112 protein-coding genes, 2 tRNA genes and 1 riboswitch (2 of these 115 cut by a window edge) are annotated in these 110,492 nt (G+C 68.2%); of the genes, 48 read left to right on the top strand and 66 right to left on the bottom strand.

Going from position 1 to position 110,492, the window contains the following annotated elements:
* Together AB8M46_RS06575 and lspA are read left to right on the top strand one after the other, a co-directional pair.
* Positions 1-124: the final stretch of a carboxymuconolactone decarboxylase family protein gene (locus AB8M46_RS06575; RefSeq protein WP_037340469.1), read on the top strand. 371 nt of this gene lie to the left of the window's left edge; only the last 124 of its 495 coding nucleotides appear in the window; the start codon falls outside the window, past its left edge; the stop codon is at positions 122-124.
* A complete protein-coding gene (lspA, locus tag AB8M46_RS06570) occupies positions 102-620 on the top strand; it encodes a signal peptidase II (RefSeq protein WP_394359818.1) in 519 nt (172 codons plus the stop codon). Before AB8M46_RS06575 ends, lspA begins: the two co-directional genes overlap by 23 nt.
* Here lspA and AB8M46_RS06565 read toward each other — a convergent pair.
* On the bottom strand, positions 598-981 hold the full coding sequence (locus tag AB8M46_RS06565; RefSeq protein WP_378421386.1) for a VOC family protein: 384 nt from the start codon (positions 979-981) through the stop codon (positions 598-600). The two genes, lspA and AB8M46_RS06565, sit on opposite strands and share 23 nt — an antisense overlap.
* Positions 982-1,063: 82 nt before the next feature.
* On the opposite strand from AB8M46_RS06565, the gene AB8M46_RS06560 reads away from it, so the two are divergent.
* The 3 genes from AB8M46_RS06560 to AB8M46_RS06550 all read left to right on the top strand — a co-directional run bounded on the left by AB8M46_RS06560 (position 1,064) and on the right by AB8M46_RS06550 (position 4,428).
* Positions 1,064-1,864: a DeoR/GlpR family DNA-binding transcription regulator gene (locus AB8M46_RS06560; RefSeq protein ID WP_037340477.1), complete on the top strand. Its 801-nt coding sequence runs from the start codon at positions 1,064-1,066 to the stop codon at positions 1,862-1,864.
* Positions 1,861-2,943: a galactose-1-phosphate uridylyltransferase gene (gene galT / locus AB8M46_RS06555; protein ID WP_037340479.1), complete on the top strand. Its 1,083-nt coding sequence runs from the start codon at positions 1,861-1,863 to the stop codon at positions 2,941-2,943. Before AB8M46_RS06560 ends, galT begins: the two co-directional genes overlap by 4 nt.
* Positions 2,944-3,015: 72 nt before the next feature.
* Positions 3,016-4,428 (top strand): S1C family serine protease, encoded by a 1,413-nt coding sequence (locus AB8M46_RS06550; RefSeq protein ID WP_037340481.1) that lies wholly within the window; start codon positions 3,016-3,018, stop codon positions 4,426-4,428.
* Between the two features lie 113 nt (positions 4,429-4,541).
* Here the strand turns inward: AB8M46_RS06550 and AB8M46_RS06545 are convergent, their stop codons facing one another.
* From AB8M46_RS06545 to AB8M46_RS06525, 5 genes are read right to left on the bottom strand one after another with little or no spacing between them, the layout of a single operon-like run.
* Positions 4,542-4,952, bottom strand: a complete 411-nt coding sequence (locus tag AB8M46_RS06545) for a hypothetical protein (protein ID WP_394359817.1) — start codon at positions 4,950-4,952, stop codon at positions 4,542-4,544.
* Entirely contained in the window at positions 4,949-6,016 is a 1,068-nt protein-coding gene (locus AB8M46_RS06540) for a molybdopterin-dependent oxidoreductase (protein WP_394359816.1), read from the bottom strand. The genes AB8M46_RS06545 and AB8M46_RS06540 overlap by 4 nt, the downstream gene beginning before the upstream one ends.
* Positions 6,013-6,621, bottom strand: coding sequence for a class I SAM-dependent methyltransferase (locus tag AB8M46_RS06535; RefSeq protein WP_037340488.1), 609 nt, complete (start codon positions 6,619-6,621; stop codon positions 6,013-6,015). Before AB8M46_RS06535 ends, AB8M46_RS06540 begins: the two co-directional genes overlap by 4 nt.
* Positions 6,618-7,262 carry a DUF2064 domain-containing protein gene (locus tag AB8M46_RS06530; RefSeq protein WP_394359815.1) on the bottom strand — a complete coding sequence of 215 codons (645 nt, stop codon included), beginning with the start codon at positions 7,260-7,262 and terminating at the stop codon, positions 6,618-6,620. The genes AB8M46_RS06535 and AB8M46_RS06530 overlap by 4 nt, the downstream gene beginning before the upstream one ends.
* A complete protein-coding gene (locus tag AB8M46_RS06525) occupies positions 7,259-7,915 on the bottom strand; it encodes a glycosyltransferase family 2 protein (RefSeq protein WP_394359814.1) in 657 nt (218 codons plus the stop codon). Before AB8M46_RS06525 ends, AB8M46_RS06530 begins: the two co-directional genes overlap by 4 nt.
* Positions 7,916-8,058: 143 nt before the next feature.
* On the opposite strand from AB8M46_RS06525, the gene AB8M46_RS06520 reads away from it, so the two are divergent.
* Genes AB8M46_RS06520 through AB8M46_RS06505 form a run of 4 tightly spaced genes read left to right on the top strand, consistent with a single transcriptional unit; the run spans position 8,059 to position 12,374 of the window.
* Positions 8,059-9,399 (top strand): hypothetical protein, encoded by a 1,341-nt coding sequence (locus AB8M46_RS06520; protein WP_394359813.1) that lies wholly within the window; start codon positions 8,059-8,061, stop codon positions 9,397-9,399.
* 10 nt (positions 9,400-9,409) lie between these two features.
* Positions 9,410-10,108: a response regulator transcription factor gene (locus tag AB8M46_RS06515; RefSeq protein ID WP_037340495.1), complete on the top strand. Its 699-nt coding sequence runs from the start codon at positions 9,410-9,412 to the stop codon at positions 10,106-10,108.
* Complete coding sequence (locus tag AB8M46_RS06510; protein WP_037340497.1) at positions 10,105-11,154, top strand: sensor histidine kinase KdpD; 1,050 nt, start codon at positions 10,105-10,107, stop codon at positions 11,152-11,154. The genes AB8M46_RS06515 and AB8M46_RS06510 overlap by 4 nt, the downstream gene beginning before the upstream one ends.
* Positions 11,155-11,207: 53 nt before the next feature.
* Positions 11,208-12,374 (top strand): serine hydrolase domain-containing protein, encoded by a 1,167-nt coding sequence (locus tag AB8M46_RS06505; protein ID WP_394359812.1) that lies wholly within the window; start codon positions 11,208-11,210, stop codon positions 12,372-12,374.
* Between the two features lies 1 nt (position 12,375).
* On the opposite strand, the gene AB8M46_RS06500 is transcribed toward AB8M46_RS06505, so the two are convergent.
* Positions 12,376-13,179 carry an MBL fold metallo-hydrolase gene (locus AB8M46_RS06500; protein ID WP_394359811.1) on the bottom strand — a complete coding sequence of 268 codons (804 nt, stop codon included), beginning with the start codon at positions 13,177-13,179 and terminating at the stop codon, positions 12,376-12,378.
* 72 nt (positions 13,180-13,251) lie between these two features.
* Complete coding sequence (locus AB8M46_RS06495) at positions 13,252-14,313, bottom strand: NAD-dependent epimerase/dehydratase family protein (protein WP_394359810.1); 1,062 nt, start codon at positions 14,311-14,313, stop codon at positions 13,252-13,254.
* 122 nt (positions 14,314-14,435) lie between these two features.
* Here AB8M46_RS06495 and AB8M46_RS06490 point away from each other — a divergent pair, with 122 nt between their 5' ends.
* Positions 14,436-14,936, top strand: a complete 501-nt coding sequence (locus tag AB8M46_RS06490) for a molybdenum cofactor biosynthesis protein B (protein ID WP_005155592.1) — start codon at positions 14,436-14,438, stop codon at positions 14,934-14,936.
* On the opposite strand, the gene AB8M46_RS06485 is transcribed toward AB8M46_RS06490, so the two are convergent.
* On the bottom strand, positions 14,933-15,211 hold the full coding sequence (locus AB8M46_RS06485) for a hypothetical protein (RefSeq protein ID WP_073846255.1): 279 nt from the start codon (positions 15,209-15,211) through the stop codon (positions 14,933-14,935). The two genes, AB8M46_RS06490 and AB8M46_RS06485, sit on opposite strands and share 4 nt — an antisense overlap.
* Before the next feature lie 55 nt (positions 15,212-15,266).
* Here AB8M46_RS06485 and AB8M46_RS06480 point away from each other — a divergent pair, with 55 nt between their 5' ends.
* Positions 15,267-15,440 (top strand): hypothetical protein, encoded by a 174-nt coding sequence (locus AB8M46_RS06480; protein ID WP_174491993.1) that lies wholly within the window; start codon positions 15,267-15,269, stop codon positions 15,438-15,440.
* Between the two features lie 6 nt (positions 15,441-15,446).
* Here the strand turns inward: AB8M46_RS06480 and mscL are convergent, their stop codons facing one another.
* The 3 genes from mscL to AB8M46_RS06465 all read right to left on the bottom strand — a co-directional run bounded on the left by mscL (position 15,447) and on the right by AB8M46_RS06465 (position 17,010).
* Positions 15,447-15,851, bottom strand: coding sequence for a large-conductance mechanosensitive channel protein MscL (gene mscL, locus AB8M46_RS06475; protein ID WP_005155596.1), 405 nt, complete (start codon positions 15,849-15,851; stop codon positions 15,447-15,449).
* Positions 15,852-15,941: 90 nt separating this feature from the next.
* Entirely contained in the window at positions 15,942-16,583 is a 642-nt protein-coding gene (locus AB8M46_RS06470) for an SAF domain-containing protein (protein ID WP_394359809.1), read from the bottom strand.
* Positions 16,584-16,698: 115 nt separating this feature from the next.
* A complete protein-coding gene (locus tag AB8M46_RS06465) occupies positions 16,699-17,010 on the bottom strand; it encodes an FmdB family zinc ribbon protein (RefSeq protein ID WP_037340509.1) in 312 nt (103 codons plus the stop codon).
* 176 nt (positions 17,011-17,186) lie between these two features.
* Here AB8M46_RS06465 and AB8M46_RS06460 point away from each other — a divergent pair, with 176 nt between their 5' ends.
* Genes AB8M46_RS06460 through AB8M46_RS06450 form a run of 3 tightly spaced genes read left to right on the top strand, consistent with a single transcriptional unit; the run spans position 17,187 to position 19,625 of the window.
* Positions 17,187-17,822, top strand: a complete 636-nt coding sequence (locus AB8M46_RS06460; RefSeq protein ID WP_394359808.1) for a class I SAM-dependent methyltransferase — start codon at positions 17,187-17,189, stop codon at positions 17,820-17,822.
* Complete coding sequence (locus AB8M46_RS06455; RefSeq protein WP_394359807.1) at positions 17,815-19,212, top strand: pyridoxal phosphate-dependent decarboxylase family protein; 1,398 nt, start codon at positions 17,815-17,817, stop codon at positions 19,210-19,212. The genes AB8M46_RS06460 and AB8M46_RS06455 overlap by 8 nt, the downstream gene beginning before the upstream one ends.
* 5 nt (positions 19,213-19,217) lie before the next feature.
* The gene (locus AB8M46_RS06450) at positions 19,218-19,625 is read left to right on the top strand and encodes a VOC family protein (RefSeq protein WP_038522339.1); all 408 of its coding nucleotides are present in this window, start codon (positions 19,218-19,220) and stop codon (positions 19,623-19,625) included.
* A gap of 2 nt (positions 19,626-19,627) precedes the next feature.
* Here AB8M46_RS06450 and AB8M46_RS06445 read toward each other — a convergent pair whose 3' ends face one another.
* The gene (locus tag AB8M46_RS06445) at positions 19,628-20,185 is read right to left on the bottom strand and encodes a helix-turn-helix domain-containing protein (protein WP_037340514.1); all 558 of its coding nucleotides are present in this window, start codon (positions 20,183-20,185) and stop codon (positions 19,628-19,630) included.
* 77 nt (positions 20,186-20,262) lie between these two features.
* Between AB8M46_RS06445 and AB8M46_RS06440 the strand changes: the two genes are divergently transcribed.
* The 4 genes from AB8M46_RS06440 to AB8M46_RS06425 are packed head-to-tail and all read left to right on the top strand — an operon-like array spanning position 20,263 to position 23,158.
* A complete protein-coding gene (locus tag AB8M46_RS06440) occupies positions 20,263-21,399 on the top strand; it encodes an MFS transporter (protein WP_394359806.1) in 1,137 nt (378 codons plus the stop codon).
* Between the two features lie 9 nt (positions 21,400-21,408).
* Positions 21,409-21,564, top strand: coding sequence for a hypothetical protein (locus AB8M46_RS06435; protein WP_037340520.1), 156 nt, complete (start codon positions 21,409-21,411; stop codon positions 21,562-21,564).
* Positions 21,561-21,908: a VOC family protein gene (locus AB8M46_RS06430; RefSeq protein ID WP_378421354.1), complete on the top strand. Its 348-nt coding sequence runs from the start codon at positions 21,561-21,563 to the stop codon at positions 21,906-21,908. The genes AB8M46_RS06435 and AB8M46_RS06430 overlap by 4 nt, the downstream gene beginning before the upstream one ends.
* Complete coding sequence (locus AB8M46_RS06425; protein ID WP_394359805.1) at positions 21,905-23,158, top strand: MFS transporter; 1,254 nt, start codon at positions 21,905-21,907, stop codon at positions 23,156-23,158. Before AB8M46_RS06430 ends, AB8M46_RS06425 begins: the two co-directional genes overlap by 4 nt.
* Here AB8M46_RS06425 and AB8M46_RS06420 read toward each other — a convergent pair.
* From AB8M46_RS06420 to glp, 17 genes are all read right to left on the bottom strand, one after another.
* Positions 23,134-24,129 carry a teichoic acid biosynthesis protein C gene (locus AB8M46_RS06420; protein ID WP_394359804.1) on the bottom strand — a complete coding sequence of 332 codons (996 nt, stop codon included), beginning with the start codon at positions 24,127-24,129 and terminating at the stop codon, positions 23,134-23,136. The two genes, AB8M46_RS06425 and AB8M46_RS06420, sit on opposite strands and share 25 nt — an antisense overlap.
* A gap of 74 nt (positions 24,130-24,203) precedes the next feature.
* Positions 24,204-25,316, bottom strand: a complete 1,113-nt coding sequence (locus AB8M46_RS06415; RefSeq protein ID WP_394359803.1) for a serine hydrolase domain-containing protein — start codon at positions 25,314-25,316, stop codon at positions 24,204-24,206.
* A gap of 11 nt (positions 25,317-25,327) precedes the next feature.
* Positions 25,328-26,089 carry a hypothetical protein gene (locus AB8M46_RS06410; protein ID WP_037340531.1) on the bottom strand — a complete coding sequence of 254 codons (762 nt, stop codon included), beginning with the start codon at positions 26,087-26,089 and terminating at the stop codon, positions 25,328-25,330.
* Positions 26,086-26,403, bottom strand: a complete 318-nt coding sequence (locus tag AB8M46_RS06405) for a WXG100 family type VII secretion target (protein WP_037340533.1) — start codon at positions 26,401-26,403, stop codon at positions 26,086-26,088. The genes AB8M46_RS06410 and AB8M46_RS06405 overlap by 4 nt, the downstream gene beginning before the upstream one ends.
* Positions 26,400-26,747, bottom strand: a complete 348-nt coding sequence (locus AB8M46_RS06400; RefSeq protein ID WP_394359802.1) for a YbaB/EbfC family nucleoid-associated protein — start codon at positions 26,745-26,747, stop codon at positions 26,400-26,402. The genes AB8M46_RS06405 and AB8M46_RS06400 overlap by 4 nt, the downstream gene beginning before the upstream one ends.
* Positions 26,748-26,781: 34 nt before the next feature.
* Positions 26,782-27,489, bottom strand: coding sequence for an ESX secretion-associated protein EspG (locus AB8M46_RS06395; protein ID WP_394359801.1), 708 nt, complete (start codon positions 27,487-27,489; stop codon positions 26,782-26,784).
* The gene (locus AB8M46_RS06390) at positions 27,486-27,812 is read right to left on the bottom strand and encodes a hypothetical protein (protein ID WP_037340541.1); all 327 of its coding nucleotides are present in this window, start codon (positions 27,810-27,812) and stop codon (positions 27,486-27,488) included. The genes AB8M46_RS06395 and AB8M46_RS06390 overlap by 4 nt, the downstream gene beginning before the upstream one ends.
* Complete coding sequence (locus tag AB8M46_RS06385) at positions 27,809-28,771, bottom strand: hypothetical protein (protein ID WP_394359800.1); 963 nt, start codon at positions 28,769-28,771, stop codon at positions 27,809-27,811. The genes AB8M46_RS06390 and AB8M46_RS06385 overlap by 4 nt, the downstream gene beginning before the upstream one ends.
* A gap of 122 nt (positions 28,772-28,893) precedes the next feature.
* The gene (locus AB8M46_RS06380) at positions 28,894-31,224 is read right to left on the bottom strand and encodes a helix-turn-helix domain-containing protein (protein WP_394359799.1); all 2,331 of its coding nucleotides are present in this window, start codon (positions 31,222-31,224) and stop codon (positions 28,894-28,896) included.
* A gap of 684 nt (positions 31,225-31,908) precedes the next feature.
* The gene (locus AB8M46_RS06375; protein ID WP_044852106.1) at positions 31,909-32,640 is read right to left on the bottom strand and encodes a M48 family metallopeptidase; all 732 of its coding nucleotides are present in this window, start codon (positions 32,638-32,640) and stop codon (positions 31,909-31,911) included.
* Complete coding sequence (locus tag AB8M46_RS06370) at positions 32,627-35,713, bottom strand: type I restriction endonuclease subunit R (protein ID WP_394359798.1); 3,087 nt, start codon at positions 35,711-35,713, stop codon at positions 32,627-32,629. The genes AB8M46_RS06375 and AB8M46_RS06370 overlap by 14 nt, the downstream gene beginning before the upstream one ends.
* Entirely contained in the window at positions 35,710-36,957 is a 1,248-nt protein-coding gene (locus AB8M46_RS06365) for a restriction endonuclease subunit S (protein ID WP_394359797.1), read from the bottom strand. Before AB8M46_RS06365 ends, AB8M46_RS06370 begins: the two co-directional genes overlap by 4 nt.
* Positions 36,954-39,389 carry a type I restriction-modification system subunit M gene (locus AB8M46_RS06360; protein ID WP_394359796.1) on the bottom strand — a complete coding sequence of 812 codons (2,436 nt, stop codon included), beginning with the start codon at positions 39,387-39,389 and terminating at the stop codon, positions 36,954-36,956. Before AB8M46_RS06360 ends, AB8M46_RS06365 begins: the two co-directional genes overlap by 4 nt.
* A gap of 811 nt (positions 39,390-40,200) precedes the next feature.
* Positions 40,201-40,273: transfer RNA gene (locus AB8M46_RS06355), tRNA-Ala, on the bottom strand.
* A 72-nt stretch (positions 40,274-40,345) separates the two neighbouring features.
* Positions 40,346-41,152 (bottom strand): gephyrin-like molybdotransferase receptor GlpR, encoded by an 807-nt coding sequence (gene glpR / locus AB8M46_RS06350; protein WP_037340545.1) that lies wholly within the window; start codon positions 41,150-41,152, stop codon positions 40,346-40,348.
* Positions 41,153-41,313: 161 nt separating this feature from the next.
* Positions 41,314-41,985, bottom strand: a complete 672-nt coding sequence (locus tag AB8M46_RS06345; protein ID WP_037340548.1) for a GNAT family N-acetyltransferase — start codon at positions 41,983-41,985, stop codon at positions 41,314-41,316.
* Positions 41,985-43,256: a gephyrin-like molybdotransferase Glp gene (gene glp / locus AB8M46_RS06340; RefSeq protein ID WP_016337356.1), complete on the bottom strand. Its 1,272-nt coding sequence runs from the start codon at positions 43,254-43,256 to the stop codon at positions 41,985-41,987. Before glp ends, AB8M46_RS06345 begins: the two co-directional genes overlap by 1 nt.
* Before the next feature lie 218 nt (positions 43,257-43,474).
* Between glp and AB8M46_RS06335 the strand changes: the two genes are divergently transcribed.
* On the top strand, positions 43,475-44,047 hold the full coding sequence (locus AB8M46_RS06335) for a 5-formyltetrahydrofolate cyclo-ligase (protein ID WP_394360851.1): 573 nt from the start codon (positions 43,475-43,477) through the stop codon (positions 44,045-44,047).
* A gap of 31 nt (positions 44,048-44,078) precedes the next feature.
* Positions 44,079-45,452 carry a UTP--glucose-1-phosphate uridylyltransferase gene (locus AB8M46_RS06330; protein WP_394359795.1) on the top strand — a complete coding sequence of 458 codons (1,374 nt, stop codon included), beginning with the start codon at positions 44,079-44,081 and terminating at the stop codon, positions 45,450-45,452.
* On the opposite strand, the gene AB8M46_RS06325 is transcribed toward AB8M46_RS06330, so the two are convergent.
* The gene (locus AB8M46_RS06325) at positions 45,449-46,171 is read right to left on the bottom strand and encodes a class I SAM-dependent methyltransferase (protein ID WP_394359794.1); all 723 of its coding nucleotides are present in this window, start codon (positions 46,169-46,171) and stop codon (positions 45,449-45,451) included. The genes AB8M46_RS06330 and AB8M46_RS06325 overlap by 4 nt on opposite strands.
* Positions 46,172-46,302: 131 nt before the next feature.
* The gene (locus AB8M46_RS06320) at positions 46,303-47,058 is read right to left on the bottom strand and encodes a GNAT family N-acetyltransferase (protein ID WP_394359793.1); all 756 of its coding nucleotides are present in this window, start codon (positions 47,056-47,058) and stop codon (positions 46,303-46,305) included.
* A 50-nt stretch (positions 47,059-47,108) separates the two neighbouring features.
* Between AB8M46_RS06320 and AB8M46_RS06315 the strand changes: the two genes are divergently transcribed.
* Positions 47,109-47,432: a CPCC family cysteine-rich protein gene (locus tag AB8M46_RS06315; protein ID WP_394359792.1), complete on the top strand. Its 324-nt coding sequence runs from the start codon at positions 47,109-47,111 to the stop codon at positions 47,430-47,432.
* Here the strand turns inward: AB8M46_RS06315 and AB8M46_RS06310 are convergent, their stop codons facing one another.
* Positions 47,433-48,167 (bottom strand): DUF2786 domain-containing protein, encoded by a 735-nt coding sequence (locus AB8M46_RS06310; RefSeq protein ID WP_037340562.1) that lies wholly within the window; start codon positions 48,165-48,167, stop codon positions 47,433-47,435.
* A 94-nt stretch (positions 48,168-48,261) separates the two neighbouring features.
* Here AB8M46_RS06310 and AB8M46_RS06305 point away from each other — a divergent pair, with 94 nt between their 5' ends.
* Positions 48,262-49,725 (top strand): phytoene desaturase family protein, encoded by a 1,464-nt coding sequence (locus tag AB8M46_RS06305; protein ID WP_394359791.1) that lies wholly within the window; start codon positions 48,262-48,264, stop codon positions 49,723-49,725.
* On the opposite strand, the gene AB8M46_RS06300 is transcribed toward AB8M46_RS06305, so the two are convergent.
* The 5 genes from AB8M46_RS06300 to AB8M46_RS06280 form a co-directional block, all read right to left on the bottom strand.
* Positions 49,689-50,354 (bottom strand): response regulator, encoded by a 666-nt coding sequence (locus AB8M46_RS06300; protein ID WP_394359790.1) that lies wholly within the window; start codon positions 50,352-50,354, stop codon positions 49,689-49,691. The two genes, AB8M46_RS06305 and AB8M46_RS06300, sit on opposite strands and share 37 nt — an antisense overlap.
* Positions 50,351-51,511, bottom strand: coding sequence for a sensor histidine kinase (locus AB8M46_RS06295; protein WP_037340568.1), 1,161 nt, complete (start codon positions 51,509-51,511; stop codon positions 50,351-50,353). The genes AB8M46_RS06300 and AB8M46_RS06295 overlap by 4 nt, the downstream gene beginning before the upstream one ends.
* A 247-nt stretch (positions 51,512-51,758) precedes the next feature.
* A complete protein-coding gene (locus AB8M46_RS06290; RefSeq protein WP_360120220.1) occupies positions 51,759-52,316 on the bottom strand; it encodes a TetR/AcrR family transcriptional regulator in 558 nt (185 codons plus the stop codon).
* Complete coding sequence (locus AB8M46_RS06285) at positions 52,295-53,095, bottom strand: SGNH/GDSL hydrolase family protein (protein WP_394359789.1); 801 nt, start codon at positions 53,093-53,095, stop codon at positions 52,295-52,297. Before AB8M46_RS06285 ends, AB8M46_RS06290 begins: the two co-directional genes overlap by 22 nt.
* A 68-nt stretch (positions 53,096-53,163) precedes the next feature.
* Positions 53,164-54,645 carry a helix-turn-helix domain-containing protein gene (locus AB8M46_RS06280; RefSeq protein ID WP_037340576.1) on the bottom strand — a complete coding sequence of 494 codons (1,482 nt, stop codon included), beginning with the start codon at positions 54,643-54,645 and terminating at the stop codon, positions 53,164-53,166.
* A 105-nt stretch (positions 54,646-54,750) separates the two neighbouring features.
* On the opposite strand from AB8M46_RS06280, the gene AB8M46_RS06275 reads away from it, so the two are divergent.
* Positions 54,751-56,274, top strand: a complete 1,524-nt coding sequence (locus AB8M46_RS06275; protein WP_037340578.1) for an aldehyde dehydrogenase family protein — start codon at positions 54,751-54,753, stop codon at positions 56,272-56,274.
* Positions 56,274-56,657 carry a DUF779 domain-containing protein gene (locus AB8M46_RS06270; protein ID WP_037340581.1) on the top strand — a complete coding sequence of 128 codons (384 nt, stop codon included), beginning with the start codon at positions 56,274-56,276 and terminating at the stop codon, positions 56,655-56,657. Before AB8M46_RS06275 ends, AB8M46_RS06270 begins: the two co-directional genes overlap by 1 nt.
* Here the strand turns inward: AB8M46_RS06270 and AB8M46_RS06265 are convergent.
* Entirely contained in the window at positions 56,611-57,183 is a 573-nt protein-coding gene (locus AB8M46_RS06265; RefSeq protein WP_394359788.1) for a TIGR03086 family metal-binding protein, read from the bottom strand. The genes AB8M46_RS06270 and AB8M46_RS06265 overlap by 47 nt on opposite strands.
* A 39-nt stretch (positions 57,184-57,222) precedes the next feature.
* Here AB8M46_RS06265 and AB8M46_RS06260 point away from each other — a divergent pair, with 39 nt between their 5' ends.
* Both AB8M46_RS06260 and AB8M46_RS06255 read left to right on the top strand, forming a co-directional pair.
* A complete protein-coding gene (locus AB8M46_RS06260; RefSeq protein ID WP_394359787.1) occupies positions 57,223-57,918 on the top strand; it encodes an MOSC domain-containing protein in 696 nt (231 codons plus the stop codon).
* Positions 57,908-58,519, top strand: coding sequence for a TetR/AcrR family transcriptional regulator (locus AB8M46_RS06255; RefSeq protein ID WP_394359786.1), 612 nt, complete (start codon positions 57,908-57,910; stop codon positions 58,517-58,519). Before AB8M46_RS06260 ends, AB8M46_RS06255 begins: the two co-directional genes overlap by 11 nt.
* A 49-nt stretch (positions 58,520-58,568) precedes the next feature.
* Here AB8M46_RS06255 and AB8M46_RS06250 read toward each other — a convergent pair whose 3' ends face one another.
* The gene (locus tag AB8M46_RS06250; RefSeq protein ID WP_394359785.1) at positions 58,569-60,149 is read right to left on the bottom strand and encodes a beta-N-acetylhexosaminidase; all 1,581 of its coding nucleotides are present in this window, start codon (positions 60,147-60,149) and stop codon (positions 58,569-58,571) included.
* Between the two features lie 109 nt (positions 60,150-60,258).
* Positions 60,259-62,130, bottom strand: coding sequence for a propionyl-CoA synthetase (locus AB8M46_RS06245; protein WP_394359784.1), 1,872 nt, complete (start codon positions 62,128-62,130; stop codon positions 60,259-60,261).
* Between the two features lie 184 nt (positions 62,131-62,314).
* Here AB8M46_RS06245 and AB8M46_RS06240 point away from each other — a divergent pair, with 184 nt between their 5' ends.
* Entirely contained in the window at positions 62,315-64,084 is a 1,770-nt protein-coding gene (locus AB8M46_RS06240) for a serine/threonine-protein kinase (RefSeq protein ID WP_394359783.1), read from the top strand.
* Between the two features lie 82 nt (positions 64,085-64,166).
* On the opposite strand, the gene AB8M46_RS06235 is transcribed toward AB8M46_RS06240, so the two are convergent.
* Both AB8M46_RS06235 and AB8M46_RS06230 read right to left on the bottom strand, forming a co-directional pair.
* Positions 64,167-64,727 (bottom strand): hypothetical protein, encoded by a 561-nt coding sequence (locus tag AB8M46_RS06235; RefSeq protein WP_394359782.1) that lies wholly within the window; start codon positions 64,725-64,727, stop codon positions 64,167-64,169.
* Between the two features lie 103 nt (positions 64,728-64,830).
* Positions 64,831-66,402 (bottom strand): dolichyl-phosphate-mannose--protein mannosyltransferase, encoded by a 1,572-nt coding sequence (locus AB8M46_RS06230; RefSeq protein WP_037340596.1) that lies wholly within the window; start codon positions 66,400-66,402, stop codon positions 64,831-64,833.
* A gap of 68 nt (positions 66,403-66,470) precedes the next feature.
* Here AB8M46_RS06230 and rsmI point away from each other — a divergent pair, with 68 nt between their 5' ends.
* Complete coding sequence (gene rsmI / locus AB8M46_RS06225) at positions 66,471-67,307, top strand: 16S rRNA (cytidine(1402)-2'-O)-methyltransferase (RefSeq protein WP_394359781.1); 837 nt, start codon at positions 66,471-66,473, stop codon at positions 67,305-67,307.
* Here rsmI and AB8M46_RS06220 read toward each other — a convergent pair.
* The gene (locus AB8M46_RS06220) at positions 67,304-67,780 is read right to left on the bottom strand and encodes a QsdR family transcriptional regulator (RefSeq protein WP_235213362.1); all 477 of its coding nucleotides are present in this window, start codon (positions 67,778-67,780) and stop codon (positions 67,304-67,306) included. The genes rsmI and AB8M46_RS06220 overlap by 4 nt on opposite strands.
* A 177-nt stretch (positions 67,781-67,957) precedes the next feature.
* Here AB8M46_RS06220 and AB8M46_RS06215 point away from each other — a divergent pair, with 177 nt between their 5' ends.
* Positions 67,958-68,917, top strand: coding sequence for a zinc-binding alcohol dehydrogenase family protein (locus AB8M46_RS06215; RefSeq protein ID WP_394359780.1), 960 nt, complete (start codon positions 67,958-67,960; stop codon positions 68,915-68,917).
* Here the strand turns inward: AB8M46_RS06215 and AB8M46_RS06210 are convergent, their stop codons facing one another.
* The 5 genes from AB8M46_RS06210 to AB8M46_RS06190 all read right to left on the bottom strand — a co-directional run bounded on the left by AB8M46_RS06210 (position 68,918) and on the right by AB8M46_RS06190 (position 73,461).
* Positions 68,918-70,195, bottom strand: coding sequence for an aminodeoxychorismate synthase component I (locus tag AB8M46_RS06210; protein WP_394360849.1), 1,278 nt, complete (start codon positions 70,193-70,195; stop codon positions 68,918-68,920).
* A 109-nt stretch (positions 70,196-70,304) separates the two neighbouring features.
* Entirely contained in the window at positions 70,305-70,919 is a 615-nt protein-coding gene (locus AB8M46_RS06205; protein WP_037342442.1) for a glycoside hydrolase family 25 protein, read from the bottom strand.
* Between the two features lie 93 nt (positions 70,920-71,012).
* On the bottom strand, positions 71,013-71,777 hold the full coding sequence (locus AB8M46_RS06200; protein ID WP_037340604.1) for an ABC transporter permease: 765 nt from the start codon (positions 71,775-71,777) through the stop codon (positions 71,013-71,015).
* Complete coding sequence (locus AB8M46_RS06195) at positions 71,767-72,777, bottom strand: ATP-binding cassette domain-containing protein (protein WP_394359779.1); 1,011 nt, start codon at positions 72,775-72,777, stop codon at positions 71,767-71,769. The genes AB8M46_RS06200 and AB8M46_RS06195 overlap by 11 nt, the downstream gene beginning before the upstream one ends.
* Before the next feature lie 87 nt (positions 72,778-72,864).
* Entirely contained in the window at positions 72,865-73,461 is a 597-nt protein-coding gene (locus AB8M46_RS06190) for a PadR family transcriptional regulator (RefSeq protein WP_394359778.1), read from the bottom strand.
* A gap of 62 nt (positions 73,462-73,523) precedes the next feature.
* Here AB8M46_RS06190 and metG point away from each other — a divergent pair, with 62 nt between their 5' ends.
* The 3 genes from metG to AB8M46_RS06175 all read left to right on the top strand — a co-directional run bounded on the left by metG (position 73,524) and on the right by AB8M46_RS06175 (position 77,954).
* Positions 73,524-75,317 (top strand): methionine--tRNA ligase, encoded by a 1,794-nt coding sequence (gene metG / locus AB8M46_RS06185; protein WP_394359777.1) that lies wholly within the window; start codon positions 73,524-73,526, stop codon positions 75,315-75,317.
* Between the two features lie 7 nt (positions 75,318-75,324).
* Positions 75,325-76,161: a TatD family hydrolase gene (locus AB8M46_RS06180; protein ID WP_394359776.1), complete on the top strand. Its 837-nt coding sequence runs from the start codon at positions 75,325-75,327 to the stop codon at positions 76,159-76,161.
* 413 nt (positions 76,162-76,574) lie between these two features.
* Positions 76,575-77,954: a resuscitation-promoting factor gene (locus tag AB8M46_RS06175; RefSeq protein WP_037340616.1), complete on the top strand. Its 1,380-nt coding sequence runs from the start codon at positions 76,575-76,577 to the stop codon at positions 77,952-77,954.
* A gap of 58 nt (positions 77,955-78,012) precedes the next feature.
* On the opposite strand, the gene AB8M46_RS06170 is transcribed toward AB8M46_RS06175, so the two are convergent.
* Entirely contained in the window at positions 78,013-79,026 is a 1,014-nt protein-coding gene (locus AB8M46_RS06170) for a DUF222 domain-containing protein (RefSeq protein ID WP_394359775.1), read from the bottom strand.
* Positions 79,027-79,173: 147 nt separating this feature from the next.
* Positions 79,174-79,755: a GNAT family N-acetyltransferase gene (locus AB8M46_RS06165; protein ID WP_394359774.1), complete on the bottom strand. Its 582-nt coding sequence runs from the start codon at positions 79,753-79,755 to the stop codon at positions 79,174-79,176.
* 40 nt (positions 79,756-79,795) lie between these two features.
* Here AB8M46_RS06165 and rsmA point away from each other — a divergent pair, with 40 nt between their 5' ends.
* The 5 genes from rsmA (at position 79,796) to AB8M46_RS06140 (ending at position 86,865) form a co-directional block, all read left to right on the top strand.
* Positions 79,796-80,632: a 16S rRNA (adenine(1518)-N(6)/adenine(1519)-N(6))-dimethyltransferase RsmA gene (gene rsmA / locus AB8M46_RS06160; protein ID WP_037340623.1), complete on the top strand. Its 837-nt coding sequence runs from the start codon at positions 79,796-79,798 to the stop codon at positions 80,630-80,632.
* A gap of 247 nt (positions 80,633-80,879) precedes the next feature.
* A riboswitch (SAM riboswitch) is annotated at positions 80,880-80,970 on the top strand.
* A gap of 213 nt (positions 80,971-81,183) precedes the next feature.
* The gene (locus AB8M46_RS06155; protein ID WP_125733494.1) at positions 81,184-82,194 is read left to right on the top strand and encodes a methionine ABC transporter ATP-binding protein; all 1,011 of its coding nucleotides are present in this window, start codon (positions 81,184-81,186) and stop codon (positions 82,192-82,194) included.
* Between the two features lie 122 nt (positions 82,195-82,316).
* On the top strand, positions 82,317-83,282 hold the full coding sequence (locus AB8M46_RS06150) for a 4-(cytidine 5'-diphospho)-2-C-methyl-D-erythritol kinase (RefSeq protein ID WP_007028772.1): 966 nt from the start codon (positions 82,317-82,319) through the stop codon (positions 83,280-83,282).
* Positions 83,283-83,349: 67 nt separating this feature from the next.
* Positions 83,350-85,122: an ABC-F family ATP-binding cassette domain-containing protein gene (locus tag AB8M46_RS06145; RefSeq protein ID WP_394359773.1), complete on the top strand. Its 1,773-nt coding sequence runs from the start codon at positions 83,350-83,352 to the stop codon at positions 85,120-85,122.
* A gap of 51 nt (positions 85,123-85,173) precedes the next feature.
* Positions 85,174-86,865: a fatty acyl-AMP ligase gene (locus tag AB8M46_RS06140; RefSeq protein WP_394359772.1), complete on the top strand. Its 1,692-nt coding sequence runs from the start codon at positions 85,174-85,176 to the stop codon at positions 86,863-86,865.
* 60 nt (positions 86,866-86,925) lie between these two features.
* Here AB8M46_RS06140 and AB8M46_RS06135 read toward each other — a convergent pair whose 3' ends face one another.
* The 4 genes from AB8M46_RS06135 to AB8M46_RS06120 form a co-directional block, all read right to left on the bottom strand.
* On the bottom strand, positions 86,926-87,255 hold the full coding sequence (locus tag AB8M46_RS06135; protein ID WP_038508226.1) for a DivIVA domain-containing protein: 330 nt from the start codon (positions 87,253-87,255) through the stop codon (positions 86,926-86,928).
* Positions 87,255-87,614 carry a DivIVA domain-containing protein gene (locus tag AB8M46_RS06130; protein WP_037340635.1) on the bottom strand — a complete coding sequence of 120 codons (360 nt, stop codon included), beginning with the start codon at positions 87,612-87,614 and terminating at the stop codon, positions 87,255-87,257. Before AB8M46_RS06130 ends, AB8M46_RS06135 begins: the two co-directional genes overlap by 1 nt.
* A gap of 159 nt (positions 87,615-87,773) precedes the next feature.
* Entirely contained in the window at positions 87,774-88,370 is a 597-nt protein-coding gene (pth, locus tag AB8M46_RS06125) for an aminoacyl-tRNA hydrolase (protein ID WP_350591751.1), read from the bottom strand.
* A 10-nt stretch (positions 88,371-88,380) separates the two neighbouring features.
* Positions 88,381-88,986 (bottom strand): 50S ribosomal protein L25/general stress protein Ctc, encoded by a 606-nt coding sequence (locus AB8M46_RS06120; RefSeq protein ID WP_037340639.1) that lies wholly within the window; start codon positions 88,984-88,986, stop codon positions 88,381-88,383.
* 338 nt (positions 88,987-89,324) lie between these two features.
* Between AB8M46_RS06120 and AB8M46_RS06115 the strand changes: the two genes are divergently transcribed.
* Both AB8M46_RS06115 and AB8M46_RS06110 read left to right on the top strand, forming a co-directional pair.
* The gene (locus AB8M46_RS06115; RefSeq protein ID WP_394359771.1) at positions 89,325-90,446 is read left to right on the top strand and encodes a hypothetical protein; all 1,122 of its coding nucleotides are present in this window, start codon (positions 89,325-89,327) and stop codon (positions 90,444-90,446) included.
* A gap of 96 nt (positions 90,447-90,542) precedes the next feature.
* The gene (locus tag AB8M46_RS06110; RefSeq protein ID WP_037340641.1) at positions 90,543-91,160 is read left to right on the top strand and encodes an NAD(P)-dependent oxidoreductase; all 618 of its coding nucleotides are present in this window, start codon (positions 90,543-90,545) and stop codon (positions 91,158-91,160) included.
* Here the strand turns inward: AB8M46_RS06110 and AB8M46_RS06105 are convergent.
* The 5 genes from AB8M46_RS06105 to AB8M46_RS06085 form a co-directional block, all read right to left on the bottom strand.
* The gene (locus tag AB8M46_RS06105; RefSeq protein WP_394359770.1) at positions 91,154-92,029 is read right to left on the bottom strand and encodes a TIGR03621 family F420-dependent LLM class oxidoreductase; all 876 of its coding nucleotides are present in this window, start codon (positions 92,027-92,029) and stop codon (positions 91,154-91,156) included. The two genes, AB8M46_RS06110 and AB8M46_RS06105, sit on opposite strands and share 7 nt — an antisense overlap.
* 129 nt (positions 92,030-92,158) lie before the next feature.
* Positions 92,159-93,139 (bottom strand): ribose-phosphate diphosphokinase, encoded by a 981-nt coding sequence (locus AB8M46_RS06100; protein ID WP_037340645.1) that lies wholly within the window; start codon positions 93,137-93,139, stop codon positions 92,159-92,161.
* Entirely contained in the window at positions 93,136-94,623 is a 1,488-nt protein-coding gene (gene glmU / locus AB8M46_RS06095) for a bifunctional UDP-N-acetylglucosamine diphosphorylase/glucosamine-1-phosphate N-acetyltransferase GlmU (RefSeq protein ID WP_037340648.1), read from the bottom strand. Before glmU ends, AB8M46_RS06100 begins: the two co-directional genes overlap by 4 nt.
* Before the next feature lie 44 nt (positions 94,624-94,667).
* The gene (locus AB8M46_RS06090; protein ID WP_037340650.1) at positions 94,668-96,416 is read right to left on the bottom strand and encodes a diguanylate cyclase; all 1,749 of its coding nucleotides are present in this window, start codon (positions 96,414-96,416) and stop codon (positions 94,668-94,670) included.
* A 43-nt stretch (positions 96,417-96,459) separates the two neighbouring features.
* Positions 96,460-96,531: transfer RNA gene (locus tag AB8M46_RS06085), tRNA-Gln, on the bottom strand.
* A gap of 173 nt (positions 96,532-96,704) precedes the next feature.
* On the opposite strand from AB8M46_RS06085, the gene AB8M46_RS06080 reads away from it, so the two are divergent.
* From AB8M46_RS06080 to AB8M46_RS06070, 3 genes are all read left to right on the top strand, one after another.
* Positions 96,705-97,655 (top strand): fatty acid desaturase, encoded by a 951-nt coding sequence (locus AB8M46_RS06080; RefSeq protein ID WP_037340653.1) that lies wholly within the window; start codon positions 96,705-96,707, stop codon positions 97,653-97,655.
* A gap of 98 nt (positions 97,656-97,753) precedes the next feature.
* On the top strand, positions 97,754-98,347 hold the full coding sequence (locus AB8M46_RS06075) for a TetR/AcrR family transcriptional regulator (protein WP_037342446.1): 594 nt from the start codon (positions 97,754-97,756) through the stop codon (positions 98,345-98,347).
* 82 nt (positions 98,348-98,429) lie between these two features.
* Positions 98,430-99,068, top strand: coding sequence for a hypothetical protein (locus AB8M46_RS06070; protein WP_394359769.1), 639 nt, complete (start codon positions 98,430-98,432; stop codon positions 99,066-99,068).
* Positions 99,069-99,071: 3 nt separating this feature from the next.
* Here the strand turns inward: AB8M46_RS06070 and AB8M46_RS06065 are convergent, their stop codons facing one another.
* Positions 99,072-99,464: an NUDIX domain-containing protein gene (locus AB8M46_RS06065; RefSeq protein ID WP_394359768.1), complete on the bottom strand. Its 393-nt coding sequence runs from the start codon at positions 99,462-99,464 to the stop codon at positions 99,072-99,074.
* Positions 99,465-99,467: 3 nt separating this feature from the next.
* Positions 99,468-99,989 carry an isochorismatase family protein gene (locus tag AB8M46_RS06060; protein ID WP_394359767.1) on the bottom strand — a complete coding sequence of 174 codons (522 nt, stop codon included), beginning with the start codon at positions 99,987-99,989 and terminating at the stop codon, positions 99,468-99,470.
* Between the two features lie 32 nt (positions 99,990-100,021).
* On the opposite strand from AB8M46_RS06060, the gene AB8M46_RS06055 reads away from it, so the two are divergent.
* Complete coding sequence (locus AB8M46_RS06055; RefSeq protein WP_394359766.1) at positions 100,022-100,747, top strand: SDR family NAD(P)-dependent oxidoreductase; 726 nt, start codon at positions 100,022-100,024, stop codon at positions 100,745-100,747.
* On the opposite strand, the gene AB8M46_RS06050 is transcribed toward AB8M46_RS06055, so the two are convergent.
* The 3 genes from AB8M46_RS06050 to AB8M46_RS06040 are packed head-to-tail and all read right to left on the bottom strand — an operon-like array spanning position 100,744 to position 103,772.
* Entirely contained in the window at positions 100,744-101,928 is a 1,185-nt protein-coding gene (locus tag AB8M46_RS06050; protein WP_394359765.1) for a PQQ-dependent sugar dehydrogenase, read from the bottom strand. The genes AB8M46_RS06055 and AB8M46_RS06050 overlap by 4 nt on opposite strands.
* A gap of 21 nt (positions 101,929-101,949) precedes the next feature.
* The gene (locus AB8M46_RS06045) at positions 101,950-102,609 is read right to left on the bottom strand and encodes a response regulator (RefSeq protein WP_394359764.1); all 660 of its coding nucleotides are present in this window, start codon (positions 102,607-102,609) and stop codon (positions 101,950-101,952) included.
* Positions 102,606-103,772 carry a sensor histidine kinase gene (locus AB8M46_RS06040; RefSeq protein ID WP_394359763.1) on the bottom strand — a complete coding sequence of 389 codons (1,167 nt, stop codon included), beginning with the start codon at positions 103,770-103,772 and terminating at the stop codon, positions 102,606-102,608. Before AB8M46_RS06040 ends, AB8M46_RS06045 begins: the two co-directional genes overlap by 4 nt.
* Positions 103,773-103,903: 131 nt before the next feature.
* Between AB8M46_RS06040 and AB8M46_RS06035 the strand changes: the two genes are divergently transcribed.
* Both AB8M46_RS06035 and AB8M46_RS06030 read left to right on the top strand, forming a co-directional pair.
* Positions 103,904-104,506, top strand: coding sequence for a class I SAM-dependent methyltransferase (locus AB8M46_RS06035; protein ID WP_394359762.1), 603 nt, complete (start codon positions 103,904-103,906; stop codon positions 104,504-104,506).
* A complete protein-coding gene (locus AB8M46_RS06030; RefSeq protein ID WP_394359761.1) occupies positions 104,478-104,984 on the top strand; it encodes a DedA family protein in 507 nt (168 codons plus the stop codon). Before AB8M46_RS06035 ends, AB8M46_RS06030 begins: the two co-directional genes overlap by 29 nt.
* Here the strand turns inward: AB8M46_RS06030 and AB8M46_RS06025 are convergent.
* Complete coding sequence (locus tag AB8M46_RS06025) at positions 104,974-105,738, bottom strand: helix-turn-helix transcriptional regulator (RefSeq protein WP_038508252.1); 765 nt, start codon at positions 105,736-105,738, stop codon at positions 104,974-104,976. The genes AB8M46_RS06030 and AB8M46_RS06025 overlap by 11 nt on opposite strands.
* Positions 105,739-105,823: 85 nt before the next feature.
* On the opposite strand from AB8M46_RS06025, the gene AB8M46_RS06020 reads away from it, so the two are divergent.
* The 3 genes from AB8M46_RS06020 to AB8M46_RS06010 all read left to right on the top strand — a co-directional run.
* Complete coding sequence (locus AB8M46_RS06020) at positions 105,824-106,738, top strand: LLM class flavin-dependent oxidoreductase (RefSeq protein WP_394359760.1); 915 nt, start codon at positions 105,824-105,826, stop codon at positions 106,736-106,738.
* A gap of 56 nt (positions 106,739-106,794) precedes the next feature.
* Complete coding sequence (gene mfd, locus AB8M46_RS06015; RefSeq protein WP_394360847.1) at positions 106,795-110,349, top strand: transcription-repair coupling factor; 3,555 nt, start codon at positions 106,795-106,797, stop codon at positions 110,347-110,349.
* Between the two features lie 69 nt (positions 110,350-110,418).
* On the top strand, positions 110,419-110,492 hold the beginning of the coding sequence (locus AB8M46_RS06010; RefSeq protein ID WP_125733513.1) for a hypothetical protein. It continues 931 nt past the right edge of the window; only the first 74 of its 1,005 coding nucleotides appear in the window; its start codon is at positions 110,419-110,421; its stop codon lies beyond the right edge, outside the window.

Genomic DNA, 110,492 nt, shown 5'->3' with positions numbered 1-110,492 from the left:
CGCGGGGGAGCTCCGGGAGGCCGTCGAGGCGATCCTCCATCTGGCCGTCTACGTGGGCTTCCCCGCCGCGCTCAACGCGCTCGCCATTACGCTGACGGGTGATGAGCACCGAGAACGCGCCTGAGCCGCCGCCCCGCCGTCTGCTGTGGACACTGCTGGTGGCCGCGGTGCTGCTGGCCACGGACCAGTTGACCAAATGGTGGGCGGTCGACGCCCTCACCGACCACGCGCCGATCCCGGTGATCGGCGACTTCATCCGGTTCCGGCTGCTCTACAACCCGGGCGCGGCGTTCTCGCTGGGCGCGAACTCCACCTGGATCTTCGCGATCCTCGCCGCGGCCGCGGTGGTCGCGCTGCTGTGGATCTCCCGCAAGGTCCGTTCGGCGGGCTGGGCGATCTCCCTCGGGCTGCTGCTCGGCGGCGCGACGACCCATCTGGGAGACCGCCTGTTCCGCGAGCCCGGCTTCGCGCGCGGTCACGTCGTCGACTTCATCGACTACAACGGCTGGTTCGTCGGGAACGTCGCGGATATCGCGCTGTTCTTCGGCGCGGTCTCGCTTTTCGTGTTGAGTTTCCGCGGCGTGCCGATCGAAGGCGTCAAGGAGACGGCGGAGGAGTAACGAGGCAGAACTCGTTCCCTTCAGGATCCGCGAGCACGACCAGCCCGTCTTCGGGGTGTGCGAGGACGCGCGCGCCCAACGCGACGAGCCGTTCGACGCTGTCTCCGGTCAGGTCCAGATGCACGCGGTTCTTGACGACCTTCGCTTCCGGCACCAGGTTGAAGAAGAGCCGCGGTCCCGATGCCGCTTCGACCAGGACCGAAGGATCCTCGTCGGGACCGGAAAACCCCAGGGAACGAAGGCGATCAAGCTCCTCTTCGTCATAGGGTGCGACTTCGTAGCCGTCGAGCGCGGCCGCCCAGAAGCGGGCGAGCGAAGCCGGATGCCGGCAGTCGAAGACGACGTCGCGAAGCCTGGCCATGGCCTCATGGTGGCAGGCGGCTCGGCTCGTTGCGCCATGTTTGATCGTGTAGGATTTTGTGTAGTTAATACAGGGAGGCGTCTTGCTCGCGCGGCAACGACAGGCGGTGATCCTCGAGGAGGCGCGCCGGACCGGGGCGGTCCGGGTCAGTGATCTCGTCGTGAGGCTCGGCGTTTCCGATATGACGGTGCGCCGCGACCTCGACGTGCTCGCGAGCCGGGGCCTGGTCGAGAAGGTCTACGGCGGCGCCACCTCCATCGTCGGCAAGAGCACCGACGAACCCGGTTTCGAGGCCAAATCCGTGCGCCAGCGCGCGCAGAAGGAGGCCATCGCCGCCCTCGCCGCCGGGCTGGTCCGGCCGGGCACCGCGATCGGCATCTCCGCCGGCACCACCACCTGGACGCTCGCCAGGGCGCTCGACGAGGTCCCCGGCCTGACGATCGTCACGAACTCCATCCAGGTCGCCGACGTGCTGCGCGGCGCGAACCAGCCGGATCGCACGGTCGTCCTCACCGGCGGCGTCCGCACCCCGTCGGACGCGCTGGTCGGGCCGGTCGCCGTGCAAAGCCTGCGGTCGCTGCACCTGGACGTCGTGTTCCTCGGCGTGCACGGGATGGCCGACGGCCCCGGGTTCACCACGCCGAACCTCACCGAATCCGAGACCGACCGCGCGCTGGTCGAGGCGGGCCGCAAGCTGGTCGTGCTGGCCGACCACACCAAATGGGGCATCGTCGGGATCTCCACCATCGCCGGGCTCGAAGAGGCCGACGTCGTCGTCTCGGACGACGGTTTGTCCGACAACGCAAGGGAAACGCTCACCGAGCAGGCGGGTGAGCTGATGATCGCCGAAACGGCGGAGACGGCTGAGGCTGAAGAAGCGTGAAGCGCACGGTTAGGCACCTGGCCGACGGCCGGGAGATCATCTACTTCGACGCACCGGGCGCGCCCGAACGCACCGCCGAGGACACGCGTGACCTGCCCCAGGTCGCCGCCGCCTCGGAAATCCGGCGTGACCCGCTGACCGGCGAATGGGTCGCGATGGCCGCGCACCGGCAGACGCGCACCTACAAACCGCCCGCCGACCTGTGCCCGTTGTGCCCCACGAAACCCGGGAAGCCCAGTGAGATCCCGGAGCCGGATTACGACGTCGCGGTGTTCGAAAACAGGTTCCCTTCCTTCGCCCGCAACGTCCTCGGTGATCCGTCCACAGTGGATGGAGCGGGGCTGGTACCGGTCGCGCCGGGTGTCGGCCGCTGCGAGGTCGTCTGCTTCACCAGCGACCACGACGGTTCTTTCGCCGGGCTGACGGCGAAACAGGTCCGCGCGGTCGTCGACGCCTGGGCCGACCGCACCGCCGAACTGTCCGCGATGGACGGTGTCGAGCAGGTCTTCCCGTTCGAGAACCGCGGCGAAGAGATCGGCGTGACCCTGCACCATCCGCACGGTCAGATCTACGGCTATCCGTTCGTCACGCCGAAGACCGAGCGTCTGCTGGAGGTCGCCCGCGCCTACGAGGCGGAGCACGGCCGTCCGGTGATGGGGGACGTCCTGGCCGCCGAGCGGGCGTCCGGGGAACGGGTCGTGGTCGCCGGCGAGCACTGGACGGCGTTCGTGCCGCCCGCCGCGCGCTGGCCCGTGCAGGTCCAGATCGTGCCGCATCGCCAGGTGCCCGACATCCCCGCGCTTTCCGACGCCGAGCGTGACGACTTCGCCGACGTCTACCTCGAAGTCCTCCGCCGCTGCGACGGGCTCTACGACCGGCCGCTGCCCTACATCGCGGCCTGGAACCAGGCGCCCGCCAAACGCGACCGCGAACTCGGCTGGCTGTACCTGGAGGTCTTCTCGGTCCTGCGGTCCAAGGACAAGCTGAAGTACCTGGCGGGTTCGGAGTCCGGGATGGCCGTGTGGATCAACGACGCCACCCCCGAGCAGATCGCGGACAGGCTGCGCGCCACCCGCTGACAGGGCCATACTCATGTGCGATGCACAGCTTTGGCTCAGGAACTTCTCAGGACCATCCCGCAAGGTGAAGACATGACCGAGAACGACGCCGAGAAGGCGCGGCCCGCCGGCGATCGGCCGGACGCGGAGCAGAGCGCGAACTGGGCGGCTCAGCCCGCGCCGCAGCAGCCCGACGCGACCGGCCTCGGCGGCCATGCCACTCCGCACACCGGAGCGCAGCAGGCCTACCCCGCGGAGCAGCAGCAGTACAACCCGTGGTCGCCGCAGGCCCAGCAGACTCAGACCCAGGAACATCAGGCGCAGGGGCAGTACACCCAGGGGCACCAGATCCCCGGCCAGCAGACGCCGTTCACCCAGCCGGGTCCGTCCGTCTACGCGGTCCCGCAGCAGCGCCAGGCGCAGAAGTCCACGTCGGGCAAGCTGCTCGCCGGTGTCGCGGCGATCGCGCTCGTGGTCGGCGGGGTCGCGGGTGGCACGGTCGGCTACCTGACCGGTGACGGGTCCGGCGGCTCCGCGGTGAACGCGCTCGACGCGCCGAAGCCCGCCCAGCAGACGGGCAACCTGCCCGCCGGTTCGGTCGAGGCCGTGGCGCAGAAGCTGTCGCCGAGCGTGGTCGAGCTGCAGGTCTCCGGCCGCTCGGGAGCGGGCGAGGGCTCCGGCTTCGTGCTCAGCACCGACGGTTACGTGCTCACCAACAACCACGTCGTCGAGGTCGCCGCCGGTGGCGGGCAGATCCAGGCGGTGTTCCAGGACGGCAAGAAGGGCACGGCGACGGTCGTCGGCCGCGACCCCACGACGGATATCGCCGTGGTGAAGGTCAGCGGCGTCAGCGGCCTGACCCCGGTGGAGCTCGGCCGGTCCGACGACCTGCGGGTCGGGCAGCCGGTGGTCGCGATCGGTTCACCGTTCGAGCTGACGGGCACGGTCACGTCGGGCATCGTCAGCGCGCTGAACCGGCCGGTGAGCGCCGGCGGCAACGGCGACCAGACCACGGTCATGTCGGCGGTGCAGACCGACGCGGCGATCAACCCGGGCAACTCGGGCGGCCCGCTCGCGAACATGGCCGGCCAGGTCATCGGCATCAACTCGGCGATCTACAGCCCCAAGTCCGCGCAGGGCCAGGGCGGTGAGAGCGGCGGCAACGTCGGCATCGGTTTCGCGATCCCGATCGACCAGGCGCGCCGCACGGCCGACGACATCATCAACACCGGCCAGGCGACGCAGACCTTCATCGGCGCACGAGTGCAGACGGCGCCGACCGGTGGGGCGCAGCTCGGCGAGATCACGCCGGGCAGCCCCGCGGAGAAGGCGGGCCTCAAATCCGGCGACGTCGTGACGAAGCTGGACGACCGGTCGATCCCCAACGCGGACGCGCTCGTCGCCGAGATCCGCACCAGGGCGCCGAACGACAAGGTGAAGTTCACCCTCAGCGGTGGCAAGGTCATCGAGGTGACCCTCGGCGGCCAGCCCGTCACACCGAACTAGAGACGCTCGGCCGCAGTGCGCGGCCGAGACCAGCTCCGGCTCGAACCCCCAGCGGGCCGGACCTCGGAGGCCACGTGCGACCGGCTGCCAATCCCGGTCGCGCGTGGCCCCTTTTAATGCGTCTTCCGCCTGAGGAACACGGCCACGAGCACGCCGAGCCAGACGACCGCCAGGGTGACGAGCAGGCCCGTGACGGTATCGGCATCGTGCAGGCCCGGGTTCCGGGCGCCGCCGAAAGGCCGCCACAGCAACGGGAACGCGAGCAGCGTCAGGACACCGGTGAGCACCGCGCCCGTCTTCACCGGGGTCTTCCACCGATCGGGAAGAAACCTGCTCAGCGCGAAACCCACGGCGCCCACCAGCGGCGCGATCAGCAGGTCGTGGACCAGCGGACCGCCGGCGAGCCAGCCGAGCGTCCCCAAGACGTCCGGGCGCAGCGGGAACGCGTACTCGGAGAACAGCACCGCGCCCCACGCGAGCGCGGCGAGGCCGGGCAGGAACAGCAGCAACCGCAAAGTCTTCACAGCGTCTCCAAGCGGGTGACCCATTTCGTCTGCAGGACGCCGGGCCGGTTCGGGGCGATGATCCGGCACGGGAAGCCGTGGTCGGCGTCGAGCACCTCGCCGTTGAGTTCCAGCGCCAGCAGGGTGAGATCGTCCGCGGTGTGCTCGCCGGGGAGATCGCTGATCCCGTACGGCCCCGTCTTCTCGAGCGAGAACACGCGGACCGGTGTCCCCGGCGTACTTCCGGCGTGCCGCAACAACTCCGGCAGCGAGACCCCGCTCCAGCGGGCGGACTCGCTCCAGCCCTCGACACACGCGATCGGCAGTTCGGCCGAAGTCCTCGGCAGGGCGCGGAGTTCCTCCAGCGAATAGGTTCTGGTGCCGTTCGGGGTCACCACCGAAAGCCGCCAGTTCGGGTCTTTCGCCGTGTCCAGGACACCGGCCGCCGCGGCGGTCCGGTTCACCGGCAACCCCTGCGGCCCCTTGTCGCTCCGCCACGACAGCCCGGAAACGGTGCGCAGCAACGGAACCGTCGCTCCGGCGGTCGCCACGACCGCGACCCCCGCGGCCAGCCAGGTCGTGCGGAGGAAGGCGCGCCGCGAGGGTTCGGGCTTCGTCGTGAGCGAGCGGCGGACGATGGGGAGTTTCACCGCGATGTGCACCAGGATCGAGCCGATCGCCACCCACGCGACCGCGTAGTGCAGCTGCGGGAAGTAGAAGTTCCACGGATAGTTCTGCGCGACGTTGAACAGGCCGGTGACGAGTTCGAAGAAAGCGGCCGCGGAGAGCACGAGGATCGACAGACGTTCGAGCGCGTGCGGCAGCGAACGGATCACCGGGCGTTCGAAGAGTTTCGGGTAGACACTCCAGAGTTTCGCCAGCAGCAAGGGAATCGACGCGATCCCGGAGATCACGTGCGTGCCCTGGGTGACCCGGTACAGCCAGACCGGACGGCTCGGCCAGCCGAACCACGACGGCGGATGCTGGATGAGATGGCTGCTCAGGCCCGTGACGAAGCACAGGGTGAACGTGACGGCGAGGGCGAGCCCGATCCGGGACGTCACGCGCTCGGAAGGCGTGTTCATGCTTTCTCCAGACAGGCGAACCAGCGGTGGCCGTGGCTGGTGGACCAGGCGACGCGGAACGCGGTGCGGGCGGCGAGGTCCGCGATCGCTTCGACACCGACCCACGCCCAGGTGAACCAGGCGCCGTCGTCGGGGCGCAGGCGGACCCGGTCCTGGCGGAGGCCGCGGCCGGGCGGGTCGAGTTCGACGAGCACCGTCCCGCCGGTGGTGACCAGTTCCGCCATCCGGGTCAGGAGGCGGTGCGGATCGCCGCCGATGCCGATGTTCCCGTCCGCGAGCAGGACATGCCGCCAGCGTCCCTCGCCGGGGAGCCGGTCGAAGACGTCGCGATGGAGCGCGGCGGCGCCCCGGTCGTGGGTGAGCCGCACGGCGGTGGCGGAGATGTCGACCCCGAGCGAGGCGACACCGCGTTCGGACAGTGCGGCGGTGAGCCTGCCGGGGCCGCAGCCGACGTCGAGGGTCGGGCCGTCACAGGCGTCGAGGAGGACTTCGTCGCCTTCGCAGGGGATGGCCGTCCAGCGGTCCACCGGCAGGTCGACGCGTTCGCCGGTCGCCAGTTCCAGCCAGCAGCGGTGGCCGAGCAGGCCGCGGTCGAAGGCGGTCACCGGACTTCGCCCACCGCTCGGGCGAACCGGCCGTGCGGCGCCATCGCGGCGACGCGGCGTGCGTCCGCGATGGTGTCCACATCGGACAGTGTGGGCAGCTGCCCGGGGTGCAGCCCCACGTCCGCCAGTGCGCGCAGGGTCCGCCGTCCGGTGTCGTCACGCGACATCGGGACCCCGGCGAGAGCCTTGGCGTGTAACGAATCCTTGAGCCCCAGCGCCCACCAACCGCCGTCCTCGGCAGGCCCGAGGACGGAATCCTCGGGCCTGTTCGCGGCGTTGGCCAGGAGCTCCGGGGTGACCTGAGGCGTGTCCATGCCGATCTGCAGCACCGGCTCCCCGGGGCGGGGAGCGTCCGCGTGCGCGTTGACGAGCCGGATATCGAAACCTTCACCGCGCTGAGGGATCACGTCGGTCTTTCGGAGTGCTGCGGCGATTTCCGCGCCGCGGGCAGCCTTGCCGAGGCCGCCGGTCATGGCGACGACCACGCGTGCGTCCGGGGTCCGGAGTGCGGCGTCGAGGGTGTCGAGCAGCGAGGCGGCCGCGATCTCGGCGGCCTGTTCCGGCGTCGCGGGCGGGCACAGCCGCGTTTTCGCGAAACCGGGCACGGGCGCCTTGGCGACGATCAACAGGCAGAAGGTCATCGGCTCAGCACCCGCCCGAAATCCCGTGTGGCGCGCAAGGTTCCCCGGAGCGATCCGGAGACCTTCGATTTCGTGCCCTTCGCGCGTTCGCCGTACGACACGTCGAATTCGGTGACCCGCCAGCCCGCGCGCTTCGCCTTGATCAGCAGTTCGAGCGGGTAGCCGAAGGCGCGATCGGTGACGTCGAGATCGAGCAGTGCCCGCCGCCGGACCGCCCGCAACGGCGCGATGTCCCGGACCGGCAATCCCTTGCGCCGCAAGAGCGACGAGATCAGCGCGTTCCCGGCTCTGGCGTGCCACGGCCAGACTCCCGGCCCGGTCGGCACCCGCCGCCCGACCGCCAGATCCGCGTCCGCGAGGCCCTGGACGAGCATCGGCAGTTCGGCGAGATCGAGAGAACCGTCGGCATCGGCGAAGCAGACGACGTCCGCCGTCGCCGCTTCCAGCCCCGTGTGCACGGCGGCTCCGTAGCCGCGCCGGGGTTCATGGACGACCTTCGCCCCGAGCCCGGCCGCGATCTCGGCGGAACCGTCCGTGGAGCCGTTGTCGACCACGATCGCCCGATACCGCTCGGGCAACGCCGTCAGTACGCCGGGCAGGGCACCGGCCTCGTCGAGACAGGGGAGCACGACGTCAACCTGGTCATCGTTCACGCAAAGCACGCTAAGTCCGGGATGGACGGACGAAAACCCTTGCCGTGCTTACCGAATCATGACGTCGGCGAAGTTCTTACCGAGTTCTGACGGATCCCGCGCCCCGGCCGCCGGACCCGGGGAACGCGGTTACGGTGCCGGTGATGTCCACTGTCACCGCCCCTTCCCGTACCGGTCGCCGGGCCGATCTGATCGCCGTGGGGCTGGCGATGCTCGTGGTCGCCGCCGCGATCGGCGTCGGCCTCTACTACAACCGGCCCGGCTCCGGCGTGGTGATCTACGCGTTCGCGCCGCCGCTGTTCGGTTTGTGGCTGCCGCACGTGGGGCCGGGTTCGGTCGCCGCCGTGGTGCTCGCGCTCTTCGTCGTCACCAAAGGTCCCTCGCTCGCCGCGCGGCTGCGATGGCGTCCACTGCTGGCGCTCGGTTACGTGACCGCGCTGGCGTGGACGTTCTCGCTGGCGATGATCGACGGCTGGGCGCGCGGTTTCACCGGCAGGCTCACCACGGAACACGAGTACCTGCACGAGGTCCCTGGCATCACCGACATCCCGGCGATGCTGACCGAATTCTCCTCGCGCATCCTCGACTTCCAGCCGGACTCGTGGACGACGCACGTCTCCGGGCATCCGCCGGGCGCGACGCTGGTCTTCGTCTGGCTCGACCGGCTCGGCCTGCAGGGTGGCGCGTGGGCTTCGACGGTCGTCGTGCTCGTCGGGTGCCTGGCCGTGGTCGCGGTGCCGGTGACGCTCGCCGCGCTGGGGCGGGAGGACGCCGCGAGGACGGTCCTGCCGTTCGCGGTGCTGACCCCGGGCGCGATCTGGATCGGGGTGTCCGCGGACGGGCTCTTCGCGGGGGTCACGGCGACCGGGATCGCGCTGCTGGCGCTCGCCACACGACGGCGGATCCTCGCGCTTCCCGGCGGTCTGCTGCTCGGGTTCGGGCTCTTTCTTTCGTACGGTCTCGTGCTGCTGGGCGTGCTCGTGCTCGCCGTCGTCGTGCTGACGCGAGAGTGGAGCATCCTGCTCCTCGCCACCGTGGGTGTGGCCGTGGTCGTCTTGGCGTTCGCTCTGGCTGGTTTCTGGTGGCTCGACGGCTATCACCTGGTCGTCGAGCGCTACTACCAGGGGATCGCGACGCTGCGTCCGTACTCCTACTGGGTGTGGGCGGATATCGCGGCGGTGCTGATCGCGATCGGCCCCGCCGTGATCGCCGGGACACGACGGGCGGGCGCGGATTTCCTCGCCGAGCCGAAGCGGTCGTTCCGCGAGCCGGTCACGCTGATCGTGCTGGCCGCGGCGCTGACGATCGCTTTCGCCGACCTGTCCGGCCTGTCGAAGGCGGAGGTCGAACGCATCTGGCTACCGTTCGAGGTGTGGCTGCTGCCCGCGGTGGCGCTGCTGCCGTCGAAGGGGCGGCGGTGGTGGCTCGCCGCGTCGGCGGCCACGGCGCTGGTGGTGAACCATCTGGTGCTGACGAGCTGGTGAGGTGGATGGCATGACAGAACAGGGCCGGGTGCTCGTCGTCGACGACGACGAGACCGTGCGGGACGTCGTCCGGCGGTACCTGGAGGTCGCGGGCTTCGAGGTCGACGTCGCCGGGGACGGCACCGAGGGGCTTCGGCTGTTCTCCACGACCGGGCCGGACCTGGTGGTCCTCGACGTCATGATGCCCGGGCTCAACGGGCTCGAGGTGTGCCGCCGCCTGCGGCAGGTGAGCCAGGTGCCGGTCGTGATGCTGACCGCGCTCGGCGAGGAGGAGAACCGCATCGCCGGACTCCAGCTCGGCGCCGACGACTACGTCACGAAACCGTTCAGCCCCAAGGAACTCGCGTTGCGGGTGGCGTCGGTGCTGCGGCGGGCGCGGATGCCGCGCCCCGAACCGGCGGCGCGCGTGATCACAGACGGAGACCTCGCGTTGCAGATGTCGGCCCGGCAGGCGGCCCTCGGCGGCGTGGAACTTCCCCTGACGAGCCGGGAATTCGATCTTCTCGCGTTCTTCCTCACCCATCCCGGGGTGGCGTTCTCCCGCGCCGATCTGCTGGAAAAGGTCTGGGGCTGGGACTTCGGCGACCAGTCCACCGTGACCGTCCACGTCAGACGGCTGCGGGAAAAGATCGAGAAGAATCCGGCGAAACCCGTCCGCGTCGCCACCGTGTGGGGCGTCGGCTACCGGTACGACCCGGTGCGGCGATGATCGGCTCCGGGGAGTCGCTCGGCGAGATGCTGGCGCACGCCTGGCACATCCTGCCGTTCGCGCTGATGTTCGCGTTGCCGGTGGTGCTGCTCGGCGGGCTGGCCCTGTACCTGCTCCGGCACGGTTCGCTGGCCAGCACGATGACGATCCTCGTGCTGATCCCGGTGCTCGCGACGCTGATCGCGGTGCTCGGGATCAGCGGGTTCATGTTCACCCCGGCGCTGACCACGATGACCCTGGTCTGTCTGCTGGTCGCGCTCGTGACCGTGCCGGCGGCGCTCGTGCTCGGCCGCGCGATCGCGCGCCGCAGTGTGTGGGAACGGGAGGCGCGGGAACGGGAGCGCGCGGCCGAGGCGTCGCGGCGTGAACTGGTCGCGTGGATCAGCCACGACCTGCGGAGCCCGCTGGCGGGCATCCAGGCGATGGCCGAGGCCGTCGCGGACGGCGTCGTCGCCGACCCGATCGAGGTCACCGGTTACGCGCGGCGGATCAGCGGGGAGACCACGCGGTTGTCCGGCATGGTCGGTGATCTGTTCGAGCTTTCGCGGATCACCGCGGGCGCCCTGCAGCTGACCATGGCCGCTGTGCCGCTGCGCGACGTCGTGAGCGACGCCGTCGCCGCGCAGGCGCCGCTCGCCGACCAGAAACGCGTACGCATGATCGAGTACGCCAACGTGTGGCCGGTCGTTTCCGGCAGCGACCCGGAACTGGCGCGGATCGTGCGCAACCTGGTGTCCAACGCCGTGCGGCACACCCCGCCGGACGGGACGGTCGCCGTCCAGATCGGCATCGAAGGCGGCGAGGCACTGCTCGCGGTTTCCGACGGCTGCGGCGGGATCCCCGACGACGAGATCGGCCGCGTCTTCGACGTCGCCTTCCGCGGGACGCGGGCGCGGACGCCCGAACGCGGCGGGCTGGCGAGCGGCGGCGGACTCGGTCTCGCGATCGCGAAAGGCCTGGTGGAAGCCCATCGCGGCCGGATCGGCGTCCAGAACCACGGACCCGGCTGCCGGTTCGAGGTCCGGCTTCCGCTCGCCATGCCCTGACGTGTCAGCGGCATGTCACCGCGGTGTCAGCGCGGACGGCGATCGTTGCCGCCATGACCACTTCAGCGAAGCGATTCTTCCGACGGACGGCGATGACCGCGGTGGCGGCCGCACTGCTGGCCGGGGTCGCCCCCGGCGTGGCCGCCGCGGACAGCGGACGTGACCGGCCGGACCTGCGGGCGATGACCGAGGAGATCGTCGCCACCGGTTTCGCCGGCGCGCAGCTGCGCGTGCACGATCCGCGAGGTGACTGGACCGGCAGCGCCGGGGTGCGCGAGCTGGGCTCGGCCGCCAAACCGCCGACCAACGGACGGTTCCGGATCGGCAGCAACACCAAGACCTTCGTGGCCACCGCCGTGCTGCAGCTGGTCGGGGAGGGCAAGGTCGGCCTCGACGCGCCGGTGGCCGGGTACCTGCCCGAGTTCGGCCTCGACCGGCGGATCACCGTGCGGATGTTGTTGCAGCACACCAGCGGCCTGTTCGACTACACCGGCGCGATGCTGCCCGACGGCACGATCGTGCCGGGAATCCCCTTGACGGGCAAGGAGTTCCTGGACAACCGGTATCACACCTACCGGCCGGAGGAGCTGGTGCGCTTCGGCCTGTCGAAGCCGCCGCTGTTCGCGCCGGGAACGGACTGGACGTACACGAACATCAACTACGTCCTGGCCGGACTGGTGATCGAGAAGGTCACCGGCCGCCCTTACGGCGACGAGCTCCAGCGGCGGATCTTCCGGCCGCTCGGACTCCGGGACACCGTGGTGCCCGGCACCTGGTCGGGTATCCCCGGGCCGCACGCCCACGGCTACTACCGCTACGAGGAGAAGCCCGGGCAGTGGAAGACGGTCGACATCACCAACCAGAACCCGTCGTGGGCGTCCAGCGCCGGTGAGCTGATCTCGACCACGAAGGACCTCCACACGTTCTTCTCCGCGCTGCTGGGCGGAAAGCTGCTGCCCGCCCCGTTGCTCGCCGAGATGCGCAAGCCGCACCCGAAGGGCGGCTACGGACTCGGCCTGTACGTCCAGGAAGCGAGCTGTGGCACCGTCCTCAAGGGAATGGGCGGTTTCCACGGCTTCGGAACGGTGATGGCCAGCACGGCCGACGGCAGCCGGACCTTCGAGTTGTCCATGACCTACGGCGACTCGGCGGCCGATCTGGGGCAGGCCTACAACAAGGCGGACCAGCTGCTCACCGACAAGGTGCTCTGCGGCAAGTAGCTCAGAGCCGCAGGAACCCCATATCCGGGAAGTGGGCCGGCGCGATGATCGCGCCGGTCTCTTCCGCTTCGGCGAGAAAGCGTTGCCGGGTACGGAGAGCGAGATCCGGGTCGACGTCGCCGAGGAAACCGACCCGCGAGTCCGTAAGCTGCGCGGGAGTGTGCAGGACGTCGCCGAGCAGCAACAGACGCTCGTCGTCCGCGGTGATGTCGAGGACGTAGTGGCCGGGCGTGTGCCCGGGGGCGTGCCGCGCCACGATCCCGGGCGCGATCTCGACGTCGTCGCCACTGATCGCTTCGGTCAGCCCCGCACCGCGGGCGGTCTCCATCCCGACGCGGCTCCATTCGCCCGTCCCGGCGGGCGCGATCAGCGCGTCCCAATCGAGCTGGCCGAAGACGACCTGGGCACCGGGGAAGGTCAGGTCGCCTTCGGGGGCGATCCAGCCGATGTGGTCGTTGTGCAGGTGGGTGAGGAAGACGGTGTCGATCTCGTCCACCGGGCATCCGGCCTTGTCGAGCGCGGCCGCGAGGTCGCCGCCCGTGCCCATCGGCGGGGTGGGGTCGCCCTTGGCGGGCGTCATCCCCGGCGGGAAGGCGAATTCGCGCGGGCCGAGGCCGGTGTCGACGAGGATCGTGCGGCCGTCGCCGCGGATCAGGTACGCGCCGGTCGGGACGTGCACGGTGCCGTCCTCGTCGAAGACGTCCGGGTGGGCTTCGGGGTCGAGACCGGGGAAGAACGCGAGCGGCAGCCGGATCAGGCCGTCCCCGAGCGCTTCGATCTCGATGTCTCCGACTGTGATGCCCACCAAAACCCCCCAAAAAAGTCGATTCCGTTGCCGGGAACGACAACCGGCCGGGGCCCCGGTCTGTTCCCGGTTTCAGGAACCGACCGGTTCCCGCAGCTCAGCGGTGGCGAATCCGGCGATGCCTTCGGCGAAACCCGTTCGCGCGGTGAAGCCGAGCAGCTTTTCGGCGCGAGCGGGATCCGCGACGACATGCCGCACGTCGGCCGGCCGGGCGCCGCCCGCGATCTTCGGGGCAGGCCCGTCACAGGCTTTCGCGAGCTCCTCCGCGAGTTCGCCCACGGAGTGGGGCTGCCCGGAACAGATGTTCAGCGGCGTCAGGTCGCCTTCGGGGCCGTCGGTGCCCAGCGCCAGGACGTTCGCCCTCGCCACGTCGTGGACGTGCACGAAGTCGCGCTGCTGTTTGCCGTCCTCCAGCACGATCGGCGCCTCACCACGCAAAAGCGAGGATCGGAACAGCGACGCGACGCCCGCATACGGGGTGTTCTGCGGCATCCGTGGCCCGTAGACGTTGTGGTAGCGCAGGGCCCAGACCGTTCCGCCGGTCTGCCGGGCCCACGCCGCCGCCAGATGTTCCTGGGCGAGCTTGGTGGCCGCGTAGGTGCTCCGCGGCCGCAACGGCGCGTCTTCGGGAACCAGCCGCCATCCGAGCTCGGCGCCGCAAGCCGCGCAGGTGGGCTCGAAGCGTCCGGCATCCACATCGGACTGTTTCCGCGCCGACGGCGCGACGATCCCGTGGACGGGGCACTCGTAGCGCCCCTCGCCATAGACGACCATCGACGAGGCGAGCACCAGTTTCCGGACCTTCGCCCGGTGCATCGCCGCGAGCAGCACAGCGGTCCCGTAGTCGTTGTTCAGCGCGTACGACGGCGCGTCGGACGGATCGATCCCGTGTCCCACGACGGCCGCCTGATGGCAGACCGCGTCGACGCCGTCCAGCAACTCGGCGACCAGTTCCGTGTCGGTGACGTCGCCACGCAGGAACCGGTGGCGGCCGGTGTACCCGGGCGGGCGCGGCGAACCGTGCGCGGTGCCGAGGAGGTTGTCGAGGACGACCACCTCGTGGCCTTGATCGGACAGCAGATCGGCGACGTGGGAGCCGATGAACCCGGCCCCGCCGGTTATCAGTGTTCGCACCGCTCCGACGCTAGGGGCGATTTCCGGCGGCGGCGCCGGATCACCGGCTCACGTCAGGGAATCGTCACAACTACGCGGCACCGCCGAAGCGAAGATCAGCCGAAACCGGATACGGTGTGCCTATGGAACGGAGCGCACAACGGCTGGGCCGCGCACTGGTGGTCATCGTGGACGATCGCGTCGCCCACGGCGAACACGAGGACAACACGGGACCGTTGGTCACGGAGCTGCTCGAAGAGGCCGGATTCATCGTCGACGGCGTCGTCGTGGTCGAGGCCGAGACGGCCGCGATCCGCAACGCGCTCAACACCGCGGTGATCGGCGGCGCCGACCTGGTGATCACCGTCGGCGGCACCGGGGTCTCCCCGCGCGACCGCACGCCCGACGCGACGGCCGGTGTGCTCGACCGCCCGATCCCGGGCATCGGTGAGGCACTGCGCGCGTCCGGCCTCGCCGCCGGCGCGGTGGACGCGGGCATCTCCCGCGGGCTCGTCGGCGTCTCCGGCAGCACGCTGGTGGTCAACCTCGCGGGTTCACGCGCGGCCGTCCGCGACGGCATGGCGACACTCTCGTCGCTGGTGCCGTACGTGATCGACGAGCTGTCCGGGCTCGAAGAGGCCTAGTTCTTGGGCGCGGGTCCGGGCTCTGTCCCGGGCTCGCCCTTTTTGTCCTGGTGCAACACTCCTTCCACCTTCTCGGTGACGTGGCCGATCTTGTCCTCGAACCGGCCACCGGTGACCTTGTTCGCCCCGGCGGACGCCGCCGAGACACCCTTGGCCGCGACGTCGCCCGCCTTCTCGGCCAGCGGCCCGGCCTTCTCGCGGACTTCGCCCGCGACCTCTTCCGCTTTGTGGATGGCCTGTGCGGCCAGCCCCTTCGCTTTGTCGACAATGCTCATGCGCTGATGGTCCCACCGGTCGGCGGACCTCGCGACCGGTGCGAAAATGGACGTCATGCCAGGTGAAGACGAGGACAAGCGCTCCGCCGCGGCGGCGAAACGACGGGTCGACGAGATCTTCGGCGACGTCCTGCCGGACACGACCTCCGACGAGCGAGAGCCGGGGCGGCGCACCCCGGACTCCGACTCGTGGTTCCTGGAGAACCGGCCGCCTCATCACGACCGGTGAACCGGGTCAGCCCTGGCGGTTCTGCTGCGCGCGGAGCAGGTCGCGGATCTCGGTGAGCAGTTCGACGTCGGTCGGCTCCGCCGGGCCGGCTTCCTCGCCGCGCTTGCGCCGCTCCTGGACGTGCTTGACCGGCAGCACGATCACGAAGTAGACGACGGCCGCGACCAGCACGAAGTTGATCGCCGCGTTGATCACGCCGCCGAAGTCGAGGAACGTGGCGTCGTTCTCGGCCAGGATGTTGAACCCCAGCCCCTTGGCGGCGTCCGACCCGCCGATGGTGTTGATCAACGGTTTGATCAGGCCGTTCGTGAAGGCCGTGACGATCGCCGTGAACGCGGCGCCGATGACCACCGCGACCGCGAGGTCGACGACGTTCCCGCGCATCAGGAAGTCCTTGAAACCCTTGAGCAAGACGCTCTCCTCTTCACCTGGGACGGTTCGCCGACCGTCCCTTTCCATACCGGGGGGACGCAGGCGCCCGCCGCCATGGGCAGGCGCGAGCTAGCGGAGGGTAACCGTTATGGACCGTTCCAGCGAAGTGGCGGCGACTCGTGTCGCGATCGCGGAAGGCAGCGAAAGCAGCACCAAAGGTCCCTTGCTCCCGGCGCCGGGAGCCGTCGGGTCACGGGCAGCCTGAGCCCCCACGGCCGCCACGACAGCCCTGCTGGCCAGCACAGACGCCTCGTGCCCGGCTTCGGCGGCCGCGACGACGTCGACCCGCTGGCCCGGCCTGAGCAGCTCCGTGACACCGGCGTCGGCGAGCCTCACCGGCACAGTTGAACTCTCGGGATCACCCGATCTGGGGATGGCCGCGTCCAGCAGGCGGACGTCGGTCAGCGGTTCACCCGCCCGCGCCGCACCGACGAGCAGCCGTCCCTCCACCGACGCGGGCAGGCCGGTGGCGCCCTGTGGACGGACGTCGTCCGGGAGATCGACGAGCTTGAGGTCGACGGCGCGCAGTACCGACCCGGCCGGGAGGTCGCGGGCGGAGACCACGGTCGCGGTGCCGGGCGCGCCGCGGACGGACGAGGGCAGGAAGAGCGCGGCCAGGCCGCTGAGCAGCAGGGACACGGCAAGCCAGCGGCGCAACAGCCGCGCGGGCCTGCCGCGAAATCTTCGCAGGGCGGGCAGAGCGTGGAGCACGGGATTCCCCCTCGTCGATCGGTGATGATCTCGACGCTAGGGGCGGCACGCGGCCCTGGAAAGAACGAAAACCCCCGGCTGTGGATAACCGGGGGCCTGTGGACAACTCGTGACGTCAGGAAGCGGCGGCGGCCGTTTTCGTGGTACCCGTGGAGGAGGATGCCGCGCTCTTGGTCTCGGACTTGGACTCGGTCTTCGACTCCGACTTCGTCTCGGTCTTGGCCGGGGCCGCGGTCGTGTTGGCCTTCGAGTCGCGCGAGTCGTTGCGGTAGAAACCGCTGCCCTTGAAGACCACGCCGACCGAGCTGAAGACCTTGCGAAGCGGGCCCGAGCACTGCGGGCACACGGTCAAGCTCGCGTCGGAGAACGACTGCACGGCCTCGAAAGCGTGGTCGCATTCCTTGCAGGCGTATTGGTAGGTGGGCACTGCTGCTCCTTCGTGCATTGGCACTCAGCCGACAAGAGTGCTAACGCCTAACGGTACCGGGGCATTCCGCCGCAGGTCAAACAAGGTTTCCCAAGGTCACATGACGCGCTGGTCACGGGCGTCGCGCCTAAGCTCGTGAGGTCGTGCCACGCCGGAGTGCGGGAAAGGCGGTCACCATGTCGCAAGAGGATCCGTTCGGCGGCAGGAACCCGACCAGTCACGAGCGGATGACCGGCCTGCCCTGGGACGCCTCGTACCTCGAAGGCCCCGCCCCCTGGGATTTCGGCGGACCCCAGCCCGCGGTCGTGCGGGCGGCGGGGAGCTTCACCGGCACGGTGCTCGACGCGGGGTGCGGGTCGGGCGAGAACGCGCTTCATCTCGCGTCGCGAGGGCTTCCGGTGCTGGGTGTCGACGTCGCCGAGACGGCCCTCGCCATCGCACGGCGAAGGGCGAGCGAGCTCGGGCTCGACGCCGAATTCATGACGGCGGACGCGCTTCACCTGGAGCGGCTCGGGCGGCGGTTCGACACGGTGCTCGATTGCGGGCTCTTCCACGCTTTCGACGCGGACGAGCGCGTCGCGTACGTCAAGAGCCTCGAAGCGGTCACCAAGGGGGCGCTCTACATCCTGTGCTTCAGCGACGGCGAGAACGCCGGTCCCCACCCGGTAAAACGTGAAGCGCTGACAAAGCCCTTCGGGGCAGGATGGCGTGTGAAGACCATCGTGGAGGAGCGCGTCCGGACGAGGTTCCACGACGAAGAGGGCGCTCCCGCGTGGTTCGCGACGATCGAAAGAGAGCCGTCGGATGAGTGAGTTGCGAGATCTCCTGGCCGACGTCGCCGCCCGCGTCACCCGATACCGCGAGAGCGTCGCCGACGCCCCGGTCTTCCCGGACGACACGACGGGCGTCCGGGAGAAACTCGGCGAACTGCCCGAGAAGCCCACCCCGCCCGCCGACGTGATCCGGCGGCTGGCCGACGCCGTCGAGCCGGCGCTGGTGGCGAACACCGGGCCGAGGTACTTCGGTTTCGTCACCGGTGGCGCGCTCGACGCCGCGACCGCGGCCGACATGCTGGCGACCGGGTGGGATCAGCCCGCGTTCAACCAGGTCACCTCGCCCGCCGCCGCGATCGTCGAGGAAGTGGCGGGTGAGTGGCTCAAGGAGGTCCTCGGTCTCCCGGCCGGTGCCTCATTCGGCTTCGTGACCGGCGGGCAGGGTGCGAACACGGTCGGCCTGGCCGCCGCCCGGCATCACCTGCTGGCGCGGGCGGGATGGGACGTCGAGCGCCGGGGACTGCACGGGGCGCCACCTCTGCGGGTCGTCGCCGGAGAAGAGCGGCACGCGTCGATCGACCGGTCGCTCCGCTTGCTCGGCCTGGGCACCGACGCCGTGCGGCCGGTGCGCGCGAACGGCCAGGGTGCCCTCGACATCGCCGATCTCGAAAGGACGCTCGACGGGCCCGCAATCGTTTGCCTCCAGGCCGGGAACGTGAACACCGGCGCTTTCGACGATTTCGCCGCCGCGACGGAGATCGCCCGCCGCCACGACGCGTGGGTCCACGTCGACGGCGCGTTCGGGCTCTGGGCGGCCGCCGCTCCCACGCTCAGGCGATGGACCGCGGGACTGGAAGGGGCCGACTCCTGGGCGGTCGACGGGCACAAGTGGCTCAACGTCCCGTACGACAGCGGCTACGCGTTCTGCGCCCATCCCGAGTCGCACAGGGCCGCGATGGCGGTCACCGCCGCATACCTGACCGGCCAGGGCGCCGGTGGGGTGCGGGCGCCGGGCGACTTCGTGCCGGAATCCTCCCGCCGGGCGCGAGGATTCGCGACGTGGGCCGCGCTCAGCGAACTCGGCCGCGAGGGCATCGCCGAGATGGTCGAACGATGCTGTGCGCTGGCCAGGAGGTTCGCCGGGAAACTTGACGCGTGCGAGGGCGTCACCGTCGTGAACGACGTGGTGCTGAACCAGGTGCTCGTCGCTTTCGACGGCGATACGGACCGTGTCGTCGAAGCCCTCCAGCGGTCCGGCGAGTGCTGGATGGGCGCGACCACTTGGCGCGGACGGCGCCTGATGCGCATCTCAGTGTCGAACTGGAGCACGACCGAAGCGGACGTCGATCGCAGTGTCGAGGCGATCGAAGCAGCTCGGAAGAGCGATCAGGAATCGAGAAGCGTCGAGAACCGGTCTCACCTAGCGTGACCGTCATGGACATCGCCATTCACGGGAGCTTCCTCCCGCAGACCGACCCCGAAGCCGCTCTGGCCTTCTACCGTGACCTCCTCGGTTTCGAGGTGCGCAACGACGTCGGCTACGACGGCATGCGCTGGCTCACCGTCGGCCCGCCGGGACAGCCCGTGTCGATCGTGCTGCACCCGCCCGCCGTCGACCCGGGCATCACCGACGACGAACGCCGGGTGATCAGCGAGATGATGGCCAAGGGCACCTACGCGGGGATCCTGTTCTCCTCCGACGACCTCGACGGTCTTTTCAAGCACCTGCAGGAGGCGGGCGCCGAGATCATCCAGGAGCCGACCGACCAGCCGTACGGCCTGCGTGACGGCGCCGTCCGCGACCCGTCCGGGAACCTGATCCGTATCCAGCAGCGCGTCTGACGTCATCGGGTGCGGGCGCGGACGTGGATCCGCTCGCCCTGTTCGCCGAAGAGGCTGAGCACCTCGACCCGCCCGCGGCCGGTGGCGCCGAACCAGTGCGGCGTCCGGCAGTCGAACTCGGCGGCCTCGCCGGGACCGAGTACGACGTCCTGGTCGCCGAGCACGAGCCGCAGCCTGCCTCGCAGCACGTAAAGCCATTCGCGGCCGGTGTGGGTTCGAGTGCGGGGTTCGTCGTCGCTGGCCGGGATCGTCATCTTGTAGGCGCGAGGCCCGTCCTCGTGCCGTGTGAGCGGGATGAGCGCCCGGCCGTCCGAAGGCGCTTCGAGCACTCTCGGTGAGGCGACGATTTCGTCGACGCGCAGGCCCAGCGCGGCGATCACCGGCAGCAGCAGTTCGAGGCTCGGCTTGCGCTGTCCGGATTCGAGGCGGGACAGGGTGCTGGTGGAGATGCCGGTGGCGCGGCTGAGCTCCACCAGCGTCGTGCCCTTCTTGTCCCTGGCGCGGCGCAGCCGGGGCGCGATCAGTTCGATCGCCGCGGTGACGGCGGGTTGGCTCTCCATGCCGCCAGCAGAGCAGCTCGTCCCGGTTCCGGCAAAGTTCTTTGCCGAAACAGCCAGAATCTCCCGATGCTGGCGCCATGATCGAGACGAAACGCCTTCCCGCCGGTGTCTACCTCCTCGCCTTCAGCCTGTTCGCGATGGGGAGCGCCGAGTTCCTGATGGCCGGGGTCCTGCCCGCGGTCGCCGCCGATCTCGGCGTCTCCCTGTCCGCCGCGGGTGCGCTCATCACCGCGTTCGCGCTCGGTGTCGTCCTGGGCGGTCCGCCGTTCGCCGTGCTCAGCCTGAAATGGCCGCGGCGTACGGCGTTGATGACCACGCAGGCCGCCTTCGCCGCGGCCATCGCCGTCGGCCTGCTCGCCGACGACTACTGGATCCTCCTGGTCGCCAGGTTCGTCGCCGGTCTCGCCTACGCCGGGTTCTTCGCGGTCGCCACCGTGACCGCGATCAGCCTGGTGACCCCCGACCGCAAAGCCCGCGCCTCCGGCGTCGTGGTCGCCGGGCTCAGCGTCGCCATGGTGGCCGGGGGACCGGTCGGCACGCTGCTGAGCAACCTCACCGACTGGACCGGCGGCTTCTGGGGCGTCGTGACGCTGACCGTCGTCGGTGTGGTCGCGTGCGCCGTCGGCCTGCCCGCCACCGCGCCTTCGACGGAACCCAGCCTGTCGGGGGAGCTGCGCGCCATGCGGACGCCGCGCCTCTGGGGCGTTTACGCCATCACCATCCTGAGCACCGCCGCGTACATGGTGTCCTTCAACTACCTGGCGGCGATGCTCGCGGACGTCGTGCCCGCGGTCTGGATCCCCGCGGTCCTCGCGCTGTTCGGGATCGGCGCCTTCGCCGGACTGTCGATCGGCGGCCGCATTTCCGACCGTCGGCCGCACCACGCGCTGTTCGGCGGCGGTGTCGGCATCGCGGTCTTCTCGGCGATACTCGCCCTCTTCGCCACTTCCGTCTGGGTCGTCGTGCCGACGGTGTTCTTGCTGGGTATCGCGGCCTTCGTGCTCAATCCGGCGCTCTACGGGCGGGTCTTCACGATCGCCGCGTCCGCCCCGACTCTGGCAGGCGCGACCACGGTCTCGGCCTTCCAGCTGGGCATCAGCCTCACCCCGGCCTTCGCCGCCGGGGCGCTGAATCTGGGCGCTTCGCTGGCCGCCATCCCGTGGATCGGCGCGGGGCTGGCGCTGGTCACGGTGCTGCTTGTGCTCGTTTGCTAGCATGCGAGCATGGTCGAGAAACGGCAATTCAACGTCTATCTGCCGCCCGACCTCATCAAGCGGGTGAAGCACGCCTCCGTCGACGCGGACGAGTCGCTCTCGTCGTTCGTCGAACGGGTGCTGGAGGAGTACCTGCTGCGGACCAGTGAGGAACGCGAGCGATGAAGATCATGCCGATCCGCTACAGCGCGGACGTCGAGGCCATGACGCGGTTCTACGAGGTGCTCGGCCTCCGGACCGGGCCGGTGTCGCGCCCCGGCGGCTGGGTCGAGATGCCCGCCGAGGCCGGGATGCTGGCCATCCACCGGTCGTCCGGCGACGACGTCGGCCGCTGTGAGCTGGCCTTCGAAGTCGACGAACCACTGGAGGACGTCGCGGAACGCTTGCGGGCAGCCGGATTCGCGCCGGGCCCGCCGATGGACGAGGCATTCGGTCACTCGCTGCGCGTCCAGGATCCGGACGGGGTCTGGGTGCAGCTGAACCGGTACGACCGAGACCTCTACACATGACCGGAATCCGGCTGGCGGTCGGCATCGTCGCGCTCGAATTCGCGGCCGCCGTCACCGGTTTCGTCGCCTCCACCTTGCTGCCCGTCGTCGCCGGCGATCTCGACGCGAGGAGCGACCTCGGACTCCTGATCGCCGGCTCGACGCTGGGGTTGTTCGTCGCGCTCCCGTTGGCGAGCCGGGTTCTCAGCAGGCTGGGCCCCCGTGGCACGCTCGCGGTCGGGATGATCGCCTACCTCGGCGGGCTCACCCTGGCCGCGTCGGCGCGGACGGCGTGGATGTTCGCCCTCGGCCAGTTCTCGGCCGGGCTCGCCAGTGGCCTGCTGGCGATTTTCGGTGTCAGCTCGGCGATCCGGCATCTCGACGACCGGCTGAGGATCCGCGTGATCGCGGCGTCGTCGGCGATGTGGATCGTGCCCGCCCTGGTCGGCCCGGCCGCGACCCTCGGCCTGGAACATCTCGTCGGCTGGCGGTGGACCCTGCTGCTTCCGGTGCCGTTCGTCCTTTTCGGACGGTTGCTGGTCGTGCGTGCCGCGCGCGGCGACGTACCGGATGCCACTTCACGGCCCTTGCTGCGGACGCTGTCGGTGCCACTGGGAGCGGCGATCGTCGTGTTCAGCGCGGGTTTCTGGCCGCTCGCGCTCGCCGGGTCGGCGATCACCGCCGCCGGGATGATCGCGATCCTGCCGCCGGGCACCGCACGGCTCCGGCCGGGAACCCCCGCCGCGCTCGGCGCGATGGTGCTGTTCGCGATCGGTTATTTCGGCGCGGACAGCCTGATCACCGTGCTCCTGACGAGCGGTTTCCACCTGAGCCTCGGGCAAGCGGCGATCGTCCTGAGCGCCGCCCCGCTCGGCTGGACGGTGACCACCCTAGTCGCGGCCAAGTTCTCCTCCGCGCGCTTTCCCGTCGTGGGCCTGAGCCTGACCGCCCTCGGCACCGCGGCCGTGGCCTTCGGTGGGTCGTTCGTCATAGCCCTCGTCGCCTGGACGGTCGCCGGAATCGGCGTCGGACTCGCTTACCCGGGCCTGTACATCAGGGCCACGACGGCGGACGCGAGCGGTTTCACCGCCGCCGAGCTCGCGACCGCCGTCATCACCGCCGAATGCGTCGGGCAATTGCTGGGCAGGGCCGTCGGCGGTGCCCTGAGTTCTTCAGGCACCGGATTGTTCGTCTCGTACGGGCTCTTCGCGGCCGCCCTGGCGGCGGCCGCGTTCGCCGCGAGTCGTCAGTCGATAAGGACGTTCTTGTAGAACAGGTTCGCGTAGCGGTTGATGTTGTCCATGCTGCTACGCGATCCGAAACCCATGTACAGCCGGGTTTCCCCGGCGAGGCTCCGGTAGATCCCGAGCCCCTCCGGTTCACGGAACACCAGCGACTGCCCAGCCTTGGTCAGCGCGCGGCTCTTCACGGTGCCCGTGTTCATGTCGATGCAGGTGACGTAGGAGTCGATGTCGGCGGGATCCTCGTGCCCCGTACCGTCCAATGTGTACAGATACTGGCCGTAGATGGTGTAACCCTGGAAAGTCACCGGCACGGTCGACAGCGCGGGCTGTGCGAAATGCGCCAGCGGCGAGCTGAAGTTGCCGGCGGCCGCGGAGGCGAGCGGGTAGACGCTGTAGAACATCTTGCCGCCTTCGTTGCGGCGCACCGCGATCCGCTTGTTGATCGGATCGGTGGCGCAGGTGATCGTGTCGCTGCCGGTGAGGAACTTCTTCACCGACGGCGTGCCACCGTTGACGAACTTGAACCGCGCCAGCGCCGTCCCGCGACCGGCGCTCGTGGGCCCGTCCGAGTCGCATTCCATCCAGATGTAGGAGTCGGTGCCCACCGGTTCGACGCCGATCGACACCCCGTGCCCGGCGTTGTTCAGATGCATCGCGCCCTGGATCTCGCCGGAGAAGTTGACCTGGGTGACGCACAGGTCGTCGCCGGTCCCGCCGTTGCGCGCGTTCACGATGAAGATGCGCACGTTCTGGTTGTCGAAGGCGAAGCCCTGCATCACATGGTGCGATTCGTGCAGGATCTTGCTGCGGAATTCGTCGTAGGACGGCTTGGTGAGGTCGAACCGCTTGGACGCCGGTACCGCGGCCGAAGCCGGTTCGGCGAACACCGCGCCGGTGCCGAGCAGCGCCGTCGTCGCGGCGAGACCACCACCGGCCCGCAGCAGCGAACGCCGGGAGAACGGGGACCGGACGGGGTCCGGGGGCAGCTGCTCGGACATGGGCGCTCGCCTTCGTCGGGTTTCGCGGTCCGATGGAAGGTTGTTCACGCTCGTACAAGATTCGTACAACCCGCCTACCTCCCCTCGCACAGGGCGGCGTTGGCGACGTCGATGGCGCTCGGGTCGGTCGGGAGCTGGTTCGTGTTGGTCACGACCGACGCGAACCGGCCGTCGTCGGTGGCCAGTGTCAGCGACGCGTGCCCGGTCGGCAGGGAACCGTCGTGTCCCCAGGCCACGCCGCCGCAGGACAACTGGAGGCTGAACTGCCCGAGCCCGTACCCGGCGGGGGAGCCCGGCGTCCACGGCACGACGGTGCGCATCTCCGCGAGGGCCTTCGGCGAGACGATCGTGCCCGAAACGAGCGCGCGGTAGAACTTCGCGAGGTCCGTCAAGGTGGATTCCATCGCGGCCGACGAACTCCACTTCGAGAGCTCGAACGAGGTCGTCATGTCGACCCAGAAGTAGGCGCCACCGAGCTGGAACCCCTGGTAACCGGGCAGATACGGACTGGTGATGGTGCGCTTTCCCGGCGGCGGGAACGAGGTTTCGGTCAGCCCGGCCGGTGCGATGATCCGCTCGGTGATCGCGTCGCCGACGTACTTGCCCGTGAGCTTCTCGATCAGCAGGCCGAGCACCAGGTAGCCGACGTTGGAGTAGTGGTAGGCGCCGGGCGCGGAGACCGGTTTGTCGTCCATCGCGGCCTGCACGAGCGTGGCCAGGTCGTACGTGCCGTCGGGCTTGGTCTTCGCGTCGGCGGGGTCGTGGGGGAATCCCGCCGTGTGGTTGAGCAACCGCCGCACGGTGATGACGGTGCCGTCGTAGTTCCCGGTGACGACGCCGGGCAGGTACCGCTCGATCGGAGCGTCGAGGTCGACGAGCCCCTCGTCGAACAGCTGGAGCACCACGGCCGCGGTGAAGGTCTTGGTCTGGCTGGCGATCCGGAAATGGTCGTCCGCCGTGATGGGCCGCTGTCCGGGGGTGGTGGCCGAGCCGCTCGACAGGGACCACGAGCCCTGACCGTCGCCGGCGTGGACGGCGGCGCCGGGGCCCGCCTTCCGCTGGAAGCGGTCGAGCATGGTCTGTACGGCGGCGTGATCGCCGGTCTCGGCCGCCACCGCGGGCGCGACCGGTACGGCGAGCGCGACGGCCAGTGCGACACCGGCGATCCACTGGGTATTCGTTCCCATTCTCTTCTCCCTCAGTCTTTTTCGGAGTTCGCCGAGGCCTCACCGATCGCGGTGAGACCTTTCTCGACGACGTCGAGCACACCGGCCACGCCTTCGAGCAATTTCACGAGGTTTTCGCCGCTGACGAGCAGCTCGCCGAGTTTCGCCGCGATCCGGCCGCCGTGTTCGACGGCGATCGCCACACACTCCGGGATCGCCTCGGCGATGCTGGCCCCGAAAGTCGCGGGCGCCGCCGCGATGGCCCTCGTCATGATCGGCACGATCTTCCCGACGGCCTCGGTGATCAGCCGGGTGACGATGTCGACGGCCTGCGCCACCACCTCACCGGCCGCGACGATCGCCTTCGCGTTGGTCGCCGCGGCCTCCGCGACCGTTTTGACCCCGTCGACCAGCTTCGTCGCCGTCGCGGCGTAGTCCTGCTTCGCGTTCCCGGACCATTCGCTCGTCTCTTTCTCCGTCGTGGAGCCGTAGTCTTCGGCGACGGAGTTCGCGCCCCGCGAGACCCGGTCGTGCTCGGCGGAGGGAGCCGAAACCGACCCCGGATCACCGCGAAGCTGCCCGAGCGGCTCTTCGAGGAACGAGATCATCGGTGTCAGGAAGTCACACCCGGCGCTGCTCAACGCGGAAAGCGGGCTCGCCGTCGAGCCGAGCATGTCGAGTGAGACGGCCGGTTCGCCGCTGAGCTCCGCGGACAGCCATTCCTTGCCGCCGACGGAATCCCGCGCGATACGCAGGTTCGCGAGCGCGGTGCCGATCTCCACCGCGGTGGTCATCGTGCGCCTCCGTCTCGGTTCAGGCGGGCGGCGTGTTCTTCGTCCGTGCTCTGATACATCCCGGCCGCCTTCCGCATGCCTTCGCCGACGTCGTCCATGACGGACGCGGTGCGGGCGAACGCGTCCCTCGTCCGGCTCATCGCGGCGCCGATACCCGCGGTGAAGCACTGCGCGAACGGCCCGAGCGCCGTCGGCGGCATTTCACCGGGCAGGGCTGTGCCGAGCGACGACAACTGGTCGGCGTGCGCGGCGAGCCGGCCCGCGTGCCGGCGTAACTGATCGGGATCGACGGTGTAGGACCGTTCCGCGGTCATCGCACGACCTCCGGCGAGAGGTGCCGGGTGAGCCGGGTGAGTGCCGGACCGTCACCGAGATAGCCGGCCATCACGTCGGCCATCCGTTCGCCGGCGAGAGACTGGGCCTCGCGTGCGGTGGTCACGATCAGCACGGCGAGCGCGTCGGCTTCGAGTCTGCGCGCGGCGGGCGTCAACGCGACATCCTCGAGCACACCCGCCGCGTTGACCGAAACGGTGACCTCACCCCGGGGTGAGCGTGCCGTCGCCCCCGCCTGTTCGAGGCTTTCCCGAGCCTGGAGGGCGCCGTCCGCGGCGCGTTCGAGCCGGTCCCGGTAGTCGGCGAGCCATTGTGCCGGCTCCATGGTGTTCCCCTTCCCTTTTCGATGGAACGCGTCGTCACTGGCTGGCCAGTGCCGTCGCCTCGCGTAGTGCGTGAACGAGTTCGTTGTGCCGCAACGGGTTGACGCTCACCCAGCCGCGGTCGTCGTGGTCGATCCGGACTCTCCCCGAAGGACCGTCCAGCCAGGAGATTTCGAGTGGCCGCTTCTCGGCGCCCGATCGGCGCACGACACCGAGCTGGCCGCGTCCGGTCAGCGAAGGCAGCACGGTGGCGAGCGCTTCGGCGGCCGGGTCGTCACCGGCGGCCCCTGGGGACAAGGTGATCGGCAGGGTCGGTGCGGCGGGCACGTCGGGAAGGAGCCCGGCGAGAGTGTCGGCCACCGCGTCGTACGCGACCCTCATGACGGTCACCTGGCTCGGCGTGCCACCGAGCGTCTGTCCACAAAGGACCGCTCGGTTTTCGTGGATCATCGCCGCGAACCCCGTCAAGCTTCCCTTGTGGGCCAGCACCAGATCGACTGAGCTGTGGTACCCGCGCAGCGCGGCGACCAGAGCCCCGGCCAGGCCGGCGGGTCCCTCCGACGTGGCGAGACCACGCTCGGCCAGCGAACCACCCGCGGCGCTGAGCGACACCTCGCGTTCGCCCGCGATCCGGCCGAACGACGGAATCCGCATCGGAAACGGCAGCGGTACCCCGGCGAAGGTGGCGAGCAGATCCAGCTCCGCGAGTGCGAAGCGGGTGCCGTGTTCGTCGAGCGGGGTCATGACGCCCGCCCCTTGAGTTCGTCGCCGGAGCGCTCTTCCCGCTCTTGGTACTCACGTTTGGCGGACGCCAGCATCTGCTGGTACTCCCGGACTTCGCGTTCCGCGGCCTTCACCTCGCCCGCGAGTCCGGAGCCTCCCGCGGCTTCCCGCAGGCGGTGCGCCAGATGCGCGGCGGGCGGCGCGGTTCCCAGCATCGGCAGCCGTTCCGCGAGCCTGCTCGCGGTGGCCACCAGATCGGCGGTGAGATCGCCGAGCTCGGCCAGCGTCGTGATGCGCGCGTCGAGCAGGTCCAGCTCGACTTCGATGCCCCGCCCCGCGCTCATCGCCACTCCTGCCGGGGAAGACCGATGACCGCCTCGCTGGCGGGTTCCGCGAGAGGGAACAGCGCGTGGTCGATCGTCGGCAGCTGGTTCGTGTGGTCGTCCTCGTCGGACCGGCCAGGCGTGCCCGAGCCGACCGGCGCCGGCTGACCCACGGAGCCGGTGCGCGCCGCGGCCGGTTCGGCGGCCGTCTGCGCCGCCATCGCGCCGGGCCCGGCCGGCAACGCCGCCGCCCCCACTCGCACGCCGTTCGCGAGAGGATTCACGAAGGCGCCGGTGAGGCCGGCACTGACGGCCGGGACTTGTCCGAGCCCGCCGGACCCGGTGAGGCGCTGCCAGGAAGACCCGCTCGGGGTGGTGCGCTCCGGTGAGGAGGCCGAGGCGCTCACCGTGGTGTCGACGTCCGGCATGGTCGAGGCGGCCGGGACCGTGCCTTGTGCCTGTCCGATCAGCCTGCTCGAATTCGTCAGGCTCGACTCATAGGTGCGCATCGTCTGGACGGCGCGCTGCTTCCGCAGATCGGCCGTGCCGGTTTCGGCGTAGAAGCTGAAACCGGCTCCGCCGAAGGTCCAGTCCAAGAACATGCCCGTCATGCGTCCGGCCGGATCGTCCGCCGGGGCGGGCATCGTGGCCCTGGCCCACGCGAGCGCGTCGGCCGCCTGTTGCGCGGCCCGCTCGCCGGCGTGGGCGAGTTCCGCGATCTTCTCCACCCGTTCGGCGAGCACGAGTAGCCGCTTGGCCGCCTCCTCCGCGCCGCTGCCGTGCCAGCCGTCCAGCAGCGCGTCGTGCTGTTCGCGCAGCACCTCGGCGTGGTCGACCAAGGCCGCCCGGTGCCCGGACCAGTCCGCGGCGATCGTGCTGACGTCCGTGACGTCGGCGTCCTGCCACAGCATCCCGTGGAGCTCTTCGTGGCTGTAGGCATCCCAGTTCACCCCGCCATCCAGCGCGGTCTCGGCGCTCACCCCGGTTCCCCCCTTCCCACCGACCGCTTGTCGATGCGACCCATGCTGGCGGCGGGCGTGCCGGAGCCGGAAGGTCGAGCGGCGGCCATTTACGGCCGGTGGCGCTGAGCTGCGGAAAGGCCCTAGAGCTGGGAGCGGTAGGCCTTCGCGAGATGCTGCTGCAGCCGGGCGTGCCGGAACTGGTAGACCGCGCCGGACTGGCGCAGGACCCCTCGCCGGTACGCGTCGTCCAGGAACGCGGTGACGGCCCACGGCAGCTTGCGGAGCAAGGGGAGCCGCAAGCGGGTGAAGACCAGCCACTGGCCCCACGCGGTGAAGGTGATCACGTACGCGAAGGCCGTGACGAGCCCCGCGGTGAGGCCGAGCAGGGCACTGACCCTGAACGAGCGCACGAGGTGGAAGGACGGGCCCGTGATGCTCTCCAGCGCGGCCGCGGCCCCGAAGCTGCCGAGGCCGATCGCGATCGCGAGCACCGGCGCGAACAACCCGACGACGCGCAGCACGGTCGAGCGGTTCGCCGCGAGCAGATCGGCGGGGCTGGTGGCGGTGGTCAAGTTCGCGGGTACCTGGAGGAGGGTGAGGAGCGCCAGCAGCCCGCCGCAGACAGGGCCGAAGGCGAGCCCGAAAACGGTGACGTCGACCAGGATCAGGCGAAGGAGATGGCCGAGATCATCGATGACGACGAGATCCGGCGACAGCGCTCTCACGAAGACGCCGACAAGGGTGACGGCGACGGCCGCCAGCACGCCGCCCGCCACACCCGCCGCGAACCTGACCGCGATCCTTCGCCGGAGGCGGGGCCGTCGTGCCCGCCGGTCGAACAGCCGCATCCGCACACGTGTCGGTTCAAGGGACCCGGCCTTGCGGACCACGAGGAACGAATACAGCAGACCGAACGGAACGGCGATCACGGCCCCGCTGGCCAGCCCGTCGACGAGGACGACGGGCCACCGGAACGGCAGGCCGGAAGTGAGGGAATTGAGCGGGCTCAACACGAACCAGATGACGAGCGCCGTGGTCAGCCAGGTGGAGGCCGTCACCAGGAGGATGCGCGACCAACGGGTCAGCGAGCCGCCCAACCGCCACCATTCGAGGTCACCGGTGTCCCGCCGGTCGAGGTCGTCGGCGAGAAAACCCAGCCAGTGGCGGACCTGTTCGAGATCCCAGCGCTGCCGGACGTCACCGGCTTCCCAGACTGTGGGGACGAAGGTGTCGAGCAGATGCTCCTCGAGCGCCTGCGTCGTGGGGAAGCGGTCGGTGTCCAGCAGAATTGCCGGATCGCGTTCGCGCGAGTCGCTGTAGACCGTGCGGGCGAGCCCGACCATGAGCGGGGTTTTCAGGACCGTGGCCAGGTTCGAGGCCGGCGCTTCGGTATCGCGCAAGGCGGCCAAGACCGGATCCCACGCCGTGGCCGTTCCGCCGGGAGTGACGCGTCGTGCCGTTCGGGGCAGGTAACCGGCGAGATCGTCGACGCCGAGGTCGGTCAGTTCGACGACGGCGGCCGACGTCAGCGTGTGGACGTTGGTGACAGCACGTTCGTACTCGTCGAAACGACTGGTCAGGAACAGCGGCCCGGACAGGGAGTTGAGTGCTTCGAGCGCCGGCCGGTGCAGCCCCTCGGCGATCTCGTCGAAGCCGTCGAGGACGGGCAGGACGTATCCGGTGTCGACCAGCACGGCCGCCAACGTCGAGCCGCCGGGAGCCTCGGCGGAGAGCCCGGGATGGTCGCGCTGAAGCGTTTCGACGAGCCAGGAACGCAACGGTGTCGTGGTCGGGTCCCACGAACCGATGGTGAAGATGACCGGCACGACGCCGCCGCGATTCCGGACGGCCAGCGCGTCGAGCGCGAAACGCAGCGTCAGCACGGTCTTGCCCGCCCCCGCGCGGCCCAGCACCACCAGTTTCCGTGACGGGATGCCGCGGTAGACGTCCGCGATGTCGCCGATCTCGCCGGAGAGATCGAGCGGCGGGGCGGTCACCCCGTGCGGAACGCGGCAGATGTTGTCCCAGTGGTCGGCGAGTTCGGCCGCGACCCGCCACCGCACGGGCAGGGGGAACGGATCGTGCACTCGGCGCAGTTCCTCCTCGCGCCGGAGCCGGGTGGCGATGATCGTGGCCAGGTGGTCCGCCGCTTCGGTCACCTCTTCGGGCACGATGACGAGGGAGGGAGCCGGAACCACCGGTGTTTCGACGGTGTCCTCGGGCGGCGCTTCGACGGGCTCGTCCGGCTGCCTGCCGTCGGCGGCGGCGAGGAGATCGGCGCGCTCCTGCGGGGTGATGCCGAGTGCGTCGGCGAGCAACGTCACGGTGCCGACGCGCGGGTCTGTGCCCCCACCGGTTTCGAGACGGCGGATGGTCCGCACCCCGACCCCCGAGCGGGCGGCCAAGCCGTCCTGAGTCAGACCTGCCCGGCGGCGGGCGTCACGGAGGAGAACGCCGAACCGACCGGCCACGGGCGACGTCCCTCCAGAAGCGCTGTGCGACGGGTGATCATCCTAGTGGCGGGTAGGCCGCGAACGGGAGTCCGTAAGCCTGGTCGGTACCCCGCGCGAATCCTTTCTTTCGTATTCGCCGATCCCGGTATGTTTCGCGACGAAATCGGCAAGAAAAGCGGGCGGCTGTGAAACGCGAAAGACCCGCACTTTTTGGGAAGTGCGGGTCTTTTCTGCTGTGGACCTTGAGGGAACTTACTACAACACAAAACCCCAGGTAGAGGCCCTGGAAACCCTGCTCCGGAAGCTTCCGGACCGCGCTGCACCGGCTCCGCCCGTCGACCGACCCAAACCACGGCGGGCACGCCAACTCGACGCTGATCAGGTTCAGGAACTCATCGCCGGATACCAGACCGGGGCGACGGTGTACGAGTTGGGTGCCCGGTTCGGCATCGAACGGCGAACAGGTCAGCAACATCCTCCACCGGCGCGGTGTGCCGATGCGCCGACGCAGCCTCTCCGCCGAGCAGATCGACAACGCCGTCCACCTCTACAACCTCGGCTGGTCCCTGGCACGAGTCGGCGAACACCTAGGCGTCAGCCACACCACAGTGCTGACCAAGCTGCGCGAACGCGGCATCCCCACCCGAGACACCCGCGGACGGCCGCGATCGTCCATGCTCAGTCAACAGCCGTGCAACCCACTCATACAGTCTGACTCCATTCTTCATGCCCTAGTGGCGCCTCGTTTAGCTGATCACGAAGGCTCCGCCAGTTCGACATGAACTTATCCATGAGTGCGGTGAAGCGCGGTCCGTGGTTGCGTTCGAGGTGATGCGTCATTTCGTGGACGACGATGTACTCCAGGCAGTCTGGGTGCTTTTTGGCGAGTTCGACGTTGAACCAGATGTGCCCGCTGCCAGGGTTGCAGGAACCCCACTTGGTCTTCATTCGTCTGATGGTCCAGCGCGGCACCGACACGTCCAGTTTCGGTTCCCACTTGGCGATCAGAGGCGGGATCGCTTGTCGTAGTTGCTCCCGGTACCAACGATCAATCAGTTCGCGTCGGCGCTCTGCCGTGGTGCCTGCCGGAACATAGAGCAGCAACCGTTCGCCGTCTACCTCGAAGTGAGCCCGTCCAGGGCGCTCGATCACCTTCATTCGGCGGCGAATTCCCCACACGTAGTGAGACTCGCCCGTGATCATCTCTCGCTCGGACTGGCGCGCGGCCGAGCGAAGTTGCTCACGCTGCTGCTTGATCCACGGCAGCCGCTGGATCACGGCCAACCGGACGTGGTCGTCGTCAAGCCGGTGCGGGGCGGCGACTCGGACGCGTCCCAGTGGTGGGTAGACACCGATGTGCAGGTTCTTGATGTCCTTGTAGACGACGTCGATGTTAATCCCGCGGACGGTCAAGTAGGCACTAGCGGTACTCATGACGTGCCTTTACCAGCTCAAGCAGTTCATCAAGACGGTCGAAGTCGTCAGGCAACGTCTGGGCGAGCGCGCGTTTGACCTTCTTCTCCTTGATCGGATTGCCCACCCACGAGTCAGGCTTGGTGTGCCAGATGGTTGCGTCGATGTCAATCGCAAGCTTGATCGATGGATAACAGAAGTCGATCAGGGCACGGCGGGCACCGTTGTTGGCCCACTCCGGGTACGGAGTATCTGATTCGCCCTTACCGAGCTTGGTCGCGTGCTCCAACAACTTCGCAAGGTACTCCTGGTAGTCCAGCGCCCCCTGGCGGCGTTCCTCGAGGATGGCGTCAAGCAGCTCGGACATCTTGTCGTAGTACTTCGGGTTCATCGCCCGCTCATCGATGATGAGCTTGCGAATGTTGTTGGTGATCGTCTCCGCCACCGCTTCGGGCTCTTTCTTGATGCCCGCGGGCAGCTTGCTGAGAGCACCGGCCCCCATCTCAACGATCAGCTGGATCAGGCCGGCGTCCTGGAAGTCGGAGACCACTTCGGACGGCCTCGCACTGATGTAGGTGTCGAGCAGGTGGCGCATGCCAGCCTCGTACTGCTTGAAGTCGACGTTCTCGCCAGCACCGAGCTTGACCTCATCACGCACGTTGGCGTAGTGCACGATCTCGTCTTTGATCGCAGCGGCTTCCCCGTCGCTGTAGCCTGCGGCGCTCATCTCATTGGCGAGGTTGGCGTATGCCCTGGTCACGATGGCAACAGACTTGTAGAGCTCAACTCGCTTGGGCTCGTTGGCCTTGAGCTGCTCGGCGTTGCCATGCTCACGGGCACAGAAATAGTGCTGGTACTGCACCGTGTTCTTCGGCGGTGCGACTGGTTCGCACAGCGCCCGGATCTTCTCCAGTGCCTCGTCCAAGTCCTCCCGAGCCTTCTCGAGCCGGTCGGACAGAAGTCCCTCGATGTCCTTCTTCTCGTAGCCCTCCAGGGCACCGCCGGTGTAGTCGGTGATCGCGGACTCAAGCGAGTTGAATAGGTCACGGTAGTCGACGATGTAGCCGTAGTCCTTATCCTCGCCGTCGAGGCGGTTGACCCGGCAGATCGCCTGGAACAGGCCGTGGTCGGCCATCTTCTTGTCGATGTACAGGTAGGTCGCGCTGGGCGCGTCGAAGCCGGTGAGGAGCTTGTCGACGACGATGAGCAGGCGCATCTGTCCCGGATCGTTGACGAAACGGTCCTTGACGTCCTTCTCGAACTGTTCGACCTTGGTCATCGCCTTGTCGGCAGGCTCGTTGAAGTGGTCGGCCAGCATCTGCCGGTAGATCTCGTACTGGCGCAGCCGCTCAGTGGCGCCGTGGCCGGAGTCTTCCTTGGCGATGTCGCTCGCCTGCGGTTCGTATGACGTGACGATGGCGCACTTGCCTTTGAACCCGGCCTGCGTGAACAGCTCGTAGAACTTGCACGCCTGGTAGATGCTCGAACTGACGAGGATCGCGTTGCCACGGCCATCCGACAGGCGCGGCTTGATCTCCATATCGAGCAGGATGTCGTTGACGATCTGCCTGGCACGCGGTTCGGAGCTGACGACCTTCTGCATGGTGCCCCAGCGCTTCTTGAGCTCCGCGCGGGACAGGTCTGTCATGCCCTTGGTCTTGGCCTCGAACCACTTGTCGACCTTCGCAGGGGAGGTCAGTTCCTGGTCGATGTTGCGCGCCTCGTACCGCAAGTCCAGTACGACGCCGTCGGCCACTCCCTCGTCGAACTTGTAGGTGTGGACGAAGCTGCCGAACTTCTCGATGGTCGTTGCTTTGTCCGCCTTGAGCAGCGGCGTGCCAGTGAAGCCGATGAACATCGCGCCTGGTAAGAGCGTCTTCATGGCATCGTGCATCTTGCCCGACTGAGTTCGGTGGGCCTCGTCGACGAAGACGAAGATGTTGCCCTTGGCACGGAAGTCCTTTGGGATCGTCGCGTTCAGCTCGCGGATGAACTCGCTCTCCGCTTGGTCTCGAGCAGCGTTGTCCTCAGAGTCGCGGAATTTATGGACCAGCGAACAGACCAGCCATTCGTCGCTGGTGTTGAGGGTGGCCAGCATGTCGGCGCCGCTCTTGGTGCGGTAGATCGACTCGTTGACCCCGTTGAAGACCTTCTCGATCTGCTCGTCCAGTTCGGTGCGGTCGGTGATGAGCAACACGCGGCCATCCGGCTGGTTTTCACGGATCCACTTGGCCAGCCACACCATCGTCAGCGACTTGCCCGAGCCCTGTGTGTGCCAGATGATGCCGCCCTCGCGCTTGGCAATCCGATCCTGGGCTGCCTTGACGCCGAAGTACTGATTATGCCGAGATGTCTTCTTCTGCCCTGCATCGAAGACCATGAAGTCATGGACCAGCTCGAGCAGCCGCTCCTTCGAGCAGAGCTGGATTAAGGAACGATCGAGGGGGTCAACGATGTCGGACGGCTCACGCCACGCCAGCCAGTACTTCTCCGATGTATCGATGACGCTGTAGCGCAGCCCCTCCACATCGTTGCCGGCCATCACGAGCTGCACCGTCGTGAAGAACGACCGGATGAACTCGGGCCGCTGGTTCCCATAGCTTTGCCGGATGCCTTCGGAGACGGCGACCTTCGAGCGCTTGAGCTCGATCGTCCCGAGGGCAATACCGTTGACGTACAGCACGATGTCCGGGCGCTTGGTGTGCTGGCCTAGCACCGTGACTTCCTCCGCCAGCGCGAAGTGGTTGGCTTCTGGCCGTGCCCAGTCGATGAGCCACACCGTCTCCGTGCGCTCGCCTACGCCAGGCTTGACCTTCACCCCGTAGCGCAGCAGGCCGTAGACGTCACGGTTCGCCTCGTATAGATCACGACCACCACCGAGCGAAGCGTCGCTCTTCAGCTTGTCGACCGCCTTGTTGATCAGGTTGTCGCTGTACGCGCGGGCACGGAGATTCTGCGCAAGCAGCTCGACCTCGACGTTGGAGTTGCCCTCGCGGTACTCCCAGTTGCCGAGGTACTCGTAACCCAGCGAGTCCCTGAACAGTTCGATGATGCGATCTTGAGCCTTACGCTCAGGTTGCCCCACGTTACTCACGCAGCACCTTCCTCGATCGGAAGGCGGGTACGACCGGTCAGCAGTTGCTGCATTATCCCTTGTTTGACGTTCCGCTTTTTGGCGAGCCGACGTTTAATAGCCATGATCTCGTTCTCTGAGTCCTGAAATGCTGCGACTATGGCACGCTGTTCGTCGATCGGAGGCAACAGAAGGCTGAGATTGAGAACTTTCGTCTTCGCAATGTTGTACCGAGTTGCGCCTTGCGCGAGCGACGCCACCAGTGCGCGACCACTGCCCGATCGAAAGAAGTATGCAAGATAGCCAGGGTCGATCAACTCGTATTGTTTCAAACGGTATCCAAAACAGAAGCTGTTCAGGAATGTTGTTGGGGAGGGATTAAAATCCACCACCGCAGCCAGAGCTACTTCTTCTGGCGTCTCAGAGGACCCATTGAAGAGAACATCGCCCCGTCGAACTGAGTTCTGCCGCTCATTGGCGAGTACTTTGACGCGTTCGAGTCGTCGACCATGGAGTCGCGGGCTTTCCATAACTTCTGTAAAGGTCACGAACGAAGCTGAGCCCGTCCCAAAGTCGTCTTTTGTCTTGCCCGCCAGGCCGCCGTAGGTGGAACCGGCATCACGTAGACAAACTCGACTCCAAGGAGTACTGAAGCCAGGCAGGCGGGTCTCGCCAGTCAGGAGCTTCTGAACCACGCCCTGCTTGATCGCCTGCTTCTTGACAATCATCCGCTCCAACGTGGCTATCAACTCATCAATGTCGTCCAGGACGACGGCGATTCGGTCCTGTTCGGAACGGGGCGGGAGCGGTATCTGCAACTTCGCCGCCAGACCCGTATTGAAAACCTGCTGCGCACCGCCGACCAGTTGTTCCTCGATGCGCGCGCTTCCGAGGCGCGAGTTCAACACATGCATCGCAAACGAGGGGTTCAGAAATCGTCTATCAGGTCGAACGATGACAAGGCTTGCCGCATTGGCCTCTTTGAGGGAATCGGGGACGATAGCAGTCCTGCCCGGGTAGCCGACTCGCACGAGCACAAGATCCCCGGGCTGCAGGGCGGACTTCGACCAACTTTTGTGCGTCAGGTGTGAAATATAGCGCAAGTTTGTTAGGTCGATACGCCCCGGAAGGACGTTGGTTCCGCGCAGTAGTGGAACCCCTCTGGCTCTAAAAAGATGGGACATTGAACCAACGAAGCCCACCGTGACCTTCGTGCTAATCTCGCCTAGCGTAGCCTCAGGCCAGGGCGTGGCGTGGGCCGTCATTTCACCACCCCCATATCTGCCAGGTAGCTGGCGACTGCGGTCTCAAGCTTCTGAAGCTCGATGTCGAGCGCTTCGACTGTTTCGGAGTAGCGTTCACCGAGCTGCTGTATCCGACCGACTAAAAAGAGCGTAAGCGAGTCGACGACGCGTACGACGCGATCCGCGGTAGTCGCGTGCCACTTGTCGTCGAGGACAAGTTGCTTGATTTCAGGCAGGGTGAGTTCGCTGTACTTCTTGAGGGTCGCTAGATTATGCGCGGCCTGGGCATCCTTCGCAGCCTTCTTTGCGACAGCTTCGTTGTTGTACAACTTGATCAGGTATTGGAGTGCCTCGATCTCCTCTGGGGCAGCCCCTTCGTGCCGGGCCTCCTTGAGCCGTGTCGAAGCAAGAGGCTTAGACATCTTGCCGTCGTCCATGGCCTCGGCAAGCAGGCCGTCTTCGACGGCATGCTCCTCAATGTATTCCTCAACGGCGCGCCCGGCTTCCTCGGCTACCGCGTTCAGCGTATCCACCTCGGCCTGCTCGTCCGCGAAGTAGCGAACGACGACGAGCGCGGGCGGAATGAGGTCCATTTTGTACTTGGTGGCGCCACGCCCCGAGCCGACCACAAGGTCGGGTGTCTCGGAGAGCTTCCGCTCCTTGTCCTCGATGGTCTTGCGAGGCTTGGCGGCGTTGATCCACCCCTCGTTCATGATGAGGAAGGCGTCGTCGTGCATAACGCCGTGCCAGTAGGTCATGAGCTGCTCGTAGACGTCGTACTCGTCAAGCAGTGGCGTGTCCCTGAACCGCGCGAGTAGATCGTCGCTGATGTGAGCGATTAGATCCTTCGGGACGGTGTCCGTGTTCAAGCCTTGCAGAATCGGCCGGTGAGCCGCGAACCAGTCGTCAACCTGGCTGCGCACGTCAGTAGCGAATTTCTGGAACTCGTCGGAGTCCAAGATGGCCTGCTGCACTTTATTCACGCCGATCGCAAGGTCACTGTAGCCGGAGCGGTTTGGCCTGAAGAGCGTCGCGCGAAGACTCGGGAATGCCTCCCAGTACCCGCTGAGCGCGTCCAGATCACGGTCCGGGATCCCGCCGTGCAGGTGGGCGTAAAGGTCCTGGATGTCCTCCGGCTCGGAGGAATCGATGTAGCGCGGGATGTTGAGGTTGTAGTCGTTCTTTGGATCAGCGATCTCGTGGAGCGGCACCATGCGCGAGTAGCGCTCGATCTCCGTCTGCTTGTTGAAGATGTCGACGATCTTGTGGATATCCTGGCTGCGGAGGCGGTTCTTGTTGCCGTCCTTGATGAATTCCTTGGAGGCGTCGATCATGAACACGCCGGTCCGGGCCTGGGCATTCTCCTTGTCGAGAACAATGATGCACGCCGGGATGCCGGTTCCGTAGAAAAGGTTGGCGGGCAGACCAATGATGCCCTTGATGTAGCCGCGACGCAGCAGCTCCCTGCGAATGTTGGCCTCGGCGTTGCCGCGGAAGAGCACACCGTGTGGCAGGATGACCGCAGCCTTGCCGTTGCTCTTAAGGGACTTAAGGATGTGCAACAGGAAGGCGTAGTCGCCGTTCTTCTCCGGTGGCCGGCCAAACTCGAATCGACCGTACTCATTCTCCAGGCCGTTGCTCCACGACTTGATCGAGAACGGCGGATTGGCGACGGCGAAGTCGAAGGTCCGTAGCTGGCTTCCCGTGATCAACTGGGGGCTCGTGATCGTGTCACCCTTGCGGATGTCCGCGTCCTCGCTGCCGTGGAGGATCATATTCATCCTGGCTAGCGCCCAGGTGGCGTTGTCCTTCTCCTGGCCGTAGATGGTGATGCCGCGAGGGGCCTCATCGGCAACCTTGAGGAGCAACGAACCCGACCCACACGTGGGGTCGTAGACCGTGTGGTCCTGCCGGGTACCTTGCCCGATGCCGACAACCTTGGCGAGCACGCGCGAGACCTCGGCCGGGGTGTAGAACTGGCCCTTCGACTTGCCAGACTCCGTGGCGAAGTGCCGCATCAGGTACTCGTAGGCGTCGCCGAGCAAGTCGTCGCCCTCGGCGCGACTGCCCCGGAAGTCCAGGTCAGCGAAGATCGTCACCAGTTTGGAGAGCCGGTCCTGCATCTCCTTGCCCTTGCCGAGCTTCTCCTCGTCGTTGAAGTCGGCCAGGTCGATGACCTTCTGCAGCCCGTTAGCCTCGGCGAGCCTGCCGATGATCTTGTTGATCCCGTCGCCGATTTCCTTATCGCCCTTGAGGGCGACCATGTCGTCGAAGGAGCCGCCGTCAGGGACGTCGATCAAGGAGTTGCGGTCGGACTTTGCCTTGTCCGTCACGTACTTCACGAACAGCAGCGTCAGGATGTAGTCCTTGTACTGGCTCGCATCCATGCCGCCGCGCAGCTCGTCACAGCTCCGCCAGAGCGAGCTGTACAAGTCCGACTTCTTGAGGGCCATTACCACGCCACCCCCCTGCCTACCTCAAGACCCGAGCCTGTGCGCGAGCCCACGGCAAAACGTGCGTGCGACCTGTCCATTCTGCGGCATCCATCCTTATGTGACTTTGCGTGACGATTGCGCCACGAATGGTGATATTTGGATCGAGCGCTTCAACGATAGTGCCCGGACACTCGCGAAGTGAGTTGCCGTCGCGCGACACCCTGCTCCGGAAGCTGCCGTACCCAACGGGCCGGGCTTCATCACCCGGCGACCCAGCCCAAACCACGACTAGCCCGCCAGTTTGAGGCCGATCAAGTCCAGGATCTCATCGCTGGCGACCAAGCCAGGGCAGTCCTGTACGAGCTGGGCGTCCCCATCAGGAACCGTCGCCTGCGGCGCCCTCACAGGAGGAGACATCCGAATGCTGCGAGCTTATCCTCGATGAGAGATTCAAATCAGCGTCAGCAGGCTCGCTGGCGACCAGCAACGTCCTCGTCCCCACTTACGTGACCAACAAGCCGTCGCGACAGGGTGGTGACTCTGATGGTCGAACCAAAGAAGCGGGGACACAAGCCCCGAACCCATGTGTCGAGGGTCCGGATTCGGGGTGTGCGACACGATCCACCAGACGCGCACAAGATCGCCAAAGTGCTCGTCGAGCTCGCACGACAACTGGACGTCGACCCGGATCAAGATCCAGACAGCCGGACCGAAGTTCTAGTAAGCGACCCAACGTGCCGCGACCAAACCCCCGCCACAGATGAACCCCCTGCGAGTGCCTGACCTGGGATTTCCAAGCGCTCAGGGGGTTCATCTACAACTTCATGTGTGGAGCTGAGGGGAATCGAACCCCTGACCTTCTCGATGCGAACGAGACGCGCTACCAACTGCGCTACAGCCCCTGGTGAAGCTTGCCCCTGCGTTTGAGGCTCCATGAGCTTAGCAGTGGCTCTGGAGGCTCGAACGCAGGGGGGTCACTCTCCGGAGGCCCGGCGGAAAGGCCTGGTCCCGGGCTCGTCGAGCTCGTGGAAGGCAGGGTCCTCGTCGTCGAGGTCGACGACGACGGCTTGGCGCCGGAGGCGGGACATCGGGGACGGTTTGCGTTCCACGACGGCCGGACGTTCGGTGGCGACGACCTCGATGTCCTCACGGGACTCGTGGTCTTCGTCGTCGACCGCCGGGCGGCGCGGGGCGCGGGTGCTGTTGAAGCGGGCGAGGCGGCGCTGCCGGATGTCGTTCTCGATGCGGACCTGGCGGCGCAAGTACGCCAGGTAGCCGATGAGGACGGCGTCGACGACACCGTTGGCCCACCAGACCGTCGGGGTCAGGAAGCCGGCGACGGCCGCGGTGGTGACCACCAGCACCAGGAGGGCGATGACGACCCGCTGCCGGAACGCGTACTTGGCGCGGGCGGCGATGTCCGCAGCCTCCGGGTCGAAGCCGCCACGGCCGGGACGGTAGCCCGTGCCTTGGCGTTCTCTTTCCGGGCGGGCCGTGTGCGAGGGCTGGGGAAGCGGTTCGGCTTCCGGCTCCTCGTCCTCGAGGTCGGCGTCGAGCTCCGCCTCGAGTTCGGCCAGGTCGTCTTCTACCGATGGTTCCGTGTTTTCCGCCATCGCGAACTCCTCCGGTCCCTCGTGGCGTGTGCTCCCGCTCCGCACGACTCGCGCCGCCAAGGCCGAGTCCGTCGTCCGTGCGACCTGCTGGCGCTTGCGGGCGACCATGGGCACGAGAACGACGAGCCATGCCGCTGCGAGCGCGACGATGATCACCGAACTGGGCATCTCCCGTCACCTCCCCCGATCCACTGCTGTAGTCACGCTAGCCACAACAGTCACACACGCCGCGCAGACTCGCCGGTTTCGATCACGGAAAATGCATCACCAAATTAGGTGAATCTCACAGCTTGTGGTAACGCGGTCACCGGAACGACCCGGTAATGGGGTCAAACGCGCTCCGCGAGGCCCTTCGAGACGAGCCGTGAGACCAGTCCGTCACCGGTCTCCTCCTTGGTGACGGCGTAGCAGAAATGATCCCGCCAGCCACCCGCGACATCGAGATAACGCTCGAAAAGTCCTTCTTGCCGGTAGCCCGCTTTGCCGAGAACCCGCAGGCTGGGGGTGTTTTCGGGGCGGACGGTCGCCTCCAGGCGGTGCAGCCCGCCGAAGTCGAAGACGTGGTCGGTGACGAGGGCGACGGCGCCGGTCGCGACGCCACCGCGGACGATGTCCGATGACACCCAGTAGCCGATCCAGGCCGATCGGAGCGACGCCCGGATGACGTTACCCACAGTGATCTGCCCGGCGAAGCGTCCGTCCACCGTGATGGTGAACGGGAGACATTGACCGCGCCTGGCCAAGCCGCGCAATGCCAGCCATTGGGACGGCCATGACCAATACGCGTTGCGATCCGGCCAGGGCCCGACGCCGGTCGGTTCCCACATTTCCAGGTGCTCGCGATCGCGCAGCCGGACGCGGCTCCACTCACCGGCGTCGCGGAGACGGACCGGCCGGACGGCGAGGATCCCGGCGGGCACCCGGAGCGGGCCCAGCTTCGCGGGCCAGCCCGGATGCCTGCTCTCGATCGGATACGCGACGCCGGAAATCGGTGCGCCCATTACGCCCGCTGGGCCAGGAAGGTCACCTTGACCTGCTCGCCCGCGGCGACCTCGGTGAGGTCTTCGTCGATGTTGATCAGGCAGTTCGCCTCGGCCAGCGACGCGAGCAGATGCGCGCCGGAGGTGCCGAGCGGCTGCACCAGGTACTCGCCGTTGCCCTCGTCGCGCAGCAGTTGCCCGCGCAGGAACCCTTTCCGGCCCTTGGTCGAGGTGATCGGGGAGAGCAGCCGCGCGCCGACGATCCGGCGGTGCGGGTTGCGGGTGCCGCGCGCGGCGCGGATCAGCGGGCGGACCAGCACCTCGAACACGACCAGCGCGCTCATCGGGTTGCCGGGGATCAGGAACGTCGGCACCGAGTCGGGGCCGAGCCTGCCGAAACCCTGCACGGACCCGGGGTGCATGGCGACGCGGGTCATGTCGATGTGGCCGAGATCGGACAGCGCCGCGTGCACTTCGTCGCCCGCGCTCCCGCCGGCGCCGCCCGCGACGACGACGATCTCCGACATCAGCAGGCGGCCTTCGACGACCTCTCGCAGGCGTTTCGGATCGCCGGGGACGATGCCGACGCGGCTCACCTCGGCGCCCGCGTCCCGCGCGGCCGCGGACAGCGCGTAGGAGTTGACGTCGTAAACCTGTCCGACCGAGGGGGTGCGGTCGATGTCGACCAGTTCGTCACCGACGGAAACGATCGAAACCCGGGGTCGCGGGTAGACCAGGACCTTCGCGCGGCCGACCGCGGCGAGCAAGCCGACCTGGGCCGAGCCGATGGTGTCGCCCTTGCGCACGGCGACGTCGCCGATCTGCACGTCCTCGCCGGTCCGGCGCACGTAACCGGCCGACGGCACCGACCGATGCACGGTGACCTTGGCCTGGTGCCCGTCGGTGTAGGCGGTCGGGACGACGGCGTCGGCGAGCGTCGGCAGCGGCGCGCCGGTGTCGACCCGCACGGCCTGCCCCGGCTGCAACCGCCGCGGCTGGCGGGAACCGGCGGCGATCTCGCCGACCACCGGCAACTGCACCGGCTCCTGGCCCGCGGAGCGGACATCGACGCTTCGCACCGCGTAGCCGTCGACGGCGGCCTGGTCGAAACCGGGCAGCGCGTGTTCGGCGACGACCTCTTCGGCGCACAGGAGGCCCTGGGCCTCGGAGATGGCGACCCGGACCGGGCGCGGGCGTACCGCCGCGTCCAGGGTCAGGGAGATCTGATCCTCGACGGAACGGAACTGTCCCGCGTCTTCGGTCTCGGCCGCTTCGGCGATGGGTTCCGTCATGACTGGGGGATCTCGATCCGTTCGTTCGACCAGGCACGCGTTGAAGGCCCGTCGGTGAACTGAAGTTCACCACCGTTACCAGGAGTGATGCGGTCCGAAGCCGCGGAAATCGCCCGATCGGGCAAGCTCCTCGTGGTCCGTGCCGCCGGGGTGGTCGCTGCGCCTGTCATAGGCGTGAAGCCTAACCTGACCACGTGGTCGAGCCCGGCAATGAACACCTGAGCAAAACGGAGTGGCGTTCCCGGATAACCGCCGAACGGCGTTCGCAGGTGTTGGAAGAGCATGCGCGGGAGGCCGTGGCGCTAGCCGCGGCCGCCGCTCGCCTGCCCGGTGAAGTCGTGTGCGCCTATGTTCCGTTCGGTACCGAACCAGGTTCGACGTCACTACTTGATCAACTTCTGGACCAGGGCAAACGGGTGCTGCTGCCGATCGTCCCCGACGCGCCGGGCCCGCTGGAGTGGGCCGTCTACGAGGAACCGTCGAGCCTCGGGCCGGGACGGCTGCGGGGGTTGCTCGAGCCGACCGGGCGCCGCCTCGGTCCCGACACGCTGGGGACGGCCGATCTGGTGCTGATCCCGGCGCTCGCCGTCGACGACGCGGGCGTCCGGCTCGGCCGCGGCGCCGGGTACTACGACCGGTCGCTCTCCTTCGCCGCACCCGGCGCGGCACTGATCGCCGTCGTCCGGGACGCCGAACTCGTGCGCGAGTTGCCCGCGGAACCGCATGACGTCCGCATGACCGGGGTACTGACCCCGGAGCACGGCTTGGCGCCGCGCCCGGTAATAGACTGACGCCCCGACGCAGTGGTTCAGAAAGGGCACAATGAGCTCTGACGCGCACCTGTCCGATCATTTCGCCGAAACGCTGTCGAAAATGCGTTCCGCGGGCGCCCACCCCATGGAGCTGGCGGCCCTGCGACGGCGTCTCGAGCAGCTGACCGAACCCGGCGCCGGTGAATTGCCGGGAAACGAACTCGAACCTCTCGATGACATCAGCAGGCTCGTGGATCTGCCCGAGCCGGACCCCGAAGAAGCGCGCCGGGTGCTGGACCGCACCGCCGTCCTGAAGCTCAACGGCGGGCTCGGCACGAGCATGGGGCTCACCGGCCCGAAATCGCTGCTGGAGATCAAACCGGGGAAGACGTTCCTCGACGTCATCGCCATGCAGGTGCTTTCGACCCGGGAGAAGTACAACGCGCGGCTCCCGCTGATCCTGATGAATTCGGCGGGCACCCGCGAACCTTCGCTGGAGTTGTTGAAGAAGTATCCAGATCTCGCCGACGACGTCATCCCGGCCGACTTCCTGCAGGGGCGTGAACCGAAGATCACCGCGGACGGGCGGCCCGTCGCCTGGCCCGCGAACCCGGAGCTCGAATGGTGCCCGCCGGGGCACGGCGACATCTACGTCGCGCTCGCGGTGAGCGGAATGCTCGAAACCCTGCTGGCCGAGGGAATCCGCTGGTGCTTCGTGTCCAACTCCGACAACCTCGGCGCGCTTCCGGACGCCCGGATCGCGGCGTGGCTGGCGACGGAGGACATCCCTTTCGCGATGGAGACGGTGCTCGGCACCGCGGCCGACCGCAAGGGCGGGCACCTCGCGCGGCGTGCGGGCCGGATCGTCTTGCGTGAATCCGCGCAGGTTCCCGACGGGGACGACTCGTTCGGTGACGTCGCCAAGTGGCGTTACTTCAACACCAACAACATCTGGTTCGATCTCGAACGCCTGAAGGCGCTGCAGGACGCGGACCCCGCCGCGCCGCTGCTCCCGCTGATCGTGAACCGGAAGACCGTCGATCCCGCCGACGCCGCCAGCACGCCGGTGATCCAGCTCGAAACGGCGATGGGCGCGGCGATCGGTTCGGTCGAGGGCGCGCGGGCCATCGAGATCCCGCGGAGCCGGTTCGCTCCGGTCAAGACCACCGACGATCTGCTGGTCGTCCGGTCCGATGCATACGTGCTCGACGACGGCGGGGAGATGGTCCCGGAGTTCACCACAACCCCGCCGGTCGTGTCGCTGAGCAAGGAGTTCTACAAGCTCCTTCCGGACTTCGACGCGCGTATCCCCGTCGCGCCTTCGCTCAAGGAGTGCACGAGCCTCGCGGTGGACGGCGATGTCACCTTCGGAAAGGACGTCGTCGTCCGGGGCGATGTGAAGGTCACCGGGCCGAAAACCATCCCGGACGGCGAAGTCCTCTAGCCGCGCTGGGCGACGAACACGTACTCGCGTCCTGGACGGTCGGGGGCGTCCCGGACGTCCAGGACGCGAAATCCGTGCTCCGCCAGCAGGGACTCCAGGTCTTCGCGTTCGCGGAACCACAACGTCGAGTCCGAGGTGACGACCTCGCCGTCGGGGAACCGGTAGCTGTACCGGAACGACACGAACGGGAGGTTCACTTCGGTGACCTCGCGCCACTGCTCGACCTCGCCGACGCCGGGAACGTCGATGGTTTCGTGCGCCGTGTCGGCCGCCCAGTCCTCCCACGCCCGGCGTCCGGGGCGCCGGATCTCGAAGACCAGATGACCGCCCGGCACCAGCGCGGTATGGACGCCTTCGAGGGTCCGGTTCCATTCGTCGTCGGTCAGGAAGACCTGGGCCACGTTCCCGGTCATCACCGCGAGATCGGCTCCCACGTCGCCCGCCGCTTGCGCGTCGCCATGGATCCAGGTGATCTTCCCTTCCAGGTCTTTGGCTTTCGCGACGTCCAGTGACGCCTTCGCGGGATCGACACCGACGACCTCGATTCCGCGCGCGGCCAAGAGAACGGCCAGGCAACCGGTGCCGCAGCCGACGTCGAGCACTCTCTTCGCCCCGAGCTCGCCGATGATGCCGAGGTAGTGGTCCAGGTCGTCGCGAGCGCCGTCGAAGGCGTCGTAGATCGGTGCGAGCCGGGCGTGGGCGAAGAGCGCGTCAGGCATTCGGCGACGATAGTTCCGGGACGCGTGCGGGAGCCACGGATTTACGGTCGCGCCGCCACGCCCGTTCTCCCAGTGACGCCAGCTGCGGCAACACCCGGCTGACGCCGAGCTCCTGTACATGCCGAAGAAACCTAGCCGGTGCCGGCTTCGTCCACCGGGTGCTCGAGCCAGGCGTTCGGCTCCGTGTAGACGCCGACGTCCAGCGCCGAGGAGGCGAGCACCGGCGCGATCCCGCCCGGCACGGCCGTGAGGCCGTCCTGGAGTTCGACGCCGGTCCACGCCTTCCACTGGGCGAAGGTGCCGGTGACCGTCATCGCGAACGGTGCCACTTTCCGGAACCGGGCGCCGAGCCGTTCATGCGTGCGCAGCCACGGATCCTCCGGCAGCCCGTCCGCGCGACGGCGGGCGATGTAGTCCTCAAAGGACAGTCCCGGTTCGTTCTCCTTCCCGGCCGGCCGGACCGGCACGACGAGTTTGCCCATCCCTGTTTCCGAAGCGCGCTTTTTCAACGCTTCCAACGCTTTTGTGGCCAGGCCGCCGCCACGGCGGCCTGGCGCGACCATCACTTCGAGTGCGATCAACGTATTCGTCTCACGGGAGCTCAGCAGGTCTTCCGCGGCCCAGATCAGGGCGGCGTCCCAGCCGTGGTCCGGCAGTTCCGGGCGTTCGGCGGTCGGGAAGCCGACCGGGACGGCGGCGGTTCTCGCCACGGGAACGCCGTCTTCCAGCAGCACGAGGAAGTATTCCGGCCAGCGGGCGGCCAGGTGGGACGACTTCGCCAGCAGTCCGGCCAGACCGTGCTGGAGGAATTCGCCGCCGACGCCGCCGAGGCCGAGCGCGGGCTCGCGCAGTTCGGGCCTGGTGGCCAGGTCTTCGATCACGATCATGTCCTCAGTAGACCCGAGAACACGCGATTCTCACGAGGTAGTTTTCCGGTATGACGAGAGGAAGTGGAGCGTACGCCTGTCCTTGCTGCGGCTATCTCACGCTGGGCGAGCGCGGCGCGTTCGAGATCTGCTCGGTCTGCTTCTGGGAAGACGACGGGCAGGACGACCACGACACTGACGTCGTCCGAGGTGGGCCTAACGGTGCCCTGTCACTTACGGTCGCTCGGCGGAACTTCGATCTTCACGGTGCCTGCGAAGAGGCGCATGTGCACAATGTGCGGCCTCCGGAACCGGACGAGATCCCTGTCGATGGGAGCGCTCGGCCGCTGCCCGAAGACGCGAAGGTCAGGCGGGTGAAACGGATACGGTACTGATCAGCGTACGGGCAGCGCGCGGCGCCGTCCGGTGATTCCGGTGGTGTTGAGGTTGGCGCGCTCGCCGGCGGAGTGACCGTCGAGATAGCCGCTGCCGGACAGCCGCCTCGGCGGAGCCGAGCGCAGGTCGCCGTACTGCTCGTCGTACGCCTGTTTGACCATCGCCGTCCGATCCTGGATCACCAGTTCGGCCGAGCGGTGACCGGCGGTGGCCGTATGGGTCCTGGCCGCGGTGTCCTCGCTGTTGCGGAGCCGTTCGTAGACCGCGCCGGAGAATCCGTGCAGCCACGTCCGCCGGTACGCGGCCAGCGATTCGCCCGCGAACACCCGGTTCTCCGGGCGCACCCTGGTCAGTTGGGTGGTCGCCTGCAGCAGCAGGCTCGTGTACAGCAGTTCCGTCCGCTCCAGATCGGAACGGAAACCGAACACCGTCACCGCGGTGACCGATTGGCCCAGCCGGTGCAGCAGGGCCCGGCAGCGCAGCGGATGCGCGATGTTCGTGAGCAGGCCCGCCTTGTCCCGGCTGTACGGGTTGTCGATCGGGATCTTGATCTGGGTGATCTCGTCGGCGGTCGCCCCGGAGGCGGCCAGCAACGCCTGATCGATGCCGTACCGGGCGATCAGTTCGGCGGCCTTGGTGTTGTACGACTCGGCTTCGGCCTCGGTGACCGCCGGGTCCTCCGCCTTCGCGAGGAGTTTCCGGACGCGCGCGAGCAGCGTGTCATGGTCGGGCATGGTCCTCCTTCCTGATTGGGTTGGAGCGGATCAATCTAGGAGAGAGGTCCGACAATATTCGGACGAGAGGTCCGGATCCCGGTGAGGGGGCGGTATGCCGGTGGACGTGTCGGTGGTCGGTTCCGGGCCGAACGGGCTCGCGGCGGCGGTCTTGCTGGTCAGGGCGGGGCTGACGGTCGAAGTGCACGAAGCGGCCGAAGAGATCGGTGGCGGGACGCGCACGGCTTCGCTGTTCGACGACGAGGTCCGGCACGACATCTGCGCCACCGGACATCCGCTGGCCGCGGCGTCTCCCTTCTTCCGCTGGTTCGGTCTCGCCGAACACGGTGTCGACCTTCTGCGGCCGGAGATCGCGTACGCGCATCCCCTTGGCGGTGACCGGGCCGCTCTCGCGTACGAAGATCTCGACCGGACCTGTGACGCCCTCGGCGCGGACGGTCCCCGGTGGCGGCGTCTGCTGGGCCCTCTCGCCGACCGTAGCCGCGAACTGGCCGATCTCCTGCTCGGAGACCTTCGCCGTCCGCCTCGCGACCCGCGCGCCGCGGCCCTCCTCCCGGCCAGGATCGCGCTGCTCGCGTCCGGTTCGGAGCGCCGCTTGTTCACCGGTCCGGAAGCGCCCGCGCTGCTCGCCGGGGTTTCCGCGCACGTGATGAGCCGCCAGCCCTCACTCGCCGCGGCCGGTGCGACGCTGCTGCTCAGCCACCTCGCGCACTCGACGGGCTGGCCGATCGCCCGCGGCGGAAGCCGGACGATCACCGAGGCTCTGGCCGCCGATCTCCGCGCCCGCGGCGGACGGATCCACACCGGAAGCAGGATCACCGATCTGCGGCGACTGGCGAAGTCGCGCACGGTGATCCTCGACATCGCCCCGCGTGGTTTCCTCGAAATCGCCGGCGGGCTGTTGCCGCCGCGATACCGGAAGGCGCTGGAGGCCTACCGCTACGGACCCGGCGCGGCGAAGGTCGATTTCCTGGTGTCCGAACCGGTTCCGTGGGCGGCGCCGGAGGTCGGCAAGGCGGGCACCGTCCATCTCGGAGGCACCCGAGACGAGGTCTACGCCGCCGAAAACGCCATCGTGCGCGGGCAAGATCCGGACGGCCGGTTCGTGCTCGTGTCGGATCCGATGGCGATCGATCCGTCGCGCGGGCTGCCGGGCAAGCGGCCGGTGTGGGCGTATTGCCATGTGCCGAACGGGGATCCGCGAGACGTCACCGAGCTCGTCCGGGGGCGCATCGAACGGTTCGCGCCCGGCTTCTCCGACACGATCCTGGCGAGCCGTTGCGTCACCGCGCCGGAACTGGAGGCCTACAACGCGAACTATCCCGGCGGCGACGTCGCGGCGGGCGCGGTGACTCTGCGGCAGGTGCTCGGACGGCCGGTCGCCCGGTGGAACACACACCGGACGCCGCTCGGCGGTGTCTTCCTGTGTTCGGCCGCGACGGCCCCGGGCCCCGGCGTGCACGGGATGGGCGGCTGGTACGCCGCGAAAGCCGTGCTGGGGAAGGATTTCGAGCGGGTGATTCAGGAACCGCGCGGTCGCACGAGTCCCGTTTCGTAGGCCACCACCACGGCTTGGGCCCGGCTGGAGATCCGGAGCTTGGTCATCAAACGGTTCAGGTGCGTTTTCACCGTGGCCTCGCTGACCAGCAGGCTCCGGGCGATGTCCGCGTTCGGCATGCCGGTGCCGACGAAACGCAGCACCTCGATTTCGCGTTCGGTCAGCCCGGCCAGCGCGGGCGGGGCCGCCGGCTTGTCCGGCGGGCCCTGGGTGAAGGCCTCCACCAGCCGCCGCGTGATGGTCGGGCCGAACAGCATGTCGCCGCGCGCGACGGCGTGGATCCCGGCGATCAGGGTCTCCGGCGGGCTGTCCTTGAGCAGGAAACCCGCCGCGCCCGCGCGCAACGCCGTGTAGACGTATTCGTCGAGGTCGAACACCGTCAGCATGAGCACGTGCGGCTTTTCCGCCCCGGTGTCCGCGAGGATCCGCTCGGTCGCCTTCACTCCGTCGAGTTCGGGAAGCCGGATGTCCATCAGGATCACGTCGGGACGCAGTTCACGAGCCTTCTCGACGGCTTCGAGCCCGTCTCGCGCCTCGCCCGCGACCCGGACACCGGGAACGGCTTCGAGCAGGGCGACGAATCCCGCCCGGACGAGATCCTGGTCGTCGACCACCAGCACACTGGTCACCGGGCTCGCTCCTGCGGCAGATAGGGAAGGGTCAGTTCGATCGCGAAACCACCGGATCCGGCCGGTCCCATTTCGATCGAACCACCGTACATTCTCGCCCGTTCACGCATTCCGATGAGGCCTTGTCCCGCCGGATTCGGTGGTGGTGTCCCTTCGGACGCGGAATTGCGGACACTCAGCACGAGCGCGTCTTCGCCGTATTCGAGGACGAGTTCCACGATCGCCTGATCCGCGTGTTTCAGCACGTTGGTAAGCGCTTCCTGCGCGATTCGGTAGGTGCACAGCTGCTGACCCGGCGGAAGTCGTCGCGGTTCGCCGATGGTCCGCGTCTTCACCGTGAGGCCGGCTTCACGCACACGGGTGACCAGTGCGGGAAGGTCGGCGAGGCCGGGCTGGGGGCGGTACTCGTGGGTTTCGCGCTGGGGCGGGCGCAGTACGCCGAGCAGGCGCCGCAGTTCGTCGAGTGCTTCGGTCGTGGTCCCCGTGATGGTGTCGAGTGCGGTGCGCGCGGTGTCCGGGGAGGATTCGAAGACGTACCGGGCCAGATTCGCCTGCACCGCGATCACCGAAATGTGGTGGGAGACGACGTCGTGCAGCTCGTGGGCGATACGGATGCGCTCCTCGACGACGGCCTGTTCCGCCTCGAGCCGGATCTCCCGTTCCGCGCGGACGGCGCGTTCCACCATCCGGTCCGCGCGCAGGTAGCCGAGCCGTCCGACGATGATCGTGCCCGCGCACTGCGCGAGCAGGCGGGTCGTGTCCACCACGAAGGACGGCACCTCGCCGAGCACGAGTCCCAGTTCGAAAAGGGCGATCCAGGCGATCGTCGGCGGGACGGCCTTGGCGGGTGGATACCGCGCCCACACCGTGTACGCCGCGATGAACGCCGACGGCTCGCCCAGCGTGGCCCGGTAGCCCAAAGCGGTGTAGACGGTCATGAGGGAGACCGACGCGAGCAGGACCGCGATGGGATGACGGCGGCGCATGATCAGCGGGAGGGCGATGAGCACCGCGAGGATGACGCCCGCCCCGGCCGGGTCGCCGAACGAACCGCCGCGGGGTGCCGCGCCCAAGGCGAGAAGGGTGGCCGCCGCCGCGGTGATCAGGCAGTCGATGAGCAGCGGCCGTGCGCGGAGGAGAGAGAAGAGGGACGGCACTTCCGCAAGTTACCGTCGCGGCGAGAGGGCGCCCAATTCCTGCAACCAGCGCGGTATTCAGCGCGCCCTATACCGCCAAGGTTTACCCCGGCTTCCGACTCGCGGGGATTCCGCTCGGTGATCGGTCCGGATAACGTCGGAACAGGATGGATATTCCATTCCCCGACTCGGCGAAGAGGATGACCCGCTCCGGGTAAGAGGGCCTTCGGGAGGGGATATCCGGAACAGGCCGCCTCTTCGCCGAGCTTCAGCCCAGATAGGCGTCCAATGTGACGGCCAGCGCCCGCTCCGGTGTCGGCGCGAAGCTGGCGCCCGCCAGCCCGCCCCAGAGCCACAACTGGGCGAGGCCGTGCAGGGACGCCCACAGCGACGACGCGAGCAGCCGCGGATCGGTCGCGGGATGCCAGCCGCCTTCCTGCACGTCTTCGACCAACGCGGCGAAGAAGTCGAACACCGCGCTGCTCACCCGCGTGAGCTCGGGATCGTCCGGATCGATGAGATCGCGGCGGAACATCAGCTCGAACATCGCCGGATTGGCCAGCGCGAAATCGAGATAGCCGTGGCAGGCCGCGATGAGCCGTTCGCGGGGTGTCCCGGCCGGCAGGTCGGCGCCGCGTTCGAGCAGCTCGACGTAGCCGCGGGTGGCGACCGCCGAAAGCAGCGCCGCGCGGCCGGTGAAATGCCGCAGCGGCGCGCCGTGCGAGACGCCCGCGGCCTTGGCGATCCCGCGCAGCGTCACGGCGCCGACGCCTTCTTCGGCCAGCAGGGTCGCCGCGGTGTCGATCAGGCGGGTTCGGGCGCCCACGACCGGGTCTCCGCGAGAACGGGCAGCAGGTCGGGGCGTTTCGGCAGGAAGCCGTCACCCGGCTGGCGGCCGATGAGCCGGTTGCGGAACCGGCTGACCGCGACCGGGAGGACCTCCCTGGTCAGCCAGCGCAGATCCGCGCGCAGGCCGGGCCGTCCGGCCGAACCGGGCAGCGGAGCGAGCCAGGCCGGGTCGTGGGTGACGTCGAGCTTGCCGAGCACGTGCCCGGCCAGGCGCCGGTGGCCCTGCTCGGACAGGTGCAGCCGGTCCGGGCCGAAGTAGCGGGAATCGTGTGCCGCGTCGTCCGGCCAGAGGTCGACCAGCGTCGCGCCGTAGCTGACGGACGCCTCGCGGACGGCGTCGTTCAGCGCGACGATGCGCGGGCGCATGCGGTGGCCCATCGGCATGCGGTGGGAGATGTCGCTGAGGGTGAAGGTGACGACCCGCGGCGCGATCTCGGTGCAGGCGCGGATGGCGGTGTCGACGCGGCGGGCGACCGTGCGCGCGTCCCAGCCGCGGCTCATCACGTCGTTGCCGCCGCCGAACAAGGCGATCAGATCCGGCTGGAGCCTGGTCGCCGCCGGGGTCTGCTCGGCGTGGATCTGGTCGAGCCTGCGCCCGCGGACCGCGAGATTGGCGTAACGGAAACCGGGCTCGTCCTCGGCGAGCCGGTGCGCGACGAAGTCGGCCCAGCCTCGGTAGAAACCGCCCGACGGATGCGGATCGGCCAGCCCTTCGGCGCAGCTGTCGCCGAGCGCGACGAAACGTTGGTAGCCCATCCAGATCTCCGTAACCGCGAGTTCACCTTGTAGACACTGTCTATCAAACTGATGTAGACGCTGTCTACTCAGCGGTCGAGACGGTTCCGATGGGTGAAGGCGACGGCGCGCCGCGGATCGCCGTCCGGGAGCACCCGGCACAGCGCGTCGACGATCTCCAGGTCGTCGGCCCCGCACGGGGTCTCCCAGTACGACCACAACGCCGACGCGTCGCCGCTGCCGAGGACGACCCGCCGGACCGACGCGGTGACGGCTTCGCGCTCCTCGCGTACGGCGGGGGATTCCGATTCGGCGAGCAGCGGACCACGGAAGGCGTCCGCCGCTGCCGCGACGTCGCCTCGTTTGAGCGCCGCGCGGACGCGCAGGAAGTCGGCGTCCACCTCGGCGGAAAGCCGGTACGGCCGCGTCTGCACGATGTCCGAGCCGAGCTGTGTCCGGAGCCGGTGGATCTCGGCGCGCACGGTCACCGGATTGCCGCTCTCGCCGTAGAGCAACAGGGCCAGCCGCTCCGCCGAGAGCCCGCCCGGGTTCAGCGCGAGCAGGGTGAGGATCTCCGCGTGCCGCAAGGTGAACGGCACCTCGCGACCGTCCACTGTGGTCGACGGTGGCCCGTCGGTGAGGAACTCCAGCGCGAGCCGCGGCCGCCGCGCCGCGGCCCGGTTCCGCAGGCGCAGCAGGTAACCCTCGGTCAACGGCTCCACCGTGCCCAGCCGCCCGTCGGGCAGGGTGACCGCGCCGCCGCCGGGCCGGATGTCCACAGTGGAGGGAAGGTCGCCGCAGGATTCGGCCGCCAGCACGCGGCCCTTCGCCGAGAGCAGTGCGCCCGGCGCGCCACGCAACGCTTCCAGATGGGTCATGTTCGCGGCCCGCAGCCGCTCGTCGCGCATCGCGAGCCGGGCCCGCAGCTGGCCCTCGGCGAGCTGGGCGGCCGCCGTGACCAGCGCGAGCATCGCAGGATGGACCGTCCGCAGCGGACCGCTGACGTCGATCGACCCCAGCAGCGCGCCGGTCTCCGGATCGCGTACGGGCGCCGCCGCGCAGGTCCAGCCGTGATAGGTCCGCACCAGGTGCTCGGCCGAGTAGATCTGCACCGGCTCCCCGGTGGCGAGCGTGGTGCCCATCGCGTTCGTCCCGATGACGTCCTCGCTCCAGCGCGTGCCTTCGGCGAGCATCACGCCGTCCGCGCGCCGCAGCACACCCGCGGCGCCCTCCCGCCACAGGATGTGCCCGGCCGCGTCGGTCACGATCATCATGTGCTCGGCGTCGTCGGCGATGCTCACCAGCGTCTGCCGCAGGATCGGCAGGACCGGGGCCAGCGGATGCTCGTCGCGCAGCCCGTTCACCTCGCCGGAGTCGTAGACGAGCGGGGCGACGCCGGTGTCCGGATCGACGTGCGCGGCGAGCGAGCGATTCCACGACGCGGACACGATCGACCTGGGGGAACGCGGCGCGGGAACCCCGGAGAGAACGGCGTCGTGGACGTCCTTCAGCAGCCGCGCGTACGCCTGGGGGTCACGCGGCGAGGACTCTCCAGCGGGCCGCTCTGCCACGTTTCCGAGAATAGGTGACCGCGCTCACTTCGTTGCAACGTGCGTGCAACCTCACCCGCCCTAGCTTCGCCGTCATCCGCCACCCCTAGCGATGAGGCAGGAAAGATGGCCAAGTACGCGGCACCGAACACCGAAGGCAGCGTCGTCAGCTACGAGTCGCGCTACGACCACTACATCGGAGGCGAGTACGTACCGCCCGCGAGCGGTCAGTACTTCGAGAACCCGACCCCGGTGACCGGACAGGTGTTCACCGAGGTCGCCCGCGGCACCGCCGCCGACATCGACCGCGCGCTCGACGCCGCCGAAGGCGCGGCCGCGGCCTGGGGCCGGACGTCGGTGGACGAGCGCGCGAACGTGCTGCTCCGGATCGCCGACCGGATGGAGCAGAACCTCGAAGCGATCGCCGTCGCCGAATCGTGGGAGAACGGCAAACCGGTCCGCGAGACCCTGGCCGCCGACATCCCGCTGGCCATCGACCACTTCCGCTACTTCGCCGGCGCCCTGCGCGCCCAGGAGGGCGGCATCTCCCAGATCGACGACAACACCGTCGCGTACCACTTCCACGAGCCGCTGGGCGTCGTCGGCCAGATCATCCCGTGGAACTTCCCGCTGCTGATGGCGGTCTGGAAGCTCGCGCCCGCGCTGGCCGCGGGCAACGCGATCGTGCTGAAACCCGCCGAGCAGACCCCGGCGTCGATCCACCTGCTGATGTCGCTCATCGGCGACCTGATCCCGCCGGGCGTGCTGAACATCGTCAACGGTTTCGGCGTCGAGGCGGGCAAGCCGCTCGCGTCGAGCAACCGGGTGCGGAAGGTCGCGTTCACCGGCGAGACCACCACCGGACGGCTGATCCTGCAGTACGCCAGCGAGAACATCATCCCGGTCACCGTCGAACTCGGCGGCAAGAGCCCGAACATCTTCTTCGACGACGTCGCCGCCGCCAACGACGCGTTCTACGACAAGGCGCAGGAAGGCTTCGCGCTCTTCGCGCTGAACCAGGGCGAGGTCTGCACCTGTCCGTCGCGGGCGCTGATCCAGTCCGGCATCTACGACCGGTTCCTCGGCGACGCCGTCGAGCGGGTCAAGAAGATCAAGCAGGGGCACCCGCTCGACACCGAGACGCAGATCGGCGCGCAGGCCTCCAACGACCAGCTCGAGAAGATCCTTTCCTACATCGACATCGGTCAGAAGGAAGGCGCGAAGATCCTCACCGGCGGCGAGCGCAGCGACCTCGGCGGCGAACTGTCCGGCGGGTACTACGTGCAGCCGACGGTCTTCGAGGGTGACAACAAGATGCGGATCTTCCAGGAGGAGATCTTCGGCCCGGTCGTCTCGGTGGCCAGGTTCGACGACTACGCCGACGCGCTGAAGATCGCCAACGACACCCTGTACGGCCTCGGCGCCGGTGTCTGGTCGCGTGACGGCAACACCGCCTACCGCGCCGGCCGCGACATCCAGGCGGGCCGGGTGTGGGTCAACAACTACCACGCGTACCCGGCGCACGCGGCCTTCGGCGGCTACAAGGCGTCCGGGATCGGGCGCGAGAACCACAAGATGATGCTGGACCACTACCAGCAGACCAAGAACATGCTGGTGTCCTATTCGGACAGTGCGCTCGGGTTCTTCTGATGGCCGAGCGGGTCGGCTTGACACCGGCCGCCGCGGATCTGCTGCGGCGGCTGGTGTCACTCCACGGACCGGTGATGTTCCACCAGTCCGGCGGATGCTGCGACGGGAGCGCCCCGATGTGTTACCCGGCCGGCGAATTCCGCACCGGGGCGTCCGACGTCCACCTTGGTGACCTGAGCGTCGAAGGCGTCGGCGACGTTCCGGTGTGGATGTCGGGCCCCCAGTTCGAGTACTGGAAGCACACGCATCTGACCATCGACGTCGTCCCCGGCCGGGGGAGCGGATTCTCCTTGGAGGCGCCCGAAGGGGTCCGTTTCCTGGTCCGGTCCCGGTTGTTCAGCGACGAGGAGTCGGCTGAGCTGAACGGCCCAGCAACGCGATGAGCCGTGCGCCCGGTCCGGCGTCCGGCGGTGCCTCGACAGCGTGGTCGAAGGCGCCGCCGGGTCCGCGGACCGGCGTGACGTCGGGATAGCGGCTCGCCACCTTCAACGCGGCCGTCGCGAGCTCGTCGTCCCAGCGGTGTTCACGGCCCAGGGCGGTGTTGAGGTCCCAGTCGTGGGTGAGCGTGTCGACGAACAGCACGGCCAGCGCGTTCTTCCCGGGGAGCGGGCCGAAGCTCCCGAAATCGAAAGTCCTCTCCAGCGCTTCGCCGTCAAAGGCCGCGAGGAACTCGGCGGAACTCGCTTCGTAGGACCCGGCGAGGTCGTCGTCGGCCGACGGCCGGCTCTTCATCGGCTGGCCCGTCGCCTGCGCGGTACGGGAATCGTGGCCCTCGATCAGGTGTTTCACGATGTCACGGACGGTCCATTCGGCGCAGGGGGTCGAGCGGTCCCAGTCGTCCGCGCCGATTCCGGCGATCGTGGCTCCGGTGGCCCGATGGGCCCGGGTGGTGAGTGCGATGAGATCCATCGCGGCAATGTATACGAACGATCGTGCTATCTTCTAGAGGTGAACACTCTCGAAGTGAACGAGGTCTTCGTCGGCCGTCCGTCGGTGCTGGGGACGAAGCGCGACGTGCCGGTGTACAGCGCCATCGCGAAATCGCGGGTCGAGACGCCGTTCCTGGAACTGGACGAGATCAATCTGGCCGGCGACGACCAGGCCGATCGCACCGTCCACGGCGGCGTCGACAAGGCGGTCTACGTCTACCCTGCGACGCACTACGCCTCCTGGGCGGAGCAGGGTCTCCCGGTGTCGGCGGGTGATTTCGGGGAGAACGCCTCGGTGACGGGCGCCGACGAGTACGACGTCCGGGTCGGTGATGTCTGGGCCTGGGGAGACACGCTGGTCCAGGTCTCGCAGCCGAGGACGCCGTGCTTCAAGCTCGCGATGAAGACCGGGCGGAAGGACGTCATCCCGGCGATGATCGATTCCGGTCGCAGCGGCTGGTACCTGCGCGTGCTGCGGACGGGCGTGGTGCCGACGTCGGGGCGGATGACGCTCGAAGAACGCGATCTGATGAGTCCGACGATCGCCGAGGTGTACGTCGCGTCGTTCACCAACGTCGCCCAGCTCGACGACGAGCGCAGGGAGGCGTACTGGGCCCTGGTGGACCGGGTGCTCGCGGCGCCGTCGCTTTCCCGGCAGTACCGTGACGGCCTGGCATCGGCGAAGAAGCGGCGAGAGGAGCGGAATGCCGGTTGACGGCCGGGTGGCCCGCGGTGACGCGACGAGGCGGATCGTGCTTCGGCGCGCCGTGGACATCGCGTCCGTCGAGGGGCTCGACGGGTTGTCCCTCGGCAGGCTCGCCACCGAATTGGACTTGAGCAAATCCGGCGTGTTCGCCCTGTTCGGTTCCAAGGAGGAACTGCAGCTCGCGGCGGTCGAGACGGCGAGCGCGATCTTCGCGGAGAACGTCGTCGAGCCGACGCTCGAGGTCGAGCAGGGGATCACGCGGCTGCGCGCGTTGTGCGCGAACTGGCTCGACTACTCGGAACGCCGCGTGTTCCCGGGCGGCTGTTTCTTCTTCAACACCGGCGCCGAATTCGACGCGCGGACCGGCCGGGTGCACGACGCGGTCGCGAACGCGAGCCGGGCCTTCGCCCAGTTCATCCGGTCCACCGCCGTCGAGGCGCGGAAGGCCGGGCACCTGCGTGAGTCCGTCGACGTGAACCGGCTGGCCTTCGAGCTGCACGCGCTGGGGCGGGCCGCGAACGCCGATTCGGTGATGTTCGGCGGGACCGAGCCCTACGCGCTGGCTCGGGCCGCCATCACCGCCCGCCTCGACGCCGCGGCCGTGCCATGAAAGGTCCCTTCCTCGCAAATTTTGCAAGGAAGGGACCTTTCATGGCGCGCTACTTCCAGTCGACCTGCGTGGACCGGTAGAAGTCGATGCCCTGCTGAACCCACCGCGGGCTCTGCTTCGCCAGCCGGAGCCGATAGGCGTCCCAGGTGCGGGAATCCTTCGGCGACCACCCGATCTCGGCGTACCCCGGCAACCTCGGGAACGCCATGAACTCGATGTGGTCACTGGTGATCAGCGTTTCCGACCACAGCGGCGCCTCGACCCCGATCACGTTCTTCTCCGTCACGCCCTCCAGGTACGTGGCCGGATCCCAGTCGTAGCCGGTCTTGACCTCGATCAGGCCCGCCCAGCTCAGCCCGAGCGGCGTCTGCGGGTGGTACTTCATGTCCAGGTACGCCTTGTTCGCGGGCGACATCAGGATCTTGTTGCCGCGGGCCGCCGCCGCGGCGACGTTGGCGTCCGTCCCGGTCGTGCCCCAGAACTGCGGGACGGCCGAAACCGGCGGATTCGTCTTGGCGATGTCGTGCCAGCCCGTGATCGTCTTGCCGTACTTCGCGACGATCGGGTGCACCTTCGTGGCGAAGGTCTGGTAATCGGCCGGGGTGGTCGAGTGCGCTTCGTCGCCACCGATGTTGATGTACTTCCCGGGGGTGATCGCCGACAGCTCGCGGATGACGTCGTCCACGAACTTGTAGGTGATGTCCTTGCCGATGCACAGCGAGCTGTAGCCGACCTCGATGTCCGTGCGCGGCGGTATCGGCTTGCCGTCGCAGTTCAGTTCGGCGTACGAATACTGGGCCGCGTTGGTGTGGCCCGGCATGTCGATCTCGGGAACGATCGTGATGTGCCGCGAAGCCGCGTAGCGCACCAGGTCCTTGTACTGCTCCTGCGTGTAGTAACCGCCGGGAGCGCCGCCGACGGCCGTCTGGCCGCCCACGGTCGCCAGCTTCGGCCAGCTCTTGATCTCGATCCGCCAGCCCTGGTCGTCGCTCAGGTGCAGGTGGAGGTTGTTGATCTTGTACTGTGCGATCTGGTCGATGTACAGCTTGACCTGGTCCGGCGTGAAGAAGTGCCGGGCGACGTCGAGCATCGCGCTGCGGTAGCCGAAGCGCGGATAGTCGAGCACCGTGCCGCCCGAGACCACCCACGACCGCTTCTGGACGGTCTTCGCCTCGATCGCCGAAGGAAGCAACTGACGCAGCGTCTGCACGCCGAGGAACAGGCCTTCGTCGGTGTTCGCCTTCAAGGTCACGCCGGAGGGCGACACCTTGAGCTGGTAGCCCTCGCTGCCGACGCGGTCGCCCGCGTGACCGGTTTCGAGCGAGATGGCCGGGCCGCCGCCGCGGTGGCCGCTGACGACGGGCAGCCGGTAACCGGTGGCGGGCCGGAGCAGGCCCGCCAGGTATTCGGCGACCTGCTTGCCGTCGCGGTCGGTGCGGATGACGGTCGCGGGGCCGAGGCGGAAGTTCGCGCGGGGGTCGGGTTTCGCGTCGACCGGCGCGGGGACGACGTCGGTGACGGTCCGTTCGGCCTTCGTGTGCTGTCCCGCGCTCGCCGTGGCGGGGAGCCCGAGCGTCACGAGGCTCAGGACGGCCACGCCGAGCACGGTTCTGGACAGGCGTTTACTCATGGAGCACCTCCGGTCGGGGTACCTGGAGACTCTCTTCTTCTAGAGGTATAGACCAATAGGGCAAACACGACAACACCCGATCGGACCAGTACGCCGTACCGATCACCGGTCACTCGCCGCGCAGAACCGCTTTCAGGGCATCGAGAACGCTCGCGTCCTCGATCGTCGAGGGCACCTGCTCGTCGCGGCCGTCGGCGATGCCGCGCATGGTCTTGCGCAGGATCTTCCCGGACCGCGTCTTCGGTAACGCGTCCACAATGGACACGTCGCGGAACGCGGCGACCGGGCCGATGTCGCGCCGCACCAGCGCGACCAATTCGGCCTTGAGCGTTTCGGCGTCGACGTCGGCGCCCGACTTCAGCACTACGAAACCGCGCGGAAGCTGCCCCTTGAGCTGATCGCGGACCCCGATCACGGCGCATTCGGCGACAGCGGGATGCGACGCCAGCACGGCCTCCATGGAACCGGTCGAAAGCCGGTGCCCCGCGACGTTGATGACATCGTCGGTGCGGCCCATGACGAACAGGTAGCCGTCTTCGTCGACGTACCCCGAGTCACCCGTCAGGTAGTGGCCTTCATACCGCGAAAGATACGCCTCGTGATACCGCGCGTCGTCCTGCCACAACGTCGGCAGCGATCCCGGCGGAAGCGGCAGTTTGATGGCGATGGCGCCTTCGCGCCCGGCGGGAAGCGGATCGCCGGCCTGGTCCAGGATCCGCACGTCCCAGCCCGGCACCGGTTTCGTCGCGGAACCGGGTTTGACCGGCATCGGTTCCAAACCACGCGGATTCGCGGCGATCGGCCAGCCGGTCTCGGTCTGCCACCAGTGGTCGATCACCGGTACGCCGAGCTTGTCGTGCGCCCAGTGATAGGTCTCCGGATCGAGTCGTTCCCCCGCCATGAACAACGTCTTGAATCCGCTGAGCTGGTATTTTCCGATTTCGACGCCGTCCGGATCGACCTTTTTGATCGCTCGCAGCGCGGTCGGCGCGGTGAACAACGCCTTCACCCCGTGATCGGAAATGACGCGCCAGAACGCGCCCGCGTCCGGAGTGCCGACCGGTTTGCCCTCGTACATGACCGTCGTCGCCCCGATCAGAAGCGGCGCGTAGACGATGTAGGAATGGCCGACGACCCAGCCGACGTCGGACGCCGTCCACCACACGTCGCCGGGCTGGATGTCGTAGATCGCGTTCATCGACCAGGCGAGCGCGACCGCGTGCCCGCCGGTGTCGCGCACGACGCCCTTCGGTTTCCCCGTGGTGCCGGAGGTGTACAGGATGTACAGCGGGTCGGTGGCGGCGACCGGCACCGGATCGGCGGGGGAGGACTTCGCGACCAGTTCGGCCCAGTCGGCGTCGCGGTCACCCAGTTCGGCGCGAGCGCGCTCCCGCTGCAGCACCACGACCTTGTCCGGCTGGTGGGTGGTGCCCGCGAGCGCCTCGTCGATGATCGGTTTGTACTCGACGATCCGCGTCGGCTCGATCCCGCACGACGCCGCGACGATGACCTTGGGTTTCGCGTCTTCGATCCGCGCCGCGAGCTCCTTGGGCGCGAAGCCGCCGAAAACGACCGAATGCACCGCGCCGAGCCGGGCGCACGCGAGCATCGCGACCGCCGCTTCGGGGACCATCGGCATGTACACGATGACGCGGTCGCCCTTCCCGACACCGAGGGAGGCGAGCGCGCCGGCGAAGCGCGCGACCTCGTCCAGCAGTTCCGCGTAGGTGAACCGGCGAACCGAATCGGTTACGGGCGAATCCCAGATCAGCGCGATCTGCTCGCCGCGGCCGTCCCGTACGTGCCGGTCGAGCGCGTTGAACGCCGTGTTGAGCTCGCCGTCCGGGAACCAGCGGTAGAAGGGCGCTTTCGACGCGTCGAGTGCCTGCGTCGGTGTGCGGGTCCAGTCGATCGCCTGTGCGGCTTCGAGCCAGAAACCCTCCGGGTCTTCGAGGCTCCGCTGGTACGACTCGGCGTGCATCGAATGCTCCTTCGCGTTCGGGTACGGGGACCATCATGGACTTCCGGACCGGCCGATGCCTGGTGGTAACGGCGGAGAGACGCCCGCGACAACCCGGCAACCGTGTGAGGGCATGGAGCGTCCTAAGCTGGACTAGGGGGAAAACCGCCGGAAACGGCCTCGACGAGCGAGGGGAGCAGGGTCCATGGGACTAGCGAGCGCGCTGCTTTCGTTCGCGCACAGCCTGTTCGGGCCAGGGATCTGGCCTGGGGACTGGGTGTGGGCGACGAGCACCGCGGGAGCGCTGGTCGCGCTGCTGCCCGCACTGGGAGCGATGATCGTCGCGATCATCCGCAAAGGCACCGGCAACCGCTACGACGTGGTGACCCTGTCCGTCTTCGGCGGGATCGGCGTCGTCGCCGTCTTCCTCCTGCCGTGGCTGCTGGCCACCGGGGTTTCGCAGACGTACCAGGAGGCCGCGTCCAAGTCGGGCGGTCAATCCGGCTTCTCCAGCAGTGATCTGGCGACCTACAACGCCGACTACAGCCCGCTGATCGGCAAGCAGAGCGAATACCTCGGCCGCGGCCAGAACGTGTACGAGGTCCTGTTCTACCCGAACGGGATGCAGCTCAGTTACATCTTCTACCTGATCCTGCTGGTCGGGCTGCCCGCGCTGTCGCTGCTGTTCGTGATGCTGCAGGCGCGTACCGCGTTCCGCCGCGGCCCGAAGTGGCCTTCGCGGTTCTTCTGGATCCCGTTCGTGCTGATGGTGCTGGCGAGTGTCGGCATGGGCGCGAACACGGCCGTGCACTTCTGGCTCGGGTTCTTGCCGTTCAGCGTGCTGGGCCTGATCCCGGTCGCGCTTGTCGGTCCGCCGCCGTGGTCGGTGATCAACCGGCCCGACCCGCAGCCCCGGCAGAAGGTGGAGCCGTACCGCCCGGAGCCGCCCGCCCCGAAGCCGCAGCCGCAGCTGCCGCCCCCGCCCGCCAAGCAGTACCCGGCGACCGCGCTGGCGCAGGCGCCCGAACCACCCGCGCTGGCCGCGGTCCCGGGTCCGATCCCGCCTCCGCCGGGTTCCCGTAACTCCGGCGGCAGCCGCTACAAGCGCGTCCGGCGGCTCGGCCACGGTGGCTTCGGCACCGTCTGGGAAGCGGTCGACACGCAGCTCAACCGCACGGTCGCGCTGAAGATCGCGCACGCGCCGGACCGGGACACCGAGGAACGGATGCAGCGCGAGGCCCGTGCGCTGGCCGTGGTGAACCACCCCAACTGCGTCAAGGTGTACGACCTCGTCGAGGAACCCGACGGGCTCGCGCTCGTGATGGAGTACCTCGAAGGGCGCTCGCTGGCCGAGATCGTCGACTCGCAGGGCCCGCTCGACGACATCGCCGCCGGGCGGCTCTGGTCGACCATGGCGGGCGCGCTCGCGGCGGCGCACGAGAAGGGTGTGCTGCACCGGGACCTGAAGCCGTCGAACATCATCCTCGACCGCAACGGGCTCGCCCATCTGATCGACTTCGGCATCGCCCGCAGTCAGGGCGATTCGAAGATGACCGCGACCGGGATGATGATCGGCACGCCGGACTTCGTCGCCCCCGAGCAGGCGATGGGCTCGCCGGCCAGCCCGGCGTCGGACGCCTGGCAGCTCGCCGCGACGGTGAGCTACGCGCTTTCGGGTCAGCCGCCGCGCGGTACCCGGGAGACCCCGATGGCCGCGCTGATGGCCGCGGCCCGCGCCGAACCGGTGTCGAAGCTGCCGAACCGCAGCGCCCACGCCCGGATCCTCATCGCGTCGCTCGACCAGGAGCCACGTCGCCGCCCGACGCTCACCGCCGTGCGGCGCGACGTCGAAGGCTGGCTAGCCCGGGCCGGGAAGTCGCCGGACGGCCCGGTGACGCAGATCGTGACGCGTCGCCCTCCGCAGCAGCAACCGCAGCCCCGCCAGCAGCCGCAGCCTCAGCGTCACCCGCGCTGACCTGCGAAAAGGGAGCAAGGGACCTTTGCTACCACTTGTCTCGACATCGAGATAAGTGGTAGCAAAGGTCCCTTGCTCTCCCTCAGTCGACGATGACCCAGGTCCCGCCTCGCCAGGCCATGGTGAACGTCTTGGGCTGAGCCGCCATCATCGCGATCTGCGGCGCGATCGCGCCCGGCGGGACGACGACCTTGTCCGGCCCCTTGCTCTGCAGCTTCGCCCGGTCCACGCGGGTGGCCTTCAGCTTCTTCACGTCGTCGGCCGAGAGCATCCCGAACTGCATCGGGGTGAGCTGGCGGCATTCCTTCATCCCACCGTCGAACGCCGGCCCGGTGATCCGGCAGACGGTTTCGAGGTCCTTGTCGCCCAGCGCGTGGTGGTATTCCTCCATCACGCTCGCGGCGCCGTCCGGGGTGTGCGCCACGGCGCCGCCGGCGGTGGGTGTGGTGGCCTCGGAGACGGTCGCCGCGGTCGCCGAAGGCATCGAAGCGCTGGCTTGTGTCGTGCTGGTGGCAGGCGCTTCGGAAGTGCTCGGAACGGCCGAGGTCTGCGGCGACGCCGTTCCCGGCGTCTGCTCTTCGCACCCCGCGATCAAGAACAACGCCGCGGCCGCACAGGCCGCTCCGAGCGGTCGGATCGTCATGATGCCCCCTGTAGAGCTGCTGTTGACCAGCGAAGAGTAACAACTCGGGGGCAAGTGTCACACTTGAATCGGGAAAATCACGAGGTTGCTCGACCGATCGCGCTCACTTCCAGGACGGAAGCCACAACTCGGCGTTCCAATGCTCGTTCGTGATCGCGTTGCCGTTCAGGATCGGCCACAACCAGGCGAAGTTGGCCACGACGAGCCCCACGTAGAGGGCGACGACGAGCAGGCCGGTGCCCCGCCGCTCGAATCCGCGTTTCGCGCTGCCGAGGATCTGCCCGAGGACCAGCGTCAACCCGAGTACCAAGAACGGCGCCAGCGGCGTCGCGTAGAAGTAGTACATCTGGCGGTCGAGGTTGGTGAACCACGGCAGGTACCCGGCGAGGTAGCCGACGAGCACGGCGGCGTAGCGCCAGTCCGCGCGGAAGACCGAGCGCCACACGCTCCAGCCGAGCATCGGCAGCGCCAGCCACCACATCGCCGGCGTCCCGATCAGCATCGTCGCCCGCACACAGGTCGACTCGCCGCAGCCGGTCGCGTCGGTGCCGCCCGCGTACGCGTACAGCATCGGCCGCAGCCCCATCGGCCAGGTCCACGGCTTCGACTCCCACGGATGCGGTTTGTCCTTGGGTGTCACCAGGTTCGCGTGGAAGTCGAGCACGTTCATCGAGTAGTCGCCGAGCGACCGCAACGCGGGTGGCACCCAGGCCCAGAAACCCGGATCGATTTCCTTGATCGCCACGTAGTTGCGGTCGGTCGCGGTCTCGCTCGCGAACCAGGCCCAGTAGCAGGCGAAGTACACCAGGATCGGGATGACGACGATCGCCCACAGCGCGGGCAGCACGTCGCGGCGCAGCGTGCCGACCCAAGGCCGCTGCACCCCGGCGGCCCGGCGCGCGGCGACGTCGAAGAAGACGGTGAGCAGGCCGAACGCGGCGATGTAGTAGAGCGCCGACCATTTGACCCCGAAGGTCAGCCCGATCATCAGGCCCCCGGCGAACCGCCACCAGCGGAAACCCAGCTTCGGGCCGAACCGGGATTCGTCGATCCAGCCTTCGCGGACGGCCACGGCGAGCCGTCGCCGCACCTGGTCGCGGTCGCACAGCACGCAGGCGAACGCGGCGAGGACGAACAACGCGATGAAGATGTCGAGCATGCCCATGCGTGACTGCAGGTGCAGGACGCCGTCGCTGATCACCAGGATCCCGGCGACCGCGCCGAGCAGCGTCGACCGCGTGAGCCGCCGGGCGATCCGGATGGTGAGCAACACGATCAGCGTGCCCGCCAGCGCCGGCATGATCCGCCAGCCCCAGGCGTTGTAGCCGAACAGCCACTCGCCGATCGCGATGAGATGCTTCGCCAGCGGCGGGTGGACGATCAGCTCGTAGCCGTAGTTGTCCTCGTAACCGCCGTTGCGCAGCATCTGCCACGCCTGCGGGACGTAGTGCTTCTCGTCGAAGACAGGGGTGCCCTTGTCCGTGGGCGTCCCCAGGTTCTGGATCCGGACGATGCCGCCGATGAGCGTCAGCACCAGCGTGACGATCCAGCCGCGCAGGCGGTCCGTCGGCATGCCGCGGCCGAGGAGGGTGGCCTCCCGGTCGTTCGGTGGCCTGAGCGCGTCGACCGGGTCCGGCCGCACGCTCTCGTTGTCGCGGGTCAGCAGTGCGGTCACGGGGCATGATCCTACGGGCGGAAGAGTGAACTCGGTGTCCGGATCTGCGAACCGGTTAACCTTCGGGAATGACCGAAGGACGCCTCGTGCTGGCAGCCACCCCGCTCGGAGACGTCCGTGACGCTTCGCCGCGCCTGTCCGAAGCCCTCGCGACGGCCGACGTGATCGCCGCCGAAGACACCCGGCGCCTGCGCTCCCTCACCGCCGCCCTCGATGTTTCGCCGGTCGGACGCGTCGTCAGCTTCTACGAGGACGTCGAGACCGCCCGTCTGCCGAAACTGCTCGAATCGCTGCAAGCGGGCGAGACGGTGCTTCTGGTGACCGACGCCGGGATGCCGAGCGTCTCGGATCCCGGATTCCGCCTGGTGGCGGCCTGTGTCGAGGCGGACGTGCCGGTGACCTGTCTGCCCGGCCCGTCAGCGGTGACCACGGCGCTCGCGCTCTCCGGCCTACCCTGCGACCGATTCTGTTTCGAAGGTTTCGCCCCGCGCAAGCCCGGTGAACGCGCGAAATGGCTCGGTTCGTTGAAGGACGAGCCCCGTACGGCGGTGTTCTTCGAATCCCCGCATCGCCTCGCGAGCACGCTCGCCGACGCCGCCGACGTCCTGGGTTCCGAGCGCCGTGCCGCCGTCTGCCGCGAACTGACCAAAACCTACGAAGAGGTCAAACGCGGCACTCTTCCGGATTTGGCCGCTTGGGCCGCCGAAGGGGTCAAGGGCGAGATCACCGTCGTTCTGGCGGGTGCGCCGCCGCGTTCGGTGAGCGTCGAGGACCTGGTCTCCGAGGTCTCGTCGCGGGTCTCGGCAGGTGAACGCCTCAAATCCGCCGCCGCCGAGGTCGCCGAAGCGGCCGGGGTGTCGAAGAAGGAGCTCTACGACGCTGTTCTCGCTTCCCGCAAGCGCTAGGACAGCAAGGCCGTCACGGCCGCGTGCGCCTTCCCGGCGTCGGGTTCGTCGCCGGTGATGACATCGGTGTAGATGAAGGACTCGCCGATCCGCACCAGCAGGTAAGCCAGGTCTTCGATCGGCAGCGGGGGAGTGAGCCGCCCGGCCTCGACCTCTTCGTCCAGGAACTCGCGCATCTTCGCGATCGCGCGACTCTGCACCACGCTGGCCTTCGTCGTCAGGATCCGCAACGCCCGCTCGGGCTCGTTGCGCAGGAACTCCCGGAACGGTTTCGAGCCGTTCACGGTCCGGACGAAGGTGCCGACGAGTTCCGCGATCCCTTCCGCGCCGCGCCCGAGCTTGCCGGAAGACCGCGCTTCGAAGACCTCCACGGTCATCGACCACAGGATTTCGCCGAGCAGCTGATCCCGGCCGCCGACCCAGCGGTGCAACGTCGCCCGGCTGATCCCGAGCTCGCTCGCCAGTTCGCCCATGTCCACCCGACGCCCCTCCAGAAAGCGGGCGCGCGCGATCGTGAACGCGCGCAGGGCGTCCGGGCGCGGCGAGGTCAGCTGGCGTTCGAGTGCGGTTTCGATGCGTGAAACATATCACGCGGTGTCTCATGCATGAGACATATGTAAGAATGTCTCATCTCGACGAGGAGGATGCGGATGCGCGCAGTACAGGTGACCGAGTTCGGCGGCCCCGAGGTGCTCAACCTCGTCGACCTTCCCGATCCCGTTCCCGGCCCAGGTCAGCGGCTGATCGAGGTCGACCGGATCGGTATCAACTACGCCGACACGCATCAGGCGGAGAACTCGTACCTCGCGCCGAGCAAGCTCCCGCTCGTCCCCGGCGGCGAGGTCGTCGGCCGCACCGCCGACGGCAACCGGGTCGTCGCGCTGCTCAACGGCGGCGGCGGTTATGCCGAGCGCGCGGTGGCCGACGACGTCACCAGCTACGACGTTCCCGACGGCGTCGACGATCTGACCGCGCTCTCCTGCATCGTCCAGGGCACCACGGCCTCGCTTCTGCTGCGCAAGAGCGCCCACCTCGAACCGGGCGAAACCGTCGTCGTGCACGCGGCCGCGGGCGGGGTCGGCTCCATCGCCGTGCAGCTCGCGAAGGCATGGGGAGCGAGCCGGGTCATCGCGACCGCCAGCAGCGACGAAAAGCGCGCCCTCGCCCTCGAACTGGGCGCCGACGTCGCCATCGATTCGCGGGCCGAGAACATGACCGACGCGCTCCGCGAGGCGAACGGCGGCAAACGCGTCGACATCGTGCTCGACATGACCGGCGGCCCGGTCACGGACCAGAGCATCGCGGCCCTCGCGCCGTTCGGCCGCCTCGCGTTCTACGGAATGGCCAGCCGTGAGAACCCGAAGCCGATCGAAGCCCGCAACCTCCTCGGGCACAGCACCGCCGTGGCCGGGATGTGGCTGCCGCACGCGTTCAAACTTCCCGGAAACGTCTTCGGCCGCGCGCTCGACGAGCTTTTCGAGTTGGCTCTTGCCGGCCGGGTTCGCGCCGTCGCCGGTGGCGAGTACGCGCTGTCCGACGCTCGCGCCGCCCACGAGGCCCTGCGCTCGCGCGGCACGATGGGCAAGCTGCTGCTGGACCCCACCAAGTAATCAGCCGAGCAGGCGCTCCAGCGGAGCGGATTTGTGCAGGCATTCCTGCCATTCCGCGTCGCTGTCGGAGTCGGCGGTGATCCCGCCGCCGACTCCGAGCGCGATCGTGTCTTCGTGGATTTCGAAGGTTCTGATCGCGACGTTCAGTTCCAGGCCGGCGATCGGCGAAGCGAGGCCGATCGCGCCGGTGTAGACGCCACGCGCCGTGGGCTCCAGCTCGGCGATCAGGTCCAGCGCGCGGATCTTCGGCGCGCCCGTCACCGAACCCGGCGGGAACGTGGCCGCGAGCAGGGCGGCGTCGTCGATCCCGTCGGCGATCGATCCCTCCACAGTGGACTCCAGATGCCAGACCCCCGGCGCGGGCCGGACCGCGAGCAGTTCGGGGACACGCACACTGCCGGTGGCGCACACCCGGCCGAGATCGTTGCGGACGAGATCGGTGATCATCACGTTCTCGGCGACGTCCTTGGTGGATTCCCGAAGCCGCCGCGCGAGGTGTTCGTCAGCGGCGTTCCGCCGCGGCAGGGTTCCCTTGATCGGCGTCGACCGGACAGTTCGCCCATGCCTGGCAAGGAAAAGCTCAGGGGAGAACGAGACGACGGAGCCCCAGTCCCCGGCGAGGAACGCCGCCCGGCGGGCTCCCAGGCGACGCACGCCTTCGGCGAACAACGCGATCGGATCGCCGGTGAACCTTCCGCCGAAGCGGGCGCAGATGTTCGCCTGAAAAAGCTCGCCGGCTTCGATCGCGTGCACGCACGCCTTCACGGCGTCGTAGTGTTCCGAAGGAAGCGGCCGTGACAACGGGCCGGAACTCCAAGTCATCGCCTCGGGGAGCTCGGCGAGCGCGGATTCCACCGCGGACACTTCGTCGACCGGATCCGGATCGCCATCGGGAATCAGGGCTTCGAACCACCAGGTTCCGTCCGCGTCCAGCCGGAGAATCCGGTCGACCCAGCCCCACGCGGCCGGGGGAAGCGATCCGGAACGGCCCGAAGGATCGGTCAGGTCGTAGCTCAGATAACCGAACCAGCCGCCCCCGACCGCACCGGGCACCGCGCCACGGACGTCAGGCATCCGAGAGGGGATCGAGAACGCTTCGGATACGTCATGGACCGGAGTCAGCGAAGCGTTCAGCGCGATGACCGCGCGCGAAGAGAACCACTCGCCGCAAAGCGCGGCGGGCGGTGCGAGCCCGAGCTTCCCGGCACGCGCGCCGAGGACCGCCAGTGCCCGTTCGGGCCCGACGTCGGTCCGCAGCTTCCGGCACATCAACCGCACGCGACATTGTCGCCGTTCGAGTGGCCGGAAAAGCAACCCGCCGCTGTCGGAAAGTGAGATCCGCGACCACATGGTGACGTCGTGCGCATCCCCCGTCACGCAGCGGAAACTACAAGAGCACGTCGGTCAGTTTGAAGGGATAGACCACCGCGTCCTGCGCGATCGGTCCGTCCACACCGGGCAATCCGGCGCCGAAACCGTGCTGATGCAATCCCAGCCGCGAGTGGAACCAGCCCGGCCTTCCCGGGATTTCGTTGTGCCTGACCAGCCACAACACGACTTCGCTGTCCGCCCATTTGTCCGGCCGCAACCGGTTCGTCCAGCAGTCGAGCCCCGCGTACACGAGGACGCGTTCGACGCGCGCCGCCTGCCTGACGTGTTTGATCCACGCTTTGATGAACCGGTCGTCGACGCTGGGTGCCTCCACTTCGAGCGCGGGCGCGAGCGAACCGGGTGCGAAGGCGCCGAGCGCGCTCGCCGTCCGCACGAAATGCTCGGCTTGGTCGTGGACGGCACCAGGACGTGCGTAGTGCCGCGCGCCGGTGTGGATGCCGACGTGTTGCGCGCCGGCCAGATTGCGTTCCGCCGCGGCGTCCCGCCAGTTGGTGTTCTCGGTGACGGTGACCGACGCGAACCGGATGTCGGCGCCGCGCACCGCCGCCCAGTCCGTCACCGTCTCACGGTGGGACAGGGTGACGCCGTGCTCGCCTTCCGGATCTATCAAACCCACCCGCCTCGAATTCCGCCCCCAGTACGACCGAAAGGTCACCTTACGTCCGCGGAGCGGCCGCAAGGTGACCTTTCGGTACAGCGTGTCTCAGGCGTTTTCGCGTTGGAACGTCCGCGAGCCCCACCAGATGGCCAGAACGGCCATGACCAGCACCACGACGCTCCCGGTGAACAGCGCGTCCATCGAGAAGTCGCCGCGGAAACTGTTCCGCTCGACATCCACCACGTGCCGGAACGGATTGATGCGGGAAATCGTGTACAGCCAATCCGGCGCCGAGCCCGCGGTGATCGGGATCAGGATTCCGGAAAGCAGCAGCAGCGGCATGAGAACCGCGTTGAGCAAAGCCGGGAAGGCGTCTTCGCTCTTGAGGGTCAGCGCCAGTGCGTACGAGCACGACGCCAGCGTGACCGACAGAAGGAAGACGATCACCAGGCTGAGCACCACGCCGCTGAACGGCGCGTTCAGGTCGAACACCAGATACGCCAGCGCGATGATGAGCAATGCCTGGACGACGGTCTGCAACGCGTTGGCGAGCACCTTGCCCAGCAACAAGGCCACCCGGCTCACCGGGGTGACCCGCAGGCGTTCGACCACGCCCGACCGGTATTCCGCGAGGAGCCCGAACCCGACGAACGAACTCCCGAACAACGCGAGCTGCGCGATGATCGCCGGGGTGAAGATCATCCATCCGTCCACATCGGACAGGCCCTGCGCGTTGAGCGCCTTCACCAGGAGCGGCCCGAAGAAGAACAGATAGAGGAGCGGCTGCATGATGCCGATGGCGAGCCACGTCGGGTTGCGCAACGCCGCGAGCATGTCACGGCGGAAGATCAACCAGGTGTCATGCAGCATGCGTGGTCTCCTTCTCCTCGGCGGAGCCGGTCGGCGCGCCCTCTTCCGCGTCGCGCAGGCTCCGGCCCGTCAGGGTCAGGAACACGTCGTCGAGCGTCGGCCGGTGCACCTGCATGGACGTCATCGCGATGCCACGCGCGTCGAGCGCCCGCAGCAGTTCGGGCATCGCGGTGTCCCCGCGCGGCACCCGGAAACGCACGGCGCCGTCGGTGACCGTCATTTCGTGAGCCCCTTCGAGGCGGCCCGCGACCTCTGCGGTCTCCTTCGCCGACTCCGGTGAGACGCCGATGACGACACTGTCGCCGGAAACCCTCGCTTTCAAGGAGTCCGGCGTGCCTTCGGCGACGATCTTCCCGTCATCGATGACGATCAGCCGGTCCGAGAGCGCGTCGGCCTCGTCGAGATAGTGCGTGGTCAGGAAGACCGTGACGCCCTGCTCGTCGCGCAGCCTGCGGATGTGGTCCCACAGGTTCGCCCGGCTCTGCGGGTCGAGCCCCGTCGACGGTTCGTCGAGGAAGACGAGCCCGGGCGAGTGGATCAGCCCGAGCGCGATGTCGAGCCGGCGGCGCTGTCCACCCGACAGTGTCGCGGTCGTCCGCTGGTCGAGCCCGGCCAGGTCCAGCTGCTCGGCGAGAACGGCCCCACGAGCGAGCGCGTCCTCCTTGCTCATCCGGTACAGCCTGCCCTGGAACTCGATCTCCTCGACGACCTTGCTCGCCGGCGCGGTGCCGCCGCCCTGTGCGACGTAGCCGATTCGCCGGCGCACCCCCAGCGGGTCGGCGAGCAGGTCGCAGCCGCCGACCGTCGCCTCACCGGCGGTGGGCTTGAGCAGCGTCGTCAGCATGCGCAGGGTCGTGGTCTTCCCCGCGCCGTTCGGTCCGAGGAAGCCGACCAGTTCCCCGGCCGACACGTCGAGATCGACGCCCTTGACGGCGTGGACCTCGCCCCCATTGCGGCCCTTGCGGCGGAACCGCCGCTCAAGGCCGCGTGCCTTGATCATGTCTACTCCTTTCGGTGCCCGGCTAGTCAAGTTTGACTAGTGGCTGGACGCACTGTGCCCTAGGAATCGTTCCGTAGTCAAATTTGATTACTTGGGCGGCGCGCCGAACACGGCCTCGTCGTCCGCACCTTCGCCCGCCATCACGTACTCACCGGCTTCGAGGCGGCCGATCAGATCCCTCATCCAGCTCACGTTCGCTTCCGCGTGCACGCTCCACAGGCGGTACAGCTCGCTCACGTGGGGAGGTTTTCCCAGATCGACGGCGTGTTCGCGGGCGTAATGGGTCGACTGGGCGTGCGCTTCCATATTCGCCAACTGCTGTTTCAGCAAGGACAGGACCTGCGCGCGGGGCAGCGTCGGCATGAACGTGACGGCCGCGGACAAGGAGTACCCCGTGGCGTCGTCGCTCGACAGCGCCCTGCCGAGTTGCACGAGGAACTCGGTTTCCCCGTCTTCGGTCAGCCTGTACGCGATCCTGTCGGGCCCACCGCCCGCTTCGACATCCTCGACCTGTTCCAGAAGGCCTTCGCTGGTCATCTTCTTCAGCGCGTGATAGATCGAACCGGGCTGGACGTTGCCCCACTTGTCGGCCGCCCACGAGAGAAGCTCGCGCCGGACCTGGTAGCCGTGCGCCTTGCCGTACATGCGCACGACACCCAGCACCAGCAGACGCGTGGCGGACACCGAGGCCTCCGATCCTCTCCCGGACAACAATGCCTTAGACGACGTCCGTAGGCTAAACAAGCATGAGCACCCCAGTGTTGACTGCGGTGGCCTGGCCCTACGCCAACGGCCCCCGCCACATCGGCCACGTGTCCGGATTCGGCGTCCCGTCCGACGTCTTCTCCCGCTACCAGCGAATGGCCGGCAACCGGGTGCTCATGGTGTCCGGTACCGACGAACACGGCACCCCGATCACCGTCCAGGCCGACAAAGAAGGCATGACCTCCCAGCAGACGGCCGACAAGTACACCCGCCAGATCGGCCAGGACCTGCAAGGGCTCGGCCTCACCTACGACCTGTTCACCCGCACCACCACGGGTAACCACGCCGAGGTCACGCAGCAGATCTTCCTCGCGCTGCACCGCAACGGTTACGTCGTCCCCAAGACGACCCGGGGCGCGATCAGCCCCTCGACCGGCCGCACCCTGCCCGACCGCTACATCGAGGGCACCTGCCCGATCTGCGGCTACGACGGCGCGCGCGGTGACCAGTGCGACAACTGCGGCAATCAGCTCGACGCGGCCGAGCTGATCAACCCGAAGTCCCGGATCAACGGGGAAACGCCGAAGTTCGTCGAGACCGAGCACTATTTCCTCGACCTCTCCGCGTTCGTCGAGACCCTGGGCAAATGGCTGTCCAGCAAGACCGACTGGCGTCCGAACGTCCTCAACTTCACCAAGAACCTGATCGACGACATGCGGCCGCGGCCGATCACCCGCGATCTCGACTGGGGCGTGAAGATCCCGCTGGACGGTTGGCGCGACCAGCCGATGAAGCGCTTCTACGTCTGGTTCGACGCGGTCATCGGCTACTTCTCGGCGAGTGTGGAGTGGGCGCGCCGGACCGGGAACCCGGACGCCTGGCAGGAGTGGTGGAGCAACCCGGAGGCCCGCTCCTACTACTTCATGGGCAAGGACAACATCACCTTCCACGCCCAGATCTGGCCCGCCCTGCTCTTCGGCCACAACGGTGAGGGCGACCGAGGTGGCGTGCCCGGCAAGTACGGCAAGCTGCACCTGCCCGACGAGATCGTTTCCAGCGAGTTCCTCACGATGAGCGGCTCGAAGTTCTCGACCTCGCGCGGCACGGTCATCTACGTGCACGACTTCCTGCGCGACTTCGGCCCGGACACGCTGCGGTACTTCATCTCCGTCGCCGGCCCCGAGACCCAGGACACCGACTTCACCTGGGACGAATTCGTCCGCCGGACCAACTTCGAGCTGGCCAACGAGTGGGGCAACCTCGTCAACAGGTCCATCTCGATGGCGCACAAGAACGTCGGAGCCATCCCGCGTCCCGACGCCCCCACGTCCGCCGACGAGGAGCTCAAGGAGCTCTCGCGCAAGGCGTTCGACACCGCCGGAGCCCACCTGCAGCGGTCTCGGTTCAAGGCGGCGGCGAGCGAGGCCATGCGCGTCGTCACCGCGGCCAACCGGTACCTCTCGGACCAGGAGCCGTGGAAGCTCAAGGACGACCCCGCGCGGCGCGACAGTGTTCTGCACACCGCCCTGCAGGTCGTCTCCGACGCCAACACGCTGCTGACCCCCTTCCTGCCGCACTCGGCGCAGAAGGTGCACGAGGCCCTCGGTGGCACCGGCGTCTGGGCGGCCCAGCCCGAGCTGCAGGAAGTCGAGGACCTCGACATCCCCGGCCGGATCAACCCCATCATCACCGGGGACTACAAGGCCGAGCAGGCGCGCTGGAAGTCCGTGCCCATCGAGGTGGGCAAGCCTCTGGAGAAGCCGACCCCGCTGTTTGCCAAGCTGGACCCGGAGCTCGGCGAGACCGGTCCCGAATGGGCGCCGATCTCGAAATGAGCAACTGATGGGTGCGGAGAAGAAGGAACTGCCGCCGATCCCGGACAGGTTGCCGGTTTCGGTGGTGGACGCGCACACCCACCTCGACGCGTGCGGCGCGGTCACCGCGGCTGATGTGACAGCCATGGTCGACCGCGCCGAGCGCGCCGGCGTGTCGCGGGTGATCACCGTCGCGGACGATCTCGCGGCCGCTCGCTGGGCCGCGCAAGCGTCCACTTGGGACCCGCGGGTGTGGGCCGCCGTCGCGATCCATCCCACGCGTACCAAGGAATTCGGCGAAGCCGAGAAATCCGAAGTGGAGAGTCTCGCGAAAGAGTCCAGAGTGGTCGCGGTCGGCGAGACCGGTCTCGATTACTACTGGGACTATTCACCCCACGACGCCCAGCAGGACGCTTTCCGGTGGCACATCGATCTCGCCAAGCGCATCGGCAAGCCGCTGATGATCCATGATCGAGACGCTCACGACGACGTTCTCCGGATCCTCGAGGAAGAGGGAGCGCCCGAGCAGGTCGTCTTCCACTGTTTCTCCGGGGACGAGCACGTCGCGCGCCGCTGTGTCGACGCGGGATACGTGCTGTCCTTCGCCGGGACGGTCAGCTTCCGCAACGCCCGAGGGCTCCATGAGGCCGCACGGATCGTTCCGGCGGACCAGTACCTCGTCGAAACGGACGCTCCCTTCCTGACCCCGCATCCGTTCCGTGGGCGGCCGAACGAGCCCTACTGCGCCGCCTACACGGTTCGGCACCTCGCCACCCTCAGGGGCGAGGCGGTGCACGAGGTGGCCGAATCGGTGCGAAAGACCGCTGAGCGGGTCTTCCGTTTGCCGACAGTCACCACGGGTTGAACGGATTGCGACATTAGTGATCAGCAATGGTCCACTCTGATGAGTGACCAACGTCACGACACTCCGGGCGGTGTTTGCGCAACCCGGCGAGGTTCGTTACTGTCCCGTGATCGTGCCGGTCGGTACCCGCTCATGCGGTTTCCGGCTGTTACGCCCACAGTCACGTCAGTGCACGTCGGGGAAGCGGAACCAGGAGCGGTACGGCCTGGAACCGTGACGATGGCGCTGGCTGCGGGTGTCGGACTTCTAGAGGTGTGCCGAAGAGCGCATCGAGACGAAGGACGTAGTGGAGCGGTTGTCGAGCTCCTCGACGTCTTGGGAAAGGGAACGACCCAGTGACTGGTAGCAGTAGGCAGGATGGCTCGCGCCTCGGCGCAGAGACGAACACCTTCGCTTCCGCCGGCTCGGTCGCCGTGCTCGACCGCGACACCCACTACGGCGAGCTCGACTACTCCGACGATCCGCGCATCACGCACCAGGACGTCCTGGCCGCGCTCGGCCCCGACGCCGACGCCCTGATGGCCGAGATCGACGTCGACGTTGACGAGCTGATCCGCCTCATCAGCGCCGAGACCACCATGCTCCCGCCGATCGTCATTCCGGACGAGGTGGCCGAGGACCGCACCGCGGGCGCGCCGATGAAGGTCGCGACCAAGGACGAGGTCATCTCGAACTCGACCCGCGTCTGGAAGAAGCGGTTCCTCAAGGGGACCGTCATGGCGGTGCTGCTCACCCTCGGCGGTGGCGGCGCGGCAGCGATGGCGATGAACAAGAGCGTCACGCTCGACGTCGACGGCAAGCAGCAGACCGTCCACAGCTTCGGCGACACCGTCGGCGAGGTCCTCGAAGACGCCGGTCTCTCGGTCGGCGCGCACGACTCGCTCTCGCCCTCGCCTCAGGCCGAGGTGGGCGACGGCGGCGTCATCAAGCTGGAGCGCGGCCGCAAGCTGAACCTGATCGTCGACGGCGCGCCGCAGCAGGAGTCCTGGGTCCGCGCGACCAACCTCGGCGAAGCGTTGAACCAGCTCGGTCGCGCCGACCTCGCCAAGGCCGGCACCTGGACCTCGCTCCCGCAGAACGGCGAGCTGCCGCTCGAGGGCGCCACCGTCGAGGTCAAGACCCTCAAGAACGTCACGGTCTACGACGGCGCGAACGAACCGCGCAAGGTTCAGACCAACTCGGTGACCACCCAGGAATTCCTCGGTGAGCTCCGGATGACCCTCGGCCCGGACGACGAGGCCGTCGGCGGTCTCGACGTCAAGCTGGTCGACGGCGCCGAGGTCCACATCAGCCGGACCGGCGTCACCATGGTCAAGCAGAACGAGGAAATCGCTCCGCCCGAGCAGAAGGTCGACGACCCGGAGCTCGAAAAGGGCAAGACCAAGGTCGAGGACCCGGGCACCCCGGGCCAGAAGACCGTGACCTACAAGGTCACCAAGCGCAATGGCAAAGAGGTCGGCCGCGAAAAGGTCTCGGAAGAGGTCATCACCGAGGCCAAGCCCAAGATCGTCAAGGTCGGTACCAAGAAGCCCGCCGATCCGGTCATCGGAGACGCCGGAGCCTGGGACCGCATCGCCCAGTGCGAGTCGACCGGCAACTGGGCCGCCAACACCGGCAACGGCTACTACGGTGGCCTGCAGTTCAACAAGAGCACCTGGGACGCCTACGGTGGCGAGCAGTACGCCGCGTACCCGCACCAGGCCAGCAAGGCCCAGCAGATCGCTGTCGCCGAGAAGGTCCGCGACGCGCGTGGTGGCTACAGCGCTTGGCCGCACTGCGGCAAGAAGGCCTGACGCCAGATCGTCCTCCTTTCCTGAAGGTCACCATGTGGGTTCGCCCGCACGGTGGCCTTCAGGCCGTTAGAGGCTTCTGCGGCTGTGTCGGATTCCCGGATCTAGGTCTCGACAGTCGCGCCCACCATCGAGCGGGCCGTAGGTGGGCGACATTCCGGGGTCCTCCAGCCGCGGTGGCCGCTTGCACGCCTTCGTCGCCGCGGTGGCGGCCCTGTGGCGGCATCTGGGTGGGCTTAGGGTGACTCGCTGGTTCCTCGCTGGGCTGTGCGGGCTGAGGCTCCTCAGCGGCCCGCTCCGCGGTCTGCCGGGGCGCGGGGATGTCCGGGCCGGCCTCCGCGAGGTCGACGATCTCCGCGAACGCGTCGCCGCGTCTCTCCGCCGGCGCACGGTCGTCGGCTACCTCGCCGGGAGCCGGATACGCACGTGGCACCAGGAGCGCGTTCAGGCGGGCGCCTGTCTCAGGGTCGAGGTTCCCGCGCATGTCCCAGCGGCCGGTCCGTTTCTGGCGCAACCAGAATTCGCTTCGTTGACGTTTCGGCTCGGGATCGTCTTTGGGCTTCCCATCCGGATCGTGTCGTGCGAGCAGGTCGGTGCCCACCATGGTGACGTCGCGCGGTCTTGCGACAGCCGCGAGTTCGACCAGGCCCTTTTCGGCGTCAAGCCGCTCGTCCGCGTCGAGGTGGTCCGGCAGCCTCTTCATGACGGTGACGATCCGGTCGATACCCGCCTCGGCCAACGCGCCGGTACTGGCCGACTCGCCGGTCAACGGCGCGACGGGGTCGATCGACGTGCCGTCGCGCGCCCGTCTCGAATTGAGCGCGAGCGCTCTGCTTGCCACTTTCTGAGCCTCTGCTCGAGGCACTCGAGCCACATGCTCGTAGAAGGCGGCGATCGAGTTGTATCCGTAGAGGTCTCGGACCCCACGTGCCTCGATCTCGGCCAGGATCTGGCCGACTTCGGCGAACAGACGTCGCCCTTCGCGTAGCCGTGTCTGCAACTCGTCGAGGAGCAGTTCGGCGTCGCCTTCCGGCAGGTTGAGCGGGAAGGCCTTGGGAGTATTTGTGCTGGTCATCCCTCGATTGTCGAGGCAGATTCGAACGAATGCACGGTATCGATCGGGTGGATGATCATTACGCTCCGGCTGCGCTGACCTGCGCCGATCACACGGGAGTGGGATACGTGTCAGTTCGAAAACGCCATACGGATGGTGGGGGCGGGATCACGGCTCGGCGCTCAACTGGTTCATCCGGTCCCACTCCTCCCGGAGCACCCCATAGACGACCGCGTCATGCACGCCTCCGGACCAGCGTCGAGCGCGTCGGAACCGGCCTTCCTCGACGAATCCCAGCCGCTGCCCGACGGCGATCATCCCCGGGTTCCCCGAGAACGTGGCGAAGTCCAGGCGGAGCGTGTCGGTGCGAGCGAACAAATAGGTCGTCCACAGGCGTAAGGCCTCAGTGCCGTACCCGCCGCCCCAGTACCGCTCGTCGTAGATCACCAAGCCCATCCGCCGCCAGTCGGTCTGCCTGCTTTCCCAGTACCAGCTGACCCTGCCGATCAAGCCGCCGTCCTTCAGATCGCATACGGCGAGGCTGGTGCGGGGATCGGAGGGCTCGGCCGTGGGCGTGGTGAGTTCGCGTGCCGTCGAGTCGGCCGCTGCCGCGGTCGGGGTGCCGAAGTATGGCCCGTTCGTTTCGTGCCAGGGCCGCGTGGGATCGAGTAGGTCGCGAAGCGGTCGAAGGTCACTCGGCGTCCAGTCGCGCAGCCGGACTTTCTCGCCTTCGAGTACGACGTCGTCCACCGGCCAATAGTGGCCCACCGGGGCTAGTTACGATCGTCGGGTGACTGAACTGCTCGGTCCTGCGGAGATCAGGGCGCTGGCGGCCGAGCTGGACGTACGTCCGACTAAGAAGCTCGGCCAGAACTTCGTGCACGATCCCAATACGGTGCGACGCATCGTCGACCTCTCGGGGGTAGGCGAAGGCGACGTCGTGTTGGAGGTCGGGCCAGGCCTCGGCTCCTTGACGCTCGGACTGCTCGCGACCGGCGCCGAGGTCGTCGCGGTCGAAATCGATCCTGTGCTGGCGGGGCGATTGCCGAATACCGCCGCCGAACGGGGCGGAGCCGAACGATTGACGGTCGTCGGCGCGGACGCGTTGCGGATCACGGCGGACGACCTGCCCGCGAGTCCGACGGCGCTCGTCGCGAATTTGCCGTACAACGTTGCGGTTCCGGTCGTGCTTCACCTGCTGGCCGAGCTGCCGTCGCTGACCAGTGGCCTCGTGATGGTCCAGACCGAAGTGGCGGACCGGATGGCGGCCGGTCCAGGGAGCCGGACTTACGGCGTCCCCAGCGTCAAGCTCGCGTGGTACGGAAAGGCGCGCAAGGTCGCCGCGGTGCCTCGCGCGGTGTTCTGGCCCGTTCCGAACGTGGACTCCGCACTGGTCGCTTTCGAGCGGGGTGAGGTGGTCTCGTCCGTGGACCGCGAGCGATTGTTCGCGGTGGTCGACGCCGCCTTCTCCCAGCGGCGGAAGACCTTGCGCGCCGCGTTGGCGTCATGGGCCGGTTCCGCCGAACGCGCGGGGGCGCTGCTCGAGAAGGCGGGTATCGATCCCAAGACGCGCGGTGAGCAGTTGGATGTCCACCAGTTCGCGCGGATCGCCGCAGCCGCGGGTTGACCGCCTGCTAGGGATGTGACCGGCACCGCGCGAACGCCCCTCGGCCCAGGTCAGCACGAGTGCGTAAGTCTTCCTCTCGATCTGTATGAGCCGGCATTGTCTTAGCAGGTAGCACGCCTGGGGCAGGCCGAAGGCGCCCGCCTTTGTTCCAATATATGGACAGCGCATCCTGTATGATGGACGCGACCAGACGTGTGATCTGCGCCTACGCGCTTGCTTTCATCCAGTGGGATCGGTTTTACTCAGTGAGCCATCCCGAGCGACTGAGAGACCTGGCTCGCCGAAGTCGCAGCAACCACCCTCCACAGGGCAGGTGCTACAGCCAGGACCGATGGAGGCTGTGCCTAATGAACAGGGTCACCCACCCGCTCCTGCTGACCAGGCGACGTGTCGTCGATGAAGGTCGCCGCACGGTAAGTGCGTGTCGACGCTCCACCGTTACTGCCTGAGTCCTTCTCCCTTACCTCTGAAAACCGTCCGTTTCCGGACGGTCACTCGGTGACGGTCGGCGCGCTCGAAAGAAGCAGCGCCCCATTCGCATGGAGCCTCTCGTGATCACTGTCGAAAACCTGTCCAAATCCTTTCCCCTCAACGGAAATCCCGTCGTCGCGCTGCGCGATGTGAGCGTGGACATCCAGGCGGGCTCGCTGTTCGGAGTCGTCGGCCCGGCCGGCTCCGGCAAGTCGACCCTCGCTCGTTGCATCGGTCTTCAGGAGCGCCCCGACCGCGGCGTCGTCCGCCTCGACGGCCTCAACACCGGGACCCTCGACGGACGCCGCCTGCGCGAGATCCGGCGGCAGGTCGGTGTCGTGAGCACCAAACCGGAATTGCTCGCTGAGCGCACCATCGCCGGCAACATCGCTTCCCCGCTCGAACAGCTCGGTCTCGACGGGCCGCAGCGCCGCAACCGGGTCGGCAACCTGCTCGACCTGGTCGGTCTCACCCCTCGGGCGGGGCAGCGGCCGGGCGACCTGTCCGAAGGGCAGCTGCGTCGAGTCGCCATCGCCAAAGCGCTGGCCGCCGGGCCGTCCGTGCTCTTGGCCGACGACCCGACCGCCGGTGTGCAGTCCGAGGAGACCGGCGCGGTCCTGACCGTGCTCGACCGGGCCCGTGCCGAGCTCGGAGTCACCGTGCTGCTCACCACTCCCGACGCCGGCGTGGTTCGCCGTGTCTGCGACGACGTCGCGGTTCTGGAGGCTGGGGCGATCATCGAACGCGGGACCGTGCTCGACCTGGTCTCCGACCCGAACAGCCGGACCGCGCAGGCGCTGCTTCCCGCGATCGAGACCGGGCGGGCGCAGGCCTCGAAGTACGACCGGGCTGTGGACGTCGTGCTCGTCGGCTTCGCTTCGGTCGGTGCGCTCCTCCCGGAGGCCGCCGGTCGCTTCGACGTCGAACTCGCCACCATCGGCGGCGGCCTGACCCGGATCGGCGACACGCCGGTGGGCCGGTTCCGTCTCGGTGTGCGGGGTGAGCGCGCGGACGCCGCGCTCGCCTGGATCGCCGAACGCGGCGGCCACGTGACCCACCCGGTCCGCGGACCGCAGGGTGTCGCTGCCTGATTCCTCCACGAACGGGCCGCTCAGGACGAAATCCGTCCGGGGCGGCCCGTTCGTGTCCGACTCGTCCTGTTCTCTTTTCTCCTGGTGACAGCGCAAGTGGGAAGGCCACGTAGGCTTGACGGGTGCTCGCCGTCGTACCGCCCCCAGTAACCGTCAGGGTTCCCGCCAAGGTCAACCTGCACCTGTCGGTCGGTGACGTACGCCCGGACGGCTACCACGAGCTGGTGACCGTGTTCCAGGCGCTTTCCTTGACCGACGAGGTGACCGTCGCGGTCACCGAAGATCCCGGTGTCGAGGTCTACGGCGAAGGCGAAGGCTCCGTACCTACGGGGGCCAACAACCTCGCCTGGAAGGCGGCGCAGGCGCTGGCGGCACATGTCGGCAAGGCGGACGGCGAGTCCAAGGTCAGGGTCGTACTGCGCAAAGGCATCCCGGTGGCAGGTGGGATGGCCGGTGGTAGCGCCGACGCGGCCGCGACCCTGGTGGGGCTCGCGTCGCTTTGGAAGCTCGACATCTCCCGAGACGAACTGGCGGGTATCGCCGCGAAGCTCGGCAGTGACGTCCCGTTCGCGCTCTACGGCGGGACCGCGTTGGGCACCGGCCGGGGTGAGCAGCTGGTGCCGGTCTTGTCGCGGCACACCTTCCATTGGGTCCTGGCCTTCGACCAGCGAGGTCTTTCGACGCCGAGGGTGTTCGGCGAGCTGGACAAGTTGCGTGAAGAGGGCAGCCCGCCGCGGATCGGTTCGCACACCCCGGTGGTCGAGGCGCTGGCGTCCGGCGACCCGCGGCAGCTGGCGCTGCTTCTCGGCAATGACCTTCAGGCGGCCGCCGTCTCGTTGCGGCCGGGGCTGCGTCGCACCTTGCGGGCCGGGGTCAACGCGGGTGCGCTCGCCGGCACCGTCTCCGGCTCCGGACCGACCTGTGCCTTTCTGTGCGCGGATGCCCAATCGGCCGTCGAGGTCGCCGCGGAGCTGTCCGGCGCGGGTGTCTGCCGCACGGTACGCGTCGCGCACGGGCCGGTGCCCGGAGCGCGGCTGGTCGGCGGCGATGACGCTCCGCGGCCGTCTCCGCCGCGGGTGCACGCGTGAGGGTGTCCGAAATAGACATCGACTAATTCGTTGTGGTGCAAGCTTTTCGGAAAGGATCGGCTGAGGCATGGCCAACTTGGTCAACCTGGAGTCGGTGAGCAAGTCCTTCGGGGTGCGCCCGCTGCTCGACGGTGTTTCGCTCGGTGTGGCGGAGGGGCAGCGTATCGGTGTCGTCGGTCTCAACGGGGGTGGGAAGACGACGCTGCTGGAGGTGCTCGCGGGGATCAGCGAGCCGGATACGGGACGGGTCAGTCAGGTCCGTGGCTTGCGGATGGCCGTGGTCACCCAGCGGACCGAGCTGCCCGCCGGCAGCACTGTCGGCGATGTCGTGCTGGAACGTTACGGCGCGGAACACGAGTGGGCCGCTGACGCGCGTGTCCGGTCCATTATGGACGGTCTGGGGATCACCGCTCTCGGCGTCGAAAAGGAAACCGCGAACCTGTCCGGTGGCGAACGCCGCCGGGTGGCGCTGGCGGCCGCTCTCACCGGTGAACTGGACCTCGTGGTCCTCGACGAGCCGACCAACCACCTGGACGTCGAAGGCGTCCGCTGGCTCGCGGATCACCTGCTGAACCGCAAGATCGCGGTCGTGGTCGTCACGCACGACCGGTGGTTCCTCGACACGGTTGCGAGCCTGACCTGGGAGGTCACCAACGGCCGCGTCGAGCAGTACGAAGGCGGGTACGCGGACTGGATCTTCGCGCGGGCCGAACGGGCGCGACTGGCGGCGACCGCCGAGGAGAAGCGGCAGAACCTGGCGCGTAAGGAGCTCGCGTGGCTGCGTCGCGGCCCGCAGGCCAGGACCTCGAAGCCGCGTTACCGCGTAGAGGCGGCTGAGGCGCTGATCTCCGATGTGCCGGAGCCGCGTGATTCGGTCGAGTTGCAGGCGTTCGCGCGTCGGCGGCTGGGCAAGACCGTGCTGGAGATCGAGGACGCCACGTTGACCGTCGGCGACCGCACCCTGCTCGATCACGTCACCTGGCGGATCGGCCCCGGCGACCGGGTCGGTCTCGTCGGCGTCAACGGGTCGGGCAAGACCACGCTCCTCAAGCTGCTCGGCGGCGACAAGGAACCCGAGACGGGGCGACGTATCCAGGGCAAGACGGTCAGCCTCGCGCACCTGCGGCAGGAACTCGACGACCTGCCGGGTGATCTGCGCGTGCTGCAGGCGATCGAAGAGGTGTCCGGCCGGGTCGTGTTCGGCAAGCAGGAGCTCACGGCTTCGCAGCTCGCCGAGAAGCTGGGGTTCCCCGCAGCGAGGCAGTGGACGCCGGTCGAGGACCTTTCCGGTGGAGAACGACGCCGTCTGCAGCTGTGCCGGCTTCTGATGGCCGAGCCCAACGTGTTGTTGCTCGACGAGCCGACGAACGATCTCGACATCGACACTTTGCAGCAGCTCGAAGACCTGCTGGATTCCTGGCCGGGCAGCCTCGTCGTCGTCTCGCACGACCGGTACCTGGTGGAACGCGTCTGCGACACGATCGTGGCCCTGTTCGGGGACGGGCAGGTGACCCACTTGCCCGGCGGCATCGAGGAGTACCTGGACCGGCGCGCCAAGAGCCTCGACAAGGCCGGTAGTGACCGGAAGGCGGGCAACGCGCAGGCCGCCGCACCCAAGAAGAGCGCCGCGGAGCAGCGTGCGGCGCAAAAGGAGCTGTCCCGTCTCGAACGCAAGCTCGACCAGCTGCACGCGAAGGAAGAGAAGCTGCATGCGGCGCTTCTCGCCGCGGCGACCGATCCGACGAAGCTCATCGAGCTGAACACCGAACTGAAGGCTGTCGAAACGGAAAAAGAGGAGGTCGAAGCTAAGTGGCTCGAGACCTCCGAAGCGATCGAATGAGTTCACGCGACGGCGCGCGGGTCTTCCAGCGCGGACAGTAGTGTGACGCGCATGAGTCGGTTCGTGGACACGCTCGTCGCCACCGCGGCGGGGCGAGGTCAGCAGCGGGGAATGGTCACCGGGGAGCCCAAGGAGCCGGTTCGGCGGACCTGGGCCGAGATCCACGAGCAGGCCAAACGGGTCGCCGGGGGTCTGGTGGCGGCCGGGCTGGAGCCCGGCAAAGCGGTCGCGGTCCTGGCGGCGGCGCCGTCGCTGATCGCGCCGACGGTTCAAGCGGTTTGGCTCGCCGGCGGCAGCGTGACGATGCTGCACCAGCCGACGCAGCGCACCGACCTCGCGGAATGGGCCGAGGACACCGTTCGCGTGCTGCGGATGATCGGTTCCGGCCTGGTTCTGCTCGGTGAGCCGTTCGACCAGCTGGCGCCGGTGCTCACCGAGCACGGCATCGCCTTCCAGGTCATCACCGAGCTGCTCGAAGCGGAACCGTTGGCGGAGCCCGTGCCGACGGCCGAATCCGATACGGCGCTCCTGCAACTGACCAGCGGGTCGACGGCCGACCCGAAGGCCGTTCAGATCACCTACGGAAACCTGTATTCGAACGTCAAGGCGATGGTCGATCGGGCCGAGTTCGATTTCGACGTCGACGTGATGGTCTCGTGGCTGCCCACCTTCCACGACATGGGGATGGTCGGCTTCCTGACGGTCCCGATGACCTTCGGTGTCGAGCTCGTCAAGATCACGCCGCTCGAGTTCCTGTCCGGACCGTTGATCTGGCCGCAGCTGATCAGCAAGTACAACGGCACGACCACGGCCGCGCCGAATTTCGCGTACGCGATCGTGGGCAGGCGGATGGCCCGCGTCGAGGACGACAACGCGTACGACCTCTCGAAGCTTCGGATCGCGTTGAACGGCGCCGAGCCGATCGACGAAACGGCCGTGCAGACGTTCGTTGATGCAGGGGCGCGCTTCAAGATGCCCGCCGAATGCGTCTTCCCGGCGTACGGCATGGCGGAGGCGACTCTCGCGGTTTCGTTCGCGCCGTTGTTCACCGGCTTGACGCTGGACGTCGTCGAGGCCGACGCGCTCGAGACGGATAACCGCGCGGTGCCGGTCCCCGAGGGCGACCCGCGCCGCGGGACCGACGAGGTCCGGTCCTTCGCCGTGCTCGGGCCACCGCTCGACGGGCTCGAGGCTGAGATCGTCGACGACAAGGGAACCGTGCTCGGGGAACGCCAGGTCGGGGAGATCCGCCTGCGGGGCGAGGCCGTGACGCCGGGGTACCTGACCATGGACGGTCCGCTCGCGACCCAGGACGAGGACGGCTGGCTGCTCACCGGCGACCTCGGTTACCTGGTCGACGGCATGATCGTGATCTGCGGGCGCCGTAAGGACGTCATCATCATGGGCGGCCGGAACCTGTATCCGACCGACATCGAACGAGCGGCGACTTCGGTCGAAGGGGTGCGCGCGGGGAACGCCGTGGCCGTGCGGCTCGACGCCGGCAGCCGACGGGAACGGTTCGCGGTCGTCGTCGAATCGAAACTCGCCGGGGACCCGGAAACGGAGAAGGCGCTGGCGAAGGAGGTCGCGGCCAAGGTGCGTGGCGCCGTCGACATGCGGCCTTTCGCTGTTGTGGTGCTCCCTGCGGGGAGCCTGCCGAAGACACCCTCGGGCAAGGTGAAGCGGGCCGCGACCGCCGTTCAGTTCGCGGACAAGATCGCCAAGAACGCGGCGACCAGCTGAGACGAAAGGGCCGGGTCCGCGAGTATCGCGGCCCGGCCCTTTCGCGGCACCTCCCGTGGGTCAGCGGCGTCGCCACAATGGCTTGCGGTTATGGGTGTGCTCCAGTGCGGGCGCTATGTAGTAGCCGGAAGACTGGGACAACCCGGCCAACGTCCCCTCGACGTCTCGCAGGAACGCGTCGACGGCTGCCGGGTCGTAGCCTCGTTTCGAGAGCGGCGCTTTGGCGAACGCCACGTTGTGGACGTCCGAAACCGACAGGTCGTCGTCGCCGTCGAGAGTCGCCGCGACCCGTTCGAGGAAGGCGTCGACCGCAGGTTCGTGGTAGCCACGCGCACCGATCGGCGCCCTGTCGAACTGCCGGGTTCTGGCCTCGAACGCGGTGACGGGCACTAGCGCTCCCGGAGGGTCTCGATGGGACCGCGGTCCGGAACGGCGCGTTCGGCGGTGGCTTCGTCTTCTCCTCGGGCGCCGGGCACGTGGAGTGCGTGCTGGCCGGTGCGGTGGGCGAGTTGCCCCTCGACCTTGTCGAGGAAATCGTCGACTTCGCGTTCGTCGTAGCCGCGCTTCCCGATCAACGGACGCGAGAACATGACGTGGTGGACCTCGGCGGCCGTCAGGTCGTCCCGGTCCGAGAGCGTGTCGGCGATCCGTTCCAGGAACGCGTCGACCTCGTGTTTGGCGTATCCGCGCCGCCCGATCGGGGCGTTCGGGAAAGTGGCGCCGGTGATGTCTTCGGCCGTAAACGACATGAAACTCTCTCCGGTTTCGGTGGGGAATGCGATCTCCGCATTCCGTCCTAACGGGTTTGAGAGTTCCCCGGAAGAGCTCGCCCTATTCCACGACTCGATCAGGGGCGTGGTGAAACGCCTTCGAGTGACGAGGCGTAACGCACCGCCATGTGAGCGGGTTCACCCAGCGTGGAAGGTGTTCTGGGCCGCCGCGAGACCAGTGCTGATAAGCGCTTCAACGGCGTCGGCGCAACGATCGATCTCGAAAGCGAGCTCTTTGCGTTCGACCGTCGAGAAGTCTTTCAGCACGAAATCGGCCGGATCCTGCCGCCCCGGAGGCCTGCCGACACCGAAACGGACACGGTAGTAATCCTTCGTGCCCAGGGATTTGGTGATCGAGCGGAGACCGTTGTGGCCGTTGTCGCCGCCGCCCAGCTTCATCTTGATCGCGCCGAAGTCGACGTCCAGCTCGTCGTGGACGACCACGACACCGGCCGGGGGGATCTTGTAGAACCGGGCTGCGCCCACGACCGGGCCGCCCGAGAGGTTCATGTACGAACGCGGCTTGGCCAAAACCACCCGCTGGCCCGCTAGCCTGCCTTCGAGGATTTCGGCGCCGCTCTTGTGCGCTTTGAACTTGCCGCCGACGCGGCCGGCCAGTTCGTCGAGCACCATGAAGCCGACGTTGTGCCTGTTGCCCGCGTATTGGGGGCCGGGATTGCCGAGGCCGGCGAGCAGGATCTGCTCGCCGGCCCCGGGAAGTACTGCTTCGGTCACACCGGTGACTTTATTCGGCGTCCTCGGCGGGGGTCTCCGCAGCCTCGGCCTCTTCGCCCTCGAGCGAGGACTCGGACGGCGCCTCGTTCACGGCGACGACCAGCGCCTCGGCGTCGGTGACCAGGGTGGCGCCCTGCGGCAGGGTGACCTGCGAGGCGAGGATCTGGGTGCCGGCTTCGACGCCCTCGACCGAGACCTCGACCTGCTCGGGGATGTGCAGCGCCTCGACCTCGACCTGAAGGGTGTCGAGGTCGGTGGTGACCAGGGTGCCTGGGCCCGCGGTGCCGGTGACGACGACGGGGACGTCGACGGTGACCTTCTCGCCGCGGCGGACGACCAGCAGGTCGACGTGCTCGATGTAGTTCTTCAGCGGGTGGACGACGATGGTCTTCGTCAGCGCCAGCTCGCTCTTGCCCTCGAGCTCGAGGGTGATGACGGCGTTGCTGCCGTTCTCACGCACGACGCGGGCGAACTCGAGCGCGGGCAGGGCGTAGTGGCGCGGGTCCGAGCCGTGCCCGTACAGCACCGCGGGGATCTTGCCGGCGCGACGCGTGCGACGCGCGGCACCCTTGCCGAATTCGGTGCGGGGCTCGACGGACAGGGTTACCTCGGACACGGTGTAGCACTCCTTCAATTCACCAACATGTTCAGCGAAAGCATGCTGAGGTGGGGATGGTTCGGGCGGTTCGGGTGTTCGGCGGCGAATTCCACAGGCGTGCTCGACCGCGTGTGGCCACTCAAGCCGCCGCGTCGATCACGTCGGGCACCAGGTGCTCACGGAACCCGCCTCGCCGAGACCGGGAAAGTGTAGACCAAGCGGTCGTGCCGGGGTCCCGCCGGGTGGCTCGTTCAGGTGACAAGTCGGTGACAGCTGCTTCGGGAACCCGCGGATGCGGTGGTGCGTGACCCCTTTTCTAAGGTGTGATCTCCTCGCACTCGAGACAAGGGGGCGGAATGGCGGCACGACGGTCGAGGATCGGCGCGATCGCCGCCTTGTGCTGCCTCCTGGCGGGTTGCGACGTCGCCATCGACGGGGCGGCCGGGATCTCGCCCGCCGAGCAACAGCGGGTGGACAGGCGCGCCGAGCAGCGCGGCGCTGTCGAGAGCGCGTTGAAGGCGCTTGAGCAGGCGCCCGCCGTCGTCTACAAGTCGACAATCAAGGATGCTTCGGGCAAACCCGCCGAACTGCAGTTCCGGATCACTCGTAACGGCAGCGCGCAGGGGACCCTCCCGGTCGACGGTCAGCCGATCCAGATCATTTCCGCCGACAAGCAGCTGTACCTCTCGGCGACGCCGGAGTACTGGAAGGCGCACGGGCTCGGCAACAGCGAGCAGTACGGCGCCAACTGGGTCCGTACGGACGGCTCGGACCTGCCGGTGAACGCCGTCGAGGTGCTCAGCCCGCGCAAGGCCGCGTCGACGTTGAGGACCGCGGTGTCCGCGATGGACCCGCTGACCGATCCGGTCCGGTCGAAGTTGCCCGACGGGACCGAGGTCTACGACGTCGGGAGCGGCCTCGGGGCACTGCGCGTGACCACCGCCGCGCCGCATCGAGTCGTCAGCTTCGCGCCTTCCCTGGTCGCCGCGGCAGGCGGTAAGACGCTCGGCGCCGAGATGCGGGTCGAACCGCTCGCCGGGGACGCGCTGAAGAAACTCCAGACCGATCTGGACGGCGCGATCGGGGGAATCGGGCAGCCGTTCGACGCACTCGCCCAGGTGAGCGTCAGCGTCGTCAACGACAAGCTGGACTGCACGGATTTCGTCGGAACCTGCCGGGCGACCATCGACGTGGCCAACACCGTCATCGGTGGTGTGAGCGGGGCGCCCGTGCATTTGACGCTGACCGTCGATTTCACCGCGCAATCCCTCGGCGCGCAGAGCTGCACGGCGAACGCCGACGCGGCACCCGGCGCCACGACGAGCATGACCTGCGAGGTCAAATTCAAGTTGCCGAATCGGAACGCCAGCTATCAGGTGCAGGCGAAGCCTTCGGCGCGCGGCGAGGTCCGGGCGGCGCTCGACGTCAACGCCGTCCGCGAGAAGCTCAAGTCCGAGTTCGCCGCGCTGGGTGGCTGACCTGCACACTCACCTCCGGGTGCGTTGCATACGTTGAAGTAGCCGATCTCGCGTTCTTAGCATCGGCGTGGTCGCCGATGAAAAGGGAGAAACGCGATGGCGAAGTTGGTTGTGTTCGGAGGAACCGGGTACGCGGGCGGAAAGATCGCCGCGGAGGCGCGCGGCCGCGGTCACGAGGTCCTGGTGGTGTCGAGGAACGCGGAAGGCGAGGGCACCCGGGCGGGCTCGCTCTACGACGAGGCTTTCCTGGCCGACGTCGCCAAGGGCGCGGATGTCCTGGTCATCGCGGTTCACGGGCAGAGCGGTCTGCTCGAAGCGGTGCCCTCGATCGCCCAGGTCGCGAAAGACAACGGAGCGCGGATCGGCGTCGTCGGCGGGGCCGGCAGCCTGAAGGTGGCCGAAGACGGTCCGCGCCTGATCGACACCCCCGAGTTCCCGGACGAGTACAAGGGCGAGGCCGGTGCGCACGCCGAGGTGCTGGAGGCGTTCCGGAAGCTTCCCGAGGACGTCGACTGGTTCTACCTCAGCCCGGCCGCGGAGTTCGGCGCGTGGGCCGAGGGCGAGCGGACCGGCGAGTTCCGGCTCGGCGATGACGTGCTGCTGACCGATGAGAACGGTGGGTCGAAGATCAGCGGCGCCGACTACGCGATCGCGTTCGTCGACGAGATCGACAAGCCGGAGCGCCGCCGTCAGCGTTTCTGCGTCGCTTACTGACCGGACAGTTCCTTGACGACCGGCGCGAACGTTTCCAGCATCGGCTCGAACACCGTGATGTAGGAGAAGCCGTACCTTTCGCGGCGCTCTTGGAGCTGCCGGACCATCTCGTCGGTGGTCCCGAACAGCAACTGGGGTGTTTCGAGCACGGCGTCGACGTCGAGGCTGTCCTGGTCCTTCAGCTCTTCGCGCCAGGACTCGGCGGCCGCGCGCCGGTCGTCCGTGACCACGACCCGCTGGACGAGCATGTTCAGTTCGGGATCCCGGCCGTTCGTGTGTGAACGGAAGAAGGCGACGCGCTCGTCCATGCGTTCGGCGTCGTCGAGCCGGAAGGTTCCCGGCGGCTTTCCCGGTGCTTGACGAAGGCCCGCGAAGCCGGCGATGTCGGCTTCGCGGGCGGCGAGGGAGAGCACGCCGTCGCTGTTGCCCGCGAGGAGCAGCGGAGGGGACGTGATCCCTTCGGCGGCGAAGTGTTCGCGCAGGTGGTCAAGGCCCTTGGTGAGGTACTCGATACGTTCCTTGGCCGGGATCCACGGCAGGCCGGCCTCGTCGAATTCCGATTTCATGTGACCGGAGCCGAGACCGAGGTCCAGCCGATCGCCGGTCATCTTCACCGTCGTGACGACGTCGCGCGCGAAGAGCGCGAAGTTGTAGAAGGGCACGTTGGAGACGAGAGTGCCGACGCGGGGCCGTTCCGTCACCGCGGCGGCCATGGTCAGCGCCGGGAAAGGCGAGTTCCGTCCTGAGCCGAGGTGATCCGGCACGGAGATGACGTCGTATCCGAGTGCCTCGACGCGGCGGCACTTCGCGACCCAGTTTTCGCGGTTCTCGGCGCCCCACAGGTTCACGCCGAACTTGAATTTCCCCATGCCGGAAACCTAGCCACGCGGGGAGGCCGGGCGCGCGCCGTTTCGCGAGGAGCCGAAAACGAAGCAAGGGACCTTTGCTCTCACTCTCCGAAAGAGAGTGGTAGCAAAGGTCCCTTGCTTCGTCGGGGATCAGGCGTTGCCGTCGAAGAGGGACGTGACCGACCCGTCCTCGAAGACCTGCTGGATCGCCTGCGCCAGCAGCGGCGCGATGGACAGCACGGTCAGCCCGGGGAACCGCTTCTCCTCCGGGATCGGCAGCGTGTTGGTGACGATCACCTCGCGCGCCTTGCAGTTCGACAGCCGCTCGGTGGCGGGGTCGGACAGGATGCCGTGGGTCGAGGCGATGACGACGTCGGCCGCGCCTTCGTCGAGCAGGGCCTCGGTGGCCTTCACGATCGTGCCACCGGTGTCGATCATGTCGTCGATCAGCACGCACAGCTGACCGCGGACCTTGCCGACGACACGGTTGGCGACGGCCTGGTTCGGCTTGTCCGGGTCGCGGGTCTTGTGGATGAAGGCGATCGGCCGGTCACCCAGCTGCGCCGCCCACTTCTCGGCGAGCCGCACCCGGCCCGAGTCCGGCGAGACGACGGTGATGTTCTCGTCCTGGTAGGTCTTGTTGATGTGCGCGGCCAGCACGTTCTGCGCGAGCAGGTGGTCGACGGGACCGTCGAAGAAGCCCTGGATCTGCGCGGTGTGCAGGTCGACCGTCATGATCCGGTCGGCGCCGGCGGTCTTGAACAGGTCCGCGATCAGGCGCGCGGAGATCGGCTCGCGGCCCTTGTGCTTCTTGTCCTGCCGCGCGTACGGGTAGAACGGCATGATCACGGTGATCCGCTTGGCGCTCGCGCGCTTGAGGGCGTCCACCATGATCAGCTGCTCCATCACCCATTCGTTGATGGGCGCCGGGTGGCTCTGGATCACGAACGCGTCGGTCCCGCGCACCGATTCGTTGAACCGGACGAAGATCTCCCCGTTGGCGAAATTGTGCGCGGTCTGCGGGACGACCGACACGTTGAGGTGCTTGGCCACCTCTTCCGCGAGCTCCGGGTGCGCGCGCCCGGAGAACAGCATCAGGTTCTTCTTCGGTGTTCCGGACTTCGAGCTCATGCTGGCGACTCCCCGTCGTTTCCCTTATCTGAATCGGACACGGCGGTGGTGTCCTGCTTCGCGGCGGAAGCTGCTTCCGCCGCGGGTGTGCCCGGCCTGCGCCGGGACACCCAGTCTTCGATGTTGCGCTGCGGCCCGGTGGACACGGCGAGCGCGCCCGGGGGCACGTCTTGCCTGATCACGGTGCCTGCCCCACTGTAAGCGCCATCGCCGATGGTCACCGGGGCGACGAACGTGTTGTCCGCGCCGAGCCGCACATGGGAGCCGATCGTGGTGTGATGCTTGTTCACGCCGTCGTAGTTGACGAAGACGCTGGAACACCCGATGTTGCTGTTCTCGCCGATGGTCGCGTCGCCGACGTAGGTCAGGTGCGGGACCTTCGTGCCGGCGCCGATGTCGGCGTTCTTCGTCTCGACGAAAGCGCCGAGTTTGCCCTTGGTCCCCAGTTTGGAGCCGGGACGCAGGTAGGTGAACGGACCGACCTTCACGCCGTCGCCCAGTTCCGAATCGGAACCGTGCGTCCGCACCACCGACGCGCCCGCGCCGACGGAGACGTTCTCCAAGGTGCTGTCCGGCCCGATCTGCGAACCCTCGCCAACCGACGTCGAGCCCTTCAGCTGGACGCCGGGTTCGATGACGACGTCGCGCGACAAGGTCACGCCCGCGTCGATCCAAGTGCTCGCCGGGTCGACGACGGTGACACCCGCCCGCTGCCAGCCGCGGACGATCCGGCGGTTCAGTTCGGCGCCGAGGACGGAGAGCTGCACGCGGTCGTTGACGCCTTCAGTCACCCACGGGTCGTCGATGACCAGCGCGCCGACACCCTTGCCGTCGCCGCGGGCGATGCCGAGGACGTCGGTGAGGTAGAGCTCGCCCTGGGCGTTGTCGGTCGAAAGCTTCGAAAGCCCGTCGACCAGGACCGAGGCGTCGAAGGCGTACACGCCGGAATTGATTTCGGCGATTTCGTGCTGCTCGGGGGTGGCGTCCTTCTGCTCGACGATCGAGGTGACGACGCCGTTCTCGTCGCGGATGATCCGGCCGTAACCGGTCGGGTTCTCGACGACCGCGGTCAGCACGGTGACCGCGTTTCCGGTGGAGGTGTGCTCCGCGACCAGGGAAGCGAGCGTTTCGGTGTCGAGCAGCGGGACGTCGCCGTAGCTGACGACGACGGTGCCGGTCAGCCCGGCGGGCAGCGCCGAGAGCGCGCACGAGACGGCGTGGCCGGTGCCCTTCTGCTCTTCCTGGACGGCCGTGACGACCTCGCGGCCGAGCGCCTCGCCGACGTTCGCCAGCCGGGCGCCGACCGAGTCGCGACCGTGGCCGATGACGACGACCAGGTGCTCCGGGTTCAGTCCCGCGGCGGCCCGCACCGCGTGCTCGACCAACGGGCGGCCGGCGATCGGGTGCAGCACCTTCGGGGTGGACGAGCGCATGCGGGTGCCCTCACCCGCGGCGAGGATCAACGTGCTCAGCGGGCCGGTCACGGCACTCCCAACATTTCACCAACGGTGGTTGTCGGGCATTGATCCTACGTGGGCTGCTCGGCGTCCCACGCGGGGTCGGTCGGAGCATCCTCGCCGGGCCATCCGGTCACCGGATCGATGGCCATCGAGTTCACCGACGAAACCTGGTTGCCGCCGCCGCGTTTCGCCTGGTACATGGCCGCATCGGCGCGTGCGAGGACCTGTTCGGCCCGTTCCTGCGGGCGGAGCGACACAAGGCCGACGGAGAGGGTGACGCCGTGCGAAAGATGGTGCGGCAGAGATGCGACGGCATTCACAGAACGACCCAGCGCCTGTTTCGCCGCGGACGCCGGAGCCCCAGGTAGAAGCACGATGAACTCGTCTCCGCCGTAGCGGGCGACGACGTCGTCCCCGCGCAGGGCGTCACGCAGCGTGCTCGCGATGACACGGAGCACGTTGTCACCTTCGGCGTGCGACTGCTTGTCGTTGACGTCCTTGAAGCCGTCGAGGTCGACCAGCGCCACCGCGAGCGGCTGGGCGTCGGCGGACGACGCCAGCGAACGCAGCTTTTCGTCGAGCGCGCGCCGGTTCGGCAACCCGGTGAGCGGGTCCTGCAGGGCCTGCTGGGTGATGGCGCCGTGCTCGGCGGAGAGCCGCTCGTGCTCCCGCCGCGCGTTGAGCGTGGCGATCTGCGATTCCCGCAGCGACCACATCTCGGTTTCCAGGATGGTCGCGTAGTCGATCAGCGACTGGCTCGCCCCGGACGCGTAGTCCGGCGTGGTGTCGAGCCTGGCCAGCTCGCGGGCGAGGTTCAACCGCATCGACGGCAGCGAGCCCTCTTCGTTGTCCTCCCGGACCTCTTTGAGCACCTGCAGCGCGTCCTCGCGGCGGCCGTCGTTGTCCAGGCAGCGGGCCAGCGCGATGGCGATGATCTCGCGTTCGTGCGGGAACACCAGTTCCGGATGCAGCAGCGAGGTCAGCCGCTCGATATGCGACGAATCGGGCGACGCCAGCGCGGCCGCGGCGGCGAGTACGCCGACCTGGTCGATCGCCGGCACCCCGGCCTTGCGAGGGAACAGCGATTCGGTGAACGGGCCTTCGGCGGCCTGGGCCATCGACGCCGCGGTTCGGAACTTGTCCGCCCCTTCGTCGTACCGCTCGATGCGTTCGAGACGCAGGCCCCAGCCCAGCAGCATCTTGACCCGGTTGATCAGCTGGAGTGCGATCTCGTGCGGGCTGGCGCTGTCGCGGATCGCCTGCGCGGCGCGGGCGATGGCCTCCTCGGCCGCCTCGTAGACGCCCAGCTGGTTCAGCACCAGCCAGCAGTCGACCAGGGTCGTGGACAGCATCCGGTCCCAGTTGCGCCTGCCGACCTGGCGGTCCGGGACCGCGGAGTCGTCGAGGATGGCCAATGCCCTGGCGATCTCGGTGAGGGCGGCGTCCTCCTGTTTGGCGATCACGAGCCGCCGGCCGCGCATGGCGTGCGCGTCGGCCCGCATCAGCGCGAGACCGTGCCGCCGGGTGTGCGCGAGCATCTCGTCGAGCCTGGGCTCTGCTTCGGCGGCGAGACCGCGGGTGACCAGCCTGGCCATCGCCGAGTACCGCAGCAGCTGGGCGACCAGGAGCGGTTCGCCGCGGCGCTGCGTCTCGTCGAGGAGCTCGTCGAGGCTGGTGACGATGTCCAGCTGCTCGGCGAAGCTGACACGCTGTATGGCCGCACCGAGTTCGCGCGCGCGACCGTAGAGCCAGGCGTCGGACATCTCCGCAAGCGCCGGCCGCCTGCCACTGGTCGTCGCGTCCTCGGTCAGCCGCACACACCCCCACCGTTGAAAACGCCGCTGGTCATCTGTTCGTCTGCTCCGCCGCCAGGATTCGAACCTGAACTGTCAGAACCAAAATCTGAAGTGCTGCCGATTACACTACGGCGGATCGATCCTGGTCAGGATAGCCATGTCGGGGACGTCCACGTGCGCCCGGGGGTGGCGTCACCGTCGCGGGCACTCCACAGGGGACCAAACCTCCTGTACCGTAACTTACGGCATCGTAGGTAAGGTCACCCTTAGGGAAACCCTCAGGGTTGCGCGTAGAAAAGAAGTGACTGCATGACGGCTACCCTCGACCGTTCCCAGAAGCCCGCGAAGGGCCCCAAACCGGTAATCGACGGACAACGATCGGGCGCCGTGCAGCTCTCGGTCTACCTCGGGGTCATCTTCCCGCTCGCCGCGCTGCTCGTGGCCGTCCCATTCGCTTGGGGCTGGGGACTGACCTGGGTCGACGTCGGCCTGTTCGTGGTCTTCTACGCGATCAGCGGCCTCGGAATCACCGTCTCCTACCACCGCTACTTCACGCACGGCTCGTTCAAGGCCAAGCCGTGGCTGCGCGTCGCGATGGCGATCGCCGGCAGCATGGCCGTCCAGGGCCCCGTGATCACCTGGGTCGCCGACCACCGGCGCCACCACGCCTTCTCCGACCGCGACGGCGACCCGCATTCGCCGTGGCTGTTCGGCACCTCGCCGCTCGCCATCGCCAAGGGGTTCTGGCACGCGCACATGGGCTGGCTGTTCGATCGCGACCAGACCAACGCGGAGCGGTTCGCGCCGGACCTGGTGAAGGACCCGGCCATCAAGAAGGTCGACGACCTGTTCTGGCTGTGGAGCCTGCTCACCCTGGTGCTGCCCGCGATCCTGGGCGGACTGATCACCTGGTCGTTCTGGGGTGCGGTGACCGCGTTCTTCTGGGCCGGGCTGGTGCGGGTCTGCGTGCTGCACCACGTGACCTGGTCGGTCAACTCGGTCTGCCACATGATCGGCGAGCGCCCGTTCGCCGCCCGCGACAAATCGGCAAACTTCTGGCCGCTGGCGATCTTCTCCTTCGGCGAGTCGTGGCACAACCTGCACCACGCCGACCCGACCTCCGCGCGGCACGGGGTGCAGCGCGGCCAGATCGACCTTTCCGCGCGTCTCATTTGGATCTTCGAGAAGTTCGGCTGGGCCTACGACGTGCGCTGGCCGACCCCGCAGCGCCTCGCGCGCATCGCCGCTGAAAGCAAATAGCGAGGTCGCGTTAGTCTTCTGCGATGGCGGGGAGAAGGCGGACCAAACGTGAAGCGGTCACCGGGGCGCGTCCTGTCGCTCCGGTGGCCCGGGTGCGGATGACGGGGACCGAGCGCAGACAGCAGCTGCTCAACGTCGCCAGGGCCCTTTTCGCGGAGAAGGGTTTCGAAGGAACGTCCATCGAGGAGATCGCGCACCGCGCGAACGTCTCCAAACCGGTGGTGTACGAGCACTTCGGCGGCAAGGAAGGCATCTACGCCGTCGTCGTCGACCGAGAGACGCAGCTGCTGCTCGACCGGATGGTCTCCACCCTCCACGGTGGACACCCGAGGGTGATGCTGGAGCAGGCGGCGATCGCGCTGCTCTCCTACGTCGAAGACTCGCACGACGGCTTCCGCATCCTGGTGCGGGATTCGCCGGTCGCGAGTTCGACGGGCACGTTCTCGACGGTGCTGAACGACATCGCCAGCCAGGTCGAGCACATCCTCGCGCAGCAGTTCGCCGCACGGGGTTACGACGAGAAGCTGGCCGCGCTGTACGCGCAGGCGCTCGTCGGGATGGTGGCGCTCACCGGGCAGTGGTGGCTCGACGCCCGGAAACCGAAACGCGACGAGGTCGCCGCGCATCTGGTCAACCTGGCGTGGAACGGTCTGTCCAATTTGGAGCACAAGCCCAAGCTGCGGCTGCACTGAGACCTGCGTCGCGCGGCAGTAACGTTTCCCGGGTGGTGAGCGCTAGGTCCCCCATAGAGATCATCCAACTGGGGGAACAACCGTGGAGAACTTTCCCGCGCCCGCCGTCGAACAGATGGTGCCGCAGAAGAAGAGAACGTGGCTGAAGCCGGTCATCCGCTTGGGCATCTTCGGTGTCGTCGCCCTGATCGCGTTCTTCGTGGCGAATCCGTTCACGGCGTCGAGCACCGAGGTCGGCGCTTGCCTCAAGGGCAGTGTCGACAACGCGGACAGCGTCAAGAGCACCGAATGCGGAACTCCGGACGCGAACTTCAAAGTCGTCGGAAAACAGGAGAACAAGTCGGAAATCGGGCTCAGGCTCTCGGGCGGGTCCGAATGCGAGGACTACCCGACGACCGACGCGTACTTCTTCCAAGGAAAGAGGGGGGCCACCGACGGCACCCTGCTCTGCCTGGAAGACCTGAAGAACCCGGGCGAACGGGCGCCGGTCGTCGGTGACTGCCTCCCCGACGGCGTCGTCGGCGCGAAGAAGCTCACGAAGGAGGACTGCGCGACAGCGCGGTACAAGGTCCTCGCCATCGAAAAGAGCGCGACCTTCCTCATCGACGGCAGCACGGTGTGCACCCAGGTGCCGTCGACCGACGAGAAGATCCAGTGGCAGCGGCCGGGCGGCACGCTCCCGCAGTCGCGGGTGCTGTGCCTGGACGACCTCAAGAAGTAGCGGTCAGCGCAGGAGGCCGGTCTCCCGCAGGTGGTCGAAGATGAGCTTGCCCACCGCGGAGAGCCGGTCCCTGTCCTCGTGGCCCAGCCACGCGATTTCCTCGATTTCGCTGCTGGCCGTGGGTGTTCCGCTGAATTCGGCGAGATAGCAGGTCGTCCGGACCACGAGCCCTGACGGGTGCCCGTCGGCTTGGGCCTCGAACGAGCCGGCGGGCTCGATCGTCGCCGGATCGATCTCGACGTTCAGTTCCTCGCGGATTTCGCGGACCAGGGTCTCGGCGTCGGTTTCGCCGGGTTCGCGTTTGCCGCCGGGCAGGTAGAACACCGATTTCCCGCGCGAGCGGGCGCCGAGGACACGGCCGTCGTGGAAATACAGCAAAGCGATTTTGTCGATCATGGTTCAGCCCAGCGCCGCGGCGGTTTCGGCGGTCGTGAGCACTTCGCCCAGCCGCGGGAACACCTTCGTGATCGCCGATTCGTGGGAGATCGCGGCGATACCCGCCATCGCGTCCGAAACGGCGATGGTCTCGTAGGCGTGGTCGATCGCGGCCCGCAGCGTCGATTCGACGCCGTACTCGGTGGCGATCCCGGCGAGCACCAGCGTCTTCACGCCGAGCCCGCGCAGGAGTTCGTCGAGTCCGGTGCGGTAGAACGCGCCGATCGTGTTCTTGGTGACCAGGTGCTCGCCTTCGCGGGGAGTCAGTTCGGCGACCAGTTCGCTGCCGGGCGGCTGCTCGTCGACGTCCGGCCGATGTGCCCGCACGTGGACGACCGGCGAGCCGGCCGCGCTGAAGGCGTCTCGCAGCAGGACGGCGTTCGCTACGACTTCAGTGCCTTCGATCGGCACGGTCTCCAGCGCGACGATCCGGGTCTGGAGGTCGATCAGAACGAGGGCCGTCGTCGCCGGGTCGATCTTCGTCATGCGGGCAGCCTAGTGGTCCCTATGCTGGAGACATGGGGCAGAACAGGGAAGTAGTGGTCACCGGCGGCGGAACGGGAATCGGCTACGCGGTCGCGGCGGCCTTCGCCGCGCGAGGTGATCGGGTGACGATCACCGGCCGTCGTGAGCAGGTCCTCACCGAGGCCGCCACGTTGCTCGGCGTGCACCCGGTCCCGTTCGACGCGGCCGATCCGGAGGCGGTGGAACGCGCACTGGCCGACCTGCCGGAGCGCGTCGACGTCCTGGTCAACAACGCGGGCGGGAACACCGACTTCCGCGGCGGGCAGGCCGAAGACCTGAAGTCGTTCGCCGCGAACTGGCAGGCGAATCTCGACGCGAACGTCTTCACCGCCGTCCTGGTCACCCGTGCCTTGCGGGAAAGGTTCGCCGACGGGGCGCGGATCGTCACCATCGGCTCGATCGCCGCGCGCACCGGGGCGGGTTCCTACGGTGCCGCCAAGGCCGCGCTGGAGGCGTGGAACGTCGACGTGGCAAGGGAATTCGGGCCGCGCGGGATCACCGCGAACATCGTCGCGCCCGGGCTGGTCGGCGACACCGAGTTCTTCCAGGGCAAGCTCTCCGACGAGCGCCGGGCGTGGCTGATCGGCAACACGCTGACCAAACGCGCCGGCGAGCCCGCGGACGTCGCCGCAGTGGTCGCCTTCCTGGCGAGCCCGGAGGCGCGGCACGTCACCGGGCAGGTCGTCCACGTCAACGGCGGCGCGCACCTCGGCCGTTAAGCGCCGGGCGTGACCTTCAGCAGTTTGTCGTCCTGGCCTTCCGAAGTGGTGATGTAGAGGGCGCCGTCCGGACCGCTGCGGACGGCGCGCAGCCTGCCGAACTTGTCGTCGAACTCCGGCGGCAGCGTCACTTCGGTGACCTTGCCGGCGTCGTCGAGGCGGAACAGCAGGAGTTTCTGTCCCTTCAGCGCCGTCACGGCGAGCGAACCTTCGAGCGCTCCCCACTGCGAGCCGGTGAGGAACTCGGCGCCGCAGATCGCCTCGGTGATCTCGCCGGTCGTCCACAAAGGACTGACGGCGTCCGGGAAGCGCTGCTTGTCCGTCATCGGGACGCTTTCGTCGTAGCTGGTCTCGGTGCCGCCCTTGGACGGGTCCCAGCCGTAGTTCCCGCCCGCGGTCTCCAGGTTGACCTCGTCGTCGATGGTCGGCCCGTGTTCCGCGGTGAACACCTGCCCGGTGCCAGGGCGGACCGTGACGCCTTGGACGTTGCGGTGCCCGTAGGTGAACACGCGCTGTTCGTTCGGGTTCGCGGATTTCGCGAACGGGTTGTCCGGCAACGCGTTCCCGGTCTTCGCGTCGACGCGCAGCACCTTGCCGCCGAGGCTCGTCCGGTCCTGCGGGTGCTGCGGGCGGGCGGTGTCGCCGGTGCCGACGAGGAGCGCGCCGTCCGCGCCGAACGCGGGACGGCAGCCGGAATGCCTGCCGCTGGGGTTCACCGGCAGCCCGGTCAGCAGGTCCTTGACCTTCGTGGCGCTGGCGCCGTCGTCCGAAAGCCGCCAGGTGACCAGCCGGATGTCGACGGCCTTGTCGCCTTCCTTGTGGGTCTGGCAGGTGATGAACTCGCGTGACGTCGCGAAGTCCTTGCTGATCACCATCCCCATCAGACCGCCTTCGCCGCGTACGTGGACGTCGGAGAAGTCCGCGGCGACGTCACGCTTCGCGCCACCCTCGATCAGGGCCAGCTTCCCTGGGCGCTGGGTGACGAGGATCTTCCCGTCCGGCAGGAATCCGACGTCCCAGCCGTGTTCGAGCCCGGCCGTCACCTGCTCGACCTTCAGCTTCGACACCGCGGGCTTCGAGGTGACCGGCGGCGCGCTCTGCACCGTCTCGCTCGACGCCCCGGAACAGGCCGTGACCAGCAAGGACAGGGAAGCGAACGCGACGACGGCGGAAGTGCGCATGACATCAGCATGCCACCGTGCTCAACCGCCCGCGCGAACCAAACCGCTTTCGTAGGCGAACACGACCGCGTGCACACGGTCGCGCAGCGAGAGCTTCGCGAGGATCCGGCCGACGTGGGTCTTCACGGTCGTCTCCCCGATGTAGAGCTTCGCGGCGATCTCGGAGTTCGTCAGGCCGCGCGCGATGAGCGAAAGGACGTCCTTCTCGCGTTCGGTCAGCGTTTCGAGCCGCGAGCTCTCAGCGGCGTCCCGTTCGTCGGCCAGGTAGCGGTCGAGCAGCCGTTTCGTCACCGAGGGGGAGACCATCGAATCGCCGCGGAGGACACCTCGGATCGCCACGAGGATTTCGTCGGCGGGCGCGTCCTTGACGAGGAAACCACTGGCACCGGCACGCAACGCGGCATACGCGTACTCGTCGAGGTCGAACGTGGTGATCATCAGGACCCGGGTGTCCGGAAGCGACCGGCAGATCCGCTCGGTCGCCGCGACGCCGTCGAGCACGGGCATCCGGACGTCCATCAGGACCAGGTCCGGCCGCAGCTTCTCGGCGGCCTCGACCGCTTCGGCGCCGTTGGTGGCTTCGCCCGCGACGGTCAGGTCGTCCTGGCTGGTGACGATCATCCCCATCCCGACCCGGACCAGTTCCTGGTCGTCGCAGATCAGCACCTTCACCGCCGTCATCCCGCCTCCACCACCAGATTCGCGGCGACCCGGTAGCCACCGTCGCGGGTCGGTCCGGTGTCGAGGGTGCCGTGGAACATCTCGACGCGCTGGGTCATGCCGGCGATCCCCCGGCCGGACGACGGGAGCCGCGGCGCGATCGGTTCGCTCCCGCCCGTGTTCGTCACCTCGATCCGGACGTTCCGGCGGTGGCCGCCCTGGCCGAAATCGATCTCGACCTGGCCGCTCGCGTCCCCCGGCGCGTGTTTGATCATGTTGGTCAGCGACTCCTGGACGATGCGGTACGCCTGCAGCGCGGCGCTCGGCGGCAACCCCTCGGCGTCCCCGGTGACCTGGAGATCCACGTCCCGTCCGCTCGCGCTGACCTGCGCGACAAGGTCGCGAAGCTCCGCGACGGTCGGCTGCGGGCTTCGGGCGGCTTCACCGGCATGGAGGACTTCCAGCAGACGGCGCAGCTCGGCGAGCGCGTCGCGGCCGGCCTTGCCGATCGTGTCGAGTGTCCGGTCGACGACCTCGGGATCCTTGTCGCGCATGAGTTTCGCGCCCTCGGCGTTGATCACGATGACGCTCACGCTGTGCGCGAGGACGTCGTGCAGTTCGCGGGCGATGCGGGTGCGTTCCTCGGCGACGGCGGCCCGGGCGCGGGCCTCCTGTTCGGACGCGGCCAGCTCCGCCTTCGTCGCTTGCTCCGCCGAAAGCCGTTGCCGCGCACGGAAGAACTCGCCGAGCGCCCAAGCGGCGACGTGCAACGGGATCGTCGCGCCGATGGCGAGCCAAGTGCCCTGTTCGGTGGTGACTCCCCAGGCGAGACCCCACGTGACGTCGAGGGCGACGATCGCGGCGGCGATCACCGCGGCGAAGCGGCGGTTCCCCGCGCGGACCAGCGTGTAGAGCGCGACGGCCATCGCCAGTTCGCCCCGGCCGCGGTCGTAGGCCCAGAGCTCCGTCGTGTACTGCGCGGTCACCCCGGCGACGATCAGCACCGCGACGATCTCGGGGTGACGCCGCCGCCAGAGCAGCGGCACGAGGAAGAGGTACGGCACCAGCAGGACGGCCTTGGGGGCCGACGACGATCCTGTCGGTGCGAGGAAGACGAACCACGCGTACAGGGGAAGGTCGGTCACCCACGGGTGGGCGCGGAGCCGGTCGAGCAGCCTTTGCACCGTTCGAACGTAACCCGGCCCGGCACGGGAGCGCGTCGTCCTGGGGTACTCCCGGGGTCCTCCCACGGGAGGACGGAATCGGCCGGCGAAGCCGACGCGGAGCCACGAAACCCGTTCCTAGCGTCGGGAACATGTCGATCACCAGGGAATTCCTCCGCCATCCCGTCCTGACCGGGGCCGTCGCGGCCAGCTCCCCGAAACTCGCGGAGGCCATGACCGCGGGCCTCGGCCTGGAAAGCGCCAGGCTCGTCGTCGAGCTCGGCCCCGGGACCGGTGTGTTCACCGGGGCCGTCGTCCGCCGCCTGCCGCCGGGCGCGCGGCTGATCGCGGTCGAGATCAATCCGCGGCTGGCGCGGGAACTGCGGTCCCGGCACGGGGACGTCGAGGTCGTCGAGGGGTCCGCCGAAAACCTGCTTTCGTATGTGGACGAGGCCGCCGACGTCGTGGTCTCCGGACTGCCGTGGACGGTCATGCCCGGTGAACGGCAGCTGCGGATCCTCGACCAGGTGACGGAGACCCTCGCCCCGCACGGACGGTTCACGACGTTCGCCTACGCGCACGCGGCCTGGACGACGCCCGCCCGCCGGTTCGCCGCGGCGCTGCGGGACCGGTTCGCGGTGACCGGCCGGACCCCGCTGGTCTGGCCGAACCTGCCGCCCGCTTTCGTGCACCGCGCGGCGTTGCCACAGAAGGCCGGGAGGCATCGTGGACAGCCTGCTGCGGCCGCTTCTTGAGTCGCCGCCCGCGCTCGTCTACTTCGTCTGCGGCGCCCTGATCTTCCTGGAAACCGCGCTGCTGCCGGGAATCGTGCTGCCGACGTTGTCCAGTCTGTTGTTGATGGGATTCCTCGCCGGACGCGGCACGCTCGACTTGCCGCTGGCGTTGACGGTCGCGGTCGGCGCCGCCGTGGCGGGCGACCAGATCGCCTTCCTGGAGGGGCGGCGGCTGGGCCCGCGGCTGCGGACCACGCGGTTCGGGCGGAGGTTCGGCCGGGAGCGGTGGGAGCGCGTGGAGCGGGCCGTCACCCGGTACGGCGTCCCGGCCGTGATCGCCGGCCGTTGCCTGGCCGGGGTGCGGACCGTGGTGCCGCGTATCGCGGGTGCCGCCGAGATGCCGTACCGGCGGTTCGTGCCCGGCAGTGTCTGCGCGGCCGTGCTGTGGGCGTGCGCGGAGCTGTTCCTGGGCCACGCGGGCGCTTGGGTCAGCGGGTGAGGATCGCCGCCGTCTCGGCGTCGGCGGGGAGGAACGTCTCCAGTTTCAATTCCGAAACCGTGACATCGGCCGCGGTCGCGAACGTCGTGATGGCCGTGATCAGCCGCAGTTCACCCGCCGAAGTGGAGAGGCGCATCGGCACCGCGAAGCCGAGGTGATCGGGCCCGGGCGGACCAGGAGCCGGAACGTAACCTTCGAGTTCGGCCAGCAGCGCGGTGAGCCGTTCGTCGGGCGCGTGGGCGATCTCCTGCGTCAACCGTTCCAGGATGTGCCGGGCCCAGTCCGCGAGGTTGCGCACCCTCGGCGCCATCCCCTTCGGATGCAGCGCGAGCCGCAGGGTGTTGACCGGCTCCTCCAGCAGCTCCGGTGCCACGTCCTCGAACAGCAGGTCGAGCGCGTCGTTGCGGGCGACGAGCACGCCGTAGCGGTCGACCACGATGGCCGGATACGGCCGGTGCCCGTCGAGCAGCCGCCGCATACCGTCGAGGACCGGCCGCAGGCTCGGATCGTCCAATTCGGTTTCGGGGAAACCGGGGGCGAATCCGGCGGCGAGCAGCAGGCCGTTGCGTTCACGCAGGGGCAGTTCGAGCGATTCGGCGACCCGCAGCACCAGGCCGCGGCCGGGGATCGACCGGCCGCCTTCCAGGAAACTCACGTGCCGTTGCGTGGTCCCGGCCCGGATCGCCAGCTCCAGCTGGGAAAGCCGCCGTCGTTCGCGCCAGCCCCGGAGCGCGGGGCCGAATCCGGAAACCATGGCGTCATCTTGGCCGAGACGTCGTCGGCGTCGCCATTCCCTCGAAGGAATTGAGACGATTCCCCGCCGCCGAGATGCTTCCGGCATGAAATTCGGTCTGGTCGTCCCCAGTTATCGGTCCACCCTCGACGCCGGGCGCACCGCGCCGGAAATGGTCGCCGTCGCGGTCGAAGCCGAACGCCTCGGCTTCGATTCGGTCTGGGTCGGGGACACGCTCGCGAAGGCGCCCATCGATTCCTTGACGTTGCTCGGCGCGTTCGCCGCCAGAACCGAGCGGGTCACCCTCGGCACCGCCGCGCTGCTGCCGGCGTTGCGGGATCCGCTCCTTTCCGCGAACGCGATCCTCTCGCTCGACCTGCTCAGCCAGGGACGCGTCACACTCGGCGTCGGTGCCGGATTCGCGGGTCGCAGCGAACCCGAGTTCGCCTTCACCCGGGTCCCGTGGGAACGCCGCCGCGCCCGCCTCGACGACATCGTCGCGTTGTGGCGGCACGTGTGGAGCGGGAAGAGCGGCCCGTTCCACGGCGACGTGCTGCACTACGACACCCTGCCGGAATACCCGGAACCGCACCGTCCCGGTGGCCCGCCGGTGTGGCTGGCCGCCTTCACCCCGGGCGCGCTGAAGCGTGCGGGACGGCTCTACGACGGCTGGTTGCCGTATCCGCCCGACGTCGCGGACTACACCGACGGCCTCGCGAAGATCCGCGAAACGGCCGTACGCCCCGTGACGCCTGCGTTGTTCGCGACAGTGCTCATCGAGGATGACCCGATCAGGGCACGCGAGCGGCTGGAGGACTACGCACAGCGGAACTACGGCGTCCCGCTGGACTTCGTCGAGAAGATCCAAATGCTGGTCGCGGGCAGCCTGGAGCAGGTCGCTGACCGGTTGCGCCAGTACCAGGACGCGGGTGTCGAACACCTGCTGATCCGCGTCGCGACGCAGGAACCGGCCGAGTTCGACGAGCAGCTTCCGAAGGTCTTCGACGCCCTGCCCCGGTAATCGCGCGGCGGACTGTCGGTGCCCCCACGTAGGCTGGGACGGTGACAAACGCTCCATTGTCCGGACTCCTTCATTCCATCCTTCCCGATCCGGCCCTTCGCGGGGTCGTGGAGCGGGCCGGTGCCCCGGTGCTCGAACTCCAGGGCGCGATCGCCACCCGCCAGCTGGTCGCCGGTGCCCTCGCCGCGGACGAGGGCGCCGGCCGCCCCGTGCTCGCGGTGACCGCCACCGGCCGCGAGGCGGACGAATTGACCGCTTCCCTGAAGTCGTTCCTCGGCGAGGGCGCCGTCGTCGACTTCCCGTCCTGGGAGACGCTGCCGCACGAGCGGCTGTCCCCGAGGGCGGACACCGTCGGGCGGCGGCTGGAGGTGCTGCACCGGCTCAAGACCGGCTCGGACGATCTGCGCGTCGTCGTCGCGACTGTCCGCAGCCTGATCCAGCCGATGGCGCCCGGGCTCGGTTCGCTCGCGCCGATCGACCTGGTCGTCGGCGAGGAGCAGAGTTTCGAAGGGCTGCTGGATCGGCTGGTCGAGCTCGCGTACACGCGGGTGGACATGGTTGAGAAGCGCGGCGAGTTCGCCGTGCGCGGCGGCATCCTCGACCTGTTCGGGCCGACGGCGCAGCATCCGGTGCGGGTCGAGTTCTGGGGCGACGAGGTCAGCGAGATCCGCGCGTTCGCGGTGTCCGACCAGCGGTCGCTGCCGGGGGAGATCCAGCACGTCAGCGCGCCGCCGTGCCGTGAGCTGCTGCTCACCGAGCCGGTCCGCGCGAAGGCCGCCGAGCTCGCGACGACGTACGAGGCGGACGCGCAGCTCACCGAGATGCTCACCAAACTCTCCGGCGGAATCCCCGTCGAGGGCATGGAAGCGCTCATCCCCGTGCTGTGCGAGGGCGAGCTGGACCTGCTGACCGACGCGATGCCCCAGGGCACGCACGTGCTGCTGGCCGATCCGGAGAAGATCCGCGCCCGCGCGGCCGACCTGGTCCGCACGGGGCAGGAGTTCCTCGAAGCGTCCTGGACCACGGCCGCCGCGGGCGGTCAGGCGCCGATCGACCTCGGCGCGTCCGCGTACCGGGACCTCGCGGAGATCGCGAAGCACGCTCAGGAGACGAAGCGCCCTTGGTGGACGCTGACGCAGCTGGCCAGCGACGATCCCGACGTCTACCGCGTCTCGATCGAGGCCGCGCCGAACTATCGCGGCGAGGTCGAGCGCGCGACGACCGATCTGCGCGCCCACACGGCCGCGGGCGGGACGGCCGTGCTCGTCGTCGCCGGGCACGGCACCGCGGCTCGCGCCGTCGAGCAGCTGTCGGCGGGAGATGTCCCCGCGTCGCTCGCCGAAAGCATCACCGGTCCGCTGACGCCGGGCGTCGTGACGGTGACGTGCGGCGGCCTGTCGGACGGTTTCGTCTCGCCGGAGCGCGCCCTCGTGGTGCTGTCCGAATCGGACCTCACCGGCCGCGGCTCGGGTGCCGGGACGTCCACAAAGGACTTCAGCACCAAGATGCCGTCGCGGCGCCGCAACGCCGTCGACCCGCTCGCCCTCAAGGCGGGCGACTACGTCGTGCACGATCAGCACGGCATCGGCCGGTTCGTCGAAATGGTGCAGCGCACCGTCGCGGGCGCGACCCGCGAGTACCTGCTGCTGGAGTACGCCTCCTCCAAGCGCGGGCATCCGGGGGACCGGCTGTTCGTCCCGACCGACCAGCTCGACGAGGTCTCCCGCTACGTCGGCGGTGAGCTGCCCACGCTGAACAAACTCGGCGGATCGGACTGGAAGAACACCAAGGCCAAAGCGAAGAAGGCGGTCAAGGAGATCGCCGCCGAACTCGTGCAGCTCTACGCCGCGCGGCAGGCCGCGCCGGGGCACGCGTTCGCGCCGGACACCCCGTGGCAGGGCGAACTCGAGGACGCCTTCCCGTTCACCGAGACCAACGACCAGCTCGCCGCGATCGACGAGGTCAAGTCGGATATGGAACGCGGCGTCCCGATGGACCGCGTCATCTGCGGCGACGTGGGCTACGGCAAGACCGAGATCGCGGTGCGCGCGGCGTTCAAGGCGGTGCAGGACGGCAAGCAGGTCGCGGTGCTGGTGCCGACGACGCTGCTCGCGCAGCAGCACCTCAACACCTTCACCGAACGGATGAGTTCGTTCCCGGTGAAGATCAAGGGGCTCTCGCGCTTCACTTCGAAGCCGGAGTCGGACGCCATCCTCGAACAGCTCGCTTCGGGTGACGTCGACATCGTGATCGGCACGCACCGCCTGCTGCAGACCGGGATCCGGTACAAGGATCTCGGCCTGGTGATCGTCGACGAGGAGCAGCGGTTCGGCGTCGAGCACAAGGAGCACATCAAGGCGCTGCGGACGCACGTCGACGTGCTGACCATGTCGGCGACGCCGATCCCGCGGACGCTGGAGATGTCGCTCGCCGGCATCCGCGAGATGTCCACGATCCTGACCCCGCCCGAGGACAGGCACCCGATCCTGACCTACGTCGGCGCGTACGACGACAAACAGGTCGGCGCCGCGATCCGGCGCGAGTTGCTGCGTGACGGCCAGGTCTTTTACGTGCACAACAGGGTTTCTTCGATCGAGAAGGCCGCGAAGCGCATTCGCGAGCTGGTGCCGGAGGCGCGCGTCGTCACCGCGCACGGGCAGATGAACGAGGAGAAACTCGAGACGATCATCCAGGGTTTCTGGGAGAACGAGTACGACGTGCTCGTCTGCACCACGATCGTCGAGACCGGGCTGGACATCTCGAACGCCAACACACTGCTGGTGGAACGCGGTGACCTGCTGGGGCTCGCGCAGCTGCATCAGTTGCGCGGCCGGGTCGGGCGTGGGCGTGAGCGCGGGTACGCGTACTTCCTGTACCCGCCGGAGGCGCCGCTCACCGAGACGGCGCACGACCGGCTCGCGACCATCGCGCAGAACACCGAGCTGGGCGCGGGTATGGCCGTCGCGATGAAGGACCTGGAGATCCGCGGCGCGGGCAACATCCTCGGTGCGGAGCAGTCCGGGCACATCGCGGGAGTCGGTTTCGATCTGTACGTGCGGCTCGTCGGCGAAGCGGTCGACGCGTTCCGTCGGCACGCGGGCGCGGAAACCTCCGAAGAGGAGGAGCTCGCCGAAGTCCGCGTCGATCTCCCGGTGGACGCGCACATCCCGCACGACTACGTGCCGGGCGAGCGGCTGCGGCTGGAGGCGTACCGCAAGATTGCGGCCGCTCCCGACCAGGCCGGGCTCGACGCCGTCCGCGAGGAACTGATCGACCGCTACGGTCAGCCGCCCGCCCCGGTGCGGAGGCTGCTCGCGGTCGCCGCGTTCCGGCACACCTGCCGCGCGGCGGGGGTCACCGAGGTCGCCGTCCAGGGCACGTCGATCCGGTTCGCGCCGCTGCCGCTGGCGGATTCGCAGATGGTGCGGCTGAAGCGCTTGTACCCCAAGGCTCTCTACAAGGCGGTGACGAACACGGTCTCCGTGCCGAAGCCGACGGAGGGCCCGGCGGGTGGTCGCATGGGTGCCCCGGCGCTGCGCGACGAGGAATTGCTGGACTGGTGCGCGAAGCTGCTGACGAATCTGATGAAGTCGCCGGCGCCCGTCGCGTGAGCCGAGCTCGAATCGCGACTTATGACCTGGTTCTCTCGCCGGGGCCGGTATGAGAGGGTAGGCCCTGTGATGCGGATCATGGGGCGCCGTCGCGCGCTGGTCGGGGTTCTTGCCGGTTCTCTCCTTCTCGCCGGATGCAACGC

Source organism: Amycolatopsis sp. SB7-3 (assembly GCF_041021335.1).
GTDB classification, from domain to species: domain Bacteria; phylum Actinomycetota; class Actinomycetes; order Mycobacteriales; family Pseudonocardiaceae; genus Amycolatopsis; species Amycolatopsis japonica.
Note: the sequence above shows the minus strand (reverse complement) of the source record. Positions and strands in the feature narration are given on the sequence as shown.

What these genes read in the sequence shown, in the direction of transcription:
- AB8M46_RS06130 (WP_037340635.1), bottom strand. Translation starts at nt 87,614, where the DNA reads ATGTCGTTTACGGCCGAAGACATCACCGGCGCCACTTTCCCGAACGCC.
- metG (WP_394359777.1), top strand. Translation starts at nt 73,524, where the DNA reads ATGAGCACCCCAGTGTTGACTGCGGTGGCCTGGCCCTACGCCAACGGC.
- AB8M46_RS06265 (WP_394359788.1), bottom strand. Translation starts at nt 57,183, where the DNA reads ATGGATCTCATCGCACTCACCACCCGGGCCCATCGGGCCACCGGAGCC.
- AB8M46_RS06075 (WP_037342446.1), top strand. Translation starts at nt 97,754, where the DNA reads ATGACGGGGACCGAGCGCAGACAGCAGCTGCTCAACGTCGCCAGGGCC.
- AB8M46_RS06180 (WP_394359776.1), top strand. Translation starts at nt 75,325, where the DNA reads ATGGGTGCGGAGAAGAAGGAACTGCCGCCGATCCCGGACAGGTTGCCG.
- AB8M46_RS06540 (WP_394359816.1), bottom strand. Translation starts at nt 6,016, where the DNA reads ATGAACACGCCTTCCGAGCGCGTGACGTCCCGGATCGGGCTCGCCCTC.
- rsmI (WP_394359781.1), top strand. Translation starts at nt 66,471, where the DNA reads ATGACCGAAGGACGCCTCGTGCTGGCAGCCACCCCGCTCGGAGACGTC.
- AB8M46_RS06550 (WP_037340481.1), top strand. Translation starts at nt 3,016, where the DNA reads ATGACCGAGAACGACGCCGAGAAGGCGCGGCCCGCCGGCGATCGGCCG.
- AB8M46_RS06080 (WP_037340653.1), top strand. Translation starts at nt 96,705, where the DNA reads ATGACGGCTACCCTCGACCGTTCCCAGAAGCCCGCGAAGGGCCCCAAA.
- AB8M46_RS06250 (WP_394359785.1), bottom strand. Translation starts at nt 60,149, where the DNA reads ATGAGTAAACGCCTGTCCAGAACCGTGCTCGGCGTGGCCGTCCTGAGC.
- AB8M46_RS06440 (WP_394359806.1), top strand. Translation starts at nt 20,263, where the DNA reads ATGATCGAGACGAAACGCCTTCCCGCCGGTGTCTACCTCCTCGCCTTC.
- AB8M46_RS06025 (WP_038508252.1), bottom strand. Translation starts at nt 105,738, where the DNA reads ATGGTTTCCGGATTCGGCCCCGCGCTCCGGGGCTGGCGCGAACGACGG.
- AB8M46_RS06255 (WP_394359786.1), top strand. Translation starts at nt 57,908, where the DNA reads ATGCCGGTTGACGGCCGGGTGGCCCGCGGTGACGCGACGAGGCGGATC.
- AB8M46_RS06365 (WP_394359797.1), bottom strand. Translation starts at nt 36,957, where the DNA reads ATGACGGCCCACGCCACGCCCTGGCCTGAGGCTACGCTAGGCGAGATT.
- AB8M46_RS06045 (WP_394359764.1), bottom strand. Translation starts at nt 102,609, where the DNA reads ATGACGGCGGTGAAGGTGCTGATCTGCGACGACCAGGAACTGGTCCGG.
- AB8M46_RS06140 (WP_394359772.1), top strand. Translation starts at nt 85,174, where the DNA reads ATGAGTCGGTTCGTGGACACGCTCGTCGCCACCGCGGCGGGGCGAGGT.
- AB8M46_RS06460 (WP_394359808.1), top strand. Translation starts at nt 17,187, where the DNA reads ATGTCGCAAGAGGATCCGTTCGGCGGCAGGAACCCGACCAGTCACGAG.
- AB8M46_RS06115 (WP_394359771.1), top strand. Translation starts at nt 89,325, where the DNA reads ATGGCGGCACGACGGTCGAGGATCGGCGCGATCGCCGCCTTGTGCTGC.
- AB8M46_RS06200 (WP_037340604.1), bottom strand. Translation starts at nt 71,777, where the DNA reads ATGCTGCATGACACCTGGTTGATCTTCCGCCGTGACATGCTCGCGGCG.
- glpR (WP_037340545.1), bottom strand. Translation starts at nt 41,152, where the DNA reads ATGCCCAGTTCGGTGATCATCGTCGCGCTCGCAGCGGCATGGCTCGTC.
- AB8M46_RS06520 (WP_394359813.1), top strand. Translation starts at nt 8,059, where the DNA reads ATGTCCACTGTCACCGCCCCTTCCCGTACCGGTCGCCGGGCCGATCTG.
- glp (WP_016337356.1), bottom strand. Translation starts at nt 43,256, where the DNA reads ATGACGGAACCCATCGCCGAAGCGGCCGAGACCGAAGACGCGGGACAG.
- AB8M46_RS06515 (WP_037340495.1), top strand. Translation starts at nt 9,410, where the DNA reads ATGACAGAACAGGGCCGGGTGCTCGTCGTCGACGACGACGAGACCGTG.
- AB8M46_RS06405 (WP_037340533.1), bottom strand. Translation starts at nt 26,403, where the DNA reads ATGACCGCGGAACGGTCCTACACCGTCGATCCCGATCAGTTACGCCGG.
- AB8M46_RS06275 (WP_037340578.1), top strand. Translation starts at nt 54,751, where the DNA reads ATGGCCAAGTACGCGGCACCGAACACCGAAGGCAGCGTCGTCAGCTAC.
- AB8M46_RS06445 (WP_037340514.1), bottom strand. Translation starts at nt 20,185, where the DNA reads ATGGAGAGCCAACCCGCCGTCACCGCGGCGATCGAACTGATCGCGCCC.
- AB8M46_RS06245 (WP_394359784.1), bottom strand. Translation starts at nt 62,130, where the DNA reads ATGCACGCCGAGTCGTACCAGCGGAGCCTCGAAGACCCGGAGGGTTTC.
- AB8M46_RS06235 (WP_394359782.1), bottom strand. Translation starts at nt 64,727, where the DNA reads ATGACGATCCGACCGCTCGGAGCGGCCTGTGCGGCCGCGGCGTTGTTC.
- AB8M46_RS06485 (WP_073846255.1), bottom strand. Translation starts at nt 15,211, where the DNA reads ATGAGCATTGTCGACAAAGCGAAGGGGCTGGCCGCACAGGCCATCCAC.
- AB8M46_RS06480 (WP_174491993.1), top strand. Translation starts at nt 15,267, where the DNA reads ATGCCAGGTGAAGACGAGGACAAGCGCTCCGCCGCGGCGGCGAAACGA.
- lspA (WP_394359818.1), top strand. Translation starts at nt 102, where the DNA reads ATGAGCACCGAGAACGCGCCTGAGCCGCCGCCCCGCCGTCTGCTGTGG.
- AB8M46_RS06315 (WP_394359792.1), top strand. Translation starts at nt 47,109, where the DNA reads ATGACGAGAGGAAGTGGAGCGTACGCCTGTCCTTGCTGCGGCTATCTC.
- AB8M46_RS06435 (WP_037340520.1), top strand. Translation starts at nt 21,409, where the DNA reads ATGGTCGAGAAACGGCAATTCAACGTCTATCTGCCGCCCGACCTCATC.
- AB8M46_RS06410 (WP_037340531.1), bottom strand. Translation starts at nt 26,089, where the DNA reads ATGACCACCGCGGTGGAGATCGGCACCGCGCTCGCGAACCTGCGTATC.
- AB8M46_RS06565 (WP_378421386.1), bottom strand. Translation starts at nt 981, where the DNA reads ATGGCCAGGCTTCGCGACGTCGTCTTCGACTGCCGGCATCCGGCTTCG.
- AB8M46_RS06510 (WP_037340497.1), top strand. Translation starts at nt 10,105, where the DNA reads ATGATCGGCTCCGGGGAGTCGCTCGGCGAGATGCTGGCGCACGCCTGG.
- AB8M46_RS06270 (WP_037340581.1), top strand. Translation starts at nt 56,274, where the DNA reads ATGGCCGAGCGGGTCGGCTTGACACCGGCCGCCGCGGATCTGCTGCGG.
- AB8M46_RS06065 (WP_394359768.1), bottom strand. Translation starts at nt 99,464, where the DNA reads ATGATCGACAAAATCGCTTTGCTGTATTTCCACGACGGCCGTGTCCTC.
- AB8M46_RS06320 (WP_394359793.1), bottom strand. Translation starts at nt 47,058, where the DNA reads ATGATCGTGATCGAAGACCTGGCCACCAGGCCCGAACTGCGCGAGCCC.
- AB8M46_RS06450 (WP_038522339.1), top strand. Translation starts at nt 19,218, where the DNA reads ATGGACATCGCCATTCACGGGAGCTTCCTCCCGCAGACCGACCCCGAA.
- AB8M46_RS06020 (WP_394359760.1), top strand. Translation starts at nt 105,824, where the DNA reads ATGAAATTCGGTCTGGTCGTCCCCAGTTATCGGTCCACCCTCGACGCC.
- AB8M46_RS06490 (WP_005155592.1), top strand. Translation starts at nt 14,436, where the DNA reads ATGGAACGGAGCGCACAACGGCTGGGCCGCGCACTGGTGGTCATCGTG.
- AB8M46_RS06375 (WP_044852106.1), bottom strand. Translation starts at nt 32,640, where the DNA reads ATGAGTACCGCTAGTGCCTACTTGACCGTCCGCGGGATTAACATCGAC.
- AB8M46_RS06395 (WP_394359801.1), bottom strand. Translation starts at nt 27,489, where the DNA reads ATGACCCCGCTCGACGAACACGGCACCCGCTTCGCACTCGCGGAGCTG.
- AB8M46_RS06330 (WP_394359795.1), top strand. Translation starts at nt 44,079, where the DNA reads ATGAGCTCTGACGCGCACCTGTCCGATCATTTCGCCGAAACGCTGTCG.
- AB8M46_RS06060 (WP_394359767.1), bottom strand. Translation starts at nt 99,989, where the DNA reads ATGACGAAGATCGACCCGGCGACGACGGCCCTCGTTCTGATCGACCTC.
- AB8M46_RS06360 (WP_394359796.1), bottom strand. Translation starts at nt 39,389, where the DNA reads ATGGCCCTCAAGAAGTCGGACTTGTACAGCTCGCTCTGGCGGAGCTGT.
- AB8M46_RS06345 (WP_037340548.1), bottom strand. Translation starts at nt 41,985, where the DNA reads ATGGGCGCACCGATTTCCGGCGTCGCGTATCCGATCGAGAGCAGGCAT.
- AB8M46_RS06325 (WP_394359794.1), bottom strand. Translation starts at nt 46,171, where the DNA reads ATGCCTGACGCGCTCTTCGCCCACGCCCGGCTCGCACCGATCTACGAC.
- AB8M46_RS06430 (WP_378421354.1), top strand. Translation starts at nt 21,561, where the DNA reads ATGAAGATCATGCCGATCCGCTACAGCGCGGACGTCGAGGCCATGACG.
- AB8M46_RS06390 (WP_037340541.1), bottom strand. Translation starts at nt 27,812, where the DNA reads ATGAGCGCGGGGCGGGGCATCGAAGTCGAGCTGGACCTGCTCGACGCG.
- AB8M46_RS06455 (WP_394359807.1), top strand. Translation starts at nt 17,815, where the DNA reads ATGAGTGAGTTGCGAGATCTCCTGGCCGACGTCGCCGCCCGCGTCACC.
- AB8M46_RS06505 (WP_394359812.1), top strand. Translation starts at nt 11,208, where the DNA reads ATGACCACTTCAGCGAAGCGATTCTTCCGACGGACGGCGATGACCGCG.
- AB8M46_RS06305 (WP_394359791.1), top strand. Translation starts at nt 48,262, where the DNA reads ATGCCGGTGGACGTGTCGGTGGTCGGTTCCGGGCCGAACGGGCTCGCG.
- AB8M46_RS06415 (WP_394359803.1), bottom strand. Translation starts at nt 25,316, where the DNA reads ATGGGAACGAATACCCAGTGGATCGCCGGTGTCGCACTGGCCGTCGCG.
- AB8M46_RS06425 (WP_394359805.1), top strand. Translation starts at nt 21,905, where the DNA reads ATGACCGGAATCCGGCTGGCGGTCGGCATCGTCGCGCTCGAATTCGCG.
- AB8M46_RS06220 (WP_235213362.1), bottom strand. Translation starts at nt 67,780, where the DNA reads ATGGGCGAACTGGCGAGCGAGCTCGGGATCAGCCGGGCGACGTTGCAC.
- AB8M46_RS06100 (WP_037340645.1), bottom strand. Translation starts at nt 93,139, where the DNA reads ATGAGCTCGAAGTCCGGAACACCGAAGAAGAACCTGATGCTGTTCTCC.
- AB8M46_RS06310 (WP_037340562.1), bottom strand. Translation starts at nt 48,167, where the DNA reads ATGCCCGACCATGACACGCTGCTCGCGCGCGTCCGGAAACTCCTCGCG.
- AB8M46_RS06055 (WP_394359766.1), top strand. Translation starts at nt 100,022, where the DNA reads ATGGGGCAGAACAGGGAAGTAGTGGTCACCGGCGGCGGAACGGGAATC.
- AB8M46_RS06105 (WP_394359770.1), bottom strand. Translation starts at nt 92,029, where the DNA reads ATGGGGAAATTCAAGTTCGGCGTGAACCTGTGGGGCGCCGAGAACCGC.
- AB8M46_RS06170 (WP_394359775.1), bottom strand. Translation starts at nt 79,026, where the DNA reads ATGACCAGCACAAATACTCCCAAGGCCTTCCCGCTCAACCTGCCGGAA.
- AB8M46_RS06110 (WP_037340641.1), top strand. Translation starts at nt 90,543, where the DNA reads ATGGCGAAGTTGGTTGTGTTCGGAGGAACCGGGTACGCGGGCGGAAAG.
- AB8M46_RS06285 (WP_394359789.1), bottom strand. Translation starts at nt 53,095, where the DNA reads ATGGGCTACCAACGTTTCGTCGCGCTCGGCGACAGCTGCGCCGAAGGG.
- AB8M46_RS06050 (WP_394359765.1), bottom strand. Translation starts at nt 101,928, where the DNA reads ATGCGCACTTCCGCCGTCGTCGCGTTCGCTTCCCTGTCCTTGCTGGTC.
- AB8M46_RS06420 (WP_394359804.1), bottom strand. Translation starts at nt 24,129, where the DNA reads ATGTCCGAGCAGCTGCCCCCGGACCCCGTCCGGTCCCCGTTCTCCCGG.
- AB8M46_RS06400 (WP_394359802.1), bottom strand. Translation starts at nt 26,747, where the DNA reads ATGGAGCCGGCACAATGGCTCGCCGACTACCGGGACCGGCTCGAACGC.
- AB8M46_RS06215 (WP_394359780.1), top strand. Translation starts at nt 67,958, where the DNA reads ATGCGCGCAGTACAGGTGACCGAGTTCGGCGGCCCCGAGGTGCTCAAC.
- AB8M46_RS06145 (WP_394359773.1), top strand. Translation starts at nt 83,350, where the DNA reads ATGGCCAACTTGGTCAACCTGGAGTCGGTGAGCAAGTCCTTCGGGGTG.
- AB8M46_RS06530 (WP_394359815.1), bottom strand. Translation starts at nt 7,262, where the DNA reads ATGACCTTCTGCCTGTTGATCGTCGCCAAGGCGCCCGTGCCCGGTTTC.
- AB8M46_RS06195 (WP_394359779.1), bottom strand. Translation starts at nt 72,777, where the DNA reads ATGATCAAGGCACGCGGCCTTGAGCGGCGGTTCCGCCGCAAGGGCCGC.
- AB8M46_RS06035 (WP_394359762.1), top strand. Translation starts at nt 103,904, where the DNA reads ATGTCGATCACCAGGGAATTCCTCCGCCATCCCGTCCTGACCGGGGCC.
- AB8M46_RS06240 (WP_394359783.1), top strand. Translation starts at nt 62,315, where the DNA reads ATGGGACTAGCGAGCGCGCTGCTTTCGTTCGCGCACAGCCTGTTCGGG.